Raw genomic sequence first — 97,791 nt, forward strand, 5'->3', positions numbered from 1 at the left:
AAAAGCATTTTGGCTAGGCTTTATTTTTTTACCAAATAATCTCATATTTGTTTTCCAACAATCTTGTATTTCATTGACCAAGTTATGCAGATGCTGCACGAACAGGTGGCACAAACTCTTTAAGGAAATAAGGGCTTAATAAACCTGTCTCAGGATTTAATAAGCGCTCTTTGTAATATTCCATATACGCTGTCGTATCATGGTCATTTGGATGGAAACTAGGACGTAGATATTCAAGAATATGCATGAAACTACTGCCGAATACCCCACGCTTACTACCGAAAAGTAAAGCTGTACTTTCAACAATATCTTTCATGTAGCGAGGATTAATTAAATTGCTTGGTTTACGAACAAATGGCATTAAATAACCACCTAAAGACACCCCGCCTAGAATGGTTAAACTTGCTAATAAGAAACCTGTGATTCGAACCCAGTAGTCACCTGACAGCTCTAAAAACACATCATAGGCAATATCTTTATGTTCAGACTCTTCCAACATGTGCCACATCCACATCGCACGCTGTCTTTCATCTTGTGAGCCCAGCAAGTAATCTTCATGTTGCATCATGAACTCAGCTAAAACAGCCGTGTAATGTTCAATACCTGCCATCAATGACAGCTGCATAGCATTTGGTAACTTATAAATTCCGTACTCAAACACCTTATCTGCAATCGCACGAAGTAAATCCACTGGATAACCATTTTCTTTCAATACTTCATCATTGAATTGATTATGGATTTTGGAGTGAATTGCTTCCTGCCCGATCAGCGAAGTCAGTCTTTGTTTTAAAATCGGATCTTGGATAAACTCACGATGATGACGCGCGGTTTCAATAACAACATCTTCACCAAAAGTCAGAAAAATAGACAATGCATGAAAGTATGATGTCGCTAATTCTTTATTTAAAAAGAACCTCTCATCCAATTCATCTGGATTAAATTTAAAATCAAAATGGCGAATCGGTATCGGAGACTTATTCGCAAAATTTTGAATAATTCCCTGATATTTAGTACTCAATTTGTCTGAGAAAACATTTCGTAAAACTTGAGCGACCATGGTTTGATCCCCACTGAGAGTAAAAAGTAAAATCGATGCACAGCAAATCAATTTGAATCGTAAAATTGTCTATAAGATTATTTCTGAAACTTTAACAATTCGATGCTGAAAATCACGTTAGATCACGGGCTTATGAATACTTGTCAAAAGTCATTTCAAATTGAATTTTTCTAAGTAATCTCACCGCATAGTGCGCTAACAAAATATGACCAACAAGAACCAAATTGCTCATAAAGTCATGAACACTTTTGCCAATTCAAATGATTAAATTTCATTGCACACTAACGATTAAAAATGTACTAGAAATCAAGCCGCTTGGACTTTTGGCGTAAATTCTTTAACAAAGAATGGATGTAACGCACCACCTTCAGACAACAACTTTTTCTCGTAGTATTCAAAATACTCAGTTGCATCATGATCATTTGGATGGAAATCAGGACGTAAATAGTCAAAAATTCGACCTTGCGTACTACCAAATACACCGTCTTTCGGGCTAAAAATAAGCTTTACGCCACGACGTGCGTCACGCCAGAATTTTGATGTAAACAATTCTTGTGGTTTACGTAGTAAAGGAACCATCGTTGCGGAGAATGGAATCAAGCCAAGAATGGTGAAATATGCAAGGAAGAAACCTCCAACACGTAATGCATAATTACCATTTAAAGTTTGATAAACGTCATACGCTACATCTTTATGCTCCGACTCTTCCAACATATGCCACATCCACAAAGCACGAGTTTTAGCGTCATCAGAGAAATAGAAGTTCTGCTCATGCGCCATCATGTATTCGGCTAAAACGGCAGTAAAATGTTCAATCCCAGCCATGAGTGAAAGTTTTAGCGGTTGAGGAAATCTGAGGAAAATATGATCGAAAAATTGTTCGCCAAGGAAGCGATACAACCTAACTGGATAATCAAGATCAACAATTGCATCATTAAATTCATTGTGCAATTTTGAATGAATTGCTTCTTGACCAATTAATGATGTTACACGTTGCTTTAAAATTGGATCTTTCAACATATCGCGATGATGACGTGCAGTCTCAATAACTAAGTCTTCGCCATATGTCAAAAACACTGAAAGTGTCGCGAAAAAAATCGTAGCAAACTGATTGTTCATATAGAATGAAAGATCAATTTGTTTGCCATCAAATCCGATTGCTAAGTGACGAATTGGAATACTTTTTTTACTCGCAAAATCAATTTGCTCAGTTATTGGGTTAGATTTAAATAAACTTAAACCTTTCTTTAATGTGCTAGTAACCATGGCTACACCTACCTACTTCACTTGAGCGTCATTTGCCCTTTTACATTTGGTTCAGGATTATCTCTTTTCGTCTAACTCAATAACTTGCTAAGTTACGAAAAAATATTCGGGAGATTTTTGTGAACCTAACTCTTCACTAAAACCAATGTAAACCGATCTTATGTTCGGATTCAATTCGGGTAAATTCTTCACTTAAACAGTCATCTTTTAATTTTATTGAAATAACTTTTTATGATTTTTATCAGATAAAAAATTTATATAAAAAACACAATTAATTATTAAATATCAATATATTATTAAATTTAAATTTTATTTTTCGTAATTTATAGACCTTAAATTTTAATTGGTTTACACAGATTCATTACAGTTAAATCTCATAAAATAAAAAACATGTAATTTTATTTGTTCGGATTATTTAAGCCTATCTTTCATGCTTATGACGGTTATGTTAATCTGACGTTATGTTCGGATTTTAATAATAAGATATTATGGCAACTCGAAAACCACGTCAGTCACGTTCAAAAGTGACTGTAGACACGATTATTGAAGCTGGCTTTATTGCAGTTGCAACTAACGGTACTAGCGGCACAACCACAAGACACATTGCTGATATAGCTGGAGTGAGTGTCGGCTCGCTATATGAGTATTTTAAGAATAAGGAAGAAATATATGACGCTATGGCAAAAACCTTTGTCAAAGAAGTCTTGGATATGGTGAAAGAGCTTACTCCGATTATCATTGAGCAAGAACTAGAACCATTGTTTCAAATGATCTTTTATACATTCAGAGACTTACTCACACGCGATGATGATCGTTATCTGATTTGTCTGCGTTACGCGACAGAGCTGAAATACGAAAAATACATTGGTCAGATCGAAATGGCGCTGATGGAAGTATTAATGAAATATATGATTCGTCATCCACGTTATTTAAAAGTGAATAACCTCAGCGTGACAGCATATATCAGTATTAATAGTAGTATTTTCAATGTCGCGCGTCATTTAATCTTACCAAATCCACAAATTAGCTTCGATGAAATGGTGAAAGGTTTGAGTACAATGATCATCAGCTACATCGAAACAGAACTTGCTAGAGCTGAAAGAGAAACGACCTTAACACATGTATAACAGAGTAAAAAACAATGTTTAACCTTTCAATTACGCCAAGATTCTATGAAACAGATGCTTTCGGACATATCAACAATACTGTGATCACAGGTTGGTTTGAAACAGCACGAGAACCGATTTTCCGATTATTTAACCCAAGTATGGAAATTAAAAATCTGCCTTTGATTCTTGCACGAGTTGAAGTCGATTTTGTTGCTCAAATCTATTATGGCGCAAACATCGAAATCAAAACATGGATTGAACACATCGGAAATTCATCTTTCGTCGTTGCACATGAAGCATGGCAAAATGATCATTGCGTAGCACGAGGCAAAGCCGTTCAGGTCTATTTTAATTTTAGTACTCAAAAATCAGATCGTATTCCAGATCAATTCCGTACCAAGTTACAACAATGTATGACTAACCAATAAATATATTTCCACTGGAACAACTTTAATTATTTCAGCGGATCAAATTTACTCGCCTAAATCTTCAAGAAAATCGAATGTTGGAACAAAGAATAAACTCCCTGAAACAGCAGTACTGAAATCAAGGATACGGTCAACGTGACCATTTTCTTTACCAAGAAACATATTCTCAAGCATAGTTTTCGTGATGTTAAATGAACGAGAATAACCAATAAAGAAAGTGCCATACTCACCTTCCGTTGGATTAGAGAATGGCATATTGGCTCTAAGAATTTTTAGCTCATTGCCCTCTGCATCATGTGCTTTGCTAACTACGTTGTGTGCATTCTGTGGCTTAACATCATCACCTAATTCAACATCATCATACTTCTTACGACCAATGACTTTTTCCTGTTGTTCAGTAGTTAAGCTTTTCCACATTTCCATGTTATGTAAATATTTTTGGATAAAAACATAACTACCACCAAGGAACTCAGCATCCTCTTGTCCCACATAGGCAATTTCTTTAGCAATTTCATGTTCAGGGTTTTCAGTTCCATCAACAAAACCAAGAATTGCACGCCCATCAAAGTATCTAAAACCTTTAGTTTCACTAATTGGATAGGTTGTTTCTTTGAGTTGATCGTGCAGAATAGAAGCAAGTTCAAAACAAATCGCCATTTGATTAGCACGAATATGAAAAAATAAATCACCCGCAGTTGCTACAGCAGTATGCTTCTCACCTTTTATTTCCTGAAATTCATACAACTCTTTAGGTTTATTCAAACTTGGAAATAAAAGATCCCATGCTTTTGAACCAATCCCCACGGACGCACTAAAATTTCCATTTGGAAAACGATTGGTCAAACTTCTGACCAATGCTGAAAAGTTCGCTAAAAAGTCAATAATTTCAGAAATATCCGCCTGATCTTGAATTCCAAGAACAATAAATAAAGCATTTTCCCCAGAAAGATTATTAATCACTGGCTGTGGTCTTAATGTTGTATTCATAAATGTTAATAATGGGATAGAAATTAATAACCTATCCTACACAAGTCACAGAATAAGTTAGCGAGATAATCACAAATTTTTACTATTATTCGGTGTAAATAACGAAACTTTCTCCACGGCAAAAACTAGCCAAAGTCAAATTTAACTTTTTAGCCATTTCAATTGCCATGCTGGTTGGCGCAGAAATAGTTGCCAATAGACCAATATTGTATTGTGCACATTTTCGGATCAGCTCATAACTGGCACGGCTGGTCATCACCACAAATCCATCTGCAACATTTAATTTTTGCTCAGCTAAGTAACCTAGCAATTTATCTAATGCATTATGACGGCCAACATCTTCAAATAAAGCAATAATTTGTCCTTTGACTACCCAAGCGGCAGCATGCGCACCACCTGTTAATTCACTGATTTTTTGTCGTACTTTTAACTGCGCGATTGCATCTGGAATTTGACCCAACCATTTAGAAGGCACTGTAGTATTTACAGTTGGTAGGTTTGTATAAAGTTGTTTCAGACTTTCTATACCACATAATCCGCACCCAGTTCTGCCCACCATCATTCGACGATGTTCTTTCAAAGCTGTAAATGCACGCGATGCAATCGTCATATCGACTTGTACACCCAGTTCATTCTGACTGATTTCAAGTGAGTAAAGCTCGTTTAGGTTCGTTAAAATACCTTCTGACAGACTAAAACCTTTCGCAAATACCTCTATATCAGATGGCGTTGCCATCATGACAGCATGTGAAATACCGTTATAGATCAGTGCAACAGGATATTCTTGAACAATATAATCCAATTCATTTTCAGAGATATCTCGATGGAAACGATGCACTTGCATCGTTTCATAGCCCAGTGTTTGTGTATCCACATTGACCTCTAAAATTTACATCCAATCTATTCAATTATTTACCTGAATAGTTCTATGTATTACTCACTCGCTCATTGGCATGTTCAGGATCAACTGCTACAGCTAAATTAAAATGTTCAGGTGCTTTACCTGCGTGCAGAATCACAGGAACACTTTTCGAAGCAGGAATTTTTGCATATTTATCATGGCTACCTAAAGCAACCAGTGGGTTTGTTTCAGGATAATATGCTGCTAAGCTTCCTTGAGGAATGTTGTATGGCACAATACGGAAACTATGCACAATTCGCTTCACACCATCAGAGAATACACTCTCAATATCAACCCACTGATCTGCTACAAATCCAGCTTCATCAATATCTGTTTGGTTCATGAACAATACACGGCGCTGCCCAAATACACCTCTATAACGATCATCTAAACCATATAAAGTGGTGTTGTACTGATCATGTGAGCGCGTAGTCATTAAGGTATAAACTTTCTGTTCACTATATGCCGCAGCATATTGATTTTCTTGATCTTCGTAGACTTCATCTATTGGCGTAATCAAGAATTGTGCTTTACCACTTGGCGTATGCCAAACGTGCTGATTAGCAGGATGTTCTAGATGAAAACCACCCGGTTGATATACACGCTGATTAAAATCATGGAACTCGTCAAAAACATCGGCAATAGAGTCACGAATACGATCATAACTTTCGATATACCAACGCCATTTGACATTTGTTTCAGGCAATGCCGCTTCTGCCATACGTGCAACAATATCAGGCTCGGACAAAATATTTTCAGAAATTGGAGGATTACGCCCTGCAGATAAATGCACGTTACTCATCGAATCCTCAACCGAAATCGCTTGCGGACCATGAACTTGTATATCAATTTCAGTACGACCTAAACAAGGCAACATCAAGGCATCTTGACCACAGACCAAATGGCTTCGATTAAGTTTAGTTGTAATATGTGTCGTCAAAGCGCAACGACGCAATGCCTCTTGCGTATAAGGCGTATCAGGTGTTGCAACCGCAAAGTTACCGCCTAGCCCAATAAAGACTTTAACATCGCCTTCATACATCGCTTTAATCGTATCAACGACACCATGACCATGTTTACGAGGTGATTTAATGCCGAATACACGATCAATACTATCTAACATTTGCTCACTAGGATTTTCGTTAATGCCCATGGTTCGATCACCTTGAACATTACTATGACCACGAACTGGACATAAACCAGCACCCGGACGACCAATATGTCCTCTAGCTAACAACAGATTTGCGAGCATATGGATATTGGCTGTTCCATGACGATGTTGAGTAATTCCCATTCCCCAACAGAAAATCGCTTTTTTAGAGTCGAGGAACATTTTGGCAATCGATTCTAAATGTTCGGGTAACAATCCTGTGTACTTATGAATTTTTGACCATTCTGTACGATCAATTTCAGCAAGCATTTCATCAAAGCCAACTGTATTCATCTCGATAAAACTTCGATCAAATACGCTTGCTTTGCCTTTCGCAATGGCTTTTTTATCCCATTCCAACAAATGTTTCATTACGCCAAACAGTAATGCATAATCTCCACCAATTTTTGGTTGAAAATAATATCGGCTGATTGGCGTACTACCATTCGTCATCATTTCTAAAGGCGCTTGAGGGTCTTGGAATCGTTCTAAACCACGCTCTTTAATTGGGTTAATTGCAATAATATTGCCACCACGTTTAGATACTTCTCTCAGTGTTGCGAGCATTCGTGGATGATTTGTTCCGGGATTATGGCCAAAGCTAAAAATAGCATCGGCTTCGTCAAAATCGTCGAGGATAACCGTACCTTTACCTAAACCAATCGAATCTTTTAAACCGACACTTGTGGTTTCATGGCACATATTCGAACAATCAGGAAAATTATTCGTTCCAAAGCTTCTGACAAACAGCTGGTATAGAAATGCAGCTTCATTACTTGCGCGACCAGAGGTGTAAAAAGCAGCTTGATCTGGATGTTCTAAAGCTTGTAAATGTTTTGCAATCAACTGAAATGCTTCATCCCAAGAAATCGGAACATATTTATCTGTCGCAGCATCATAGCGCATCGGATCAGTCAAACGTCCGAGATCTTCCAAATAAAAGTCGCTTTGTTCAGCAAGCCAACTTACTGTATGTTCAGCAAAAAACTCAGGTGTAACTGTTTTGCTCGTTGCTTCAAATGCGACTGCTTTAGCTCCGTTTTCACAGAAATTAAATGCATGCGCATCTTTTTTCTCAGGCCATGCGCAACCTGGACAGTCAAAGCCTGTTGGTTGATTAATATTCAGTAAGGTAATAGAACCCTTTTTTAAGATATCTTGCCGTTTAAGGTTTCGAGCGACACTCAGCAATGCGCCCCATCCACCAGCTGGTTGAGTATATGGCTCAATTCGAGCGTAGCCATTATTTTCTTGCGTATTTATGGTCTGTTCTGAATTATCCATGGAATCGCCCTCATCTGAGCTGTCATTTGTGCCTATGGTTATTACACTTAACATGAAATGAGGTTATTTTCTATTTTTGTTTTGTGTGATCATTCATCTATAAAATAGAAAAAAGCCTAGTGAAACTAAGCTTTTATCATAATTTTTTCGTTCATTATGCTATGTAAAAAATTGATTCAGCTGCTTAAAAACAGTTCATTAAAATTCTACTATTCACCCGACAAAGAACATTCAAAATTGGCTTTATCGACTGAACAACGAGCTTTCTTTAAAACACTCATCATACTGACATCGTAGATCCCACGTTGTGTTAGCTCAATACGTCCATCACGCATCATTTTTTGATATTTGAGTTTATCTTCTGCTGTTAAATTCATTTTATATTTTGCAGGAATTTCAGCTTCTAGCTTTTTGATGGTAGCAAAAGTTTTAGGTAGTTGTTTGACAAACCAATCTCGAGATTTCTGCCCAAAACCTGCTGGGAATTTCTCAGGACGTAAAACAAGATTTGCTGTCACTTGTAATACAGGAAAATTATACATCACCCCATTTGTGCCTAAACCCTTACTTAACTCTAATGGTTTATAAGCGTATGCTGGCGCACCAATCATATCGACCTGACCATTATTAAACTTGGCAGCGAAGTTCGAAATATCTGAAAGTACAGCTTGAGCACCTACGCGCTGAACTATTAATTTTTGAGCATCGTCATAGCCTAATACTGCAAATTTTTTACCTGCTGCTTTTTCAATCGAATTGATGCTTTTGTCACGAACAAAAATGAATGCTGAACCTAGAGGAGAAATACCTGCAACTTCATATTTATTGCCGCTAAGATTGGTTGTCATTTTCGCCGCATTACGTGGATCGGAAACAAATGTAATCGCTCGTTTTGCAATTTCATCACTCGGAACACCACCTAAAGAATCAATTGATCCAACAAACTTATTATATGGTCGTGCGCGCATAGAGGTCATTGCAACTGCATCACATTTACCTGCTTTAAAATTATTGTCAGCAACCTGTTCATCTGTAAGTGCCACGAGATTTATATCTGCGCCCCAACCTTTTGCGGCTAAAGCCCAGTCTTGCATTCCTTTATATGCTTCGCCTGACTTGCCTAATAAGTCAAACACACATACATCTACTGCCGCTTGAGTTGAAGCAGATATCGCTAAAATTGAAGTCGTTGCGAGCGTAAAAGCCATTTTTTTCATTTTTACTTCCTTTCACAAACATAATGTTTGTTTTTATACATTCAATAGTTAAAACTTTTTTAATTAAAAATGATCATCCAGATCATTTTTAAACTCACACAGATAAATCACCGTGTTTATTCTTAATAAAGAAAACACCTTCATCTGTTTGCTTGAACAGCTGGGGAACGCGCTAAATAATCTAAAGCCTGTTCTGTATTCCCTTCAGTTTCAGGATGAAAGTTTGGTGAAATCCAACGAACAATTGCTTTCGTGATAAACGTTAATGTCGGAGCATTGTCTGTTGCTTTCGCTTGTTTCTGATAAATCGGTAATAATCTGAAAAAGTTGCGATTAAAAATCTTTTGTATCTTTGTATCAGGATCTTGTTTGCCTAAATCACGCGCGATATCAGCTAGCATGTAAATAAAAATAGGAAAAACAAGCATCATCAAAAACTGACGATAAAGATAAAATAAGACAGGGTTCGGTATCATTTCTTTAAATAGATCAAACGCGACACAACGATGTTCCACTTCCTCAGCTAAATGCCAACGGAACATATCAGCAATCACTGGGTCTGCTTTATCCCACGAAGTATTGTCCATACACCACTGTCCAAGCACACCAGTAAAGTGCTCAATCGCAGCAACAACACCTACCCGAGTAACTAACCAGAAATGCTCTAAAGACTTCTTTTCTAATGCTTTAATACCTAGTGGACGATCACCTAACAAAATCGTGAATATCCAATTAATTTTTTTAAAAGCAGGTTCTAGATCATAATCATGTTGCTTCAGGAATTCTTGAGCAGTTTGATGAGCACGAGCGTGGGTCGCTTCCTGTCGAATGAATCCTTTGACATCATCCATCAATATCGGATTATTCAGATATGGGAGAGTCTTATTGTAAACACGACAAAACCAGAACTCTCCCGCAGGCAAAATTAGGTTAATCCCATTAATTAAATGTGAGCATATAGGATCATTTGGAATCCACTGTACTGGTGAATTTGAAAAGTCAAATTTTACAGATCGTGCAACCAATTTGTGGTGTTGCGTTTGTGCGTTCATATTGATCTCAACTTGTAACCTAGTAAATTTCTAACTTCTTGAAAATATCTTTTAACTGGATATGACATTGCTTACTCTCCGCTTAAAGAACATTCAAAATTGGTTCTCTCTACAGCACATCGCGCACGTTTTAAAACTCTCATCATGACAGGGTCATACACACCAAGATGTGTAAGTTCAATGCGGCCATCTCGCATCATCTTTTGGTAACGATGTCTATCTTCGGAAGAAAGAGCTTGTTTATATTTCGCAGGAATATCCGCTTCTAAACGTGCAATCGTGGAAAAATTCTTTGGAAGCTGCTTAATTGCCCATGCCCGTGATTTCAGTCCAAAACCTTTAGGGAATTTATTAGGTCGGATAATGATGTCTGCGGTTAAGTTAATTACAGGAAAATCAAATATTGCCCCATTCGTTCCTAAACCTTTGGAAATTTCTAAGGGTTTATAGGCATAAGCTGGGGCTGCAATCACATCCACTTGGCCGTTATTAAATTTCTTAGCAAAGTCCGAAATCTCTGATGGGACACCAACCAACTCCAAACGCTCTACAATCATTTTTTGTGCTTGATCGTAATGTAAATAAGCGAACTTTTTGCCCTTGCCCTTTTCAATTGTATTAATCGTTTTATCGCGCACATAAACATACGCTAGACCAATTTGAGCAATTGCAGCGACCTCAAATTCATCATCATTTAATTTAGTTACTAAACGGTGCTTATTACGAGGATCTAAAGCATAGGTAATCGCTTTTTGTGCAATAGAATTATTTGTCACTGCTCCCAATGCATCAATCGAACCAGCAAACTTGTTGTATTTTCTTGCGCGCATAGATGTCATCGCAACACCATCGCACCTGCCTGTATCAAAATCATTTTGTGCTTTGGCTTCATCTTGATAAGGAATTAAATTTAAGTCTGCATTCCAAGCTTTTGCAGCAAGTGCCCATTCTTCTACTGATTTATAAGCCTCACCTGATTTACCGAGCAGATCAAATACACAAACATCCACTTTGGCTTGTACAGTCGTTGAATAAATTGTTATCGCGGTAATCAAAATTCCTTTTTTCATTCCCCACCCTAGCAATATTTGGAATGTATTTTTCTACATCACGGCAGTAATTTACGTTGATTAAAGTCAAGTAGACTTTGCTGACATGGCTATTTTTCAATAAAAGAAAATGTTGTAATAGTTCTGAATAAGCCATTTTAGTATCATTTTCCGACATGGGTTTTTATGGCAATAAATACAAAAATTGAGAAGACTGTTCCCGGAACATATATCGCATTAATGGTCGATGTGGTCTCTCGTTGGAATATTTCAGCAGATGAATTATTAGCTGGATCAGGTCTTAATACGGATCAATTGCTACAACCGTTATGGCGTGCTGATGCCAAAATCGTCATGGGGATATTGAAACGTGCATTAGATTTAACAAAAGTTCCAAATTTAGAGTTTGGGTTTTATTTAGGTATGCAAATGACAATTACCTGTCATGGGTTGATGGGTATGACTGCAATGCTCGCTGGGAATGTCAAGCAAGCACTGAATATTGCTCAAGAGTTTATTTCACTTCAATCTAGCATTCATAAAATAAAGCTCGAAGTTTTTGATGATCATGCTGCAATCATCTTCGAACAAACTGAGAGTTATTATTTAGACGAAGTCATCCAAATTGCTTTATTGCTTGGATTTGCACAGATGGGAAAAAGCATTTCAGGACAAGAATTAAGCGGGTTCGCGGACGTACAATTTAGTAAACCAGATTATTTTGATAAATTACTCCCATTAATTCCTGGCGAGGTCAGATTTAATCGTCCAATGACGCGCTTAGAATTTAATAAAGAAATTTTAGATTTTCCATTACTCCATGCAGATGCAATTGCAGAGCGCTTATCACGAGAAGAATGTAAGTCTCAATTGCGTAAGTTATTAAGACAAAATAGCTTTAGTAGCTCGATACAAGATCTCATCTATGATGAGGCAATGGGCATCAGTCCTCTATCTGACATTTTAAAAAAAATCGGAATCTCTGAACGTTCCTTACAACGAAAGTTAGAAATTGAGGGTACAAATTTTCGAGAATTAGTGGACAAAATCCGTTGTGAAAAAGCCATTCAACTGATCAAAAACCCTAGCTTATCTCTTGAAAATATTGCCAATCACCTCGGATACACCAATACCAAAAATTTTTCACGAGCCTTTAAACGCTGGACAGGAAAATCACCAAGACGATACTAATTTTTAGTATAAAAAAATTACTGGCAAGCGCTCAGATTGCCAGTAAGAGAGAAACTGATCTAAAACTTCGACAGGCTTATTGAGTTGAATTTTTAACCTCTACAGTAGTCTGTTTCTGCTGTTGCGAAGGCATATAATCAGGTTGATGACTGATAGCGATAAAGAAAAAGACGAGAAACAAACAACCTAATAAGATACTGATGCCAACTGCTAAATATGGAAATTTTGATTGCTCTTGTGACATGAGCTTTACTCCTAAAATATACAAAATTCAGTTATTCAATTCAGGCAATGGATAAGGCTTTATAACTTGCACCATTTTGAATACGGGTTTGTAGATACTCGGCATAAACCGACAATTTTTCAAAGATATGCTCTGAATAAAACATATCTTCGATCAAATGCTTGGCTTGTGAATGATTAAAATTTCCAGTTTGAGAGACCAAATTTGCGTTTAGATTTGAATACAAACCGCACACCTCTTTGTGCATCTCATCTTTGTTCTTGAACAGTAGTTTTCTGAGATGAATCATTTCATCTTGAATTAGGTTCTCAGATCGATCTGCTTTAATAACAAAGATTTCAACATTCAAATATTTCTGTAACTGTTTCAGTTGCTGTATATCCAAAGTTAAATGCGTGATTAAAAAAATCTGTGAAACATCTGCTCGACAAAGCGCTTTAATCAAACGACTAAATAAAAAGTCTTGCTCGGTGTTTACTTGATCAACCAAATCAATATGAAGTTTTAAACTCTGAATCACTTCTTCGATTCTCAGGTTTAGATTTTTCTCAGCCTGATAATATTGATTCAAAATGCTTAAAACAGACATTGAAACAGGCGTGCTATAGATCACAGGTTGATTTAGATTGGCAATGATAAATGGTGCAAATAAATAACCAAGATTATTATCATTTTCATCGATTTTCGCTTGAGCAATATATGCGACCTGATCTTTAGAAAAATCCCTTAGCACCTTTGCTCGTAACAATGTCGCTTCAAGATTTACATACTCAAACTGCAACTGCTCTTGTACAGCTTGCGATGGTGCTACACCATTGAACAGTTGTATGATCGAATTGAGTTCTTTCGTGATAAACATTGTGATACACCATTCAACCTAAATCATCATTTCTAGAGCATGAAAACCTTCAAATCATGCTCTGAGTTCATGCTGTTATTTTGAGCGTCTGGAAAGTTATTGAATAGCTACAGAGTTACACTAAAAAAATATAACAGATGCATGACTCACCAAAAATCTGTTATAAAATAATAATTATTTATGAAATCTAACAACTACAGATTAGGTTTAGACTCTAAATTTTATGTATAAATCAGAACAGCTAGCGCAAAACCTGAAGTTACTCATTGAAAATGGTACATGGCAACCACATACGAAATTGCCTTCTCTTCGAGAGCAAGTGCAACGTTCAGGTTTTAGCTTAATTACCGTGATGAATGCTTATCAAGAGTTAGAGTCTCAAGGTCTTATTTACTCTAAAGAAAAATCGGGTTATTTCGTTGCCGAACAAATTGCTTCTCAAATCCCACAAGCTTATTCTGTGGTTTCTTTAAATCCGAAAATTGAAATCAACTCACTTGTATTTAAATATCTCAAATCGATTCAGCCAAAACAGATTGTTCCTTTAGGCTCTGCTTTTCCTGATAGCCAATTACTCTATCCACCCAAATTAATTCAAATCATGGGACAACTGTCTCGAAATAGACATAGTTATGATCAGACCACCAATCTGCCACCTGGCAATCTTGAATTAAGAAAGCTGATTGCCCAACGTTATTGTATGCAAGGAATTCCGACCGATGCTGATGACATTGTGATCACATCAGGCGGCTTAGATGCACTTAACCTCTCATTACAAGCAATTACGCAGCCGGGCGATTATATTTTATTACAACAGACCATTTTTTATGGCGCATGGCAGGCTGCGGAACGCTTAGGTTTGAAGGTTATTACCATTCCTGAACATCCTCAACATGGTTTTGATCTTGAAGCTTTTGAACACGTTATAAAAACTTATCCAATCAAAGTATGCTGGTTCATGTTGAATGCACATAATCCAATCGGCTTTACCGTCAGCGATGAAATGAAATATAAAATCGCGAAACTTTTGCATGAACATCAAATCCATTTAATTGAAGATGATGTCTATGAAGAATTGTTTTATGGCTCTAAAAAACCATTGCCAATGAAATATTACGATCAGCAAAATTTAGTACTGCACTGCTCATCATTTTCTAAAACTTTGGGCTCTGGCTTTCGTATTGGTTGGGTTTATGCGGGTAAATTTTCTGAACATATTCAACACCTACAGCTCATGAGCACGATTTCTGCAAATGCATTGATTCAAAACGTGCTGGTTGAGTTTTTAGCGCATCATCATTATGAAAAGCATTTAAGAGTATTAAGACGCGCTTTGGAGAAGAATAAGAAACAATTTTTTAATTACCTGAAACAACATTTACCTGCTGATTGCCAAGTTTATAATTATCCAAGTGGTTATTTCCTATGGATTCAACTCCCTGAAAAAGTCAGTAGTATGCAAGTCTATGAAAAATTGATTCAACAGCAAATAGGTGTTGCACCTAGTCCTCTTTTTAATGTCTTGCCATCACATCAGCACTATATTCGTATGAATTGTTCTTTTGAATGGAGCGAGCAGATTAAGTATTCGCTGGAATTGTTTATTCAAACGATTCAGCATTCTATGTCAGATGAATGAAACTAATTTCTTTGAATGATACTTAAATTTTGATCCACCGAAACGTCATCCCAAAGCTGCGAGCGATTAAAAAGATCGTGTTTATCAACAAAGTTAAAGTAGGTGAAAAATTAAATAGGTTTTGTGGATGACAATGGTTTTGCTTACTTTTGCCGAATGAGAAACAACGTATCGTAAGGTAGAACGAACCGCAGGTTTATACTGAAACAAGATGGGGGTTCGATCAGACTCCACTCAACTCACTTATTACTATTTAAACAGCCTTAAAAATAATATCAATTCATTGTAATAAAAACCTTTTTCGATACTGACTTGGTGTCTCCCCAAAATTCTTTTTAAAAGCGCGAATAAAGTTGGTGGCTTCTTCATAGCCCACAATATCTGCGATATCCTGAATACTATATTGCTGTTGTTGTAATAGCTTTTTTGCTTCACTAAATCGCACTTCAGATAATATCTGAAGAAAGCTTGTTCCTTGAGCTTGCAAATGTCTTTTGATCGTTCTTTCAGACATATTCAAACGTTCAGCGATCATCGGTAATGTTGGATAACCATTGCTTGCATTGTAGAGTAACTCTAAACGAATACTTTTTTGTAGGTCTCGATGCGTTTCCTTAATCAACTTGCCTTTATCATTTTCACAGTATAAAAGTGCCTGCTGAAAAGACATTTGATCGGCATTTTGATTTTTACAATGCAGATATTTTTTTGGAAATCTGAAACCATTTCGTTTTTGATTAAAATTCAGAGAAATAGATGCTAATGAAATAGCCGTATAATCTTGTGATTGTAGCCAATCTAAATACACATCACACTCTTCGGCTAGTGCTTGTGAAAATAAAGCTAGAAAATGAATTGCTCCAAAAATTAAACTTTCAACGAGAAAAGCTCTTAATTGAGCTGATTGTTGTTCATTGCCTAATTTTACAGGATGAACATCATCTAAATAGACATAGACAAAGTCCTCTTCAACTCGACATTCGGGTACAAAATTTTGAATGCGTGTACAGAAATACTGTTGGCAGAGATTCAAAGCAGTTTCAACATCAGCACAGCTCAAAAAAGCAAATCCTAAAGCGCCATGAGACGTTGGGCGCAACTTCTGCCCATATTCAATTCCAAGACGATGATTACCCGTGAGTTGTAATGCGTTAACTACCAATTTAGACCATTGATGCGCGCTCATCTTGGCATCAGCATGTTTCATTTCTGAGAGGACAAGACCGCTGTTGTATAAAACAGTTGGATAATCAATACCATACTCATGAGTGATTTCTAATAATATGTGCGCATATGACACTGAAATTGTTTCTTGGAATAACCCAAAAGGATCACGCATAAAGTTACTCATGTCCTAAAATGATCATTAATATGGCATAGTCTCACCTATTGAGCGAGTCTTATATTCGAAATAATCAGTCAACGAATGATGAATATAAGCTCAGGAGTTGCTGAAATGGCAACCATGTCTCTCGATAAACAACAATCAATTTACATTTTGACATTACACAATGGTGATCATGAAAATGCATTGAATAAAGTAGTCTTAGAAGAATATCTAGAAATTTTTGATGAAATCGAAAGTAATCAAAATAATGCTAGCCTCATTATTCGAAGTGATCACGCCAAGACTTTTTGCAATGGTTTAGATTTAGCTTGGCTCATGCAGCAATCAATCGAAGAGAAAAAAGCCTTTACAGTTCAACTTGAAAATATGTTGCTTCGACTAGCGCTGCTCAATTTACCTGTGATTGCTGAAATCAACGGTAATGCCTATGCTGGTGGCGCAATCTTGGCTTCAGCATGTGATTTTAGATTTATGCGTGCAGATAAAGGTCGTTTCTGCTTCCCAGAGGTCAACCTCACTATTCCATTCACCGATACAATTGCTGAAATCGTGCAATTGCTGCCAAATCGTCATGCAACATGGGAAATGGCATTAACCAGTAAAACCATGACGGGTCTTGAATGTTTACAATCTCAAGTTGTCAGTCAAATTCACCCCGTTGAATCATTACAAGCAGAAACTTTGAAATTTGCTGAGGAAATGGCACAAAAGCATCGTTTAACTTATGCTGTGATAAAAACACAACTACGCAATCGTCTTGTACAGATAGCAAAACAACGCCAAATTTTTGATCAAGAAAAGTATGCACATCCATTTATGATTTAATTCGCTTTTTTATAAAAATACAATGAGGAATGATGATGAAAAATATGCAAGGAAGAACAGTTTTTATTACAGGTGGTAGCCGTGGAATCGGCAGAGCGATTGCTTTAAAAGCTGCTCAAGCGGGAGCAAATGTTGTGATCGCGGCTAAAACAGCAGTGGAAACGGCGAAGCTATCTGGAACAATTTATAGTGTTGCTGAGGAAATCGAAGCGGCAGGTGGCAAAGCACTTCCCTTAATTTTAGATGTACGTCATGAACAACAAGTTCAGCTCGCCATCCAACAAGCAGCATCAAATTTCGGTGGTATTGACGTACTCATCAATAATGCAGGTGCAATTGCACTCACTGGTATCGAATCAACTTCGTTAAAACAATATGATCTAATTCAGAATATTAACCATCGCGCGACATTCATTTGTGCGCAAGCGGCTTTGCCCTTCTTAAAACAATCGGAAAATCCACATATTCTTAGTCTATCTCCACCCGTAAATATGTCACCCAAATGGTTAGGTATGTTATCCCCTTATGCACTGTCTAAATATGGAATGACGATTCTTACTTTAGGCATGGCCGAGGAATTTCGCCATTATGGGATTTCTTGTAATACCTTATGGCCAGAAACCTATATTGCAACGGCAGCTGTATCAAAGAATTTAGGAGAGGAAAATACACAACACGTCAGTCGTAAACCCGAAATCATGGCTGATGCAGCCTATACAATTTACACCACTGCAAAAGGTGAGCTTAGTGGACATAGTTTGACTGACGAACAAGCATTATCTAGAGTCGGTATCACTGATTTTGGACATTATGCTTGTATTGAGGGAAATACTAATCTACAGAAAGATTTTTTCCTTGATTAAAAATAAAAACGACCTTAAAACATTGGTTTTAAGGTCGCCGAATCGTGTTCAGATTAAACCAATTAACCTGGGAAAATACCACGTTCTTTACGCGCTTTTAAGATACGCTCACAACCTAAAATGAAGGCTGCAGTTCTCAACGTACAAGCTTTTTCACTTGAAGTGTGCCATACATCATTGATCGCTTGGATCATTAACTTATCAAGTCTTTCGTTAATTTCTTCTTCAGACCAGAAGTAGCTCGACATATCTTGTACCCACTCGAAGTAAGATACAGTTACACCACCAGCATTACAGATTACATCTGGAACAATCGTTACGCCACGTTGAACTAAAATATCGTCAGCTTCAGGGTAAGTTGGACCATTTGCACCCTCAAGGACTAACTTCGCAGTTAATTTTTGAGCACGTTCTACAGTAATCTGACCTTCTAATGCAGCTGGAATTAAGATATCCATCTCCACATCCCAGAATGCTTCATCACTGATTGCTTGCGCACCAGCAAATCCACCAACACCAGGATTGTTTTCAAGATAGGTTTTCAATGCAGCTACATCAATGCCTTCAGGGTTTGAAATCGTACCCGTATGATCTTGGATCGCAACAATTTTAGATTTTGAATCAGCAAATAAATAAGCTGCTTCACTACCTACGTTACCAAAACCTTGAACTGCAACCTTAGCACCTTCTAAAGGTAATTTAATTTTTTCAGCAACTTGTTGACCCGTGATAAATACACCACGACCAGTCGCTTTAATACGGCCTAAAGAACCACCTAAATGAACTGGTTTACCTGTTACAACGCCAGTCACAGTGTGACCTTGACCAGATGAATAAGTATCCATGATCCAACCCATTACGTTTGGATTTGTACCTACGTCTGGTGCTGGAATATCTTTTTGAGGGCCAATAATATGACCAATTTCACTAGTATAACGACGTGTTAAACGCTCTAACTCACGAGGAGATAGTTGACGTGGGTCAACACGAATACCACCTTTTGCACCACCAAATGGTAAGTTTACAACAGCAGTTTTAATCGTCATCCACGCAGAAAGCGCCATGACTTCATTTAAATCCACATCAGGATGGTAGCGAATACCGCCTTTACCCGGACCACGGGATAAGTTGTGCTGAACACGATAACCTTCAAAATGACGAATCGAACCATCATCCATTACGATTGGCACATCAACGATTAAAGCACGCTTAGGACGTTTCAGTGTGTCAATGTAGTCTTTGAGATCATCTAAATATGGCGCAACACGATCGATTTGTTCGAGGTAAGTTTGCCATGGACCGTCATTTTGGGAGACATAAGATAAATTAGACATTGTCTATCCTTATAAAACTAAAATTGATGGATCAACGCAGCCGATCCATCAATCGAATAAGTAATTAAAAATAATATACGCGGCTAATTTGGCTGTACGATTGTCCAAATCAAACCGTGGATTGCATTCAGCCACATCAAAAACACGAATTTTTCCTGTTTTCTTAATGGCTTGTAACAATGGTTCAAAGACTGTTAGATCAATTCCTTTGACCGCTGGCGCACTGACACCGGGAGCAATGCAGGCACTAAATACATCCATATCTACTGTAATGTATAAGTGGTCGATTTTTTCTATAAAACTGTTAATTTTTTGTTCAAATGATCAATATTTAGTAAGTGAAGTTGCTGATCGTATATATATTCGCAATTCAGTCGATCAGCGGTTTCAAACAGCACTTTTGTGTTTGAATGTTTTGCTACACCGATACATAAATAATGAAAATCTTGCTGATGTTGTTCGGACAATTTTGCAGCGTTTAAGAATGGTGTACCTGAAGTAACTTGTTCAGCTTCACGTAAATCAAAATGCGCATCAAAGTTGATAATTCCAATTTTTGCATTCGGCTCGTTGTTGCGAATATATTGAAACAATCCTGAGAAACTTCCAAATGCAACTTCATGACCACCACCTAACACCACAGGTTTAATGCCTTGTTGCAGCGTTCTTTCTACGCAATCAGCTAATTCAGTTTGAGCTTGCTCTAATTGACCTTGATCACAAACTACTGTGCCCAGATCAACAATACTGATCGACTGGTGGACTGGAAGGTTTGCGAGTTGTGCGCGAATCATATCAGGTGCATCTGCCGCACCGATTCGCCCTTTGTTACGCTTTACCCCTTCATCCGAACTAAAGCCAATCAATGCATATGAAGGGTGCTGGCTTGTATTGACCACTTGATGTAGGCGTAAGTGAGCTTCACCCTCACCATCATTTCGACCTTGCCACTTAAATGAATGATTCATAATGCTTCACTATTTTAAATTGTGTTAGACCTTAAACTAAGATTTCATTGCCATGACGAACAATACGCTTAGATAAATCGCCACCGAGCCAATAAACAACCTCTGAAGGATGTTCAATATCCCAAGCAATAAAATCAGCGACCTTACCCTGTTCCAACGAACCATGCGTGTTTTGCAATCCAAGCGCATATGCAGCATAAAGCGTAACACCAGCCAAGCTTTGTTCAGGCGTTAAACGGAATAAAGTGCTGCCCATATTCAACATAAGGCGCAGCGATAGGGTTGGCGAAGTCCCCGGATTTAAATCCGTTGATAGTGCAATACGTACCCCATGCTGATGCAAAAGATCTAAAGGTGGGAATTGCGTTTCGCGTAATAAATAAAATGCGCCTGGTAATAACACCGCAACTGTACCCGCAGCAGCCATCGCCTTGACATCATCTTCAGTCATATATTCCAAATGATCGGCTGACAATGCATGGTAACGCGCAGCTAGACTCGAACCACCTAACGATGAAAGTTGTTCGGCATGAAGCTTCACAGGTAAATGAAGCGCTTGAGCTGTCTGAAATACACGTTCAACTTGCGCTGGAGAAAATGCCAAATGTTCACAGAATGCATCTACCGCATCAACTAAACCTTCCTGATGCAGTTTAGGCAGCATTTCTGTACAGATATGCTCAATATATACATCGCTCTGATCTTTATATTCAGGCGGTAAAGCATGTGCAGCTAAACAAGTACTTTTCACTGTCATCGGTAGCGTATCAGCGATTTGGCGAATCACACGGAGCATTTTTCGTTCGTTGGTATAATCCAAACCGTAACCGGATTTAATTTCGATGGTTGTTACACCATCTTGAAGTAAACAGCGAATTCGTTTCAATGCAGATGCAAGTAATTGTTCTTCGCTCGCCTCGCGCGTTGCACGCACTGTACTGGCAATCCCGCCCCCACTCGCTGCAATTTCAGCATAGCTCACACCTTGCAAGCGTTTTTCAAATTCAACGCTACGATTGCCACCAAAGACACTATGCGTATGGCAATCAATAAAACCCGGTGTTACCCAAGCACCAACTAAATCTACTATCTCTGCATAATCATTAGGTGGAATATCTTGTTGCGAACCTATCCAGTGAATGATTTCACTATCAGTAACGATTGCAGCATTTTCGATACTGGAATATTGTCCATTTTGCATGGTTGCAATATGACAGTTTTTCCAAAGCTTTTTCATTGACTATTCCTCAAATGACTCAAGCGCAATCTGCGCTCAAGTCATTCTGTTATTAGCTTTCCATTTTGATACTTGGTGATAGATGATCATCAACTTTGACAGCATTCGGTTTAGGTTTGACCCAAATGTTGTATGCAATACAAAGTAAGATTAACCACGTAATGCCCACATAAATTGCTGGTCGTGAATCAGGAAAATATCCCATCATTGCCAAAATAAACACCATAAATGCAATTGCAAATGCAGGTGCATATGGCCAACCAATCACTGGGAAATCGAGCTCTTTGATTTGAGCAGATGATAATTTACGGCGCATCGCAACTTGTGAAAGTAAGATCATCAGCCATACCCAAACTGTGGCAAATGTAGCGATTGAGGCAATGATGATAAATACATTCTCTGGAATCAGATAATTCAACACCACGCCAATCAACAATACACCCGCCATCACCACAACAGTCATCCAAGGCACCCCATTCCGAGAAAGCTTTTGGAAAACTTGTGGTGCTTGACCACGATTTGCCATACCAAACAGCATACGACCTGCACCAAACACATCACTGTTAATGGCAGATACAGCTGCTGTAATTACCACAATATTTAAAATCGTTGCCGCTGAACCAATCCCTAAATTTTCAAAAATTTGTACAAATGGGCTGCCTTGGCTACCAATTTGATTCCACGGGAATATCGACATTAAGACAAAAATTGTTAGTACATAGAACAATAAGATACGTACTGGAACTGCATTGATCGCTTTAGGAATAGAGGTTTTAGGATCTTGAGATTCACCAGCAGTAATCCCAATGATTTCAATACCACCGAATGCAAACACCACGACTGATAAACACGCAACTAAACCTGCGATACCATTCGGCATAAAACCTTCATGTACCCATAAATTTTGAATACCTGTAGTGAAACCGCTGTGATCCGCATGGAATCCGTAGAACATGAGTCCTAAACCACCTAAAATCATCGCAACAATCGCAGTGACTTTGACAATCGATAACCAAAACTCGAGTTCACCAAATACTTTGACATGTATAAGATTGATCGCTCCTAGGAACATAATCAGCGATAAAATCCAAATCCATCGAGGTACATCGGGATACCAGAATCCCATATAGATCCCGAAAGCAGTGACATCAGCCAAAGCGACAATGATCATTTCAAAAACATAAGTCCAACCCGTAGTAAAACCTGCCAATGGACCAATGTATTGAGAAGCATATTCACTAAATGAACCAGAAACTGGATTTTGAACAGCCATTTCACCTAATGCACGCATCACGATATAAATTGCAATCCCTGCAACGATATATGCGAGCAAAACTGAAGGGCCTGCCATTTTTATTGCTGTTGCAGAACCGTAAAAAAGTCCCGTTCCAATCGCTGAACCTAAAGCCAAGAAACGGATATGACGGGTGTTTAAACCCCGCTGTAATGTGGAGCTCTGTGACATTATTATCTCCAATCCTTAGGAAATTTAGTTAGATACGACCACTCCTAGTGGTCGTTTTATAGATCACATTTCAGTTAAGCTAGGCTTGGCAGTAGCTTTTCGATCAGTAATTCGTTTAAGCAGCCACTAGCTAACAATTCACTTGCTTGCTCAATATCAGGTGCAAAGAAACGATCTTCACTGTAGTAAGGCACTTGATCACGTAGCACTTTGCGCGCACGTTCAAGTTTAGGAGAACTTTTTAAACCTTCACGGAAATCTAGACCTTGGCATGCACCAAGCCACTCTACCGCTAAAATCCCGCGCACATTATCAGCCATGTACCACAAGCGTTTACCCGCATTCGGCGCCATCGAAACATGATCTTCTTGGTTTGCAGAAGTTGGTAAGCTGTCAACACTTGCTGGATGCGCCAGTGCTTTGTTATCACTTGCCAAAGCTGCCGCTGTCACTTGCGCAATCATAAAGCCCGAATTCACACCACCATTTGCCACCAAGAATGGTGGGAGTTGTGACATATGGCGATCCATCATCATTGAGATACGACGCTCAGATAAAGAACCAATTTCAGCCAAAGCCAAAGCCAAGTTATCCGCTGCCATTGCGACAGGTTCAGCGTGGAAGTTACCGCCTGAAATCACATCGCCTTCAGCTGCAAATACCAATGGGTTATCTGATACAGCATTGGCTTCGATTTCCAATACTTCTGCGGCTTGACGAATTTGAGTTAAACAAGCACCCATCACTTGCGGTTGGCAACGTAATGAATAAGGGTCTTGAACTTTGCTACAATCTTCATGTGAATGTGCAATCTCACTAGATTCAGTAAGTAAGTCACGATAAGCAGCTGCCACATCAATTTGACCACGTTGACCACGGACTGCATGGATACGTGCATCAAATGGCGCGCGTGAACCCAACATTGCTTCTACACTTAAGCCGCCACATACTGTCGCAGCAGCAAATAGATCTTCTGATTCAAATAGACCACGTAATGCATAAGCAGTAGAAACTTGCGTACCGTTAAGTAAAGCTAAGCCTTCTTTTGCTGCAAGTGAAATCGGCTCTAAACCTGCTTTTTTCAAAGCTTCAACCGCAGGCAACCATTCACCTTTGTAACGTGCTTTACTTTCACCAAGTAATACCAAAGACATATGCGCCAAAGGTGCTAAATCACCAGAAGCACCAACAGAACCTTTTAATGGGATATGCGGATAAACTTCTGCATTAATCAATGCAAGAATGGCATCAATCACTTTACGGCGAATGCCTGAAAAACCACGCGCCAAACTATTTGCTTTGAGCAGCATAATTAAACGTACCATCGCATCATCCAGTGCTTCACCAACACCAGCTGCATGCGAAAGAACCAAAGAGCGTTGTAATTTTTCTAAATCTTCAGGTGCAATTTTAGTCGATGCAAGTAAACCAAAACCAGTGTTGATACCGTAGGCAGTACGCCCTTCATTTACGATTTTTTCGACGCAAGCGACACTGGCATTGATCGCATCCGATGCGCTGTCATCTAACTTAACTTTGATCGGATTTAAATATGCTTTGCGGAGATCAGCTAGCGTAAGTTTGCCGGGTTGAATAAGAAGTTCCATGTTGGCGTCCTGTTTTGCACTCTATTGTTCTCTTACGATGCTGCTTGCACAATTGCAAAAAGCACCGTAATCGTTATCCATGTATTTTTATTGCGTGATCATTGGCAAGTTCAAACCTTGCTCTTTCGCGCAATCAATCGCGATGTCATAACCTGCATCAGCATGACGCATGACCCCTGTTGCTGGATCATTGGTGAGTACACGAGCAATACGCGCTGCTGCTTCATCTGTACCATCACATACAATCACAACACCAGAGTGTTGAGAAAAGCCCATACCTACACCACCACCGTGATGTAATGACACCCAAGTTGCACCGCCAGCTGTATTTAATAAGGCATTGAGTAATGGCCAATCCGAAACGGCATCTGAACCATCTTGCATTGACTCTGTTTCACGGTTAGGACTCGCAACCGAACCTGAATCCAAGTGGTCACGACCGATCACGATTGGTGCCGAAAGTTCACCACTACGTACCATTTCATTGAATGCTAAACCTAATTTTGCACGTAATCCTAGACCAACCCAGCAAATACGCGCTGGTAGACCTTGGAAGCTAATACGTTCACGTGCCATATCTAACCAACGATGCAAATGCTCATCATCAGGAATTAACTCTTTTACTTTTGCATCTGTTTTATAGATGTCTTCTGGATCACCTGAAAGTGCAACCCAACGGAATGGACCTACACCGCGACAAAATAATGGGCGAATATAAGCAGGAACAAAGCCTGGGAAATCAAATGCGTTTTCCACGCCTTCTTCTTGCGCCATTTGACGAATGTTGTTGCCATAATCAAATGTAGGTACACCCATTTTTTGGAAATCAAGCATTGCCTGAACATGCTTCGCCATAGATTGTTTAGCAGCTTTAACAACTGCTTCAGGCTCAGTTTTCGCGCGTTGACGATATTCTTCCCATGTCCAGCCAATTGGCAGATAACCATTCAATGGATCATGTGCGCTGGTTTGATCTGTGACCATATCAGGATGGACACCACGACGAACCAGCTCAGGTAAAATTTCAGCAGCATTGCCATGCAGTGCAATCGAAATCGCCTTGCCTTCTTTAGTATATTTTTCAATACGCGCTAAAGCATCATCTAAATCAGTTGCTTGCTCATCGACATAACGGGTACGTAAACGGAAATCGATACTGGCTTGTTGGCATTCGATATTCAGTGAACATGCACCAGCAAGTGTTGCAGCCAATGGTTGAGCACCGCCCATACCACCTAAACCAGCAGTAAGTACCCAACGACCAGTTAAATTGCCATTGTAATGTTGGCGACCGGCTTCGACGAAAGTCTCGTAAGTTCCTTGAACGATGCCTTGACTACCAATATAAATCCAAGAACCCGCCGTCATTTGACCGTACATTGCAAGACCTTTGGCATCCAATTCGTTGAAATGCTCCCAGTTCCCCCAATGCGGTACTAAATTCGAGTTTGCAATTAAAACGCGTGGCGCGTCTTTATGCGTTTTAAATACACCAACAGGCTTGCCAGATTGAACCAATAAGGTTTCATCTGTTTCTAAGTTTTTAAGCGTTTCAACAATCTTGTCAAAGCATTCCCAGTTACGTGCAGCACGACCAATCCCACCGTAAACAACAAGCTCTTTCGGATTCTCTGCAACGTCAGGGTCAAGATTATTCATCAACATGCGTAACGGTGCTTCGGTCAACCAGCTTTTCGCATTGAGCTTTGTACCGCGTGGTGCGCGAATTTCTATGTCACGAAATTTTGTTGTCATTGTAGTCACGATCGGACTCCTTCCTTTGAGATTTAAACCGCAAATTAAACTGCTTTTACTGTATAGCAATGTATTAACTTGTATATACATCCATATACTACACAAATCTTTTATCTTGAAAAGATGCATTTCATTCCATTCATAAAAATAAATTTCAAAGCAATGAAATAAAAAGATTTATTTTTTAAATCTCAATAAAAAACCCATACAACTACAAATTGTATGGGTTTCAAAAAAGTAAGGAAAAGTTAAATTTTTGTGAGTTCGATTAGACAAGTTTGCTTTAATTGCTGTTCAGTTAAAACAATACTTTTCAATCGTTTTTCTTGGTCAATCAAGAGACTTTCTTGATGTTTAAGATGGAAGATTTGTTGATCAATTATAATTTCCAATGCTTCAAGACTTTGATTAAAAATGAAAACCAGATCAGCCGAGCTGAAAATCTCAGTTGTTGAAGTTTGAGTAATCCAGTGATAGCGAGCAAGCAATTTTTGCGGATCATAAATCAAATTAAAATCACGGACTGTTCCTGCAATTAACTCACAACTCACGGCACTACTTCCGCTGAATTGCGCGGACTGCAAAGTATTGAGTTGTCTAGCCTCACCGTCAATATGCAACACAAGTCCCTGACCCTCTAGCACCGTCAAGATACGTTGTAGACCAGAAAATTTAGAAAAGTCACCTGATGTTTTGACATCAGCCATCGAAATACGCCAGTCAAATGCGTCTAAGTCATCACCTGCACTTCGGGCAAGCTCAATTGTATAGCCAGCACCATTTTTCCATCGCATCTTTTTATAATGAGTTAAGTCTCGATGCTCAATCATTGGGTAAACTTGCCTTCAAGGTAATAGCGGCTACCCGGATAAATCAATCGTGCACTAGAGATGAGTTGTTTGTTCGACCATGTACGACGACGAATCAACAAACAAGGTTCAGTTTTATTGATCTTTAACCATTTACTTTCCTGAGCAGAAGCTAAAATTGCAGTGACTACATGCTCACCCTCTGTAACAGGCGCTTTTGACATGAGATATGCATTGGGCGTAATCGCAGTAAAATCTTGTGCCAGATATTCAGGAATCAAAACAGGATCAACCAAACGATCCTCTATTTGCACAGGCACGTCATTTTCATAATGCACAATAATTGAATGAAATAATTTTTGTCCTTCTCGCATTTGCATCAAAACACTTTGTTCAGTATTCGCTTGAATTTGCTCTAAAATCAAAACCTCTGCACGATGCTTATGATTACGCGCAATAATTTCTTCAGCAATATTATTCACATGAAATAAAGCAGTTCGTCCTTGCCCTTCGGCAACAAAAGAACCTACGCCTTGGATGCGTACAAGTAAGCCTTCACTGGTGAGTTCACGTAATGCACGATTGACTGTCATGCGACTACAGCCCAGTAACTTTACCAATTCACTTTCAGAAGGAATCTTTTTATTTACCGTCCACGTTCCTTCGTAGATCTTCTGTGAAATCATTTGTTTCACACGTAAATACAAAGGAACAGGACTGTCTTCAGCTAAAGACAAGTCCAGATCAGTCTGCTTGGAAGCTGTTGACATCGACTAAAACTCATACAAAAATACCCGAAGTCATTGTAAATGAATTTTTGAATATTTGTATATACAAGCTTATACAAATAAGTCATCTGAGTTGCCTACTAAATCGCGAATCTCTCTTTAATGAAAAATCGATTATTACGAATAAATAAGCACTTTTTGATGCGAATTAAAATGATACCTATAAAGTAAATGATTGATCGTTAAACCGTATAGCGTTTGCTTAGCCCCCATTCCGCCAAAATACGACGATACATTGTTGATGAACGATCGGCTTCAAAATGTGCTTCCATACTAATATCTAAAGGCAACTCTTCAGGCTTCTGAGCTTCCACCATTTCTTGATCTTCAGCAAAAATCTGTGCATTAAAATCATAGACGGCTTGTAAATCCCCTGTCGTATCAAAATTACGGGTCAAAGGCACAAATAAACGCGTTTTGTTGTGCGACATCGGACAACAAGCATTTAAAATCTTTAATACACCATCATTTGGGAAGTGAATCGTCAACACTGCTGAAAACGGCGGATACACGTCAAAAATACGTTCCCATAAAAAATCATCGGGTGCGAGATGCTGCATCCCATGTGGGTAATTACTCACATTACTGACATATTCAGTGTGTAAACCATAATCGGTACGTTCTGTCGAATATTTCGGAACAACTGGATTTTCACGGTCAGCAAAAGCTTCATGATGCACCCATGCAAAATGTGCCACATCAATAAAACCCTCTAATTGACGACCACTTGAACCAGCAATATCAACATAAGGTGGCAAAATCGCTTGATGCTGATTACTGTCCCATGTGTCTAGTGCTGGGAAATTCGCAGCGCTTTCATCTCGACCTAAAATGCTCGTCCACACCAAGCCATATTTTATAACGACAGGAAACTTAGTTAGGGTGAAACGGTCTGAAATTTTTGTCAGATCAGGTTGCGCAGGAATCTTGGTACATTTACCCTCTTCATTAAAATGTAGTCCGTGATAAGGGCAAATAATTGTTTCCCCATTCACCCAGCCTTTGCTTAATGGCACACCTCGATGTGGGCAAATATCTCGAACTAAATGAATAGTGCCTGACTCAGTTTTATAAATTGCCATATTCAGATCAAGCAGTGTGACTTGATGAGGCTTCGTTGTCACATCTTCAACACGAGCAACAGGATACCAATGTTGCGCCAAGATTTGCCAATCTTGATCATCAAATTGGCTATGGCATGGCTTATTTGGCAGGTTAATCAGAGGAATCGCATTCATGTTGTGCTCACACTATTTTTTCTGTAGATCATTGATCTCTTTCTCTAAATTAGTTTGGGGGATATCTTATTTTTCGTCTATTAGAATGATCTCAATGAAGCATTCTAAAAATTAGAACAGATCGGCACTAAAATTGCTTTTCTCTCCGCAATGCTTTTATCTAAAGAGAATGTGCAATGGCATTACCATTTTCACGTTTTGCTGAATATTTTATTGCGGTCGCTAAAACTGGAAGCCTGCGAAAAGCTGCCGATCAACTTTATATTTCAGTTTCAGCGGTACACAGACAAATTGTTCTCGCGGAAGAAGAGCTTGGCGTTGCATTATTTGAACGGCTACCAAATGGTTTAAAACTCACATTGGCTGGTGAGCTTCTCTATGCTGATTTACGCAGTTGGCAAAAAGATTTTCAAATGACACAAAAGCGTTTGAATGAAATTCAGGGGCTACAGCGTGGCACGATTGAGTTTGGAATGATTTCTGCTTTAAGTGAAAGCTTTGTGACGCAAGTCATTCAATCCATACATCAACAATATGCATGGATCAATTTCAATATCCGCATTTTGGATAGCGATCATGTGGCTGAAATGGTGATGAATGCCGAACTTGATTTTGGATTAATCCTAAATCCTAAACATCAACACCAATTACATGTAAATGCATTTATTGAAATGCCACTTGGGATTGTCATGTCCAAACAACATCCTCTCGCTACAAAAGAGCACATTTATTTTTCAGATACGCTTGAATCTAATCACATTATTCCAGCTGCACCTTTAATTATCCATGATCATGTCACTGCTTTATATAAGAAACATGACTTTAATCCAAGACATCAAATTGAATGTAATGATATTCGGATGATGATTTCTTTACTCAAGCAAAACTTGGGGATTAGCATCATGAGTTATCTTGATGTTTACCCATTTATAGAAAGTGGCGAGTTTGAGTTTAGAACAATTAAAGAAAATGGATTGCACCCCATCACCCTTGCATTATGTGTTGCACCAAAACGGCAACTTTCAAGAATTTCTCAAATTATGATGAATCAAATCATTGAAGAAATGGAGGCACTAAAATCGGGCATGATGAAATATTACCCTTGAATAAAGAAAGATATTTGCACCAAATTAAATCAAATAAGCATATGATTTAAATAAATTTATTATTTGACACCAAAATAGATCATCGAGTAATTTGATGTGAAGTTTCACGTACTATGAATCATCAGGCATCCACATGACAATCTCAGAAAAATCGCCTCATTTCACTGCTCAATACCCTCGGGATATGCTCGGTTATGCCAATCACCCTCCTCATGCTCAGTGGCCAAATCAAGCTAAAATTGCGGTTCAATTTGTTTTAAATTATGAAGAAGGCGGTGAAAAACATATTCTGCATGGTGATGATGGTTCAGAGCAGTTCCTCTCTGAAATCAGTGGGGCTGATAGTTATCCTGCTCGTCATCTTTCGATGGATTCCATCTACGAGTATGGTTCACGTGTTGGGTTTTGGCGAATTCAACAGGAGTTTGCTAAACGTCATTTACCGATGACGATTTTTGCTGTTGCGATGGCATTACAACGAAATCCTTTAGTGGTTGAAGCAATCAAACAAAATCACTATGACGTTGTTTCTCATGGCTTGCGTTGGATTCATTATCAAAATATAGATGTTGAAACAGAGAAAGCGCACATGGCTGAGGCGATGCAAATTTTAAGAGATTTATTCGGTGAGTACCCGACAGGTTGGTACACAGGTCGCGATAGTCCCAATACACGTCAGCTGTTAGCTAATTATGATCATGTGCAATATGACAGTGACTATTACGGCGATGACCTACCTTTTTGGTCATCATTGACGAAAGAGAATGGCGAAACTCGTCCGCATCTTATTATTCCTTATACTCTTGATACCAATGATATGAAGTTCGCATCTCCAACTGGTTTTAATCGGAGTGAGGACTTTTTTGAATATTTAAAAGATGCTTTTGATGTGTTGTATGCAGAAGGCACAACATCCCCAAAAATGTTATCGATTGGGATGCATTGTCGTATTTTAGGTCGTCCTGCGCGTTTTAAGGCATTGCAACGATTTTTGGATTATGTTCAAAGCCATGATCAGGTTTGGATATGTACGCGTCAGCAAATCGCAGATCATTGGTATAAATATCATCCTTATCAGGGGTAAATCTATCGTTAGACTGGCGGCATCCTTGCCGCCCCACACGATAGTAATCAACGCTATAAATTCAAAGCGCTTAAGTTCTACTAGGGTCTGTTGACATTTCACCTTGCGAGCTTTCAGCTCTCATTGCGACAGTGAGTGTTTTTTAGACGATACAAGGCATGTTTTGCGAAATTTAGTCATTCTAAATAATGAGAAACACTGTTTCGCAAGATAACGCAGTATGAGGAACAACGTTCCGCAAGTAAAATACCCCTGTCCTCGAGCTTCGCCTTGCGCTGCGATCAAAGCAGTGCTTTGCTCTTGCTCAGGGTTATGGCTAAAACTTCCTCAAACTTCGTTATGAAACTTGACAAGGGGGATGCCATTGCCTGCGTTTCATGCCTTGTTTGTGTCGTTTTAACCTATAACGCAATGCATGGCTGAAATGTCAACAGACCCTAAAGTAAATCATAGCCTAGTAATATTACATAACTGCTTAGGCTATTTTCGCCATTTCCACACTCCTCTGTTGCAAGAGTTTTACTGCATCCTTAGCTTGCGAAGCCAATTCCATCATATCTAAATCAGGAATTTGATCATTTTCCATCACCATTTTCCCTGCGGTAAACATTGCTTGGATATGTGCCCGACCACCACTCGCGACAGGAGCAATTGCCATATCATGTAAGCCAAAATAACGAGGATCATCTAAACGGTACAGCACTAAATCAGCTTGTTGACCTACTTCAATCGTACCCACTTGATCTAAGCCTAAGATTTTAGCGCCTCCAACTGTGCCCCAACGTACAATATCTTCAATAGTCGCAGCATCAGCCCCGCCTTCAAATTGCCCACCCTCGTACTGTGGGACAGCCAACATCCCTTTTCGAGCACGTTGCAATAACCACGCTGCATGTGTTTCTGACAACATATCAGCAGCCTCATTTGATGCTGCTCCATCAACACCAATCGAAATGGTCATGCCAGCTTTTTCTAAAGTCACTAAATCTGCAATACCACTACCCAAACGCGCATTACTTTGTGGGCAATGTGCAACACCTGTATGGGTTTGCCCCAAGATTTGAATTTCTTCAGGTAATAGCTTCACAAGATGTGCAAACCAAACATCATCTCCCACCCAATCATTTTCGGCACAATATTGCACAGGCGTCATGTTAAATTTGGCTTTTGCCGCATCCAGATAATCTACCGTTTCAGATAAATGACTATGCATTCGGATACCTAGTTGACGCGCGATCTTGGCACTTTCTCGAAACTGTTGCGCTGTCGTTGAGTGTAAAGTCGATGTCGGCGCCATCACAATTTTACGAAAAGCATGACCATCTGGTTGATGATACTGCTGAACTAAGCGCTCAATATCCGCCATATAGTCATCGAACTTTTCAGGGCGCAACACCTGTGGTAATTCACTTTCTAAACCTCGCGTGAGTGTTGCACCACCTCGACACAACACAAAACGCATGCCTAGCTTTTCTGCTTCATCAAATAATATCGCAGCGCCATCAAACGGCATTTTTGGCCAATATAAATAGTGATGATCGGCGACTGTTGCACAGCCCGAACGTAATAATTCAATTAAGCCAATACGAACTGCAACTCTAAATGTTTCTTCATCAAATGCACCACGAAAACGATATGGGGTGCTGGCAAGCCAAGCTGTTAAACTTTGATTTAAGCCTTGCGGCTCACCTTTCAGTAAAGATTGAAACAAATGATGATGTGTATTGACCCACGCTGGATAAATAACGCAATCTTTTGCACTCACCACCTGTTCATGTGGTTGTTGCCTAAGCTGACCTATTTCCTTAATTTTGCCATCTTGAATACGAATATCAGTGGCAGAAGACCGCGCGGCATTCGCTGATAAACCTGTCAAAATCGCATGGGCATTTTTAATTAAATAACTGTTGTTCATCATACTTGTTCACTCTCATGCCATTTATTTAAGAAAATACGACTCAACAAAGACATGACGACAAATAATCCTAGACCTGTACAAGTAATTAAAAATAAAGCGGCAAACATTAATGGTAAATCTAACTGGAAACCCGCTTGTAGGATTTGATACGCCAAGCCAGCACTAGTACCACCTGCTCCTGCAACAAACTCAGATACCACTGCACCGATCAAAGCCAAACCACAGGAAATTCGTAAACCACCAAAGAAATAAGGCAATGCATTTGGTACACGTAAGCGCATTAAAATTTGCCAACGGCTCGCTTTATTAATCTGAAATACGTTGAGCAAGCCTTTATTTACGCTGCGTAAACCGAGAGTTGTATTGGTTAAAATTGGAAAAATTGCCACTAACATTGCACACACAACCAGTGCCAGAGTTGTATTTTGAATCCAAATAATTACCAATGGCGCAATTGCAACAATTGGCGTAACCTGAAATAAAATTGCATACGGCATAAAACATGCCTCAAGCATACGACTTTGTACAAATACAAAAGCAACCAAAGTTCCAATGATGACTGCACACGCAAACGCCAACATAGTAATTTTCAAGGTGACCCATAAACTACCAAATAGCAAACCCGATTGATTGATCATGCTCATTGCAATGTCACTCGGTTTCGGCACGATATAAACAGGAATATTCATCTGTTGAAAACTCAGTTGCCAAACTAGAAGTAGCAACAAACCTAAACTCAGTGGCGCAGCAATACGCTGGATCGCAGGATTTTGCAATAAAGGTTTAATCATGATCATGTCCTCCACTTGCTTCGGCTAATAATTCAGAAAGATGAGAGCATTGTTTGATAAAGCCTTCAGAGGTTCTAAAAGATTCATCGCGTTGATACGGTCCATCCACAGGTAGATCTGCAACCACTCGCCCTGGGCGTGCACCCATCACAATCACACGTGAAGACAAATAGACCGCTTCATAAATACTATGGGTAACGAACACGACCGTTAGATCACGCTCTGACCAAAGTTTGCGAATGTCACTATCTAATTTATGCCGCGTAAACTCATCTAAAGCGCCAAAGGGTTCATCCATCAGTAATAAATCAGGTTCTGTAACCAATGCTCTTGCAAGTGAAGCACGCATTTGCATACCGCCAGATAGTTCTCTTGGATAGGCTTTAGCAAATTTATCCAAACCAACAGCTTTTAAAGCTTCGTGGACTTTTGGCGTACTTTCTGATTTGGCAACATGCCTTAAATCCAAAGGTAAACGAACATTATCTTCAATATTTGACCACGGCATTAAGGTGGCTTCCTGAAATACCATCGCCATTTTGCATTGTGACTGAATATCGGCCTTGCCGTTCCAACGTACATGACCCGCAGAAGGCTGCTCAAGGTCGGCAAACATTTTTAATAAGGTACTTTTGCCGCACCCCGATGGTCCAAGTAAAGAGACAATTTCACCACGCGCAATATTGAGGTCTAGACGTTGTAACGCATGTGTGCCATTTGGATAAGTTTTTTCTGCGCCTCTGACCATAATCATTGGCGTTACGAAATTTGATGATTCTTTGACTGGAATATCAACAGATAAAGCTGAATTCATATGGTTTCCCCTTTGTGCAAATGCCCTATTTTCTTAACCGATTCAAAACAGCTTATTTCTTCGCAGTATTAACGAACTGTGTTGTATAAGCCGATTTCCAATTGGTTTTGGCATTCAGTAAACCTGCACCCACCATAAAGTCACGTGTTGCTTTCCAACGGGCATCGGTCATCACACCAACACCCATTTTTTTTGCATCGCCACCGTCAATTAAATTGCGTTTACGCATTTGATCCACGGCAAAAGCCAGTAGCTCATCATTCATATTTGGATTTTCTTTTTTAATTACTGCATTTCCTAATTTCGGATCTGCTAAATAATTTTTCCAACCCTCCATCGAGGCTTGAACAAAACGGCGAAGCACATCTGGCTTTGCTTGAATTACATCATTGCGTGTAACCAAAATACCGCCATAAGCAGGATAACCAGCATCGGCGAATAAGAAGAAATTACTTGAAGGTTCAGCTTTTTTTGCTTGTAACACTTCTGAAGTCGCATAAGCTTGTTGCGCAACATTTTTCCCTGCAAGGAATGGCTGCATGTTAAATGTATACGGTCGTGCTTGAGCTGCATTTAAATGATATTTACCTTTCAACCAAGGCCACCAACTTGCTTGACCACTCGTCGAGACAAGAATCGTTTTTCCTTTCAGATCAGCTAAAGATTTAACATCGCTATGTGTGAGTATTCCTTGTGGATCAAATTGAAATGGTGCAGCAATGGCTTTGATTGGGAAATTGCTTTCAATTCCTTTTAGAACTTGTAAATCGTAATTAATAATAATATCTGCACGTTTTGAGAGTAATAAAGTCATATTGTTGACTTGTGGCCCGCCGATTTTAATATCGACATCTAGACCATATTTTTTATAAATCCCTTGTGCTAAAGCTTGATAGTAACCACCTTGTTCAGCTTGTGCATACCATGTGGTTTGTAGAACCAATTTATCGGCAGCTTGAGTAAATGAACTGAATAATAGTGCGCTTGCAATGACAGTTAATCGTCCTTTGCCTACATAGTGCTGAATTTTCATAAGTAAGACCCCTAAATATGTATGAACTCATTTCGCTATTCTTTTAGGGGAATCAAAACCAAATGTATAAAAGCACACAGATTCTCTCAAAGCCAAATAATGACTTTGTCCCCAAAAGAGGAACAGCTAACGCTGCAGAGCAATGTCCCATGTGTAATACACACTAACCGCTTATACTCACTTATGATTTAGCAAACACCATGCCAGCATTTATTTAATAGATATTTTTCATATAGATAGATTAACAGACTAGATTTCATATTGATGTCAGCTATTCATTCTTCACTGGCATTTGCGCTTTATGCTGAGTTATTTTAGATAAAAAAATAAAATGCACCATTTTAAGACCATACCATGCGCAAAAAAGAATCAAATATTAAATTAACCACCAAACCTATTGATTTATTTTCATCTAATCAGCATTAAATCTAGCATTTTACAGACACTAATCCAACTTGTAGCTTATTTATAAACATTGGTATAGAAAATGCTTATATAGATCTGTCAGAGTAGAAGCGTTCAGCATATATCTAAAAATATATGTGGGTCATTGCTCAGAAATAAGCTCACTTTCTATTGATTTAGAAAGTGTTGCTCTTTTTTGAAAAAATGACCCAGTCGCCTTTCATTCAATTTGATTGGGTCATGGTCTATCCAAAAATTGAGGTGAAATATGAATGCAAACATGACCAACTTAGCCGAAGAAAATAACTACAGCCTCGAAGAACTCCAGAAAGAATCTCGCATGGGCGCTTTAGGTCAAGAAACATTTGAACGTGAAGTTCGCGTGATTGATTTATCTGACTTCGAACAACGTAAGTATGACATAGCAGATCAGCTTTGGTCAGCCGCAACAGATATTGGTTTTTTTCAAGTTTCAAATCATGGCATTGATTTAGATCAAATCAAAAATGCCTTTGAAATGACTGAAAACTTTTTCAATCTTCCTGAACACATCAAAGCACAATACCCATTGAACCGTAATGCGGGCTGGGAAAGTAAAGCGCAAATTCGACCATCCACCAGTACGCCTGATCAAAAAGAATCTTATCAAATCACTCGTCCACGTATGGCTGGCTTATATCCAAGCGAACAAGAATTACCGACATTTAAAGCAACCATGCTAGAGTTTGAAAAATCTTGCTGGCAAGTCGGTATGAAAATATTATCTTGCTTCGCCTACAAACTTGGCTTTGCAGATAATTTCTTTGCGCTTGCACATGATCCAGACCAAGAAACATATCAAAGTACTCTGCGGATGTTGCACTACTATGCAATCGACCCAGCCATTAAAGATCAACTTGGTTTATGGCGTGCAGGTGCACACACTGATTTTGATTGCTTAACTTTATTGTTCCAGCGCAAAGGTCAAGGCGGCTTGCAAGTCTGTCCTGGTAAAGATATGGAGCAACAACAATGGACAAGCATTGAACCAAGAGACGATGTGATTACCTGTAATATTGGAGATATGTTGATGCGTTGGAGCGATGATCAATTGCCATCTAATTTCCATCGTGTAAAAAATCCTGAAGCTCATGAATATCAGGGTCCACGATATAGTTTGGCATTCTTTTGCCAAGCCAATGAAGATGTTGTGATTGAAAGTCCTAAAAAGAAATACCCTGTGATCACGGCTAAGGAATATTTAAAACAAAGAATTAGTGCAAATTTTGAAGGAAAATACTGAGTAAATTTGCGGTCAGAGACTCACTATCTCTGACTGCAACTGTTGTTCAATAATCCAACATGACTGAGCCAAATGATGCACATCACAATTTTTGCCCTCACCGATACGATCCACCACTAAAAAATCACTTTTGGCTTCTAAAGTAATGAGTGGATGGTGCCAAACCCCTTGGTGATAAGTAACACCCTGCTTACCGTTGGTGAGAAATGCATAGATTTTTTGTTCATTCGGTTGCGTTTGATCTAAAGGAAGCGCCACGATGACTATAAATTTTTGCTGTTGTAGTGAGATAAACGACTGTGAGCCATAAGGATGACGCTCCAGCATGTCGATTTTAAATGGAATCTCTGTTGCAGATAAATTATAGAAAACACTGATCCCCACAGCAACATTGTCGCCAGACACTTGTGCAATAGATAATGCATGATAGCGCTCTGTTAAACCTTGATTAATCGGAAAAAAATCATGATTTTCTTTTTCAATCACATCGCCAAAAGCTGCGAAGTTGGCTTGAGTTAATGGCTGAATCTGGATACTTTTCTTCATAGATTGATTTTCACTTTAATACCTTGAATTTAATTTAAAAGTTATCTAATTCTTGAAAAATGATTAGCAGAGTCATTCTGAGTTATCATCAAATCTCAGGATAAACCTGCGGTTCGCCCTACCTTACGAAACGTTGTTTCTCATTTCGGGAAAAGTAGGCAAAACCATTTGTTAGAATGACATTACGTCCATGTAATACAGTCCAACGGGCGGCATCCATGCCGCCTCCGCGATAGTAAATAAATACCTAAATTTCATATCTAATACTACTTAATAATTTTTCCCCATAAACGAATGCGACTAATCCCACCATCAGGAATCATATTTACACGGATATAATTCACTTTTTGATGCTGTAAAATTTCTGCAAGATATTCATGAATTGCATCCATGGATAAAGGTTGCTGCTCCAATAAAAAAGACCAAAACATACTTTGAGGAATCAATTGCGCATCGGTTGCATCCTCAATATACGCAGCTTGGATTGAACAAAATGCAGGGTAATTCCCTTTAAAATAAGCGGTATCAACTTCAATTTTTTCTACATGCCCCGCCTGCCCTAAAGCAATAATGCACCAATCAAATCCAGGTTCACGGCGACGCTTAGTTTCCCATCCATCACCCATATTGATGCCACGATCAGGACTTAATAAGTTATTGGGATGACCAAAATGTGCATCGCTAAAAGCAACAACTCGCCCACCATTTTTCAATCCAATTAGATCCATTTGCTGAGTCGTATCTACATGCTCTAAAACGACATTTCCATAGACACGTAAACGGGCAATTCCCCCGTCTGGAAAAATATTGATGCGGATATGCGTAATCTTTTGAGGATGACACTTAAAAAAATGATGATGATCGGGTGACAATACTGAGTTTTCTAATAATGAAATCCACTCCACTTGATCGAGTTGCTCATCTGGTGCATAACATCCTTCAATGGACGCCGATGCAGGATAATTTCCTGTGAAAAATGAAGTATCAATGTCAAAACCAGAGACTGTTCCAGTAACTCCTAAACGGACAACACACCAGTCATAGCCTGCTTCGCGTTTACGTCGAGTTTCCCAACCATCCATCCATTTACCATTATCATCATATTTACCTTCGATGAACTTGGCGGGTTCAGTTTGAAGCATTCTTTTGGCTTCTGCGAAAAAATCATCTGAACAAGACACAATGGTTGCACCAATTCGGGTATCAGCCAAATTCGTTAAACCCTGTAAATGATCTGGTAAAGTTACTGTTTTCGCTATATGCACCGTCATTGATCAATCCTAAATATTTTTACTTCAATTCAATTATGCAAAAACCAGTCCAACTGGTCTGACCTGTTATAAAAATATTCCTAATTTTTAATTGAGTCACTAAAAAAATCGTAATTTTTGTGTAGAATCAAACTGTTTATTATTTTTGGATGCGTCGCCAATGAACCCACAAGCTGTGCTCAATGGAAAATCATCTCAGGTGACTGAGCAAGCTGTGGAAGTGATTCATCAACGCATTCAACAAGGCAGCTATGCGATTGGATCAGCCTTGCCCTCGCAACGTGATTTAGCGGCACAACTCGGCATAAGCCGCGCCTCTTTACGTGAAGCCCTGACTCGTCTTGCAGCCTTAGGTCTCTTAGAAATCAAAGCAGGTAAAGGCGTTTATGTCATCTCACAACATAGCCAAGCGGCTGAACAATGGGATGGAGAACATCGAGTTTCATTAAAAGACTTTTATCAATTACGCTATGTACTTGAAGGCTTTTGTGCCCTACTTGCATGTGAATATTTAACTGAACAAGATAAAACAATATTGCAGCAATATTATGAAAATCTAGCACATGCAGTCAAAGAACAGGACTGGCAAGCCGCTTCTGAATTTGACTATGCGTTTCATCAACATGTGATCGAGTTGAGTCACAATCAATCTATTATTCAAACTCTTAAAATGCATACTGAATGGATTAAAAAGAGTCAAATTCTTCCATTTGTTCAACCAAACTTAGCATTCAAGACCATTCAAGAACATGATTTGATATTGCAAGCACTTTTCCAACAAGACGCACCTGCTGCTGAAAAAGCCATGCGCGCACATATTATTGGTGCTGCACAAAGAGCTGGTGTTTATTTTTCTCGACATGATAGCTAAACGTACGCAAATTAACTTTGAATATGTCTAACCGATAAGATCAGTACAAGTTGCACCACTTTATTTCACGTTCTGAACAATGATATTGCGCCTCACCCTATCTTGCATTCTAATGATGCAAAACTACTGGTATGACCAGTAAAACCAGTTTATAAAATTGGCACGCTTCTCGCTTAATACTCCTTAGAAATTTTTGATGAATTGATAAAATATTTAGGGTCTAAAAATGAATATTGCGATTGTTGGTGCAGGTATGGGCGGTTTAACGGCTGGTATCGCTTTAAAAAAGTTTGGTCATCAAGTCACGATCTACGAACAAGCTGCTGAGATTCTACCTGTTGGAGCTGCGATTTCACTTTGGTCAAATGGTGTAAAGTGCCTTAACTATTTAGGGCTGACTGATCAGATTCAAGCATTGGGCGGAGATATGCAATCTCTTGCCTATGTTGATGGACTGAATCAGCACACCATGACTCAATTCAGCTTAACTCCACTCTATAAAGAAGTTGGGCAACGAGCCTACCCTGTTGCTCGTGCTGACTTACAACAATTATTGATGCAGCAATTCGGTATGGAAGATATCAAACTCGGTATGAAAATGATGGCAATTGAAGATCATGCTAATCATGTCTGTTTGCATTTTCACGATGGTTCTCAAGTCCAAGCTGATCTTTTAATTGGTGCAGATGGCACACATTCAATTACACGTAAATTTGTTCTTGGCTATCAAGTGGAACGCCGCTACGCAGGCTATGTAAACTGGAATGGTTTGATTGAAATTAATGAGGCTATTGCACCAGCACAACAATGGACAACTTATGTAGGTGAAGGAAAACGTGTATCTCTCATGCCTGTCGCTGAAAATCGATTCTATTTCTTCTTTGATGTACCCATAGAGGTCGGTTTACCTAACCAACGTGATCAATATAAAACTGAATTGAAAAAGCATTTTCAAGACTGGTGTGCACCTGTGCATCAATTGATTGATTGCTTAGACGAACAAAGAACCAATCGTGTCGAAATTCATGACATTGAACCTTTTATGAATTTTTATAAAGGTCGCGTGGTGTTATTAGGCGATGCGGCGCACAGTACGACTCCTGATATAGGTCAAGGTGGTTGCCAAGCGATGGAAGATGCGATTTACTTGGCACGCGCTTTGCAGATAAATACTTTTGGATTGGATGATGCGCTTGAGCGTTATCAAAATAAACGTAATGATCGCACCAAAGAAATGGTACTACGTGCGCGTAAACGTTGCGATGTAACACATATGAAAGATCAAAAAGTGACTGAAGAATGGTATCAATCACTCTATACAGAACAAGGATCACACATCATGCAAGGAATTATTAGCAATATTGTGGGAAATCCTTTAGATTGATAACAACAAGTTTTAACCCCCCCCTTTAATGGGGGTTTTTTTATTCATTTTTAGCTTTTCTAAGCACGTCTGTTGTTGCATGCTCAAAAGATCACCTAGATATAATTTTTAGATCTACGGTTGAGCACTATCTAAAGCCATCTTTAATATTATTTTCAGTTCTTGCTCAACATTATCCAAAGAAGACGTGCTTCTAGCAGCACGGCATATCGCTACAGTCCCTTCAATAGATGCAATGATTAAATCCGCCAACCCAGTCGCTCTTTGTTGGTTCAATCCATCTCGGCATAAGGCTTCGACTAATATTTTCTGCCAATCTTTAAAAATCTTATCCACCAACACCAACAATTGTTCTTCAGCTTCGTCTGAGGGATTACCATCCTCACCGATATACTGTTCGGATGCCACAGCCAAAATCGGACAGCCTGCTTTGTACTCCGTATCATTTAAAATTTTCCGCCACCATCCAATAAATAATGCTAAGCCTTCAATACTGCTATTTTGCTCCATCACTGCTTTTAAAGGTTTACTCACCTCATCGCCACCAAGCTGTACGGCTTCGATGACTAACTGCAATTTTCCATTGGGAAAATGATGCTTGATCGAACCTCTTGGCGTATCCGTATATCGGACAACTTCTCTAACGCTTGTTGCATTTAGTCCACGTCTACGAATGAGCTCCATAGTGCCTGCAATCATTTTATTACGCGTGCTCAAGGCCATTATAAAACTCCAAACCATAAAAAACCGTTGACTATGTCATGCGACATAGTCTAGCATCACCTTAATTATGCCATATAGCATAATTAATTTTAAATACTACGTAACCCTTTCTACTCTTAATTCAGGCATGAGTTTATGGAGCTACAAATCAAATTGTATAAGATGCTCATTTGGCTAACATTATACGCCTCAGCATTGCATTTTTTCGATAATGTTTATTTTTTTGATCAATATCCTGAACCAGCTTGGTTAACTGCACCAATTGTTGGAGCATTATGGATACCACTTGCATTGTTAGCGCATCGCGCGATTGACCGAATTTATATGGGGAAAATTGAGTATAGTTTTGTACTTATACATTCATTTGTGTTGGCGAATTGGATTTCTCTTGGGCATTATTTATTTGCAAGTCCAGCTGTTGTTTTACCTAGGATTAATTTTGCAATCTTTTTACAAGTTATCTTCGCAACATTGCTGCTCATTTATACACTTTACTTACAATACACCCGTTTCACCAAATCATTACCGTTTAGCCGTCGTACATGGTTAGTCAATATCGGTTTATTCATCATCACTATTATTGTTCTTGAATTGATCTGGCCATCTACGTGGGACAACTGGTGGTTTTTTTGGTCATGAAGATGAAAGATGAAACGATTGATCACCTAATTATCTTACTCGCACTCCTAGCTCCGATGTTATTAGTCGCATTGAGTAAGTGGCAAGACTCATTAAACACTTGGTATATCCCATTGAGTCAGAATCCACATACATACTTTAGTGATAATTTGGAAAGAAATATTTTAAAAGTAGCTCCAACCGAAAAATCAGTGAATTTGTATTTCATTGCTGATATGAACTGTGCTTGTACGCAAGCAACTCTCAACATATTAAAAGCAGCGATGCAGAGTTCTACAAAGTCAAAAATCCAGCTTACCGTCCTCGATATTCATTCACCTAAAGCAAAACAAATCGGTTGGCAGAACATCATCAATGAGATTCCTGCAACGCCTACGCTTTTAGTAACGGATCATGAAAGATTAGTTTATGCAGGTCCTGTTACTGCTGGTGATATGTGTACGACCAATGTTCAGAAAATTTTAGGTCTATCTATTTTAGAAGCTGAACCACAAAAACCTATTCTGAATTGGTTAGAAAAAGGCTGTTATTGCCCGATTAAACCCAATTTAGCCTGATTAATTTTACTCATATTTTCATTGATTAAGGTCTATATATTATGTCTCACAACACTGAAGCCATAACCGTAAACTCTTTCACGATCACGACCTCTGATGATTTCAAGTTAGCAGCAACTAGCTATGAACCTCCTGCTCCAATTGCAAATATCATCATTGCTGGTGCAACGGGTGTACCTCAAGACTTCTATAGAAGATTCTCCAGATTCGCAGCTAAAAATGGTTATCGCACAATCACTTTTGACTATAGAGGTATTAGTAAATCTAAAACCCAAGATCTTAACGGATTCAAAGCAAGTTTTACTGACTGGGCAACACTGGATCTTGCGGCGGTTGTAGATGAAATCGTTGATGATAAATCTGAAACATTCATGGTCGCACATTCATTTGGTGGCCATGCTTTTGGTCAACTGCCAAATCACCAAAAAATTGCAGGAATGTACGTTTTTGCGACTGGTGCTGGTTGGCGTGGTTGGATGCCAAAGTATGAATCTATACGTGTAAATATTATGTGGAATGCGATTTTGCCAACCCTCACATTCTTAAAAGGATATACACCTATGTCCATGCTTGGTATGGGAGAGGATTTACCTTTTGGGGTTTATCAACAATGGCGTAAATGGTGCAAATATCCACATTACTTTTTTGATGATCCCAAAGTGTCTACAGCAATGAAAGAAAAATTTGCGGAAGTTAAAGTCCCTATTGTTGCGGCGAATGCTGTCGACGACTCATGGGCAACACCACGATCACGCGATGCTTTCATCAAAGGATATAAAAATGCAGATGTGACCTGTAAAGATATTCTTCTCACACCATCATTGCCTAAAGTTGGACACATGGGATATTTCAGACCTGAATCAGAGAAATTATGGATTGATGTTCTTGAATGGATTACAGTAAACAAGAAGGATTGAATATGAAAAAGTACAAATTGATTTTTGCGATTTTTTTCATAATCATTTGTTTAATCCTAATTGTTCTTTTGAAATCTAGAGAAGACAATCAAGACAATACATCAATGCTGAATACTCCTATTAATACCTCATTAGGCGGTCACTTTTACTTACCATCTACATTAGGTAAGCCACTCGACTCAAGAGAGTTAAAGGGCCAAATCACTTTAATGACTTTCGGCTATACAAATTGTGAGGAAGTTTGTCCTATTGGATTAATGCGGTTACATCAAGTTATCAAAGAGCTCGGAAAAGAGACTAAAGATATTAACGTGATCTTTGTGTCTTTTGACTCATCTCATAATCTTGATGAACTCGCAGATTACATTCATAAGTTTGACTCAAAAATTATTGGTATTACTGGAACTGAACAAGAGATTTCAAATCTGACAAAACTCTATGGTGTTGTCTATCCGAAAGGAAGAGAAATTGATGGCAAAGCGTTATTTGACCATAATGGATTTATATATTTATTAGATCAAAACGGTCGTGTTAGAGCGATTTATCCCAATCGAACGACATCATCGACAATTCTCAAAGACATAACATCACTAAAAGAAAATCACTAAATGATTTCAAAGGTTGAATACATTTCAATATCTTCTTCATTAAAATATATTCAACCTTTTTTTAAACCACTCAGTTAAAAAGTGGTTTAAAAGTGACAGTAAATTTTAATTCAACTCAATCCATCTAAGCGAGTGCTTAAAACTTATAACTCAATGTAAAGCGGTTTTGTAAAAAGTCTTTTTCATAACGTGGTGAAGTTTGGATACCAAAGAAATTACTCACACTGAAACCTTTTAAAGCACCTGTAAAATTATAGATCCCGAAAATCATATATTCAGATTGATTTCGACTTGCTACATTCTCTTTTTCTTTCAAATCCATAAATGAATAACGTGCCCCTGCGATTACTTGATCAGTTACTTTACCTTCAAGTGAAAGCATAAATGCATTTCCTGCACCGAGATCTTGTGTGCTGGTAAAAAATGGTTGTGCGAAGATTTCCCCTGAAGAAGTTTTGGTTGCGTACGGCGTTAATAAAGCACCATTTAAATAACTTTCGCTGTCTGGTTTGATGTAGTTATAGGCCACTTTCAAACTCGCTTTAGACAATACTTTCAACGCAGCTTGTGCACCAAAAATTTGACTATTCACCTCACCTGCCAATGCTTTGCCTTGATCTTTACCTGAAATATATTGCACAGAAAACTCTGGCGAATAATTTAATTTGGGAAAAGATAGATCGGCTTGGGTATAGATCAAACGCGTGTAATCATCATAATCTTGATACCAAAGCTGCGCCTTTAATTTTTTATCACTGGCTAAATAAAAACTTTTACCCAAACCAAATGACCATAAACCATCTGTTTCGATATTTGAGTTTTGACGAGATGTCTTAGTAAATTCATCTTCGCCATAGCTTTTGTATTTATTCACCTTGGTTAGACGTAAAAAGTCAGTATTATTGCCGACCTGAACATCTGCGGCTTGGTATAAATACATCAAAACACGACGGTCTGCATAATCTCCCATAAACGGTAAATTCAAACGTTGATTACCAATGGTGACTCGCGCAAGATCATTTTTCCAAGTCAAATATGCTTCAGCTAAACCATCACGATCTTCTTTTAACTCGTCAACTTCATCATTTTGATTTTTATCATCTAAACGACGTTGTAAGTCATAACCAACCGCTGCTTGTACACCGAGAAATGGCGCTGTTTCATATCGGACATAACCACCAATGGCGACCGTATCTTGGTTCAAATTATTGACAAAATAACCATTATTTAACGAGTAATAGGTCGATTTCACTACACCATGTAGCGTTCCACATCCCAACATTTCTTGTACGGATTGCACTGAATTATCTTGGACTTTACAGTCCTGCCCTAAATTAAAGAGTCCATTTAAGCTGGTATCCGCAGCCCAAACCTGATTCATACTCCCCATTGCAATCAGCAAAGTTGCAGATTTCAAAGTAAAATTTTTCATAAAGTTCCCCGAATGATGCATTTAAAAATCAACTCAATCCATTTTTTAAGTTGTCAAAACCCCAACTTTTAACTTTTTTGAAGTCAAAAGCTCCCCAAGACCTATTCAAAATTGAATAAGCGATTTTTAAATGGTTGATGATTAAAATTAAAAACGTTGCTTGTTAAAAACTGAGGTCATTAAGGTTGAAATTAATGACCTGAATTAACAGGTAGTGTTGCAATTTCCGAAGACTTCTTGGTAAACGGTAAGTGGTTAAACACAATATTTAAGAAAATGGCAGTGAGGCAAGCGGAGCTAATGCCTGAATGAAGAAGTGTTTGTACCCAAATCGGAAACTGTGCATAGAACTCATGATTTACGATTGGAATCATCCCGATAGCCAACGAAGTCGCCACAATAATTAAGTTCTTGTGATCGTTATAATCAACTTTCGCCAAAGTACGAATACCACTCGCCGCCACTGTACCAAATAACACGATTCCCGCGCCCCCTAGTACTGGCATTGGTATCGAAGCCACTAAACGACCTACGATTGGCAATAATCCCAACACGATTAAGATTCCACCTGCAGTTGCAACTACAAAACGACTTTTGATGCCTGTAATCGCAACCAGCCCTACATTTTGGGCAAATGCGGTTTGCATAAATGAACCAAAGATCGGTGAAACTGCACTCGACAACATATCTGCACGCAAACCATCGCCGATACGTTTTGAATCAACTTTAGTGCCCACGATCTCTCCGATCGCAATAATATCCGCTGTTGTTTCCGTCATGATGACTAAAGTCACGATAGTCATAGAAAGAATTGCAGAGAATTCAAAAACTGGAGAACCAAAGTGGAAAAAGCTAGGTAAAGCAAAAATAGAACCTGATGCAACTTTGGAGAAATCTGCAAAGCCAGCGAAATAAGCCAGAATCGTACCCAATACAATAGCAATTAAAATTGCCAGTCGACGTAGAATTTGACTGCGTAACATACTAAAGATGATCACGATTGCCAGAGTCATAACAGCAAGTCCGACATTTGCTGGATCGCCCCAGTTTTCTGCCTTTGGATTTCCCCCCATAATCCAACGAATCGCTACAGGTGTAAGCGATATACCGATCATGGTAATCACACAACCCGTCACGACGGGCGGAAAGAATCGAATGATCTTGGCAAAAAAAGGAGTTAGAAATAATCCGATAATCGAAGCCACAATGACGGCACCAAATGCAGATGGTAGCCCACCACCAGTACTGACAATGGCAAGAATCGTGGCAACCCCTGCAAAAGAGACACCTTGCACAATGGGTAATTTCGCCCCGAAATGTTTAAAACCAATGGTTTGTAAAACTGTGGCAATTCCCCCGACGAACAGTGCTGCAGCAACTAATAATGCGATTTCCGAACCGTCTAAACCTGCGGCTGCACCAATAATCAGTGGTGGAGCGATAATTCCACCATACATGGTCAGCACATGTTGCAAACCATAGATGATATTTTTGTTCATCCCCAAATATTGATGTTCTGCTGAAACATCCATATCGACATCACTGTGCACTTTGTCTTGATGCATGAAGTTATTCCTCAAATAAGATTAATCATGTCTACATCGGTTAATTTCTAAATTAGCTGCCACGGTAGGTTGAGTAAGAAAATGGACTGATTAATAGCGGTACGTGATAATGCTGTTGTGTATCAAGCACTTTAAAATCAATGCACACTCTCGGATAAAAACTCTCTGTATTTAACGATTGAAAATAGTCTGAAATTTCAAAAATCAGTTGGTAATTCCCTTGCGTAAAAGACTCAAACTCAAATGCCTTAATACGTCCATCAGCATCCGTCTGTTGCTCATCAGATAGCATGTATTGTTGCTCTACTTTTCGAAATAATTTGACAGTAACTCCAACTGCTGGTTTTCCGAGTGAAGCATTTAGAATGTGCGTACTAATACCAGCCATTATTGAATCTCCTGTTTTAAGCGAATAAGTGCAATCTCAGCCAATTGTTGCTGAACTTCTTGCTGCTCCTGCACCACACTATTGTTTAAACGGCGTTGTAGCTCAGCTAACATTTCTGCGCCAGTTCGCCCTGCCGCACGAATTAAAAATATATGTCCAAATTTAGATTCGTAATCTAAATTGCCCTGATACAGTGCTTGTTGAAGCTCTTCATCTGTCCCAAGTTGCCCTTGCTCTTTGGCTGAAAAGCGCTGTTCTTTTTCAGACAATGCACTCGCTGCTTTTTTCTCACCGATCCGAGGGTGCTGCGCTAAAGCATTTGCTATCTCTGACCATTGCCATGTTTGAGCTTGAATTTTGGCAGTCTGATACAATGCATCACGAGTTGAATATGGACGATGCTGAACTAAATGCTCAATCCATGAATGAATATGGACACATGGGCTTAATGCCGCTTCGGCATGCGTTGTATCCAATTGATTGAATTGTTCCAAGTCCATTTTTGCTCCAATTTATTGCATTGTCTGACTGGTCTGACCAGATGTATTTATATTAAGCAATGAATATGCCAATTTTCTAGTTTGGTTTCATCTTTTTGATTATCGATTATGAGATTTTATAAAATACATGGCTTGCATGATTTAAATAAAAAAGCCTGCAAAAATAAAATTTTGCAGGCTTTAGAACAGATCAATTAAACGCTTAATTTAAGCTATAAGCAATCACATAATCACCATGATCTGGCGATTGACGTGCACCACCAGCGGTAATCAATACATATTGCTTCCCTGATTTAGGGGAAACATAACTAATCGGTGTTGCTTGGCTACCCACTGGTAAACGAGACTTCCATAAGACTTTACCTGTAGATGAATCTAAGGCACGTAAATAGTAGTCTTGTGTCGCAGCAAAGAAGACTAAACCACCTTGCGTTGCCATCGGCCCACCGATCGTTGGCATCCCAATTGGTGCTTTAAGCCCCATTTTGATTCCCATTGGACCAGTATCTTCTACAGTACCCATTGGAACTTGCCATGCAATTTGACGCGTTTTCATATCGATTGCAGTCATTGTTCCATACGGCGGTTTTTGGCATGGAATATTCAACTTGGACCAAAAGCGATCTTTGTTAACTTTATATGGTGTACCTTTCATTGGTACTGCACCCATACCTGTATTCACTTTCTCACCACCATTAGCTTCAAGCGCTAAATCTTCAGGTGTCTGTTCAATTAACTGAATCCATAAGCCTAAACGCATGTCATTCACAAACATGTATTGATGACTTGGATCAAACGCAATACTGCCCCAATTCATACCACCCAATGAGCCTGGGAAACTCAAAGATTTGTCTTTGCCAGGTGCTGTATATAAGCCTTCGTAACGCATCGATTTAAAATTGATACGACACATCAGCTGATCAAAAGGTGTCGCACCCCACATATCAGACTCAGTCAAAGTTGCATTACCAATTTGTGGCATTTCAACTGATCGAGGTTGCGTTGGGCTATATTGTTCACCTTCGATATCCGCTGGCTTGACAGGTTGTTCAATCACTTTTGTCAAAGGCTGCCCTGTTAAGCGGTCTAAGACAAAGAATTGACCTGATTTAGTTCCAATTACAACAGCAGGTTTATTGCTGCCATCTTTCATCGGGAAGTTCACCAAACTTGGCTGCATCGGTAAATCAAAATCCCATAAGTCATTATGAACCGTTTGATAAACCCATTTTTCTTTACCTGTTGTCGCATCTAAAGCTAAAACAGATGAATTGTATTTATGATCTAAAGGTTGACGATTGCCGCCCCAAACATCGACAGATGAGCTACCCATTGGTAAAAACACGGTATTCATTTGCGGATCATATGACATCGCTGCCCAAGAGTTCGCCGAACTACGTTTGTATGTTTCGCCTTCTTTAAGCATGTAATTTGGATCAGGATTTCGTGGATCAAACACCCAACGTAATTCACCTGTAATGACATCGTATGCACGAATCACTCCACCCGGCATATCTGCTGCGAAGTTATCTGCAATTCGGCTTCCAACGACGAGCACTGTTCCCGCAATCGTTGGGGCTGAAGTTACTTCAAAACGTGGCGCTTTGGTACCCTCGCCTAAACCTTTGAGTAAGTCCACCGTACCGTTCACACCAAAATCTTTACAACGTTCTCCTGTATCCGCATTTACTGCAATTAATCGTCCATCTGGTGTATTGGTATACACACGTCTTAAACATGCTGTATCTGTTGCAACCGTTTTAACGGGTGTGGCACCAGCTAATGTTGGCTGGGCTAAAGGTTGAGTCGAATCAAAATAAGCAACACCACGACAACGTTCCCACGCATCCGCTTTTGAATTAACTTCTGCTTTCCACAATTGCTTGCCAGAGTCAGCCTCTAAAGCAAAAATATTGTTATGTGGTGTACACAAGAAAATCTTATTGCCGACTTGTAAAGGTGTCATTTGATCTTCTGCACCATTGCCTGTACCCGTCGTAAAATCACCTGTACGAAAACGCCATACTTCTTTTAACTGATGAACATTATCTCGAGTAATTTGATCTAATGCGGCAAAGCGACTACCGCCCGAATCCTGTCCATAATGCTGCCAATTGGTCTGCATCATGTCTGTTTTAACTGGAACTAATGGTAGTTCCTGACCTGAAGCTGAAACAGTCGCATGAGGTTGGAACATTTGGTAGAGACCGACACACATGCCTAGAACAGTCAGTACACCTAAGCCATAAGCAGCTAAATCAGCACTCGGTTGAATTTGATAACGACGAATCGAAGGTAATGTAAACATCAATGCCGCAAACAAACCCGCTGGGAACATCAAACGTGAAAATAAGGGCCAAAATTCCCAACCCGCATCAAGAAGTGACCAAATAATCGTACCGATGAACACTAAGCTGAATAGCCAAACGCCAACTGCTTTCTTTTTAAAAATGAAAATTGCTGATGCTAACGTAAATACACCAGAGATCACGAAATACCATGATCCCCCTAATGTTACTAGCTTAGCGCCACCGACTGTAAAAAACAGTCCTGTGAGCAGTAATACTAAGCCTAAAATCAGACACCATATCTTCAGTATGGTATGTGAGCTTGTAGATTCAGACATACTTCATACTCCTATATTAGAAATTCACTCGCATGCTCAATCCAGCAACCCAAGCATCATCTACCTCTTTTACACCCGCGGGTTGATGAATATATTGTAGGTTTGGTCTTAACATGACTGCTGGTGACCATTGATAGCTATAGTTCAGCTCAACATTGAGTTCATCTCGTTGAACTGGGACATAATCTATTGCGAATGCATCATATTCGTCATAACCACGACTGGTATTGGTTGCGATTTGACGATCTTTATAACGATCATTGACTAAATAATTGGCAATACCAAAACCAATCGAATCATGTGGACGACTATCAAAAGCCCCTTTGTACCAAAGTGCGAGTTGCTGAGTGCTTTGAACTGCCGTAGTGGCTTTATCATTCACAACGACATTAAAACTGGCGTATAAACCGCGTTTTGCATCGTCGCCTTTCTGCGTGAGTTGCTGCTGAGTATTCAACCAAAAACTATGCTTGCCATCATGGACTTTATCGGTCGTCGCAATATCATTTGCTTCAGCAGTCGAATACAATGCACCAACCTTATATTCTCCCGGCAAACCATTAAATATCGTTAGTTTAGGTCGCCACGCCAGTTCTACTGGAATCGTTGCGCCTTTCACGTTATCCATATCCAAATTAAAACCGTCACTGTCTTTTTCGGTTTTTACATTGTCAGGATTTACTTCATAGACACCGACTCCAAGCGTCCATTCAGGGGAAAACTGATACTTGATATTGGTTCCCCAAATCCCTACAGGCCAGTTGTACCAAATAGATCCTATTGATTTTCCAAGCTGACCACCGCATAGCAGTAGATTTTGGAATTCACATTGCGAACTATTAAAGTCATCAGACATGCCCATACGTCCAATCTTGAATTGAACCGTATTATCAGCAAAACCTTTTTTTACCCATGCTTGAGTTAAACGCCAGATTTTGCCTCGACCATAAATTTCTTGTGAGTTACCTAATGCACTTGAGCGTGGGTCTTTAATCTGCTCAAGAGTCAGCGCATTACCATCACGTTTTGTAATGACAATATTGGCTGTTGTATCTTTCCATCCTGCAATTTTTTCTAAATCAAAATTTGCACCTAATGCTAACTGTGCTGCATTTTTAAATGTGTTGGTATCGTTATATCCGCCATCTAGATTGGTCGCTCCTTGGCTCATAATCGATGCAGTAAACTTATAACCCTCTTGTTCAAGTTGTTGGCGTTGACCATTCCAATCACCAAGTAGCCATTGACGATCTTGTGACCACGGTTCATTTGCAAAGCTGCTTTGCGCTGTACAGATAGCAACTGCCAAGCAGCTTAATTTAATAAATAGTTTATTTGAGTTCATAAAAAGCCTCCGTGCTTTTTTATTTCATTTTTAGCGCTGTACTAAGTTCAGATGTTGCACCGAGTTGATCAGTTACATTTGCAGTTAGAGATGCTACTTTTGTTGTTGGTTTCCATGAAACATTAGCCTCACCTTGTGCATTGGTCGCAGCAACAATTGAACCTAAGTAAATTTCTGCTTCATTTGAACTCGCTAAACGATTGCCAAATAATTCAACTTGATAGCGCTGGTTTGGTTGCCCTATTACAACCACATTCACTTGTCCTTTTGAGAAACTCAATTTCGGTGCTTGAATTGCTTGGTTGGGCTGCGCATTACAGCCTTGCTCATTTGGCTGTTGGCAAGTTTTCTGTAAATTTGCAGGATCAATCTTCACACCATGCCCACGAGAACCCACAAAATGCGCATGTTCTAAGCCCGGAACATCAAAAACTATCGCGCCTAAACGTTGATTTGGAACACAACTCCCACCTGCCTCACAGCGTTTAATATCTTTGGCGTTATCCCAAATTAGATTTTTAGTCAGTGTGATATGTGCATTTGCATCTTTTTCTGAACGAATGGCGATTCCTATACGATTGCCATGCACTTTGTTGCTATCCAAAATATTGCCATCACCCGTCAAGTTAAAACCATTTGAGTTATTGGTGAGTTCGTTGTAGGCGATATAGTTACGTTTACCCCAGTTGATTTGTAAACCATCTGAATAATTCTCAAATTTATTCCCAACCACGGCATTATCATTCCCCCAAAGAATTTCTATGCCTTGTGACGGCTCTGGGTTTGCTGAAGTTGAAATAAAATGATTATTTGCGACTAAGTTAAATGCCGCACCACGTGTTAACTCAAGCCCATCACCATTGTCTTGGAAATAGTTATCGAGCACTTTATTGTTATTGGTCGTCGTTGCAGTTGGATTGCCTTTGCCATCATCACCCGTCAGCATTACTCCTGCACCACCATAGTTATGCATAATGCGGTTGTTTTGAATGAGGTTATTACTCGCACGATTCATCAAAATGCCAATACAGAAATGACGAATCTCTAAACCTTGGATAGTTACACCGTTAATGTCACGTAAAACAATTCCTGGTAAAGTTGTCGTTCGAACATTAGTACCAAATTGCCCTGCAACTGCTCCCGGACAAGCTTCTACTCCTGTGCCTTTAATATAGTTTGAACCATCAATCGCGATATGCTCACCAGTTTTGGCCCACTGTGTACCAATAATTTTTACTGGTGCTTTAATTTCTGGAAGCGGACTATTGACCTTAATTGCATAAGGTGCTTTTCCTACCGCTTGGATCAAAATTTCACTGCTTACAGTCGGCTGAGTATTTGCCTGCTCAATCGCCCAACGTAATGAGCCTTTTTCAGAATCATCTTGATAACGATCAACCACATATGTTTCTGCTGTAGCCAAACCAGATATAGCCAAACCCATCGCTAAAGCACTTAAACGTAAAGAAATCAATTTCATGTCTAACAAATCCTTTTCAATTATTGTGTCGGTTGAACCGTTTTTAAAAACTGCTTTAGTTGAGTTACATCAATTTGACCTGGTGCTGAAGCTTCGCCAATCATGCCAAAACTAAAGCTACCGCCCATATTTGCTGTTGCAATTCGGGAAATCGTTCCAAGTCTTCCCATTGACATTGTGAGTAGTGGCTTCTTGGACAACTCACTCACTTTTAAAGTTGCATTCATCAAAGTGAAGACATCTTGTTTGCTTTGTGGCATGACTGCGATTTTTAAAATATCTGCCCCAAGTTCATCTTGTTTTAATAAACGTTTAACGATCTCATCTTCACTTGGCGTTTTTTGGAAATCATGATTCGACATGACGATCAGTACATTTTTATCATGCGCCAATTTCACGATATTTTTGACAATCTGTTGGTCACGAAACATTTCAACATCCAACATGTCCATAAAAGGATGTTTTAAATAAGCTTGGTAAGTTTTTCCATAATCAACATCGCTAATCGTGAGCTTGCCACCTTCGTTATGCGTACGAATCGTCGCAATCATAGGCTTATTGCCTAGAATCTGTTTTAGCTCCTGACCTAATGCAATCACTTGTTTAGTTTCATTTGCAAAATCAAATAAATCGATACGAAACTCAGCCAAATCTACATCTGGATCTGCCGCAATCACTTTTGCTTGTGCCAAAGCCTGTTCTTTAGTTTTCGCTGTGATCGGTACAATTGTTTTAACAGGTGATTTCGCCAACTCAGCCAATTGAACTGGGCTGTGCGCATTTTCTTGTGCCTGTACCATTTGAACCGCAAAAAAAGGGCTTACAAGCAGCGTAAACGCTGCCAGTGTTTTCATTTTCATCTTCATCATCCTTAATGGATTGCCCGTCTTTCCCAAGACAAAGCAATCTTTCGTTATTAACTCTTAAATATCAAAAAATACAGTTTCATCTTCACCTTGAATACGGATATCAAAGCGATAAACAATTTCATCATCGACTTCTGTCCGTTTTGCAATCAGTGTCTGCCGACGTGTAGCCCACTCGATGCTATTTAAAACAGGATCGTTCGCATTGGCATCTATTTCATCTTCAAAATAAATACGCGTATGCAAACCAATGTTGATGCCACGGGCAAATAAAACCACTGCAATATGTGGTGCTTGGATCGTACCTTTGCGCCCTGAAACTGAACCCGGTTTTACGGTGTTAAAACTCCAAAAACCTGTTTCAAAATTTGCGCCTGTGCGTCCCCAACCGTGAAAATTTGGATCAGCAGTTTTTGCTTGTGTATCAGCCTGACTTGGATAAACTCCATTGGCATCTGCTTGCCAGATTTCCAGTAATACATCTCTTAATGGCAAACCAAGTCCATCAAACACTTGACCTTCAAGACGAATACGCTCACCCTGAGTTTGCTCATTTACCAACTGATTATTGAAGTTATGTTCAAAGACTTCGATATTGGCTTGTTGAGGTAATAAACCGATATGAACATAAGGACCACCTGTCTGTGATGGTGTCTCTTTAAGTTCCTGAAAATTCCACGCTTTCATTCTGTCACTCCATTAAGTCAAATCATTTTCAAAATAAGTCGCACGACGACCACGAAGATGAATATCAAAGCGGTAGCAACGGCTATCTGATTCAATGAAATTATTTTTGTCTTCTAACGCGATCAAAGCGCGACGTTGATCCTCAGATGGAATGGTTTTTAAAATTGGGCATGAGTCAATTAAGGTATCGCCTTCAAAATAGAACTGCGAAATCAAACGTTGTGCCCAACCATCAGCTATAAGAGAAAAATGGATATGTGCAGGACGCCATTCATTGATACGGTTACGCCAAGGATATGGGCCGGGCTTAATGGTACGGAAAATATAGAAACCATTTTCATCAGTTAAAGTACGACCACACCCACCAAAGTTAGGGTCCATTGCACCAATAAATTTGTCATTGGGATGACGATAGCGACCCGATGCATTGGCCTGCCAAACTTCTAATAAGGCGTTTTTTACAGGGCGACCAAACTGATCACGCACGTAGCCATGAACGATGATTCGCTCACCAATCGGCAGACCTTCTTTTGCATAATTCAAAATCAAATCATTGTCTTTAGGCCCAAAAATACTTGGCTCAAAATGCGGTGAAGTCACTTCAGTCAATGTTTCATTAATCGAAATCAATGCATTCTTTGGCGAGCGTAATACACTGGTTTTATAGCCGGGTGTATATGCTGGCGGATGATCATCTGTATCGCGTTGCGGATATGCACCCAATGTGTGATGTAACATGACTGTCTCCTTAATCTCTTGCTTGTACTGAAACGGGTTGCACATCTATTCCAAGCTCTTTGAACACTTCTTCAGCCATATGCATGGCCGCATTTGCGGCTGGTAAACCTGCATACAATGAACTATGTAAAATCAGTTCTTTAAGCTCATCCTTGGTCACCCCGTTGTTAAAACAAGCACGTAAATGCATTCTCAATTCATCTTCTCGTCCCAAGGCCAATAAAATGGCAATGGTGACTAAACTACGGGTGTGCCGTGGTAAACCTTCACGTGACCACACTTCCCCCCAAGCGAAACGACTAATAAAATTCTGAAAATCTTGATTAAAATCATTCAGGTTCTCTAAAGAACGACCGACATGTTTTTCACCAAGTACTTCTGTACGGACTTTGAGTCCTTGTTGATAACGCTGCTCATCATTCATTGGCGTTGTCCTGATATCGAGAGATTTAATGTTAGGTTGCATCTGTATGAGCAACTAAAGATTTCACAAAGATCGCGACCGCAGCTGCTGTTGCAGGGATCATTAAGAGGCTTAAAATCGCGGTAAATGACCAATCATTACCTAATAAAACTGCGCCAATCCAAGCCCCAAATACTGCTCCAAAGCGACCAATACCTGTCATCCATGCCACGCCTGTTGCACGGCATTGAGTAGGATAAAAGCGAGCACTTAAGGCAGGCATAGACGATTGCGCACCATTGATTGCAATACCTGCGCACAATACGAGAATGGCCAATAATGTTGGATTGCTAAGACTTTGCCCAACCGCCACTGCAAACAATCCAGCAATAAAATAGAAACCTGAAATAATGCGATTTGGATTAAAGCGATCCATTGCCCAACCAATAAACAAGGCACTCAACACACCGCCGAACTGGAATAAGCCACCAATAAATGCTGCACGCTCCATAGTCGCACCTGTTTCACGCATCAAAGTTGGCAACCAACTGGTGAGTAGGTAAATCACCACTAATCCCATGAAATAAGTTGACCACAACAAAACTGTGCCTTTGGCATATTGCTTAGAAAACAGCATGCCAAATACATTTTTCTTTTCTGCAACAGCAGATTGCTCTTCTGGAATATGGAAGCTTTCAGCACGCTGTACTTTTTCAGGTGCAATATGATTCAGAATGTTGCGTACTTTCTGAGAGTCTTTACCTTTGACGATTAGGAAGCGGTATGATTCTGGCAAAAGTACAATCACTAATATCATGAGGATTAGTGGAGAAACTCCCCCGACCAAAAATAGGCTGTGCCATCCAAATGTTGGAATTAACCAACTGCTAATGAAGCCACCAATCGCCATGCCAAGGTTATAACCACAGAACATACAAGTGACGAGTAAAGACCGGATTCGTTGCGGGCAATACTCTGAGAATAATGTGGTTGCATTTGGCATTGCAGCGCCTAAACCAATACCCGTTAAGAAGCGCAATATAACTAAACTATTCAGATCAGTTGCAAAGGCAGATGCCAAAGTAAAACCACCAAAGATCAACATTGAAATCGTTAAAACGATTTTGCGACCAAAACGATCCGCAGTTGGGCCTGAAACCAATGCACCAATGATCATCCCGCCAAGTGCAGCACTCATTACAGGACCGAGTTGAGAACGATCAATTCCCCAATCCTGTGCTAATGCTGGTGCAATAAAGCCCATCGCAGCAGTATCGATTCCATCTACAAATACAATGAGAAAACAAATAATTGCAATCATCCATTGATACTTGCTTACTGGTGCATCATTAATCAGTGCTTGTGCATCCATACTGTTTTTTGGGGCAGCAAATTCCTGTGCCATAGTTGCCTCCTTGTAGGCGAATTCCTTTCTAACCTTTGCGGTTATATTTTTTGAATAAACTTAGCCAATGCCTGATTGAAAACTTGGGGTTGTTCAATATTGGACAAATGAGACGCTGCCAAGATTTCAAGTTGACTGTTTGCAATAGACTGATGCATGAACTCTGCATCATGAACCGTAGTAACAGGATCAAATTGACCTGCGATAATTAAAGTTGGGATTTGAATCAAGCTCAGCTTTGATTGCACATCTGCATTTGCCAATGCTCTACAAGAGTTGGCATATCCCTGTGCTGGTGTAACCGCTAAGCTCTGAATTGTTTTTTGAGCCAGAACATCATGTACATAATCAAAATGTTCACTAAACCAACGGGTATGTGTCGTTTTCACGATGTCTGCTAGACCTGTTTGTTCAACACTATCTGCCCGCATATTCCATGCGTCGGCTGTACCAATTTTGGCAGCAGAGTTCGCAACGGTAATACTATGAAAACGCTCAGCATGATGGATCGCTAATTCAAGCGCTGTGATGCCACCCATTGAAATTCCACAAAAATGGGCTTTTTCAATTGTTAAGGCATCTAAAATATCCACCACATCTTCAGCAAGATTTTGCAAAGTTGTCTCGGCAATTACATCGCTACCACCATGCCCACGCGTATCATAAGAAATGACTTGATAATGCTCAGCAAAAGCTGCAACTTGCGCTTGCCACATCCCATGATCAGTACCCAAAGAATTTGAGAACATGAGTACAGGTCCATCTTGCAAACCCCATGTTTGAACAGCCAATTGATGGCCTTGACGATTGCTTATTTTGATCATCATGCCGAATCTCCTTGTGCCGCTTTTAGAACCGTATCAATCTGTAATTGGATATTGCCCAAGTAAGTTTCAGGTTTGAAAATCTCATTCAGTTCACTTGGACTCAAATGTACGTTGACTTCATCCATCTCGGATAATGTGATTTTTAAATGCTGTTGCTGATTAACGGCTTGCTGACAAGCTTGCTCAACTAGCTGGTGCGCATTCAATCGCCCGATTTTGGTTGCAAGTGCCATCATCACCGCTTCAGCCATAATCAATCCATTGGTACATTCAAGGTTGCACTGCATGGCATCAGGATTGACTTGCATATTTTCAAGCACGTCAGTAGTCCGCTCTAATGCGCCTGCACATAACTGAAAAATTTCAGGAATTGCCAACCATTCCGCGTGCCAAGCACCTAGAGCTCGCTCGTGCTCTTGCACCATACTTTGATAAACACTAGCCATCAGTGCTGGTGTGCGATTTGCAGCTGCAAGAACTGAAGCTGCTGCAACAGGATTTCGTTTGTGAGGCATTGTCGATGAACCACCACGCCCTTTCGCTGTCGGCTCATATACTTCTGCAATTTCTGTTTGCATCAGCAATGACCAATCTTTAGCCATTTTTCCTGTATTCCCAACAATGATTGTGAGCGTGGCAGCCATTTCAGTTATACGATCACGCTCACCGTGCCACGTACATTCAGGAACAGTTAGATTTAACTCAGCTGCAAAAGCTTGAACGACTGCCGAGCCTTGATTTCCTAAAGAGGCCAATGAACCCACTGCACCACCTAACTGAGCTGTTAGAACTCTAGATTTCATAGCTTGTAAGCGATCTAAATCACGTTTAAATGCTGCTGCCCAACGCGCAAATTTATGACCCAAAGTAATAGGTAATGCCTGCTGCAACCATGTACGCCCGATCATGACTTGATTACGATATTGCTGTGCCTGTTTAATCGAAATGCGATAAGCAAATTGCAATTGTTTTTCGATCAATAGCAATGCATCACGGCACTGCAAAATCATCGCTGTATCAATAATATCTTGGCTAGTCGCACCCCAATGCACATATCGAGAAGCATCTTGATCTTGTTGTTTTACGATTGCTGTAAATTGCTTCACAAAAGGAATTGCAATATTTCCAGCCAAACCTGACGCAACGGCTAAATCATCAAAATCAATAGCTTCTAATGCATTTTTTGCAACTTGCTCGATGATCGTTGCAGCAGATATCGGAATGACTTCAACCTGCGCCTGAGTTTTTGCTAAAGCAACTTCAACTTGAATCATGTAGTTCAACAAAGCACGATCACTAAAAATGTCCGTGACTTCAGGCTGATAAAACAAGCTGGCATATAACTGGCTCATATCAAACCTCACTCAACACGTTGAATAATGAGCGCAATGCCTTGCCCCACACCAATACACATTGAACACAATGCGTACTGTCCTTGAATCTGTTCAAGCTGGTTCAATGCGGTGGTGACTAAGCGTGCGCCTGACGCTCCCAAAGGATGACCTAAAGCAATCGCACCACCATTTGGATTGATACGAATATCGTCATCTGCTAAACTTAAATCACGAGTTACCGCTAATGCCTGAGCTGCAAAGGCTTCGTTTAACTCAATCACATCCATTTGCTCTAGTGTCAGATTGGTCTGTTGCAGTAATTTCTTAATCGCAGGTGCAGGCGCAAATCCCATAATGCGTGGTTCAACACCCACTGTAGTTGCGGCAATAATTTTGGCGCGTGGTTTCAGTTGATATTCAGCAACCGCTTCATCAGAGGCGATCAAGAGTGCTGCTGCACCATCATTGATCCCTGATGCATTACCTGCTGTAACGGTTCCATCGGTCTTTACCACACCTTTGAGTTTAGTTAAGGCTTCAATCGTGGTTGATGCACGCGGATGTTCATCGCTATCCACCACAATCGCATCACCCTTACGCTGAGGAATAGTGACGGGCACGATCTCTTGTTTAAAAAAGCCTTTGGCTTGCGCTGCTGCAGTACGTTGTTGGCTCACCAAGGCAAACTGGTCTTGATCGGCACGATTGACATTGAATTGTTCTGCCACGTTTTCAGCCGTTTGTGGCATGGTGTCTACACCATACATTTCTTTCAGTTTTGGATTGATAAAACGCCATCCCATGGTGGTGTCTTCAATCTTTTGACTACGTCCAAATGCGCTCTCTGATTTACCCATCACGTATGGGGCACGGCTCATGCTTTCCACACCACCAGCAATGATCAGGTTTGCTTCATTGGCTTTGATCGCACGCGCTGCCATAGCAATGGCATCTAAAGATGAACCACATAAACGATTCACTGTGGTTGCAGGGACTTGATACGGTAAGCCAGCCAATAATGCGGACATACGCCCCACGTTACGATTGTCTTCACCCGCTTGATTGGCACAACCATAAATCACATCATCTACTTGTTGCCAATCCACCGTTGGATTTCGTTGTATTAGGGCTTGGATTGGTATCGCACCAAGGTCATCTGCACGGACTGGTGCAAGACCACCTGCATAACGGCCAAATGGAGTACGAATGGCATCAATGATATAAGCGTTTTTCATGTGTTTTTCCCTTTAATCCTCCCTTAATCCCTCCTTTAAAAAGGAGGGAGACCTCGCTCTATTGTTTTGGCGAGGTATCCCTTAACAAAGTGGGATGTATGGAGATTTCAATCCTTAAATTTGAGTCGCATCAATCAACTGAGCGCCTGTCAAAGCTTGCAATTCCTCAAAGCTCAGACCATCCACTTTTTCAATCACCTTTAAACCTTCTGTGGTCACATCAATCACACACAGATCGGTATAAATACGATCAACACATTTCAGTCCTGTTGCTGGATAACTGAGTTCTTCAACGATTTTTGGCTCACCTTGTTTGGTGACATGATCAGTCGTGATAAAGACTTTCTTAGCACCAACGGCTAAATCCATTGCACCACCCACAGCAGGAATGGCATCGGCTGCACCTGTATGCCAATTCGCAAGATCACCGTTGGCTGCAACTTGGAATGCACCGAGTACTGCGATATCTAAATGACCACCACGCATCATGGCAAATGAATCACCGTGATGGAAAAAGCATCCACCTGTTAGCATAGTGACGTATTCTTTACCTGCATTAATCAGCTCAGGATCTTCTTCACCTTTGGCTGGAGGGGGGCCAAAGGCCAACAACCCATTTTCTGAATGCAGAAACACATCTTTATCCGCAGGTAAGTATTTTGAAATCTTGGTCGGTAAACCAATGCCTAAATTGACATAGGCACCATCTGGAATATCTTGTGCAACACGTTCAGCAATCTGATCACGGTTGAGTTTTTGATAGCTCATGTTGTTCTCCTTATGCTGATACAGGTGAAGTGGCTTCAACGGCAACTACATGTTGGACAAAGATGCCTGGGGTAATGATGTGCTCAGGATCAAGCTGACCCAGTTCTACCACTTCAGAGACTTGAGCAATGGTGACATCCGCAGCCATCGCCATGATTGGGCCGAAGTTACGTGCAGATTTATTGAAAACCAAATTACCCCAACGATCGCCTTGCTGGGCTTTAATCAAAGCGAAGTCGGCTTTGATTGGGTATTCCAGTACATAGTCTTTGCCATCGATATGACGGGTTTCTTTGCCTTCCGCCAATAACGTACCAAAACCCGTTGGGGTGAATACGGCACCTAAACCCATGCCTGCGGCTTGGATACGACAAGCGAGATTGCCTTGTGGTACGAGTTCTAATTCAATCTTGCCTGCATGGTACAACTCATCAAATACCCATGAATCCGACTGACGAGGGAAAGAACAAATGATTTTACGAACGGCGCCTGTTTTTAGCAGTTTGGCAAGACCATAGTCGCCATTACCAGCATTGTTATTGACAATCACAAGGTCTTTTACGCCCATTTCAATCAGACCATCGATAAGTTCAGCGGGTTGTCCTGCTGTTCCAAAACCTCCTATCATGATGGTTGAGCCATCTTGGATTTGGGATAGAACCTCGGTCAATGAGGTGTTACTCTTATCAATCATCTGACTACTTCCTGTACTATGAATTACTCAATTTTTCATCCTGAAAACCGATGAAATTAAGCTGAGTATTTTGTTCGGATTTCTAATATTTATTCTTGATAAGTTTTCGTTAGAGTTCTACAGCACAAAGTTCATTTTGTTCGATTATTATTTTTTATGTTCGATGATCGAACATTATCCAAGTAAAATAGTCGTGTTTGGATTAGAATCAATTTTAGAAAATGATTTTTGAATGAAAGAGCACATTATGGAAAATGATCAGAATAAAGAGCCAAAATTGATTCATCATTCTGAAAATAAAAAACGATTCGTCATGAAGACTTTATTGCAGGAATCTCAAAAGGCTTGGCGATTTTGGAATGTTTTGGACCTGAACGACATCGCTTAAACATGAGCACTGCCGCTGAAAAAACAGGCATGACACGTGCGGCTGCAAGACGGCATTTACTGACCTTGGAATATTTAGGTTATTTGGATTTTGATGGCCATTATTATTATTTAACCCCTAAAATTCTAAAATTTTCAGGTGCTTATTTAGATGGCTCTCCACTACCAAAAATTTGCCAGCCTTTATTAAATCTACTTACTAATCAAACCTCACTCATCTATTCAGTTATGGTTTTAGATGGTTATGAAGCAATTACGATAGCGCGAAGTGCAGCACACCAACAAACAGACAGAGTAAATCCATATGGATTGCACTTAGGTAATCGCTTACCCGCCCATGCGACTTCTGCTGGAAAAATTCTGCTTGCTCATCTAGATGACGAAGCACAAAAACAATGGTTAGAAAAATATCCACTTAAACGTTTAACCAAATATACGCATACTGAGAGTGAAATTTTTTTAAAGTTATTACATGAAATTAAAGAACAGGATTGGTGTTATTCATGTGAAGAACATGAATTGGGCGTACATGCTGTTGCAGTACCGATTTATGATGCAAATGCCGATGTCGTTGCTGCCCTAAATATTGTTTCACCTACCATGCGTACAACAAAAGATTATCTAATCACTCATATTTTGCCACTATTACTAGAAACAGCACGTGATTTAAGACAGGTTGTTTAGATAGAGTTATTTCAAAATAGATATTTTTCTCTGCTCGTACTTATAGTAGGTATATCTTTTACTCGCTTTTAAACCAAATTTATTTTAGATATTAGCTAAGTCTTTTAAGTTTCAAAACAATTGTTTCATTGAGTAAGTTTATTTTACTTTTCGTTAAAAACCTTATTTCTAAATGATACAAATAAAATGCAATGATAATAATTTTATTTAAATCATTACATTATATTAATCCAAGTAATTTACTCAATAAAATCAAGATATTTGCTCTTATTATTGATGCATAGTATTTTAAAAAGCACATGAAAAATAAATAAATTTCATACTCAAAGTTATACCAAACAATAAAAGAGAGATATAAAAATGATTGAATGGTTACAGAGTGAATTGAAACATAGCCCCGAAATATTACTATTCCTATCTCTAGCGATTGGCTTCTGGATTGGTCAGTTTCAATTTGGAAAATTTCAGTTCGGCGGTGTTGCTGGTTCACTCCTAGTTGCAGTGGTACTGAGTCTAATTGGTGTACCTGTTGATAATGGTGTTAAAGCAATTTTGTTTGCACTGTTTATTTATGCAGTTGGTTTTGAAAGTGGCCCACAATTTTTCAAATCGCTAGGCCCTCAATCCATTAAAGAAATTCTACTCGCGGTATTCATGGCAGTTTGTGGGCTTATTACCGTACTTGTGATGGCTAAAATCTTTAACTTAGATAAAGGCTTAGCGGCAGGTCTGGCCGCTGGAGGGATGACTCAGTCAGCTATCATTGGTACAGCGGGTGATGCGATTTCTCGTCTAGACCTCCCTCTTGCTGAAATCCAAAAACTACAGGCAAATGTAGCGATCGGTTACGCAGTGACTTACATCTTTGGTTCACTTGGCGCCATCATCATCTGTGTGAATATCTTACCTAAATTTATGGGGCGAGAAATTCATGATGATGCATTAAAAGCGCAGTCAGAACGTTTAAAAGGTGCTTTCGAGCTTGCTCCAGGTCAAGAATTAGCTATGCCTGAAATCGTTGGTCGTATTTACAAAGTCAAGCAAGCCAATGGTATTGCAATCGCTGAACTTGAAAAAATACAACCGAGTATCACAGTCGAACGACTTAAGCGGAAAGATCAGTTTATTGATGTTGCGCCTGAAATGACCTTACAAACCGATGATGTCATTTTAATTGTTGGTCGTCGTGCAAGTGTCGTTTCAATCTCGGAGCATATTGGTACTGAACTTCAATCATCTCAAGGTATGGAGATGATTATGGATACCTCAGATGTGATTTTAAGAAATTCAAAATACATAAATCGAACATTGGGAGATATTAAAGCCAATACACCCGATTATTTGAAACATGGCATCTATGTACTTGCAATCAAACGTAATGATGAATCTCAAACATTGAGTGACGATACCATTTTGAAGCAAGGTGATTTGATTACTGTTTACGGCACAAAAAGTGATTTAGATCGTTTAGTCAAAGAGGCTGGTAAAGCACTGCCTGAAAGCTTAAAAACAGATTGGATTTTTCATGGCGCTGGCTTAGTGGTTGGTCTGATTGTTGGCTTATTTGTTGTTCGAATTGGTGGTGTTCCCCTCACGCTCGGTGCAGGTGGTGGTGCATTACTATCTGGTCTTTTATTCGGATGGTTACGCAGTCGAAATCAAGTACATGGCAATATGCCATTAGCAGCTTCACAACTGCTAAAAGATCTTGGCCTAGCAGGTTTTGTTGCAGCCGTTGGACTTCAATCTGGCTTACAAGCCATCCAAACCATCAAAGAAAGTGGCTTATCGCTTTTCATGATCGGAGTCGTTGTTACACTCGTTCCGCTTATCCTCTCTATGCTTTTTGCTCGTTATGTTTTGCGCTATGACAATGTCGCGGTTATGGCGGGTGCGCTATCTGGTTCAAGAAGTGCCAATCCTGCATTTGGTGGCGTCTTAGATAAAGCTGGTAACTCTATTCCAACTGTTCCTTTCGCGATCACCTATGCCCTTGCAAATGTATTTCTTACTTTGTTAGGTCCATTAATTGTGGGCTTAGCCTAAAAACTAACAGTTATAAACATTTTAATCGCTTCAGTATAATTAAGGAGACTTCCCATGGGGAACGTTGATTACACAAAATATTCAAAACTGAGTCCATTCGAGCTAAAAGATAATCTCATTGAGTTAGCACAAAGTAGAACCGATCGACTTATGCTCAATGCAGGTCGAGGAAATCCCAATTTCTTAGCAACGATCCCCCGTCGAGCTTTTTTCCAACTTGGTTTATTTTCAACCACAGAATCAGAGTTTTCTTTTTCTTATATGCCAGAAGGTCTTGGTGGATATCCACGACCTGTAGGTTTGCAATCACGCTTTGATAACTTTGTGATGCAGAATCAAGATAAACAAGGTGTTATTTTCTTAGGAAAAGCTGTTTCTTATGTTCGGGATCAACTTGGTTTAGATCCTGATGCTTTCTTACTTGAAATGGTTGAAGGAATTTTAGGTTGTAACTATCCAGTTCCAGACCGAATGCTACGTATCAGTGAAACGATTATTAAAGAGTATGTTCTGCGTGAAATGGGCGTACAAGGTATGGCCAAGCAAAACCTTGACTTGTTTGCTGTTGAAGGTGGGACAGCAGCGATGGCCTATATTTTTAACTCATTGAAAGAAAATAAAATCATTTCAAATGGCGACCGTATTGCAATCGGAACACCGATTTTTACGCCATATTTAGAAATTCCAAAGCTCAACGACTATCAACTTGAAGAAGTATTTATTGAAGCTGATCCTAAGCTCGGCTGGCAATATCCAGAATCAGAACTTAGAAAATTAGAAGATCCGTCAATTAAAGCATTCTTCTTGGTGAACCCAAGTAACCCTCCTTCAGTAAAAATGAGTGATGAAGGGCTAGCAATCTTGGCTGATATCGTTAAAAAGCGCCCCGATTTGTTGATTTTAACAGATGATGTTTATGGTACTTTTGCAGATAACTTCAAATCTTTATTTGCAATCTGTCCTGACAATACGATCCTTGTTTATTCATTCTCAAAATATTTCGGTGCTACAGGCTGGCGTTTAGGTGTGATCGCGCTCACCAACAATAATATTCTTGATAAGAAGCTTGCAGCATTATCGAAGAAAGATAAAAAAGAGTTGGAAGAGCGTTATTCTTCACTCACAACAGATCCTTCAAGTATTAAGTTTATTGATCGTTTGGTCGCAGATAGCCGAAATGTGGCATTGAATCACACGGCAGGCTTATCGACACCGCAACAGGTGCAAATGGTGCTATTTGCATTATTCAATATGATGGATTCACGTCAAAGTTATAAGAAAGCTGTTAAATCTGTTGTACGTGAACGTGATGCTGCACTATATCGACAACTTGGCGTAGAAGTTCCTCAAGATCCAAATGCCGTTGATTACTATACTTTAGTAAATCTGGAAAATACGTCTCGCACGTTATATGGTGATGAGTTTGCCGATTGGGTCATGAAAAATAAAAATCCGACCGAGCTATTATTCCGTGTAGCTGATGAAACAGGTGTGGTTTTACTTCCTGGATCAGGTTTCGGTGTTATGCACCCTTCTGCTCGCGCATCCTTAGCAAACTTGAATGAATACCAATATGCAGCGATTGGTGATTCTTTAAGACGCTTTGCTGAAGAATCCTACCAAGAATACCTAAAAACCAAGAAAGGCAAAAAATAAGCTTTTCCTGTCGATCGAAATAAAGCCACAATTTAGTGGCTTTATTTTTTGTATTTATCTCAAAAAAGCAGTTCACATCACATTCACATTCCAACTTTTAAGATAAATCTAAAATGGAATGAGATCATCAACATGAAATTGCTCAGAACGCTCGCAGTCTCGACACTGACCTTACTTTCTTTGGCTGCTTGTAAAAGTGTACCGAGTTACACCGCTGACTATGAAAAAGCTAAAAAAGAAATTACGGGAATCATGTTAGATGATCAACAAGCTCAAAAAATTGGTCAAAACTTTGTTGCAGCTTTCAATACGATGGGAACTGAAAATTTTGTCAAAAATGCCAGTCAACTTTATGCAGATCAATTATTTATCAATGACACTCTTTCCCAATTCTCAAATAAACAGGATCTCGTTAAACATTTCGAAGGTATGAATGAACACGTCAGCAATGTTTCAGTGACATTAATAAGTGCGACTCATAAACAAGACTCTGCATATATCCATTGGCACATGGTCTATGACTTTAAAATGTTTGGTCGGACAAAAACCATGTCTTCGTATGGTATTAGCCAAATCAAAATTAATGAGCAAAAACTAATTATCTTTCAACAAGATTTTTGGGATCCTGCAAATGGTTTATACCGCTCACTGCCATATGTCGGAAGTGGCTATTCTTTGACCTTGCCGTTCAAAAAATAGTATAAAATTCAGCCACAAAAAAGTGCAGAATAAATTATGGACAATCATTCATTATTAAAACGATTAAATAAAATTGAAGGTTTAATTGTTTTAGCTTTGGTCGATACCTTCGATGGTTCTATTTTAGAAACGATTGGTGATGAGTTCTTTAATATTGATCTTGCCGCTGCTGAAGGCGCAAATTTATTTAATTACCAAAAGCAATTAATGAATGAAATTGATCCAGATGATTTTCTAGAAAGTGTTTTGATGAGTACTGACAACCAGTATCACATCATTACACCGCTAGAAACCAATCATAGCCTGTTTCTATATGCGGTTTTAGATCGTGAACATACAAATTTAGGCTACGCACGTCATGAGATTCAAAAACTTGAACGTAATTTAAATTTCTATACCTATTAAATTTGAAGGTTAAACAGCTATAACTAAATAGGCAGCAAATATTGAGGTGGTGAATGAATACTCGTTTAATTTCGATAATGACTAGGTTATGTATTTTATTCCTTCTCATCCCGATTAAATTAGCACATGCAAATATTCAAATTTGCAAAACTGCCCCCCTTTTAGTAACGAGTAAAAATGTGGGTTCAGTCAGTTATTACGCAAACAACTGCCATCAAAATTGGGAAAATCAAAATATTCGCCTAGATTTCACTTATACTCAGAATATTCCAGAATGGGCATTTAAACGGGCTGCAACACATTTCCTGAAAAAGAATGTGGCCAATTTTTCTAATGATTCCGCTCTAAATCAAATTACTGAATTATATAAGCCTGTAAAAAAAGGTGATTTATATTCATTAAATTATAATCAGCTCAATAAAACATTAAGTCTTTCTCTCAACCAAAAACCATTAGGTTCAATTACCGATCAACAAGCCAATCAATACTTTAAAATATGGTTTGGTAGTTCTCCATTTAATGCTAAATTAAAGCAACAACTACTAAATCAATAATTTGATCAAACGATTATGAGCAATCAATTTATTCTTATGGTCGAAGACCATTACGAACTTGCCGCGACGGTTTGCGAATTTTTTAGAGGAACATGGTTTCGTCATTGATCATGCACGTAATTTAGATGCAGCACGTAATTTTCTAAAAACTCAGCCCTACCATCTCCTATTACTTGATATTAATCTACCTGATGGTTCTGGATATGATTTATGCGAATGGCTTAGAACGGATCAAGGTAAAGACATTCCTATTTTAATGCTCACGGCACGAGATACCTTGGATGACAAATTAAAGGGCTTTAGTGCTGGCACAGATGATTATTTAGTCAAACCTTTTGATTTTAATGAACTTGTAATGCGTGTTAAAGCTTTGATCAAACGTTCATTGGGCGAAGTATCATCCAGTAAAATCCAAATTCATGATCTTATTCTAGACAGTTCAACTCAAACTGTAACCCGTGCTGGTCAAACTATAGAATTACCGCGTATTCAATTCAAATTACTTAAAATTTTGATGAGAAACTCGCCAAAAGTAATTACAAAACAAGAAATTATTATCGAACTTTGGGGTGATGAAGAACCTGAAAGTGATGCGTTACGCAGTCATATTTATAATTTAAGAAAAATGGTCGATAAGCCATTTGAAGAAAAATTAATTCACACCATTTCAGGTGTCGGGCTTAAGGTTGCTTTCGATACTGAAGCTCATTAATTGAGATACACAACCACGATAAGACCAGTGGTATTTTCGAGTCTTAGATGCGGATGTGTATTTAAATAATATTGTCGATCAAACAATTCAACTCTCCACCCTAACTGATTACAGAGTTTTTGTACCAGTTGTAATCCTATTCCATGACCTTTTGCCGTCAGTTGTAATTGAGAAGTGCTCAATTCCTGAACTTTAGAATCATTCGGCATAGTAATGCCAATCCCATTGTCTGCGATTACAATACTATTCTTGCGCTGTATAATGTGAATATCTGTACCTTGAGAATAATTCAAAGCATTTCGTAGGATATTACTTAAAACCATTTTAGTCATCGAAGGATGAATTAATCGCGGAAACTCATGGGAGTCATATTGCACCTTGATTTCCATTCCTTTGGTTTGACTCACGGACTCTAAGTCATTGACTAAATCTTGAATAATGTTCGACAGTAGCATCTGTTCAGCAGTCAGCGTATTAGTGGTATTTCTAGCGATTGCTAATAAGGTATCAACCAAAAGCTGCATATCTTCAATGGTATTTGAAATACGATTCAATGATTTATCATTGCCATATCGTGCCTGACAAAGCTGCACATTGCCTTTGAGAATAGTTAAAGGTGTACGTAATTCATGGCTCACGTCACCTGTAAACTCTCTTTCACGATTGATAAACTCGCTCAGCACTTGATGATATTTTTCTAAAGCCTGTTTTAAATACTCAGCCTCCATATTGCCATTGGTATTTATACCTAAAAATGGCGAGGCTTCTTTGTTTTGATGTGCCCAATCAATATGTTCTAAAGCATTTGCCAAACGCGTGATTGGAGAAAAATAGCGACGCGCTCTGCGATTCGACCACCATAAAAAACTGTATAGAACAATCAAACTAAACATGAGTGGTGCAAGACCAAACATCCAGACGATTTTATTGACATTACTTTCGCCGAACACCAGCAGCACATGTTGCCCTTTTCGCTCTCCGTAAACCGTCATCCGCTCTTTACCATCGACAAAAATTCGATGTACGCCTTGCTGTAATACTTGATTTTTAAATGCTGGCGGCGGGGTTTGTGTTTCCCAACGATAACCATATAAATTTTTGGTATCTGGTAAATCTGCATTTGGATTACGATCAACTCGCATCCAATAATGTTCCATCTCTTGCTCAAGTGCAGTTTTAAGCAACGACCCTTTGATTACCCATGCACTACAAGCAATACCGATGATAATCGAAAGTGCGATCAACCCAATTTGCAGCCAATAATGACGATTAAACATCTCCGTGAGTGGATGTGTACTTGTCTCATTATTTTTGCTTTTCAACATAGGTTGACCGTTCAATAGAATCTATTTTAATTATACTGTTTTCTTTTTGAACAGGAAGTGTCCGACGACCCACTCCTGACCTTGTTCAAAACCAAACAATTCAGCACAAGCCATAAAGAAAATACGCCAACGTTGCCACCATGCTTCAGCGTCTTGGCCATAAACTTGTTCAAACAATGGCTTTAATTGCTCACTGTTTCGATCCATATTTTCCAACCAAGCATTTGCTGTTTTTTCATAATGTGTGCCTGACCACTGCCAATGCCGTTCAAGCTCTAAGTGTTCCTGAAAATGCAAAAAGGTTGACGTCGCTGGCATTAATCCGCCTGTAAAGAAATAGCGTGACATCCAGTCATATTCACTTTTTATTTCAAATGGATAATGTAAAAAACGATGGCAAAAAATATGACACCATAACAAACCATCTGCCTTTAACCACGATTGTATTTTGGCAAATAGCCGTTGATAGTTTCTGACATGCTCAAACATTTCAACCGAAACGACCCGATCGAAAGAATTTTCCTGTAACTCCAGTACATTCACGTCACAGGTCAACACATCAATATTTTTCAAACCGCGCTTTTTAGCTTCCGCCAAAATGTGCTGACGTTGCGTTGCTGAGTTTGAAACTGCAGTTATTTTTGCGTTGGGATATTGCTCAGCCATCCATAATGTCAATGAACCCCAGCCACAACCTAGCTCTAATATCGATTGACCATCATTTAATTGAGCACGATCACTATAGATTCTAAGTGCAAATTCTTCTGCTTCATCTAATGATGTTTTGTCATGCGGGAAAAAGCACGCACTATATTTTAGTCGCTTTCCTAAAACAGCCTGAAAAAAAGCCGTTGGCAGCTCATAGTGCTGTTCATTGGCTTTGTCAGTTTCGATGGCAATTTCACTGTGCTTCAGCATGTTGAGCACATCCATATAGCGCTGAGCACCTTGTTCAGGATCATAGCGTCCTTCCTGAATGAGGCGTTTTTTACTCAAGGCGCGTATGGCTGCACGAATCGCTTGATCTGGCACCAAACCACTTTCAACAAGTTTTAATGATTTATGAATAATAAAGTCCATGAGCGTACCTACAGTTTGGGCTTCCACGGAATAAACATAGAAGTTCGTTTTTGATAATCGGAATAATTTTTTCCACGATTTTTTAATGCTTGTTGTTCACTGAATGGAATCCCTGTGATGTAGTACAAAAATAACCACATCAATAACGGATAAATCCATAAGCTATACAGTCCAGCAGCTAGACCTAAGATCGGATAAGCAAACCAATGCATCCATTCAAAAAAATAATTTGGATGCCGTGAATATCTCCACAAGCCTTGATCCATGGTTTTGCCATGATTGCTTGGATTTTGCTTAAATCGATATAGCTGTTGATCTGCAATTACTTCACCAACAAATGCAATCATCATGATCATGCCAGCGATAATCACATAATCATTCGTTTCAACACTCCAAGCAGCTTCAGGCACATTCAATAAGCTCCACATCGGAATGCTAAATAAAATAGCTAAACCTGCTTGGAACATGAAAAAAGTAAAAAGCCCAAATGCTGATATTTTCCCATTGCTCTACGCATGTTGGCATAGCGACGATCTTCCTCATCCTCAGCCAAATAACGACGCAATAAATGCCAGCTCAATCTCAGAAACCAAATCGAGCTCATAACACCAATAAATAATCTAATTTGTATCGGTGCTAACTCAACCCATAAAGCGGTAATGAAAATATTGAGCGCAATACAAAAACTCCATGCCACGTCGACAATACCAGCACGATGATTTTTTGTTGCCCATAACCAGCATAAGCACATCACCACCACATCAAGTAAAAACAATTGCCATATCATAACTGCCTCCTTGATGTTTAAAATTTATCTATAATTAATAGGGACTTGCTTCAAACAACAGGTGTACATCACTGATCACGCCTTCTTTGAATCCACCTTCGCAATAACAAAGATAAAAATCCCACATGCGAATGAAATTCTCATCAAAACCTAAAGCTAAAACCTGTGATTTTGCGTCTAAAAAACGCTCACGCCATTGATGAATGGTTTCTGCATAACTCAAACCAATATCTTCAAGATGTTTTAAACGTAATCCTTGCTCAGAAGCAGCTTGTGTGAGCACACTAATACAAGGAATAAAACTACCAGGGAAAATATAGCGCTTAATGTAGTCCACCGTATTAAGTGCTTTCTTATAACGAGCATCTTCGATAGTGATGGCTTGAATCAAACCCAGACCATTTGGTTTTAACAATGATCGGCATTTATTGAAATAAGTTGATAAGTATTGCTCGCCTACTGCTTCGATCATTTCAATCGAAACCAGCTTGTCAAACTGACCGTCTAATAAACGGTAATCTTTTAACTGAACTTCTACGCGATGGCTTAATCCCGCCGCTGCAATACTCTGAGTCGCCTCATCAAATTGCGCTTGCGAAATAGTAATCGTCGTCACTTTACAGCCATAATGTTGAGCTGCATAAATTGCAAACCCCCCCCAACCACTCCCAATTTCTACCAAATGATCCATCGGCTTTAATTGAAGTTTCTGACAAATAAGTTCTTTTTTATAATCAGATGCTTGTTCCAATGTCATATCTTTATTTTTATAGACTGCACTGGAGTACATCATCGAAGAATCAAGAAACAATTTAAAGAAATCATTACTTAAGTCATAATGTTCCGCGATGTTTTTACGACTACCCGTTAATGAATTCTTTCTGGTTTTATACCAAGCTTTAAGAATCATTTGGCTAGCTTGAGAAATAACATTTTGATTTATTTTATCTAAAACATGACGATTACGTGCCAAAATTTGGATCAGCTCGACCAACTGTTCACTGCTCCAATAGCCTCGAATATAGCCTTCAGCCGCACCTAGAACACCGTTTTTAAAAATCAGTTCAATTAGATCTTTATTATGAATGTCTATCGTTGCTTCTAAATCAGATACCTCACCGACAGAACCATTCCATTCTCCACGAAAATGAATTTGGCCATGACAGAGCTTCATCAGACTTTTTAAAACAAACGGCAACGAATCTTGTTCACCGAAAATAAGCGTTTTCATCATTTTGTTCTAAGTCCTTATCTTTTTTAGGGTGACGATAAAATGGAACCTTTTTTCGCCAGAGATGAAAAGCTTGTATATAAATCGAAGCCAACATCTTAAAAGGTTCAAAGACATGATGAACAGCATAGCGATTTAGCTGTGAAGGAACTGTGATGTCCTCTAGTTCATAGTGCATCGTTGCATCAAAAATCAGCTTTTGAGACTGATAAAGCTGCATATAAATCACATTTTGTTGATCTGAAAAATTAAATTTCCACTTATATTGAATATCCATCGGCATAAATGGAGAGACATGGAATGACTTTTCAAAATCAAACTGAAAACCTTGATATTGCTGATGATCAATGTATTTCTGCCGACAATCATGCACATACACTTTTGTTTCATTCCACGGCGTGTTAGTGATCTCACTTAATATAAATTGTGGTTCATAACGAGTGTTGAAAATGAAATAAAAAACCACTGAGTTAAAGCGAAAACCTAAGGTTCTGGGTAATGCCAAGACTCGAATATGGGATTGCGCTGATAAAATCGTATCGTTTTGCTGCAAAATTATTTTTTTGATCTTTTCTCTAATATTTCCCGTGTAGCCTTTTAAAAAGTCATCCTCATCCAGCGTTAACACATTCCAAGCTTTGGTTGAACTTAGTTTGGATTCTTCAAAGCGCTGTTCAACTTGATCAGGATCATAATATAAATAGCTCAGACATGACTTGAAATCATGTGATTTAGGAAAAAAACGACGATGACGAATATGCGCTTTTGCAATCGCAAGAGAAGGTTGATGCATTATGCCACCTCCAATTGCTCTACCATCTCTAAGATTTGTGCGACAACACGTTCAGCACTTCTCGCTCCATCCTCATGAAACCCCCAGCCCCAATAAGCACCACAAAAAGAGCTACGATTTCTACCATTAATTTCAGACCAATCTGATTGTGCGGCTATCGCTTTTTTATCAAATACTGGATGACGATAATGGCGTTCTACATACACTTTTTCTCTTGAGATTGGCATATTAGGATTGAGCGTTGCAAAAACCTGTGTCTTACACGCTAAATTCTGCAAATTGTTCATCCAATAGGTAAAACCATAGTGAATCTGATCGTTATGGCTATTTTTCTTAGTAGTATCTAAAGCAGTGACATGCACATGCCAACTTGCCCATTGCGATTTACGTTTCGGCATAATCGAAGTATCGCAATGCACCACCATTTTATTATCTTGATAATCAAAGCAACCAAGAATTTCTTGCTCTGCCGCACTCGGCTGATCAATGAGTTTCAAAGTATCATCGGCATGACTAGCAAAAATCACCCAATCAAATTCCTCTTCTTCTTGCGCTGACACAATCGTCACTGAATCTTCTGTTCGGAGGACTTGTTTGACTGTGCCATGCTTCCACTGGATAGAGGGACATTGTGCTTGAATGACTTGAATATAACTTGCTGAACCGCCCTTCACAGTTTGCCATTGCGGACGTTCTTTTAACTGCAACATACGATGATGTTGAAAAAAACTTACCACAAATTTATAAGGAATTTTACCAACCTGCTCAACTGGACTAGACCACAACGCACCACACATTGGATAAAGATGTTCTTCTCTAAAAACTTGAGAATAATCATTACGATTCAAATAATCTTCAATGGTCAAATGTGGTTCATAAGCAGCCACATCAATGTCTTTATTTTCTTGATAAAAACGCATCAAATCAGACAACATGATTCGAAAATTTGGATTTATAAAATTCTGAGGTCGAGTCAATAATGACCATTTTTTTGAAGGGTTGTATTGCAGACCAGTCACTAAATTATTGACTGAAAAACTCATATCACTATTTTGGGCTTCAACACCTAATTGATTCAGCATTTCAGTAAATAGTGGATAGTTATATTCATTAAACACAATGAAGCCACTATCAACAGCAACTTTCTGATGATCAATCCATAAATCATGCGTATCAGTATGCCCACCAAAGTAATTTTCTTTTTCAAAGACAGTAATTTGATGATATTTAGACAATTTCCATGCCGCATACATTCCTGAAATACCTGAGCCTACAATTGCAATTTTCATGAAGACTCCCGACTTTGAACTTTAGTTGTGTGGATTTTTATGCTTTCACGTTGTTGGTGATATTCTGTGTAAATACGTTGTGGTACAGGTTTTATTCCCCAGACCAAACCTGTGTAAGACATTATTTTTAATAGATAATAAGTAACATCAATTTGCCACCAAAAGAAACCTTGGCGGGTACTCCCTGCATAATAGTGATGATTATTATGCCAACCCTCACCTAAGGTAATGATTGAAAGGAATAGATTATTTCTGCTGTTATCTTTGGTTTCGAAATCGCGATGCCCATATAAATGAGCCAGAGAATTGATGCATAAGGTTGCATGGATCAATAACACTGTCGAAATCACAAACCCCCAAACCAGTAACTGAGGTCCTGATGTTCCTAAATTGGGATGAGCAACATTCAACCAATTTCCAAATAAATAGATCGCTAAGGCAGTGAACAATACCACTGGTAAACTGAAACGATCGAGCCAAACAATCTCAGGAAACTTGAGCCAATCTTTGATGACTTCTTTTCGAGTTGAGAAGTTTTGCTCATTTAAAAACCACCCCACATGGCTATACCAAAAGCCATGATGAGATGAATGGGGATCATGTTCGGTGTCCGTAAAACGATGATGATAGCGATGATGCGCAGCCCACCACAAAGGCCCTCGTTGGGCACTCATTGTTCCAATTAAGATAAACAAAAACTGAAAAGGTCGAGAGGTTTGAAATGTTTTATGCGATAGATAACGATGAAAAAAAGCAGTGATTGCAAACATCCTGATGAAATAGAACATCAGCATGAACATGACAGCAAACCAAGAAACTCCAACCCAAAACACAGCAAGACATGCCAGATGCAATAAAATAAACGGTATGATTCTCAACCATTGAATTTGAGTGTCTTTTACGTGATGTGAAATGTCAGATTCATTTGTCTCTAAAGTTTGCTTGAAGGACCAACTATCTACCCATCGCAGAAGAAATTTAAACATTGATTCTTCCTGACCCATTATTTTTTTATCGTTATCATGTTAATAAAAGTGATATGAAATTTATGTGAAGCTTGAACCGATCAAGTCTGTCACTTGTGCTTCATCATAATATAAAAATACAAAATAAACATAAATTTAAATGTAGTAATGAGTAAAGCCTAACTCACTTGAGCTAGGCTTTATTTTTTATTTGTTTTTCAATTACTGGCGATAAAAGCTAAGCAATTTGAATTGCAATCAACGTTGCTAGACTGGTCCACATCAGATACGCGGCAACACTGATCACAACCGTAGCAAAAATTTTCTGTACCGTTTTAAGATCAATCATGCTAATCAATCTTCTACCGACTAGCATCCCAACAATACACGCCAATACAAAACTTGCAGTTACAATCAGCGGATATTGAAAGCCATCAAGTACATGAATTGAAATACTGACACCGCCGATTAAGAAGATAATCATCAAGGAGGTCGCAACAATACTTCGCATATCCAAATCAGTTGCTTTTCTAAGAGCAGGTACAATCACAAAGCCTCCACCAACACCGAGTAAACCTGTGAGCAAACCAGCTATTACACCGATTAAACCTAAAACTGAAGCAGTCTTCACATTCCAAATTAGCTTGCCTGTACTATGATTCACCTTACATGGCGGGTCTTCTAAATCATTTACTTTATTAAAAAAGATTCGATAAGCGACGATCAACATGACCAAGCTGAATGCGAGACTTAACCAAAATGGAGAAATGATATTGGCAAGATGAACACCGTAGCGTGCCGAAGGAATACTAATCAGAGCAATCCAAATCGCAGCGCGGTATCTTACGATTTTTTTAAATAAGCCCTGAATACTTCCAACAAATGCAGAGAGTGTAACAGCCAGTAATCCCACAGGCGCAGCTTGTGAAACCGTCCACCCCTGACTCGCCATAAGCGCAGGAACAGCCAAGATTCCGCCACCAGCTCCCGTCAGCCCAAGTAAGCATCCGATTGCAAGACCTTCTAAGACCAATAACCACATATCCATAAAAGACCTCTTATAAGAGATAGATTGCTTTTTTCAGCATGAGTTTCCCTCACTAGCTCTCGATTGAAAGCTAGCGCAGAAACGGGGTTTAGATTTAAGAGAAGTGGGCTAGAGTTTTGGTTTAACCAGCCACTCGTGCCCTTTCAACATGCCATCCCAATACATAGGTGGGAGAATTTGCTCTTTTAATAGCCATGCCATACGAGTTGGTTTTTGCCCATCCAAGAACCATTTTGGAAAACTTGGTAATAACTTTCCGCCATAGCCAAACTCTGCAAGTACGATTTTCCCACGCTCGACCGTAAGTGGACACGAACCATAACCATCATATTGAGCGAACTGATTACTGCCTTTTAAGTACTGTAAAACATTCACTGCAACGATCGGCGCTTGTTTACGGGCAGCAGCGGCAGTTTTAGCATTTGGTGCATTCATCACATCGCCCAAGGCAAAGATGTAAGGATATTTTGTATGCTGCAAGGTATGTTGATCTACACTCACCCAACCCGTAGCATCGACAAGATTACTTGCTCGAATAAAATCAGGTGCTTGTTGTGGTGGAACAACATGCAACATATCAAAATCAGTTTCAATTACTGAACTATTCTCACCTTCAGTCACCTTAAACCAAGCACGTTTTTGAACACCATCGACTTTGATTAACTGATGATTAAAGTGCAAATTTGCGTTATAGCGTTTGATATATTCCATCAAGGCCGGAACATACGCTTGCACACCAAATAGCACACCACCTGTATTATAAAAGTCGATATTGATGTTTTGGAGTACACCTTGTTTTTGCCAATGATCTGCTGACAGATACATGGCTTTCTGCGGTGCGCCAGCACATTTGATTGGCATTGGCGGTTGCGTGAAAATCGCTTTACCTTGCTTCGTACTACTCACTAACTGCCACGTATATGGTGCAAGATCATAACGATAATTCGAAGTCACACCATTTTTACCCAGTGTTTCCACCAAGCCTTCAATACCATGCCAATTTAACTTTAATCCGGGGCAGACAACCAAAGCTTCATAATTAATCGGCTTACATCCTTCCAATAAAACCTGTTTATTGTCTGGGTCAAATGCAGCAACAGCAGCTTTGATCCAATGCACCTGTTTTGGGATCAAACTCGCCATCGTTCGAACCGTTTTTTCAGGTGAAAAAATACCGCCACCAACCATCGTCCAGCCCGGTTGATAATAATGAATCTCTGCTGGATCAATAATCGCAATATCTAGGTTTGGCTGTCTTGATAGTAAACTCGATGCAACTGAAATTCCTGCAGCCCCGCCCCCCACAATCACCACAGAAAATGTAGGAATATTGTTCAACTGATTAGGGTTCTGTTTCAGAATACGAGGCACTAAACCTTGCAAATCATAACCAAGTGCTTTGGCTTGCAACAACATCTGATCAAGACTTTGCTCTACAACCTGTGACAACGCCCACAAAGTAATTGAACGGGTACCAGATCGACAGAATGCTAAAAGTGGCTTTTGTGACTTTTGATAGATTTGTTTGAATTCAACTGCCTGTTCATCAGTCACACGACCGCTGACCACAGGTAAATATTCCAATTGGATCCCATGTTGAATTGCAGCTTCTTGGATCTCGATGATATTAGGCTGATCAGCACCTTCACCATCAGGACGATTACAAATAATTGTTCGAATACCCTTTGCCGCTATTTCAGCAATATCTTGTTGACTGATTTGATCCGAAACAAAAAACTCTTGGTTAACTCGCTTTAATTCCATGTCATTTATTCCTTATGCTTGTCCGCAGGCTTTATTAGCAGGTAAAGCAATATCAATCTTTTTCGGATAAGGTAAATCGAGATTCGTCATAATCTGTACAAAATCTTGTTTGGATTTACCTTGCCCTAATCGAGCATTATGTAAACGTTCATGCCCAACGGTTGATGACAAACGACCTTTATAATCATGTCCCGGATACACAATCGTTTCATCAGCCAATGTGAAAATCTGTTGATGAATAGAGTCATATAAAGTTTCAGCACTCCCTTCTTGGAAGTCGGTGCGACCACAACCATCGATTAACAGTGCATCACCTGTGAATACCATGCCATCAACGACATAACTGGTACATGCATTGGTATGACCTGGTGTATAACGAGCTTCAATTAAGATTTCACCAACACGTATAGCACTACGATCTGTAATAAAAATGTCTCCGCACGCCACACCTGAATGACGATGCAAAACTGTTTTACAGCCAAATTTTTCTCTTAATAAATTAGCTGCTGTGACATGATCTGCATGTACATGCGTATCGAGGCTATATACCAATGTTAAATTATGTTCATTTAACTTTTTCGCATAGCTCTCAATTTCAGAAGCAACTGGATCAATTAATACAGCTTCATGCGTTTGTTCTGATGCAATGAGATAGGTATAAGTAGAACTTTCTTTTTCGAAAAATTGATGGAATATCATTAGAATCAATCTCAATCTGCTTGCTTATATTCATATTTTGCAAACAAGATGCCAACTCTTTGCATTTTTAATTATATTCAAATAAAACAATATATTAATAAATAATATTTAAAATTCAGAATAGACTACGTTTCACTTTTCTTTCATTTCATGTTTCAATAATTCAAACAGTGAAACATAAAATGAAACATAATGACTCAACTCATTGATTTTAAAACTCAAGTTGATTTGGAAAATTTCTTGGGTTATTTGCAGCAGCTCATTAATGACTGTGCCCTTTTTATCGTTGATCACACTGATTCGACTATCATTTATGAGTTCAAATCAACAAGGCTTAATCCTTCGATCTCAGCGTTAAGCAAACAGCAAATATTGAATAACGCATTAGATACTGGAAAATTTAATTTTAAATCTGCAAATGGCTCAAGCGAATTGTTCTGTCATCGACATAACATTCATGTTTCAGATCAAAATTTCACTGGAACATTATTCGTAGTTCAGCTATTGCGACAAGTTGAAACAACACTGCCAAAGCAAAGCATTCAAAGTTTATCAGAAACATTTCATAGCCAATCCCCTGAAATGCAGCGAATGTTTTCAATTATTCAACGCGTTGCAATTACTGAGTTCCCTGTATTGGTTCGTGGTGAATCTGGAAGCGGTAAAGAGCTGGTTGCTCAGGCCATACATGACTATAGCCAAAGAAGGAATAAAGTGTTTATTGCGATTAACTGTGCTGCTTTGAACGCGAATATCTTGGAAAGCGAATTATTTGGGCATGTCAAAGGTGCTTTTACAGGCGCGATTCGAGAGCATAAAGGTGTTTTTGAGCGTGCCGCAGGTGGAACACTTTTTTTAGATGAAATCGCTGAAATTCCCTTAGAGTTACAAGCAAAACTGCTACGTGTACTAGAAACTGGAGAATTCACCCCCTTAGGCGGTGAAAAATCAATTAAAGCCAATGTCCGCATTATTACCGCGACGCATCGCGCGTTAAGAGAAGAAGCCAAACTTGGTCGTTTCCGTCAAGACTTGCTTTATCGCCTGCGTGTTATTCCCATTTTTGTTCCACCTCTACGTGATCGAAAAGAAGATATTCCACTGATTGTAAACTTCATTTTAAGTGAGCAGCAAACCATTTTTCAGCATACTGCCTCACTATCAAATGATGCACTAAATGCCTTGATTGATTACGACTGGCCGGGGAATGTACGTGAATTAAAAAACACCTTGCTCTATGCCATTACGATGGCAAATGAAAAATCTGAAATCGAGCTTTGTGATTTGCCAGATGAGATTATTGATAATCCACACATACCGTCTGATTTGATGATGCACACAACCGAACATATGCATAGTACAGATAAAATCAATAAGGATATGATTCGTAAGGCGTTAATCAAATATGATTATGATCTTAATCAAGTAGCTAAAGCCTTGGATATGAGCCGTACTACACTTTGGCGCTATCGGAAAAAATTTAATTTATAAATAAAAAAGCGAGCCATTTGGTATGACTCGCTTTTTAGTTTCCACTTCAATCAACTTTTCAAATGTGAATTCTCAAGTGGTAAATCATGTTCCAGATGCTCATCAAAAATATCGGTGAGCATACTGTCATAACGTTTCACATTATATTGCAAGATTTGCTCAGCTTCAGTGCTATTGATAAATCCAAGCTCAACGGCATTTGCAACACGCTCTTCAAACACTAAGCCTTTGAACTGATCTTTAGATTCAGCTTTTTTGAACTTATCCCATAACGGTTGCACTTCAAGCAGCATTTGGAAAGTCGACTCCATACGCCCCATCACATCATCTGCTTCGGTTGTGTAATAGACGTGCTTCTTCAAGTCTGCTCTAAACGGATTTTCTCGCAGCAATAACTGTGCAACTTCTTGTTTGAGCTGATCAGATGGTTTCTCGATTGGGCGACCAAATGGGAAACAAATCAATTTCACTAACCATGCAGCAATCTTCACAGGGAAGTTTTCGTAGAAACCATAAAATGCTTCTTGTACATTGTAGAGCGCTTTATTTAATGCAAGCTCTGCATGTTTCTTTTCAGCATCAGTACGCTGACCATGCTCATAGAACTTTAAAATTGCAGTCGCAATAAATAAATGTGCATGGATATCTGCCAAACGACCAGACAGCATCTCTTTACGTTTTAAATCACCTGCCAAAAGCCCAAGCGCCATATCCGCAGTTAAAGCAAAGTCTGCACTCAAACGATTAATCAAGGCATAGTAGGGTTTAGAAAAATCATCTGCTTGTTTCGAAGCTTGATCTGAACCACCCGTAAAACCAAAAGCAACTGCTTTTGCTGCACGATTAAATGTATAAGCAAGGTGTTTAAATAATAAAGTATTGAACTGTTTCAAAGCCGCTTGCTTATCTTCAGATTGTAGTAGTTGTAACTCTTCAAATAGATAAGGATGACAACGCATTGAACCCTGACCAAAAATCATCAATGAGCGCGTTAAAATATTTGCACCCTCAACAGTGATTGCAACAGGAATCGATTGATAAGTTAATGCAAGGAAATTACGTGGGCCAAGTTGAATCGCACGTCCTCCGACGACATCCATACCATGATTAATGACTTTCCTCATGGTTTCAGTGGCATAGTATTTTGCCATTGCTGTCATTACTGCAGGCGTACCACCTTGATTCAAACCACAAGTGACTAAATATCTAAATGCTTCCAACATATAAGCATCACTTGCAATATCACTGGTCGCTTCTTGAACACCTTCAAAATGTCCGACAGATACTTTGAACTGCTGTCTTACACTCGCAAATGCACCGACTAGCAGATAACTCATCTCACCCGCAGCAGTCGCCAAGGCTGGTAATGAAATCCCACGACCAATACCCAGACACTCCATCAACATGCGCCAACCTTTACCCGCATTCTCCTGTCCACCAATAATCCAATCTATCGGAATGAAGACGTCATTACCTTCAACTGTACCATTCATGAACGGTGCACCCGGATTATGTCGAGCGCCAATTTTGATACCTTCGTGGCTTGATGGAATCAATGCACAGGTAATGCCATATTCATATTTACTTTTATCACCCAATAAGCCATCAGGATCATAAAGTTTGAATGCCAAACCAATCACCGTCGCGATAGGCGCAAGCGTAATCCAGCGTTTCGAGAAATTCATTTTCAAACCAAGGACCTCTTGACCTTGATAGTTCCCGTAACAGACGACGCCTGTATCAGGGATTGCCCCTGCATCCGAACCCGCTTCTGGGCTGGTTAAACCAAAGCACGGAATCTCCGTTCCATCTGCCAAACCCGGCAAATAGCGTTGCTTTTGTTCGGTTGTTCCATAGTGCAATAACAACTCACCTGGCCCTAATGAGTTCGGCACCATACAACTCACAGCAGCAGTTAAAGAGCGTGATGCAATTTTGCTCATAATGCGACTTTGTGCAAAAGGCGTAAACTCTTTACCACCAAATGACTTTGGAATAATTAAGCCTAAAAAGCCGTTATCTTTAATAAATTGCCAAACTTCTGGCGGTAAATCTTTATCTTGATGATGAATTTTCCATTCATCCAGCATTGAACATAGTTGTTGTACTTCATTATCTAAAAAGGATTGTTCTTCTTCAGAAAGTTTTGGATAGGGATATTCATCAAACTTGTGCCAGTCTGGTGCTCCCATAAATAACTCTTTTTCCCACCAACTGGTACCCGCATCCAAAGCTTCCCTTTCAGTGCTACTCATGCTCGGCATGGCTTTGGATAACAGATCAAACGCAGGTCGGCTAATCAGTGCTTCACGCAATGCAGGGATTAATAAAATCACACTCATTAAAATAATCGGTATACCGACCAATAAACTCCACGGCGTGATCAATACACTACATAAAATAGCGATAACGATGGAAACAATACTACCAATTGTTCGATTGAGTTCGAAATAAAATACAGCCCACAACATTACAAACTGAATCAACAAGCTAAGCAATATCAATAATAGAGTCATAGTTGCTCCTTTGCTTTCAACTTGAACTAAGGAAAATTAATTTATTTGAATTACTACACGTTTGAACTTAGAGGTGAATAAGTGAAAAAAGAGTGAATTTTTATTGTACAGTTTGTTTTTTTAATATTTGACTTAGCTACTAAATATTACACAACCCCATCGAGATGAAACTATATTTTATAATTCAGATACTCAATTTTTAATAGATAAAACAGATGTTTAATAAAATTATTTTAATATATATTAAAACTAATGATCACAGAAAGATTTGACGAGAATATCCCTCAAAAGGTTAATTTGTCGGAAAATGGTGGACAGAAACATTCCAAACTTTGATTTTAGAATGTTTCTACAATAATTAATAAAATGCCTAGGTATTAAAAATATCTTAATTCACAATCATATCTGTCCAACCGTGAAATGGATTCTCAAAATTCTGCCAAGTTTCTACGCCCAGTAACATTTCATTGTCATCCAGCAAACAAGCATCAAATCGTTGTATTAAATCCTCTTGATCCATTTCCATACCGATTAAAACAATTTCTTGTCTCGCATCACCTGTCTGATCATTCCAATTTTTCTGAATCGCTTCTCGACTCTGTGGGTCTTCAGGCCAATGTTCGTCTGGCACGGCAGCCCACCAATAACCTGCGACACCATGCCGAGCCATTGCTCCAGCTTGAGACCAAGAACCTGCAAACTCAGGATCAGATGCTAACCAGAAAAATCCTTTTGAGCGGATTACCCCTTTCCATTCTGAGTTGATAAAATCAAAAAAACGCTGCGGATGAAAAGGCCTTCTCGCCCGATACACAAAGCTTTGGATTCCATATTCCTCTGTTTCAGGTGTATGTTCACCGCGCAACTCTTTGAGCCAACCTGGCGCTTGGGCAGCCGCATTAAAATCAAATAAATTAGTATTTAAGACGCGATCCAAATTTACTTGACCAAACTCAGAGACTTCTATTTTCGCCCGTGGATTCAATGAATGTAGTATTCCAAACAGCTTTTGTTTTTCATCTTCATTAATCAGATCAACTTTATTCAATATAATCACATCACAAAATTCGATTTGATCAATCAATAGATCAACAACATTTCTTTGATCCTCATCACCCAATGACTCACCACGCATTTGTAAACTATCGATTGAGCTATAGTCTTTTAAAAAGTTAAAGGCATCTACCACTGTCACCATAGTATCTAGGCGCGCGAACTCATTGAGTGAAACACCATTTTCATCTTCAAAAGTAAATGTTTCAGCAACAGGCAATGGTTCTGAAATCCCTGTAGACTCGATCACCAGTTGATCAAAGCGCTGATCTTGCGCTAAACGGCGTACTTCAATCAAAAGATCCTCTCTTAAAGTACAGCAAATACAGCCATTGCTCATTTCTACCAGCTTTTCATCTGTTCGAGATAGCTCTGCTCCTCCATCTCTGACCAATGCCGCATCAATATTGACATCAGACATATCGTTGACGATTACCGCAATTTTTCTACCTTCACGATTATTCAAAATATGGTTCAGTAAAGTCGTTTTACCTGCACCTAAAAAACCAGAAAGCACTGTTACTGGTAGTTTTTCGGGAGTGGCTAAAGAATGATTCATTGGCTTTCTCACTTTTTAACGGAATTAGATTTCATCTTGGTAAATTAATGCATCCACCAGCATCATTAAATTGACTCATATTGATTGCTGAGCCATACACCGTTTTAAGCTGGCGATTGATGCTGATGATTTAAAGAGTCTTTCATGCAAGGCGATGAGGTGTAGCGATGATCTACACCCCACGTTCGATAACCTGCACTATCAATATGAATTTGGCCTGACTCATACACGCCTAAGCCCATGCTTAGCGCTTCACCATGATCAAGCCAAAACTGGCATAACTTTGCTTTTGTTTCTTGAATAGACTGTTGCTCTGCAATATCTGGATTTTCAGCACCAATACGAAAATCCAATGCAGCATTGAACACATGCTTTGATGAACCTGCTCCGCCAGCACATTGATTTAATGCATAATTTCGATACACCGAAGTGACTGAAAAATCAGTCACGATCTTTCGATCAACCAACTGATGAAGAATATTTAACGTTGGAATGATGTTGTTCCAAAGTTCCTGTGGCGGAACCTCATATTCTGGATAGTTACATTTTTGCCAATCCCTCGCTGTCTGAAAAAATTCGGCATCAGGAATATATAAATTCAACCCTTGGCTTTTTAAGAAATGCTTATATTTATAGATTTGCTGTTGATGTAAAGGCGCATTTCTCCAAATTAAATAACTTGGTGAAACAGCTTTTTGAGTTTTATAAATCGTTTGTTGTTGAATGTCTGATCGCTGCAACTGCTGACTCGAATGCGCTTTTTGTGTCGAATAAACACTCGCTTGGTGACAAGCGGATAAACACAAACTCAGCCCAAAGACACAAACTCTATTCATTTCTACTCAGTTATACGTGAACAATAATTTTGGCATGCACCGAACTTGCCGATGCATATTGTTATGTTATAACATAACAATATGCATTACAACTTAAGCACTCTTTACAAATGAATCTTGCACTGCTCCCAGATATTTCCGCTGAATCGATACAACTAAAAGACCATAACCATGCTTTAGATTGGGTTGGCATGGAGAACATTGCACTGCCACTTTATATAGAACAGACCCAATGCCAAAGCCAAATAAATGCCTACGTCAGCTTGGATGATCCTTTAGCCAAAGGCATTCATATGTCTCGTTTATACACACGCCTTTTAGAATTAAGCACGATTAAAAACCTAAATTTGCTAGATATTAAAGTTGCTCTACAAGATTTTTTAGCGAGTCATACTGGATTATCAACGAATGCAAAAATTGAGATCCATAGTGAACTTTATATCGAACGCCCTGCGCTAATCAGTAAGTTATCAGGTTGGAAAAGCTACCCTTTTGTGTTGACCTGTCAGCTAATCAAAGATCAATTTACCACCGAGTTAAAAGTTGAAATTCCTTATTCATCTACTTGCCCATGCTCTGCTGCACTATCACGCAATATTATTCAGCAACGCTTTAACTCTGCATTACAAAACCAAGAGATACAGCTAGATCAACAAGAAATTTTGAATTGGTTAAGCACCACTGATGCGATTGCTGCAACACCACACAGTCAAAGAAGTTTTGCCATTTTGAAATTTAAACTAAACCAAGAGATCAAGCATATTCCACTGATTTTATTTATTAATCAGGCGGAACAAGCCCTCATGACACCTGTTCAAACGGCGGTTAAACGCATCGATGAGCAAGCTTTTGCAATCGCTAATGGACAAAATCTAATGTTTTGTGAAGATGCTTTAAGACGTTTATACAGCACATTTATTCATCATCAATATATAAATGGCTTCAATTTCAAAGTCATTCATGCAGAAAGCTTACATGCGCATGATGCAGTTGCTCAAGGTTCATGGCAATGGTAGATGCATGTATTTTTAAACATATGGAACAGGGTTTTATAGGGCAAAAATTTGATTTTGATAATGTATTTTCGCAGATCAAATGGAATCAAGATGGGCTCATTCCTGCAATCACACAAGATAGTACCAGCAAAGAAGTACTGATGCTGGCTTGGGTTAATACCGAAGCCTTAACAGAAACACTAACCCAGCAACAAGTTTGCTATTGGTCTCGTTCACGTCAATGTTTATGGCGTAAAGGCGAAAGTTCAGGACATCGGCAATTTTTGGTTGAAGCCAGACTCGATTGCGATGGTGATAGCATTTTGTTTCTGGTGCTTCAACATGGCCCTGCTTGTCATACCAATCGTCCAAGCTGTTTTTATCTCGGAATCGGCAATCATCAAATTACCATTCTTAGCGAATCAACACTTTAATTTAATGGATGTAGACTTTCTATGCTTCGTAAAAATCCTTCTGGACATCTTCCCGTTATAGATGAATCAGCCTATGTTGATCAAACTGCGATTATCTGCGGCAAAGTGATTGTCCAAGCCAATGTTTTTATTGGTCCTTATGCCGTGATTCGAGCAGATGAAACGAATGAAAATGGTGAGATGGAACCCATCGTAATTGGCGCAAACTCTAATATCCAAGACGGCGTTGTGATTCATTCAAAAGCTGGTGCAGCCGTAATCATTGGCGAGAGCTCATCTATCGCGCATCGTTCTATTATTCATGGCCCTTGCAGTATTGGACATCATGTTTTTGTCGGTTTTAACAGTGTGTTATTCAACTGCAAAATTGGAAATCATAGTGCGATTCGACACAATGCCGTGGTAGATGGTCGTGATTTACCTGATCATTTTTATGTACCTGCCATGAGCTATATCAACCCTCAAACAGATTTAGCGCTTTATCCGCCAATCGACATTTCCATCAGTGAGTTTTCTGAAAGTGTGGTTACGACCAATATTGAATTGGTCAAAGGCTACAAGGCACTGCACAATGAGTTTTAGAAATTCTCCAGACATTATCATTCGCAATGCCAATATCGTGAATGAAGGGCAGCAACAAATCAGTGATGTGCTGATTCGTCATGGGCGGATTGAAAAAATTCAATCCAATATAACAGGTATTGTTCATGCAAAAAGTATTGAAGCTGATGGCAATTGGCTCATCCCTGGCATGATTGATGATCAAGTTCACTTTCGAGATCCTGGCTCACCGCAAAAAGGAAGTATTGCATCTGAGTCCTCTGCTGCGGTGATTGGTGGCATTACCAGTTATATGGATATGCCCAATACCAATCCAGCGACACTCGATCTAAAGACGTTGATGCACAAGAAGCAAATTGCAGCACAACATAGCATGGCAAATTATGCTTTTCATTTTGGTGTGAGTGCAGATAATTTAGAGGTTGTGGAACGACTTGATCCAAAACTGGTAAGTGGTGTAAAGGTGTTCATGGGCGCATCCACGGGCAACATGCTGGTGGATGATCCTAAAGTTTTGGAACGTTTATTTGCCAATGTCCCGACTATTTTACTCACCCATTGCGAATATACACCCCGCATCAAAGCCAGAGAAAAGCTGTTTTTAGAAAAATATGGAAGAAATATTCCAGCAGCAATGCATCCCAAAATTCGAGATAAACATGCTTGTTTTGAAAGTTCCAAACTAGCTGTTTTACTTGCAGAAAAGTATGGCACGCAGTTGCATGTCTTACATATTACGACTGCAAAAGAACTGTGTTTATTTAAAGACTTACCTTTAAACCGAAAACATATTACTGCTGAGGTATGTATTCATCATTTGAGCTTTGATGAATCAGATTATGCGGATCTTGGACATTTAATTAAATGTAATCCTGCAATAAAAACCCAACAGGACAAACAAGCACTGATTAATGCAATTGCTGAAAGCAATCGTTTGGACATTATAGGTACTGACCACGCTCCGCATACGTGGGATGAAAAGCAACAAAGCTATTTAGATGCACCCGCAGGCCTCCCCTTAGTGCAACATGCAATCCCCGCACTAATGGAATTGGTTGCAGATCAAAAACTAGATATCACAACAATGGTTCGAAAAACCTCTCATCAAGTCGCTGATCTATTTAAAATCAAAGATCGAGGCTATATTCGTGAAGGCTATTGGGCAGATTTAGTCTTCCTCAGAGAAAATACACAACAGCTCTCTGTTAAAGACCAACACAACTATATGCGCTGTAATTGGAGTCCTTTTGTAAATAAAACTTTCCGCTATAACGTAGATACAACAATCGTTTCAGGACAGTTGGCTTGGCATCAATCACAATTATTTTTAAATTGTCAGGGACAAGCTTTAGAAATAAATAGATGACCAAATAAGATCTTCAGAAAATCGAATCTTGCTCACAATATCTATTTATCATTCTTCGCAAGCATACTTTTGAGCACACCATCTTTAAATATAAAATGGTGTGCCAAAGCTGCGGCAGCATGTAAACCCACAAAGAAAACAAACATATTTCCCAGAAACTGATGAGCTTCGCCAATCAAATGATTTGAAGTTGTCAGCCCTGCTAAAGGAAGTTGCATCGAATATAAGTCGAATTGGGTAGTCATACTAGAAAGTGCCAGCCAGCCCATCACGGGTACAACAAATAATGATAAATATAAAACCAATCGAACCAACTTAAACAACATTTCTTGATAGCGACTAATTATCTTATTGTGTGGGAGTTGCTTTCTATAGCAATATACGGTTGTAACTCTGGCAATCGAAATAGCGAATACCAATAAGCCACTCATCACATGAACCTGTCCCCAAATCTTTTCGTGTAGTGGATTGCCACTACTAAAATAAGCAATCAATACAAGGCATAATGTCAGCCAATGCAAGATGATGATTGGTTTGGGATAGTTATTTTTCATCTCTTTTTACCTTTATTCTACACTTTATATGAAGTGAAACTTTCATCCGATTTATTTTAATGCAATGCTTTTGCTGCTTTAGGTTTAAAAATAATTAAACTTAAAATGATAAAAGTGAATAGCACAATTGAAGCACCTGCCCGACTTAAATCCAAACCACCTTGAGCGATTGGTTTATCCAGAAAATCACCTAAAACAGCACCTAATGGTCGAGTTAAAATAAATGCAGCCCAAAAAAGCATTGTTCTTGAAGCTTTTGTACCAAAATAAAGAATAATCAAAAATACAAGAAGACCACCAAAAATCAGCATTGCCCCTGTATAACCAAGTCCCTGAGTATCTGCTGTCCAATCTCCCAATGCTGTTCCGAGCGTTTGTGAAAACATAATGGTCAACCAATAAAATGCTTCATTTTTCGGAGATTGAATCGTATTGACTGCGATCGAACCGCAACTGAGATTCCAAATAAACAAAGATGCAGCAAGTAAAGCAGATAAAATGAGACTTCCGCCTAAATATCCAATACCCAAAGAACGATCAACAAAATCTGCAATAGTTGTTCCTAATGTGGTGGTGGCAATAATCGTTGCCCAATAAAAGAATGGATGATAACCCTTTGCTCTAATCTGAAAGACCACAAGCACGATGAAGAATACTGCGAAAATTGCTGTACTAATTAGATAACCTAGATTGAGTGACATTGAAAATGCATCGCCAGCGGTTTCACCTAAAGTCGTTGCAGCAATTTTTATGATCCAAAAGAGTAGTGTTACTTCTGGCACTTTACTGAGGATTTGCTCTGTATTTTTATCATTGATCATATTGTATTCCGATAAGAAAACAATCTAATTTGACCAAACAGTGCTGAATACAATCTTAAATCTGAGTAATAAAAAATGTACTCAGTTCTTAAAAACTCGGCACAATGATAAAATTAGCTATAGACCTTAAGCTACCTTGTTTAAAATATTATTGGCTCAAATAACGTACTTATCATTAGGCAAATTTTTTTATTTTCTCTTTACGGGATAAATATGGGTTACATTCTAAATTATCTAACCACTGCTTGATCAACTCAGATTTTAGATTTTCTTGTTCAAAAAAAGGCTGATAAATCTGTTCAGTTTTATACCCCTAACCGCGAAAAACATACCTCGTTACATAAAACTGGGTGCAGAAATGAGATACAACAAATAAAACTATAAGAACTTTATAGCTTAGGCTAAAAGTTCTTTCATAATTTTATAGAACAGCGAACAAGGATGAATAAAATGTTTGGCAAAATGATGCATCAGTCTTTGTTAATTAGTAACTTGATCGAGCATGCAGCAAAATATCATGCTGATACTTCAATTATTTCACGAGAAGTAAGTGGGCAAATCACCACAACCAATTGGCAGCAGGTTCAACAAAATACCAAACGCTTAGCAAATGCTTTTAAAACATTTAATTTGAATGAGGGTGATCGTCTAGCAACCATCGCATGGAATAACCATCGCCACTTAGAGTCTTGGTATGCCATTTCAGGTAGTGGTTTGGTCTGTCATACCATTAATCCTCGCCTGTTTCCTGAACAGTTGATTTTCATTATCAATGATGCTCAAGACAAAGCCATTTTCTTTGACACAACATTTTTACCATTAATTAATGCAATCAAAGACAAAGTTCCTACTGTTGAAAGATTTATTTGTCTCAGTGCTTTTGACGAAAAAGTTGCTGCGGCACTCCCTGAAGTTATTTTTTATGATGAGTTGATTCAGGATCAATCAACAACATTTGATTGGCCTCAGTTAGATGAAAACACCCCAAGCTCTTTATGTTATACATCAGGTACAACAGGTAATCCAAAAGGCGTGTTATACAGCCATCGCTCTACCTTACTTCATACCATGGCGATCTCGTTACCTGATTCTCTGAACTTATCGGCTAAAGATATTGTGATGCCTGTTGTTCCAATGTTCCATGTAAATGCGTGGGGAATTCCATATGCAACGGCGATGGTTGGTAGTTCGATTGTATTACCTGGTCCGAACTTAGATGGTGATAGCCTCGTTAACTTAATTGATGACTATAAAGTTACGGTAGCATTAGGTGTTCCTACAATTTGGCAAGGCCTGTTGGCCGCTGCAAAGAAAAAAGGTACACGTTTAGAAAGTATGGTTCGTAATGTTGTTGGTGGCGCTGCTTGTCCTCCATCAATTATTCGAGACTTTAAATATAATTATGATTGCGACACGATTCATGCTTGGGGTATGTCTGAAACTAGCCCACTTGGGACAGCGAACCAACCCAAAGCCAAACATTTTGCTTTAAATACTGAAGAGTTTGAACAATTACGTCTCACACAAGGCCGCCCACCTTTTGGTATTGAATTACGTATTGTAGATGGCGACAGTACGATCCCTCTTGAAAATGATGGTCAAACACAAGGAAACCTACAAGTTCGTGGTCCATGGGTTGTTGATCACTACTTTAATCAAGAAAAAAGCTCTTTAACAGTCGATGGTTGGTTTGATACGGGCGATATTGCAACGATCAATTCTGATGGCTATATGACTATTTGTGATCGGGCAAAAGACCTCATCAAATCGGGTGGCGAATGGATTTCTTCGGTCGAAATAGAAAATATTGCTGTAGGTCATCCTGACATTCGTATGGCTGCTGCAATTGCAGCAAAACATCCAAAATGGGATGAACGACCTATTTTAATTGCAGTCAAACAAGAAAATGCATCAATAACGGAAGCAGATATACTTGCATACTTTGAAAATAAAATCGCTCGCTGGCAGATTCCAGATGCAGTCATCTTTGTCGATGCACTTCCAGTCAACGGAACAGGGAAAATTGTCAAAGCAGAGCTTCGTGCACAATACGGCGATACGCTTTTGCAAAATGATGCGGTGGTCTAAGACCACCTTTTAGGTAAATTGAAATGAAGAACAAGAAACGGTTCTTCATTTCTGCTGTTTAAAGCAACTAGGTAGAAGCATGCTTGTTTGAAATGCATGTAAAGAAATCAATGACGACATTTTTCATCTGAATTTATGATTATTCCAAGCACTTTTTTTTGCAAAAATTTCACATATTTTACCTCACCTCTATCTCGATCAGATTGATAAGAAACTCGATAAAATTATGCAGACTAGCATCATAATTTCATTTTATGATGTTTAACTCAAAAACAGACTCTGCGAAGAGTCTGTTTTTCATTGAGTAGCTCAAAATTTTTAATTCATCTTAATCGTAAAAATAAATTTTTAAATGTTTAATATTAAAAACTTAATCATCATACAAATAATCAGACTACTGCTATTTATAGAAATAGTCTGATTAATTTAACGATAAATATTACCAGCTAAAACCAACACCAACACCGCCTGATTTTTCCTCTTCTGTCATTGCTCCACTTATACTTAAGCTCGTATTTTGATTCACCATGCGTTGATAACCAACGGCAATCGCTTTTTCATCTCCTTGGAATCCAGCCCCAACACCAATACGATTACGCCCTTGTAAACCGGATGTACTCACAGCCATATTCATCATTGCCGCACTCATTGCACCTTGACGGTCAAAGCGCTTGTCAACCTCTTGGAATCGACGGTCCGTTTCTAGTCGATAGTCTTTAAAACTACTTTCTAGACTATTAACACGAGTATCGGTATATGACTTGGCATTTGCTAATGTCTCTGCATTACCTTGCTTCATCTGGGCAACATTTACAGCGTCAGTATCTTGAGTCCCAGCTGCCACATTTGTGATCTGGCGTAAATTATTTGCTGAACCGACAGAAACGGTATTGTCACGATCATTAGTTGAATTATTGCCTAAAACAACCGCATTTTTAGCTTCAGTATCTACATTATTACCAAGTACAAAGGTATTATCACCTTTCACTGTATTGTCATTCCCAACAGCATAACTACCATTTCCACTCACTGTATTTGGATCACCAAATGCACCTGAACGATCACCTGAAACGATATTTCCTTTACCAACAGCTGTTGACTGATTGCCAGATACTTGTGTTCCTTCTCCTATTGCAGTTGATTGGCTTCCATTCGCAACAGCACTATCACCGATTGCGATTGCACCCGAACCTGATGCCTGAGCAGCATTCGGATTATTACTAGCTTGGTTTACATCAATATACGGATTTTTCTGAGAAGATAGCCACTCTTGTTCAGTACCTACAAAGCCATTTTCAACCGCAACTTCAAAAGCACTTAATCCCCGATCGCCCTTGTCACCTTTCAAACCATCTAAACCATTTAGACCGTCTTTTCCAGCAGCTCCTGTAAGGCCAGTATCACCCTTATCTCCTTTCGCTCCAGTTGCACCTGTTAAACCTGTATCTCCTTTGTCCCCCTTCAAACCATCTAAGCCATCTTTACCATTTACACCATCTGTACCAGCTGCACCTGTAAGGCCAGTATCACCCTTATCTCCTTTCGCTCCAGTTGCACCCGTTAAACCTGTATCTCCTTTGTCTCCCTTCAAACCATCTAAGCCATCTTTACCATTTACACCATCTGTACCAACTGCACCTGTAAGACCAGTATCACCCTTATCTCCTTTCGCGCCAGTTGCACCTGTTAAGCCAGTATCTCCTTTGTCACCTTTCAATGACGAAAGCCAATCTGTTTCACTACCTGTAAAACCATTATCTTGGGCTATATCATAGGCACTCTTACCATTCTGACCTGTACCAATATTTTCAGCTGTTGTTAAACGTGTATCTAAAGAAGATAATTTACTATCCACAGCGGCAAAGGCACTCCCAACGTCATTATAGTTATTGCCTTGGATGCTATAGGTTGGTGCAGTAAACACACCATTATTAAACGAAGACCCTCCCCCTAACATTCCTGTTAAGCTAATAGCTGATGTTGCAATGGCTGATTCCGCATTCGTAATTCGATTGATTGAACCAATAATTGCTTGCTCATTTTGTGAAGTACGATCTTCTATAAATGTTAGATCAGTTCTTAAATTACCAATTTCAGCCTCATTTTGACCTACTCGACCATCTAAAATATTTAGATCACTTTGCGTAAGGTTTAAGTCCGTACGTAAGTTTGTGACATCACCTTGGGTACTGGTCAAATCAGTACGAAGATTCGTGACGTCACCTTGAGTGCTCGTTAAATCGGTACGGAGATTCGTCACATCGCCTTGGGTACTGGTCAAATCTGTACGGAGATTCGTCACATCGCCTTGGGTACTGGTCAAATCTGTACGGAGATTCGTGACATCACCTTGAGTACTGGTTAAATCTGTACGTAAGTTTGTGACATCGCCTTGAGTGCTGGTTAAGTCGGTACGGAGATTCGTCACGTCACCTTGAGTGCTCGTTAAGTCTGTACGTAAGTTTGTGACATCACCTTGAG

The 97,791-nt window shown here is 39.2% G+C and carries 85 protein-coding genes and 4 pseudogenes (1 of these 89 cut by a window edge); 28 read left to right on the top strand and 61 right to left on the bottom strand.

All coding sequences use genetic code 11. The annotated features are described in order from the left end of the window. The 3 genes from ACT4_RS13150 to ACT4_RS13160 all read right to left on the bottom strand — a co-directional run. On the bottom strand, positions 1 to 45 hold the start of the coding sequence (locus ACT4_RS13150) for an SDR family oxidoreductase (protein ID WP_004880207.1). Its footprint begins 780 nt before the window's first position; 45 of the gene's 825 nt are visible here — the first part of the coding sequence; its start codon is at positions 43 to 45; its stop codon lies off the left edge, out of view. 37 nt (positions 46 to 82) lie between these two features. Then, positions 83 to 1,057 (bottom strand): metal-dependent hydrolase, encoded by a 975-nt coding sequence (locus ACT4_RS13155; protein ID WP_004880208.1) that lies wholly within the window; start codon positions 1,055 to 1,057, stop codon positions 83 to 85. 306 nt (positions 1,058 to 1,363) lie between these two features. After that, complete coding sequence (locus tag ACT4_RS13160) at positions 1,364 to 2,323, bottom strand: metal-dependent hydrolase (RefSeq protein WP_004880212.1); 960 nt, start codon at positions 2,321 to 2,323, stop codon at positions 1,364 to 1,366. Between the two features lie 488 nt (positions 2,324 to 2,811). On the opposite strand from ACT4_RS13160, the gene ACT4_RS13165 reads away from it, so the two are divergent. Both ACT4_RS13165 and ACT4_RS13170 read left to right on the top strand, forming a co-directional pair. Continuing rightward, positions 2,812 to 3,450, top strand: a complete 639-nt coding sequence (locus ACT4_RS13165) for a TetR/AcrR family transcriptional regulator (protein ID WP_007482861.1) — start codon at positions 2,812 to 2,814, stop codon at positions 3,448 to 3,450. 14 nt (positions 3,451 to 3,464) lie between these two features. After that, positions 3,465 to 3,860, top strand: coding sequence for a thioesterase family protein (locus ACT4_RS13170; protein WP_007482862.1), 396 nt, complete (start codon positions 3,465 to 3,467; stop codon positions 3,858 to 3,860). 45 nt (positions 3,861 to 3,905) lie between these two features. Here ACT4_RS13170 and ACT4_RS13175 read toward each other — a convergent pair whose 3' ends face one another. The 6 genes from ACT4_RS13175 to ACT4_RS13200 form a co-directional block, all read right to left on the bottom strand. After that, on the bottom strand, positions 3,906 to 4,847 hold the full coding sequence (locus tag ACT4_RS13175) for a Dyp-type peroxidase (protein WP_007482865.1): 942 nt from the start codon (positions 4,845 to 4,847) through the stop codon (positions 3,906 to 3,908). A gap of 85 nt (positions 4,848 to 4,932) precedes the next feature. Next, the gene (gene fdhD, locus ACT4_RS13180; protein ID WP_004880221.1) at positions 4,933 to 5,721 is read right to left on the bottom strand and encodes a formate dehydrogenase accessory sulfurtransferase FdhD; all 789 of its coding nucleotides are present in this window, start codon (positions 5,719 to 5,721) and stop codon (positions 4,933 to 4,935) included. Positions 5,722 to 5,773: 52 nt separating this feature from the next. Next, the gene (locus ACT4_RS13185) at positions 5,774 to 8,182 is read right to left on the bottom strand and encodes an FdhF/YdeP family oxidoreductase (protein WP_007482867.1); all 2,409 of its coding nucleotides are present in this window, start codon (positions 8,180 to 8,182) and stop codon (positions 5,774 to 5,776) included. 209 nt (positions 8,183 to 8,391) lie between these two features. Beyond that, the gene (locus ACT4_RS13190) at positions 8,392 to 9,399 is read right to left on the bottom strand and encodes a putative solute-binding protein (RefSeq protein WP_007482868.1); all 1,008 of its coding nucleotides are present in this window, start codon (positions 9,397 to 9,399) and stop codon (positions 8,392 to 8,394) included. Between the two features lie 140 nt (positions 9,400 to 9,539). Continuing rightward, on the bottom strand, positions 9,540 to 10,451 hold the full coding sequence (locus ACT4_RS13195; RefSeq protein WP_007482870.1) for a metal-dependent hydrolase: 912 nt from the start codon (positions 10,449 to 10,451) through the stop codon (positions 9,540 to 9,542). Positions 10,452 to 10,522: 71 nt separating this feature from the next. Continuing rightward, positions 10,523 to 11,521 carry a putative solute-binding protein gene (locus tag ACT4_RS13200; RefSeq protein WP_007482872.1) on the bottom strand — a complete coding sequence of 333 codons (999 nt, stop codon included), beginning with the start codon at positions 11,519 to 11,521 and terminating at the stop codon, positions 10,523 to 10,525. 165 nt (positions 11,522 to 11,686) lie between these two features. On the opposite strand from ACT4_RS13200, the gene ACT4_RS13205 reads away from it, so the two are divergent. Further along, a complete protein-coding gene (locus tag ACT4_RS13205; RefSeq protein ID WP_007482874.1) occupies positions 11,687 to 12,691 on the top strand; it encodes an AraC family transcriptional regulator in 1,005 nt (334 codons plus the stop codon). Between the two features lie 76 nt (positions 12,692 to 12,767). On the opposite strand, the gene ACT4_RS17120 is transcribed toward ACT4_RS13205, so the two are convergent. Both ACT4_RS17120 and ACT4_RS13210 read right to left on the bottom strand, forming a co-directional pair. Continuing rightward, the gene (locus ACT4_RS17120) at positions 12,768 to 12,935 is read right to left on the bottom strand and encodes a cbb3-type cytochrome oxidase assembly protein (RefSeq protein WP_007482876.1); all 168 of its coding nucleotides are present in this window, start codon (positions 12,933 to 12,935) and stop codon (positions 12,768 to 12,770) included. A gap of 40 nt (positions 12,936 to 12,975) precedes the next feature. Further along, positions 12,976 to 13,794 carry a hypothetical protein gene (locus ACT4_RS13210; protein WP_007482879.1) on the bottom strand — a complete coding sequence of 273 codons (819 nt, stop codon included), beginning with the start codon at positions 13,792 to 13,794 and terminating at the stop codon, positions 12,976 to 12,978. 223 nt (positions 13,795 to 14,017) lie between these two features. On the opposite strand from ACT4_RS13210, the gene ACT4_RS13215 reads away from it, so the two are divergent. Next, a complete protein-coding gene (locus tag ACT4_RS13215) occupies positions 14,018 to 15,433 on the top strand; it encodes a PLP-dependent aminotransferase family protein (protein WP_007482881.1) in 1,416 nt (471 codons plus the stop codon). A 280-nt stretch (positions 15,434 to 15,713) separates the two neighbouring features. Here ACT4_RS13215 and ACT4_RS13220 read toward each other — a convergent pair whose 3' ends face one another. After that, positions 15,714 to 16,772, bottom strand: a complete 1,059-nt coding sequence (locus ACT4_RS13220; RefSeq protein WP_007482883.1) for an AraC family transcriptional regulator — start codon at positions 16,770 to 16,772, stop codon at positions 15,714 to 15,716. A gap of 117 nt (positions 16,773 to 16,889) precedes the next feature. On the opposite strand from ACT4_RS13220, the gene ACT4_RS13225 reads away from it, so the two are divergent. Both ACT4_RS13225 and ACT4_RS13230 read left to right on the top strand, forming a co-directional pair. Further along, positions 16,890 to 17,606, top strand: a complete 717-nt coding sequence (locus tag ACT4_RS13225; protein WP_004880244.1) for an enoyl-CoA hydratase/isomerase family protein — start codon at positions 16,890 to 16,892, stop codon at positions 17,604 to 17,606. Positions 17,607 to 17,641: 35 nt separating this feature from the next. Beyond that, a complete protein-coding gene (locus ACT4_RS13230) occupies positions 17,642 to 18,469 on the top strand; it encodes an NAD(P)-dependent oxidoreductase (RefSeq protein WP_007482886.1) in 828 nt (275 codons plus the stop codon). A gap of 62 nt (positions 18,470 to 18,531) precedes the next feature. Here the strand turns inward: ACT4_RS13230 and ACT4_RS13235 are convergent, their stop codons facing one another. The 9 genes and pseudogenes from ACT4_RS13235 to ACT4_RS13275 form a co-directional block, all read right to left on the bottom strand. Then, complete coding sequence (locus tag ACT4_RS13235; RefSeq protein WP_007482888.1) at positions 18,532 to 19,803, bottom strand: Glu/Leu/Phe/Val dehydrogenase; 1,272 nt, start codon at positions 19,801 to 19,803, stop codon at positions 18,532 to 18,534. A gap of 48 nt (positions 19,804 to 19,851) precedes the next feature. Continuing rightward, positions 19,852 to 20,771: pseudogene (gene hutG / locus ACT4_RS13240) on the bottom strand (formimidoylglutamase). Positions 20,772 to 20,802: 31 nt separating this feature from the next. Beyond that, positions 20,803 to 22,008 (bottom strand): imidazolonepropionase, encoded by a 1,206-nt coding sequence (gene hutI, locus ACT4_RS13245; protein WP_007482893.1) that lies wholly within the window; start codon positions 22,006 to 22,008, stop codon positions 20,803 to 20,805. Positions 22,009 to 22,060: 52 nt separating this feature from the next. Then, a complete protein-coding gene (locus ACT4_RS13250; protein WP_007482895.1) occupies positions 22,061 to 23,473 on the bottom strand; it encodes an amino acid permease in 1,413 nt (470 codons plus the stop codon). 74 nt (positions 23,474 to 23,547) lie between these two features. After that, positions 23,548 to 25,080, bottom strand: a complete 1,533-nt coding sequence (hutH, locus tag ACT4_RS13255) for a histidine ammonia-lyase (RefSeq protein WP_004880255.1) — start codon at positions 25,078 to 25,080, stop codon at positions 23,548 to 23,550. Between the two features lie 87 nt (positions 25,081 to 25,167). Beyond that, entirely contained in the window at positions 25,168 to 26,835 is a 1,668-nt protein-coding gene (hutU, locus tag ACT4_RS13260) for a urocanate hydratase (RefSeq protein ID WP_019384744.1), read from the bottom strand. Positions 26,836 to 27,083: 248 nt separating this feature from the next. Further along, positions 27,084 to 27,665 (bottom strand): HutD family protein, encoded by a 582-nt coding sequence (locus ACT4_RS13265; RefSeq protein ID WP_007482899.1) that lies wholly within the window; start codon positions 27,663 to 27,665, stop codon positions 27,084 to 27,086. Continuing rightward, positions 27,662 to 28,414: a histidine utilization repressor gene (gene hutC, locus ACT4_RS13270; protein ID WP_007482901.1), complete on the bottom strand. Its 753-nt coding sequence runs from the start codon at positions 28,412 to 28,414 to the stop codon at positions 27,662 to 27,664. Before hutC ends, ACT4_RS13265 begins: the two co-directional genes overlap by 4 nt. A 200-nt stretch (positions 28,415 to 28,614) precedes the next feature. Next, positions 28,615 to 29,670, bottom strand: a complete 1,056-nt coding sequence (locus tag ACT4_RS13275) for an aromatic ring-hydroxylating dioxygenase subunit alpha (RefSeq protein ID WP_007482903.1) — start codon at positions 29,668 to 29,670, stop codon at positions 28,615 to 28,617. 176 nt (positions 29,671 to 29,846) lie between these two features. On the opposite strand from ACT4_RS13275, the gene ACT4_RS13280 reads away from it, so the two are divergent. Further along, a complete protein-coding gene (locus tag ACT4_RS13280; RefSeq protein WP_007482904.1) occupies positions 29,847 to 30,776 on the top strand; it encodes a LysR family transcriptional regulator in 930 nt (309 codons plus the stop codon). A 133-nt stretch (positions 30,777 to 30,909) separates the two neighbouring features. Next, the gene (gene puuE, locus ACT4_RS13285; RefSeq protein ID WP_007482905.1) at positions 30,910 to 31,860 is read left to right on the top strand and encodes an allantoinase PuuE; all 951 of its coding nucleotides are present in this window, start codon (positions 30,910 to 30,912) and stop codon (positions 31,858 to 31,860) included. Positions 31,861 to 32,335: 475 nt separating this feature from the next. Here the strand turns inward: puuE and ACT4_RS13290 are convergent, their stop codons facing one another. Genes ACT4_RS13290 through ACT4_RS13305 form a run of 4 tightly spaced genes read right to left on the bottom strand, consistent with a single transcriptional unit; the run spans position 32,336 to position 36,416 of the window. Beyond that, entirely contained in the window at positions 32,336 to 33,778 is a 1,443-nt protein-coding gene (locus tag ACT4_RS13290) for an amidohydrolase family protein (protein ID WP_007482906.1), read from the bottom strand. Further along, complete coding sequence (locus tag ACT4_RS13295; protein ID WP_007482908.1) at positions 33,775 to 34,569, bottom strand: ABC transporter permease; 795 nt, start codon at positions 34,567 to 34,569, stop codon at positions 33,775 to 33,777. Before ACT4_RS13295 ends, ACT4_RS13290 begins: the two co-directional genes overlap by 4 nt. Continuing rightward, the gene (locus ACT4_RS13300; RefSeq protein WP_007482909.1) at positions 34,562 to 35,383 is read right to left on the bottom strand and encodes an ABC transporter ATP-binding protein; all 822 of its coding nucleotides are present in this window, start codon (positions 35,381 to 35,383) and stop codon (positions 34,562 to 34,564) included. Before ACT4_RS13300 ends, ACT4_RS13295 begins: the two co-directional genes overlap by 8 nt. 52 nt (positions 35,384 to 35,435) lie before the next feature. After that, the gene (locus tag ACT4_RS13305; protein WP_007482911.1) at positions 35,436 to 36,416 is read right to left on the bottom strand and encodes an ABC transporter substrate-binding protein; all 981 of its coding nucleotides are present in this window, start codon (positions 36,414 to 36,416) and stop codon (positions 35,436 to 35,438) included. Positions 36,417 to 37,089: 673 nt separating this feature from the next. Between ACT4_RS13305 and ACT4_RS13310 the strand changes: the two genes are divergently transcribed. Then, the gene (locus ACT4_RS13310) at positions 37,090 to 38,103 is read left to right on the top strand and encodes an isopenicillin N synthase family oxygenase (protein ID WP_007482912.1); all 1,014 of its coding nucleotides are present in this window, start codon (positions 37,090 to 37,092) and stop codon (positions 38,101 to 38,103) included. Positions 38,104 to 38,115: 12 nt separating this feature from the next. Here ACT4_RS13310 and ACT4_RS13315 read toward each other — a convergent pair whose 3' ends face one another. Next, positions 38,116 to 38,649: an ureidoglycolate lyase gene (locus ACT4_RS13315; protein WP_007482915.1), complete on the bottom strand. Its 534-nt coding sequence runs from the start codon at positions 38,647 to 38,649 to the stop codon at positions 38,116 to 38,118. Between the two features lie 266 nt (positions 38,650 to 38,915). Continuing rightward, on the bottom strand, positions 38,916 to 39,920 hold the full coding sequence (gene alc, locus ACT4_RS13320) for an allantoicase (protein WP_007482917.1): 1,005 nt from the start codon (positions 39,918 to 39,920) through the stop codon (positions 38,916 to 38,918). Between the two features lie 160 nt (positions 39,921 to 40,080). Between alc and ACT4_RS13325 the strand changes: the two genes are divergently transcribed. Both ACT4_RS13325 and hpxO read left to right on the top strand, forming a co-directional pair. Beyond that, a complete protein-coding gene (locus tag ACT4_RS13325; RefSeq protein WP_007482919.1) occupies positions 40,081 to 40,791 on the top strand; it encodes a FadR/GntR family transcriptional regulator in 711 nt (236 codons plus the stop codon). 226 nt (positions 40,792 to 41,017) lie between these two features. Then, entirely contained in the window at positions 41,018 to 42,175 is a 1,158-nt protein-coding gene (gene hpxO / locus ACT4_RS13330) for an FAD-dependent urate hydroxylase HpxO (RefSeq protein ID WP_007482921.1), read from the top strand. 114 nt (positions 42,176 to 42,289) lie between these two features. Here hpxO and ACT4_RS13335 read toward each other — a convergent pair whose 3' ends face one another. Beyond that, on the bottom strand, positions 42,290 to 42,898 hold the full coding sequence (locus ACT4_RS13335) for a TetR/AcrR family transcriptional regulator (protein ID WP_007482923.1): 609 nt from the start codon (positions 42,896 to 42,898) through the stop codon (positions 42,290 to 42,292). A 135-nt stretch (positions 42,899 to 43,033) separates the two neighbouring features. Between ACT4_RS13335 and ACT4_RS13340 the strand changes: the two genes are divergently transcribed. From ACT4_RS13340 to ACT4_RS13355, 4 genes are read left to right on the top strand one after another with little or no spacing between them, the layout of a single operon-like run. After that, positions 43,034 to 43,537, top strand: a complete 504-nt coding sequence (locus tag ACT4_RS13340) for a hypothetical protein (RefSeq protein ID WP_007482925.1) — start codon at positions 43,034 to 43,036, stop codon at positions 43,535 to 43,537. Continuing rightward, positions 43,534 to 44,094: a DUF6436 domain-containing protein gene (locus tag ACT4_RS13345; RefSeq protein ID WP_139023482.1), complete on the top strand. Its 561-nt coding sequence runs from the start codon at positions 43,534 to 43,536 to the stop codon at positions 44,092 to 44,094. The genes ACT4_RS13340 and ACT4_RS13345 overlap by 4 nt, the downstream gene beginning before the upstream one ends. Positions 44,095 to 44,135: 41 nt before the next feature. Then, positions 44,136 to 45,011 (top strand): alpha/beta fold hydrolase, encoded by an 876-nt coding sequence (locus ACT4_RS13350; protein ID WP_007482930.1) that lies wholly within the window; start codon positions 44,136 to 44,138, stop codon positions 45,009 to 45,011. A gap of 2 nt (positions 45,012 to 45,013) precedes the next feature. Continuing rightward, complete coding sequence (locus ACT4_RS13355) at positions 45,014 to 45,619, top strand: SCO family protein (RefSeq protein ID WP_007482932.1); 606 nt, start codon at positions 45,014 to 45,016, stop codon at positions 45,617 to 45,619. Positions 45,620 to 45,755: 136 nt separating this feature from the next. On the opposite strand, the gene ACT4_RS13360 is transcribed toward ACT4_RS13355, so the two are convergent. The 17 genes from ACT4_RS13360 to ACT4_RS13440 form a co-directional block, all read right to left on the bottom strand. After that, a complete protein-coding gene (locus tag ACT4_RS13360; RefSeq protein ID WP_007482935.1) occupies positions 45,756 to 47,051 on the bottom strand; it encodes a hypothetical protein in 1,296 nt (431 codons plus the stop codon). A gap of 191 nt (positions 47,052 to 47,242) precedes the next feature. Further along, entirely contained in the window at positions 47,243 to 48,616 is a 1,374-nt protein-coding gene (locus tag ACT4_RS13365) for a nucleobase:cation symporter-2 family protein (RefSeq protein ID WP_007482938.1), read from the bottom strand. Between the two features lie 52 nt (positions 48,617 to 48,668). Further along, positions 48,669 to 49,004 carry a hydroxyisourate hydrolase gene (uraH, locus tag ACT4_RS13370; RefSeq protein ID WP_007482939.1) on the bottom strand — a complete coding sequence of 112 codons (336 nt, stop codon included), beginning with the start codon at positions 49,002 to 49,004 and terminating at the stop codon, positions 48,669 to 48,671. Continuing rightward, positions 49,004 to 49,504 carry a 2-oxo-4-hydroxy-4-carboxy-5-ureidoimidazoline decarboxylase gene (gene uraD, locus ACT4_RS13375; RefSeq protein WP_007482940.1) on the bottom strand — a complete coding sequence of 167 codons (501 nt, stop codon included), beginning with the start codon at positions 49,502 to 49,504 and terminating at the stop codon, positions 49,004 to 49,006. The genes uraH and uraD overlap by 1 nt, the downstream gene beginning before the upstream one ends. A gap of 202 nt (positions 49,505 to 49,706) precedes the next feature. After that, on the bottom strand, positions 49,707 to 52,130 hold the full coding sequence (locus ACT4_RS13380; RefSeq protein WP_007482942.1) for a glucose/quinate/shikimate family membrane-bound PQQ-dependent dehydrogenase: 2,424 nt from the start codon (positions 52,128 to 52,130) through the stop codon (positions 49,707 to 49,709). A 16-nt stretch (positions 52,131 to 52,146) separates the two neighbouring features. Beyond that, a complete protein-coding gene (locus tag ACT4_RS13385; protein WP_007482944.1) occupies positions 52,147 to 53,475 on the bottom strand; it encodes a carbohydrate porin in 1,329 nt (442 codons plus the stop codon). A gap of 19 nt (positions 53,476 to 53,494) precedes the next feature. Then, positions 53,495 to 54,955, bottom strand: a complete 1,461-nt coding sequence (locus ACT4_RS13390; protein WP_007482945.1) for a nitrous oxide reductase family maturation protein NosD — start codon at positions 54,953 to 54,955, stop codon at positions 53,495 to 53,497. A gap of 20 nt (positions 54,956 to 54,975) precedes the next feature. Further along, positions 54,976 to 55,809 (bottom strand): type I 3-dehydroquinate dehydratase, encoded by an 834-nt coding sequence (aroD, locus tag ACT4_RS13395; RefSeq protein ID WP_171054823.1) that lies wholly within the window; start codon positions 55,807 to 55,809, stop codon positions 54,976 to 54,978. A gap of 69 nt (positions 55,810 to 55,878) precedes the next feature. Continuing rightward, positions 55,879 to 56,508: a protocatechuate 3,4-dioxygenase subunit alpha gene (gene pcaG / locus ACT4_RS13400; RefSeq protein WP_007482949.1), complete on the bottom strand. Its 630-nt coding sequence runs from the start codon at positions 56,506 to 56,508 to the stop codon at positions 55,879 to 55,881. Between the two features lie 12 nt (positions 56,509 to 56,520). Continuing rightward, the gene (gene pcaH, locus ACT4_RS13405) at positions 56,521 to 57,246 is read right to left on the bottom strand and encodes a protocatechuate 3,4-dioxygenase subunit beta (RefSeq protein ID WP_007482951.1); all 726 of its coding nucleotides are present in this window, start codon (positions 57,244 to 57,246) and stop codon (positions 56,521 to 56,523) included. A 10-nt stretch (positions 57,247 to 57,256) separates the two neighbouring features. Further along, the gene (gene pcaC / locus ACT4_RS13410) at positions 57,257 to 57,670 is read right to left on the bottom strand and encodes a 4-carboxymuconolactone decarboxylase (RefSeq protein WP_007482953.1); all 414 of its coding nucleotides are present in this window, start codon (positions 57,668 to 57,670) and stop codon (positions 57,257 to 57,259) included. Positions 57,671 to 57,701: 31 nt separating this feature from the next. Further along, positions 57,702 to 59,054, bottom strand: coding sequence for an MFS transporter (locus ACT4_RS13415; RefSeq protein ID WP_004880304.1), 1,353 nt, complete (start codon positions 59,052 to 59,054; stop codon positions 57,702 to 57,704). A 41-nt stretch (positions 59,055 to 59,095) separates the two neighbouring features. Next, the gene (gene pcaD, locus ACT4_RS13420; protein ID WP_007482955.1) at positions 59,096 to 59,881 is read right to left on the bottom strand and encodes a 3-oxoadipate enol-lactonase; all 786 of its coding nucleotides are present in this window, start codon (positions 59,879 to 59,881) and stop codon (positions 59,096 to 59,098) included. Then, positions 59,878 to 61,233: a 3-carboxy-cis,cis-muconate cycloisomerase gene (gene pcaB, locus ACT4_RS13425; RefSeq protein WP_007482957.1), complete on the bottom strand. Its 1,356-nt coding sequence runs from the start codon at positions 61,231 to 61,233 to the stop codon at positions 59,878 to 59,880. Before pcaB ends, pcaD begins: the two co-directional genes overlap by 4 nt. An 8-nt stretch (positions 61,234 to 61,241) precedes the next feature. Beyond that, positions 61,242 to 62,450 carry a 3-oxoadipyl-CoA thiolase gene (gene pcaF / locus ACT4_RS13430; protein ID WP_007482959.1) on the bottom strand — a complete coding sequence of 403 codons (1,209 nt, stop codon included), beginning with the start codon at positions 62,448 to 62,450 and terminating at the stop codon, positions 61,242 to 61,244. A gap of 114 nt (positions 62,451 to 62,564) precedes the next feature. Next, positions 62,565 to 63,218 (bottom strand): 3-oxoacid CoA-transferase subunit B, encoded by a 654-nt coding sequence (locus ACT4_RS13435; RefSeq protein ID WP_007482961.1) that lies wholly within the window; start codon positions 63,216 to 63,218, stop codon positions 62,565 to 62,567. Positions 63,219 to 63,228: 10 nt separating this feature from the next. After that, positions 63,229 to 63,912: a 3-oxoacid CoA-transferase subunit A gene (locus ACT4_RS13440; RefSeq protein ID WP_007482963.1), complete on the bottom strand. Its 684-nt coding sequence runs from the start codon at positions 63,910 to 63,912 to the stop codon at positions 63,229 to 63,231. Positions 63,913 to 64,159: 247 nt separating this feature from the next. Here ACT4_RS13440 and pcaU point away from each other — a divergent pair. The 7 genes and pseudogenes from pcaU (at position 64,160) to ACT4_RS13475 (ending at position 71,055) form a co-directional block, all read left to right on the top strand. Continuing rightward, positions 64,160 to 64,983: pseudogene (gene pcaU, locus ACT4_RS13445) on the top strand (IclR family transcriptional regulator PcaU). Between the two features lie 360 nt (positions 64,984 to 65,343). Then, the gene (gene aspT / locus ACT4_RS13450; RefSeq protein WP_007482967.1) at positions 65,344 to 67,029 is read left to right on the top strand and encodes an aspartate-alanine antiporter; all 1,686 of its coding nucleotides are present in this window, start codon (positions 65,344 to 65,346) and stop codon (positions 67,027 to 67,029) included. A gap of 54 nt (positions 67,030 to 67,083) precedes the next feature. Continuing rightward, a complete protein-coding gene (locus ACT4_RS13455) occupies positions 67,084 to 68,685 on the top strand; it encodes a bifunctional aspartate transaminase/aspartate 4-decarboxylase (protein WP_007482969.1) in 1,602 nt (533 codons plus the stop codon). A gap of 132 nt (positions 68,686 to 68,817) precedes the next feature. Beyond that, entirely contained in the window at positions 68,818 to 69,384 is a 567-nt protein-coding gene (locus ACT4_RS13460) for a nuclear transport factor 2 family protein (protein ID WP_007482971.1), read from the top strand. 36 nt (positions 69,385 to 69,420) lie between these two features. After that, complete coding sequence (locus ACT4_RS13465) at positions 69,421 to 69,789, top strand: roadblock/LC7 domain-containing protein (RefSeq protein WP_007482972.1); 369 nt, start codon at positions 69,421 to 69,423, stop codon at positions 69,787 to 69,789. 77 nt (positions 69,790 to 69,866) lie between these two features. After that, positions 69,867 to 70,343 carry a chalcone isomerase family protein gene (locus ACT4_RS13470; protein WP_374750110.1) on the top strand — a complete coding sequence of 159 codons (477 nt, stop codon included), beginning with the start codon at positions 69,867 to 69,869 and terminating at the stop codon, positions 70,341 to 70,343. A gap of 15 nt (positions 70,344 to 70,358) precedes the next feature. Beyond that, positions 70,359 to 71,055 (top strand): annotated as a pseudogene (locus tag ACT4_RS13475) (response regulator transcription factor). On the opposite strand, the gene ACT4_RS13480 reads toward ACT4_RS13475, so the two are convergent. From ACT4_RS13480 to ACT4_RS13525, 10 genes and pseudogenes are all read right to left on the bottom strand, one after another. Further along, the gene (locus ACT4_RS13480) at positions 71,052 to 72,380 is read right to left on the bottom strand and encodes a HAMP domain-containing sensor histidine kinase (RefSeq protein WP_007482977.1); all 1,329 of its coding nucleotides are present in this window, start codon (positions 72,378 to 72,380) and stop codon (positions 71,052 to 71,054) included. The pseudogene ACT4_RS13475 and the gene ACT4_RS13480 sit on opposite strands and share 4 nt — an antisense overlap. 30 nt (positions 72,381 to 72,410) lie before the next feature. Beyond that, entirely contained in the window at positions 72,411 to 73,460 is a 1,050-nt protein-coding gene (locus tag ACT4_RS13485) for a cyclopropane-fatty-acyl-phospholipid synthase family protein (RefSeq protein ID WP_007482979.1), read from the bottom strand. 8 nt (positions 73,461 to 73,468) lie between these two features. After that, positions 73,469 to 74,247, bottom strand: a pseudogene (locus tag ACT4_RS13490) (DUF1295 domain-containing protein). 34 nt (positions 74,248 to 74,281) lie between these two features. Next, positions 74,282 to 75,481, bottom strand: coding sequence for a cyclopropane-fatty-acyl-phospholipid synthase family protein (locus ACT4_RS13495; protein ID WP_007482986.1), 1,200 nt, complete (start codon positions 75,479 to 75,481; stop codon positions 74,282 to 74,284). Next, entirely contained in the window at positions 75,456 to 76,271 is an 816-nt protein-coding gene (locus tag ACT4_RS13500; protein ID WP_007482988.1) for a DUF1365 domain-containing protein, read from the bottom strand. The genes ACT4_RS13495 and ACT4_RS13500 overlap by 26 nt, the downstream gene beginning before the upstream one ends. After that, on the bottom strand, positions 76,271 to 77,560 hold the full coding sequence (locus ACT4_RS13505; protein WP_007482990.1) for an NAD(P)/FAD-dependent oxidoreductase: 1,290 nt from the start codon (positions 77,558 to 77,560) through the stop codon (positions 76,271 to 76,273). Before ACT4_RS13505 ends, ACT4_RS13500 begins: the two co-directional genes overlap by 1 nt. After that, positions 77,557 to 78,546 carry an acyl-CoA desaturase gene (locus ACT4_RS13510; RefSeq protein ID WP_007482992.1) on the bottom strand — a complete coding sequence of 330 codons (990 nt, stop codon included), beginning with the start codon at positions 78,544 to 78,546 and terminating at the stop codon, positions 77,557 to 77,559. The genes ACT4_RS13505 and ACT4_RS13510 overlap by 4 nt, the downstream gene beginning before the upstream one ends. A gap of 217 nt (positions 78,547 to 78,763) precedes the next feature. Continuing rightward, on the bottom strand, positions 78,764 to 79,573 hold the full coding sequence (locus ACT4_RS13515) for a sulfite exporter TauE/SafE family protein (RefSeq protein WP_007482994.1): 810 nt from the start codon (positions 79,571 to 79,573) through the stop codon (positions 78,764 to 78,766). 108 nt (positions 79,574 to 79,681) lie between these two features. Then, on the bottom strand, positions 79,682 to 81,337 hold the full coding sequence (locus ACT4_RS13520; protein ID WP_007482996.1) for a bifunctional protein tyrosine phosphatase family protein/NAD(P)/FAD-dependent oxidoreductase: 1,656 nt from the start codon (positions 81,335 to 81,337) through the stop codon (positions 79,682 to 79,684). 12 nt (positions 81,338 to 81,349) lie between these two features. Continuing rightward, positions 81,350 to 82,036 (bottom strand): MBL fold metallo-hydrolase, encoded by a 687-nt coding sequence (locus tag ACT4_RS13525; protein ID WP_007482998.1) that lies wholly within the window; start codon positions 82,034 to 82,036, stop codon positions 81,350 to 81,352. 192 nt (positions 82,037 to 82,228) lie between these two features. On the opposite strand from ACT4_RS13525, the gene ACT4_RS13530 reads away from it, so the two are divergent. Beyond that, the gene (locus ACT4_RS13530) at positions 82,229 to 83,527 is read left to right on the top strand and encodes a sigma-54-dependent Fis family transcriptional regulator (RefSeq protein ID WP_007483000.1); all 1,299 of its coding nucleotides are present in this window, start codon (positions 82,229 to 82,231) and stop codon (positions 83,525 to 83,527) included. Between the two features lie 50 nt (positions 83,528 to 83,577). Here ACT4_RS13530 and ACT4_RS13535 read toward each other — a convergent pair whose 3' ends face one another. The 3 genes from ACT4_RS13535 to ACT4_RS13545 all read right to left on the bottom strand — a co-directional run bounded on the left by ACT4_RS13535 (position 83,578) and on the right by ACT4_RS13545 (position 88,491). Further along, the gene (locus tag ACT4_RS13535; protein ID WP_007483002.1) at positions 83,578 to 86,043 is read right to left on the bottom strand and encodes an acyl-CoA dehydrogenase; all 2,466 of its coding nucleotides are present in this window, start codon (positions 86,041 to 86,043) and stop codon (positions 83,578 to 83,580) included. 388 nt (positions 86,044 to 86,431) lie between these two features. Beyond that, positions 86,432 to 87,655, bottom strand: a complete 1,224-nt coding sequence (gene zigA / locus ACT4_RS13540; protein ID WP_007483004.1) for a zinc metallochaperone GTPase ZigA — start codon at positions 87,653 to 87,655, stop codon at positions 86,432 to 86,434. A gap of 104 nt (positions 87,656 to 87,759) precedes the next feature. Further along, a complete protein-coding gene (locus tag ACT4_RS13545) occupies positions 87,760 to 88,491 on the bottom strand; it encodes a D-Ala-D-Ala carboxypeptidase family metallohydrolase (RefSeq protein WP_007483006.1) in 732 nt (243 codons plus the stop codon). A 110-nt stretch (positions 88,492 to 88,601) separates the two neighbouring features. On the opposite strand from ACT4_RS13545, the gene folE2 reads away from it, so the two are divergent. The 4 genes from folE2 to ACT4_RS13565 are packed head-to-tail and all read left to right on the top strand — an operon-like array spanning position 88,602 to position 91,847. Beyond that, a complete protein-coding gene (folE2, locus tag ACT4_RS13550) occupies positions 88,602 to 89,507 on the top strand; it encodes a GTP cyclohydrolase FolE2 (protein WP_007483008.1) in 906 nt (301 codons plus the stop codon). Further along, positions 89,501 to 89,920 (top strand): phosphoribosyl-AMP cyclohydrolase, encoded by a 420-nt coding sequence (gene hisI, locus ACT4_RS13555; RefSeq protein ID WP_034605190.1) that lies wholly within the window; start codon positions 89,501 to 89,503, stop codon positions 89,918 to 89,920. Before folE2 ends, hisI begins: the two co-directional genes overlap by 7 nt. A 21-nt stretch (positions 89,921 to 89,941) precedes the next feature. Continuing rightward, positions 89,942 to 90,502: a carbonate dehydratase gene (locus ACT4_RS13560; RefSeq protein WP_004880364.1), complete on the top strand. Its 561-nt coding sequence runs from the start codon at positions 89,942 to 89,944 to the stop codon at positions 90,500 to 90,502. Next, on the top strand, positions 90,492 to 91,847 hold the full coding sequence (locus ACT4_RS13565) for a dihydroorotase (RefSeq protein ID WP_007483012.1): 1,356 nt from the start codon (positions 90,492 to 90,494) through the stop codon (positions 91,845 to 91,847). The genes ACT4_RS13560 and ACT4_RS13565 overlap by 11 nt, the downstream gene beginning before the upstream one ends. Before the next feature lie 41 nt (positions 91,848 to 91,888). Here ACT4_RS13565 and ACT4_RS13570 read toward each other — a convergent pair whose 3' ends face one another. Further along, positions 91,889 to 92,401, bottom strand: a complete 513-nt coding sequence (locus ACT4_RS13570; protein ID WP_007483014.1) for a cytochrome b — start codon at positions 92,399 to 92,401, stop codon at positions 91,889 to 91,891. Between the two features lie 56 nt (positions 92,402 to 92,457). Next, the gene (locus ACT4_RS13575) at positions 92,458 to 93,222 is read right to left on the bottom strand and encodes a membrane protein (protein WP_007483016.1); all 765 of its coding nucleotides are present in this window, start codon (positions 93,220 to 93,222) and stop codon (positions 92,458 to 92,460) included. Between the two features lie 450 nt (positions 93,223 to 93,672). Between ACT4_RS13575 and ACT4_RS13580 the strand changes: the two genes are divergently transcribed. Beyond that, entirely contained in the window at positions 93,673 to 95,310 is a 1,638-nt protein-coding gene (locus tag ACT4_RS13580; RefSeq protein ID WP_007483018.1) for a long-chain fatty acid--CoA ligase, read from the top strand. 439 nt (positions 95,311 to 95,749) lie between these two features. Here the strand turns inward: ACT4_RS13580 and ACT4_RS17550 are convergent. After that, a partial coding sequence (locus tag ACT4_RS17550; protein ID WP_007483020.1) for a YadA-like family protein occupies positions 95,750 to 97,791 on the bottom strand: 2,042 nt, incomplete at its 5' end.

This window comes from Acinetobacter sp. NBRC 100985 (assembly GCF_000241225.1).
In the GTDB taxonomy this organism is placed as follows: Bacteria; Pseudomonadota; Gammaproteobacteria; order Pseudomonadales; family Moraxellaceae; genus Acinetobacter; species Acinetobacter venetianus.

What these genes read in the sequence shown, in the direction of transcription:
- ACT4_RS13155 (WP_004880208.1), bottom strand. Translation starts at nt 1,057, where the DNA reads ATGGTCGCTCAAGTTTTACGAAATGTTTTCTCAGACAAATTGAGTACT.
- ACT4_RS13160 (WP_004880212.1), bottom strand. Translation starts at nt 2,323, where the DNA reads ATGGTTACTAGCACATTAAAGAAAGGTTTAAGTTTATTTAAATCTAAC.
- ACT4_RS13165 (WP_007482861.1), top strand. Translation starts at nt 2,812, where the DNA reads ATGGCAACTCGAAAACCACGTCAGTCACGTTCAAAAGTGACTGTAGAC.
- ACT4_RS13170 (WP_007482862.1), top strand. Translation starts at nt 3,465, where the DNA reads ATGTTTAACCTTTCAATTACGCCAAGATTCTATGAAACAGATGCTTTC.
- ACT4_RS13175 (WP_007482865.1), bottom strand. Translation starts at nt 4,847, where the DNA reads ATGAATACAACATTAAGACCACAGCCAGTGATTAATAATCTTTCTGGG.
- ACT4_RS13185 (WP_007482867.1), bottom strand. Translation starts at nt 8,182, where the DNA reads ATGGATAATTCAGAACAGACCATAAATACGCAAGAAAATAATGGCTAC.
- ACT4_RS13190 (WP_007482868.1), bottom strand. Translation starts at nt 9,399, where the DNA reads ATGAAAAAAATGGCTTTTACGCTCGCAACGACTTCAATTTTAGCGATA.
- ACT4_RS13195 (WP_007482870.1), bottom strand. Translation starts at nt 10,451, where the DNA reads ATGAACGCACAAACGCAACACCACAAATTGGTTGCACGATCTGTAAAA.
- ACT4_RS13200 (WP_007482872.1), bottom strand. Translation starts at nt 11,521, where the DNA reads ATGAAAAAAGGAATTTTGATTACCGCGATAACAATTTATTCAACGACT.
- ACT4_RS13205 (WP_007482874.1), top strand. Translation starts at nt 11,687, where the DNA reads ATGGCAATAAATACAAAAATTGAGAAGACTGTTCCCGGAACATATATC.
- ACT4_RS17120 (WP_007482876.1), bottom strand. Translation starts at nt 12,935, where the DNA reads ATGTCACAAGAGCAATCAAAATTTCCATATTTAGCAGTTGGCATCAGT.
- ACT4_RS13210 (WP_007482879.1), bottom strand. Translation starts at nt 13,794, where the DNA reads ATGTTTATCACGAAAGAACTCAATTCGATCATACAACTGTTCAATGGT.
- ACT4_RS13215 (WP_007482881.1), top strand. Translation starts at nt 14,018, where the DNA reads ATGTATAAATCAGAACAGCTAGCGCAAAACCTGAAGTTACTCATTGAA.
- ACT4_RS13220 (WP_007482883.1), bottom strand. Translation starts at nt 16,772, where the DNA reads ATGCGTGATCCTTTTGGGTTATTCCAAGAAACAATTTCAGTGTCATAT.
- ACT4_RS13225 (WP_004880244.1), top strand. Translation starts at nt 16,890, where the DNA reads ATGGCAACCATGTCTCTCGATAAACAACAATCAATTTACATTTTGACA.
- ACT4_RS13230 (WP_007482886.1), top strand. Translation starts at nt 17,642, where the DNA reads ATGAAAAATATGCAAGGAAGAACAGTTTTTATTACAGGTGGTAGCCGT.
- ACT4_RS13235 (WP_007482888.1), bottom strand. Translation starts at nt 19,803, where the DNA reads ATGTCTAATTTATCTTATGTCTCCCAAAATGACGGTCCATGGCAAACT.
- hutI (WP_007482893.1), bottom strand. Translation starts at nt 22,008, where the DNA reads ATGAAAAAGCTTTGGAAAAACTGTCATATTGCAACCATGCAAAATGGA.
- ACT4_RS13250 (WP_007482895.1), bottom strand. Translation starts at nt 23,473, where the DNA reads ATGTCACAGAGCTCCACATTACAGCGGGGTTTAAACACCCGTCATATC.
- hutH (WP_004880255.1), bottom strand. Translation starts at nt 25,080, where the DNA reads ATGGAACTTCTTATTCAACCCGGCAAACTTACGCTAGCTGATCTCCGC.
- hutU (WP_019384744.1), bottom strand. Translation starts at nt 26,835, where the DNA reads ATGACAACAAAATTTCGTGACATAGAAATTCGCGCACCACGCGGTACA.
- ACT4_RS13265 (WP_007482899.1), bottom strand. Translation starts at nt 27,665, where the DNA reads ATGATTGAGCATCGAGACTTAACTCATTATAAAAAGATGCGATGGAAA.
- hutC (WP_007482901.1), bottom strand. Translation starts at nt 28,414, where the DNA reads ATGTCAACAGCTTCCAAGCAGACTGATCTGGACTTGTCTTTAGCTGAA.
- ACT4_RS13275 (WP_007482903.1), bottom strand. Translation starts at nt 29,670, where the DNA reads ATGAATGCGATTCCTCTGATTAACCTGCCAAATAAGCCATGCCATAGC.
- ACT4_RS13280 (WP_007482904.1), top strand. Translation starts at nt 29,847, where the DNA reads ATGGCATTACCATTTTCACGTTTTGCTGAATATTTTATTGCGGTCGCT.
- puuE (WP_007482905.1), top strand. Translation starts at nt 30,910, where the DNA reads ATGACAATCTCAGAAAAATCGCCTCATTTCACTGCTCAATACCCTCGG.
- ACT4_RS13290 (WP_007482906.1), bottom strand. Translation starts at nt 33,778, where the DNA reads ATGATGAACAACAGTTATTTAATTAAAAATGCCCATGCGATTTTGACA.
- ACT4_RS13295 (WP_007482908.1), bottom strand. Translation starts at nt 34,569, where the DNA reads ATGATTAAACCTTTATTGCAAAATCCTGCGATCCAGCGTATTGCTGCG.
- ACT4_RS13300 (WP_007482909.1), bottom strand. Translation starts at nt 35,383, where the DNA reads ATGAATTCAGCTTTATCTGTTGATATTCCAGTCAAAGAATCATCAAAT.
- ACT4_RS13305 (WP_007482911.1), bottom strand. Translation starts at nt 36,416, where the DNA reads ATGAAAATTCAGCACTATGTAGGCAAAGGACGATTAACTGTCATTGCA.
- ACT4_RS13310 (WP_007482912.1), top strand. Translation starts at nt 37,090, where the DNA reads ATGAATGCAAACATGACCAACTTAGCCGAAGAAAATAACTACAGCCTC.
- ACT4_RS13315 (WP_007482915.1), bottom strand. Translation starts at nt 38,649, where the DNA reads ATGAAGAAAAGTATCCAGATTCAGCCATTAACTCAAGCCAACTTCGCA.
- alc (WP_007482917.1), bottom strand. Translation starts at nt 39,920, where the DNA reads ATGACGGTGCATATAGCGAAAACAGTAACTTTACCAGATCATTTACAG.
- ACT4_RS13325 (WP_007482919.1), top strand. Translation starts at nt 40,081, where the DNA reads ATGAACCCACAAGCTGTGCTCAATGGAAAATCATCTCAGGTGACTGAG.
- hpxO (WP_007482921.1), top strand. Translation starts at nt 41,018, where the DNA reads ATGAATATTGCGATTGTTGGTGCAGGTATGGGCGGTTTAACGGCTGGT.
- ACT4_RS13335 (WP_007482923.1), bottom strand. Translation starts at nt 42,898, where the DNA reads ATGGCCTTGAGCACGCGTAATAAAATGATTGCAGGCACTATGGAGCTC.
- ACT4_RS13340 (WP_007482925.1), top strand. Translation starts at nt 43,034, where the DNA reads ATGGAGCTACAAATCAAATTGTATAAGATGCTCATTTGGCTAACATTA.
- ACT4_RS13345 (WP_139023482.1), top strand. Translation starts at nt 43,534, where the DNA reads ATGAAGATGAAAGATGAAACGATTGATCACCTAATTATCTTACTCGCA.
- ACT4_RS13350 (WP_007482930.1), top strand. Translation starts at nt 44,136, where the DNA reads ATGTCTCACAACACTGAAGCCATAACCGTAAACTCTTTCACGATCACG.
- ACT4_RS13355 (WP_007482932.1), top strand. Translation starts at nt 45,014, where the DNA reads ATGAAAAAGTACAAATTGATTTTTGCGATTTTTTTCATAATCATTTGT.
- ACT4_RS13360 (WP_007482935.1), bottom strand. Translation starts at nt 47,051, where the DNA reads ATGAAAAATTTTACTTTGAAATCTGCAACTTTGCTGATTGCAATGGGG.
- ACT4_RS13365 (WP_007482938.1), bottom strand. Translation starts at nt 48,616, where the DNA reads ATGCATCAAGACAAAGTGCACAGTGATGTCGATATGGATGTTTCAGCA.
- uraH (WP_007482939.1), bottom strand. Translation starts at nt 49,004, where the DNA reads ATGGCTGGTATTAGTACGCACATTCTAAATGCTTCACTCGGAAAACCA.
- uraD (WP_007482940.1), bottom strand. Translation starts at nt 49,504, where the DNA reads ATGGACTTGGAACAATTCAATCAATTGGATACAACGCATGCCGAAGCG.
- ACT4_RS13380 (WP_007482942.1), bottom strand. Translation starts at nt 52,130, where the DNA reads ATGTCTGAATCTACAAGCTCACATACCATACTGAAGATATGGTGTCTG.
- ACT4_RS13385 (WP_007482944.1), bottom strand. Translation starts at nt 53,475, where the DNA reads ATGAACTCAAATAAACTATTTATTAAATTAAGCTGCTTGGCAGTTGCT.
- ACT4_RS13390 (WP_007482945.1), bottom strand. Translation starts at nt 54,955, where the DNA reads ATGAAATTGATTTCTTTACGTTTAAGTGCTTTAGCGATGGGTTTGGCT.
- aroD (WP_171054823.1), bottom strand. Translation starts at nt 55,809, where the DNA reads ATGAAAACACTGGCAGCGTTTACGCTGCTTGTAAGCCCTTTTTTTGCG.
- pcaG (WP_007482949.1), bottom strand. Translation starts at nt 56,508, where the DNA reads ATGAAAGCGTGGAATTTTCAGGAACTTAAAGAGACACCATCACAGACA.
- pcaH (WP_007482951.1), bottom strand. Translation starts at nt 57,246, where the DNA reads ATGTTACATCACACATTGGGTGCATATCCGCAACGCGATACAGATGAT.
- pcaC (WP_007482953.1), bottom strand. Translation starts at nt 57,670, where the DNA reads ATGAATGATGAGCAGCGTTATCAACAAGGACTCAAAGTCCGTACAGAA.
- ACT4_RS13415 (WP_004880304.1), bottom strand. Translation starts at nt 59,054, where the DNA reads ATGGCACAGGAATTTGCTGCCCCAAAAAACAGTATGGATGCACAAGCA.
- pcaD (WP_007482955.1), bottom strand. Translation starts at nt 59,881, where the DNA reads ATGATGATCAAAATAAGCAATCGTCAAGGCCATCAATTGGCTGTTCAA.
- pcaB (WP_007482957.1), bottom strand. Translation starts at nt 61,233, where the DNA reads ATGAGCCAGTTATATGCCAGCTTGTTTTATCAGCCTGAAGTCACGGAC.
- pcaF (WP_007482959.1), bottom strand. Translation starts at nt 62,450, where the DNA reads ATGAAAAACGCTTATATCATTGATGCCATTCGTACTCCATTTGGCCGT.
- ACT4_RS13435 (WP_007482961.1), bottom strand. Translation starts at nt 63,218, where the DNA reads ATGAGCTATCAAAAACTCAACCGTGATCAGATTGCTGAACGTGTTGCA.
- ACT4_RS13440 (WP_007482963.1), bottom strand. Translation starts at nt 63,912, where the DNA reads ATGATTGATAAGAGTAACACCTCATTGACCGAGGTTCTATCCCAAATC.
- aspT (WP_007482967.1), top strand. Translation starts at nt 65,344, where the DNA reads ATGATTGAATGGTTACAGAGTGAATTGAAACATAGCCCCGAAATATTA.
- ACT4_RS13455 (WP_007482969.1), top strand. Translation starts at nt 67,084, where the DNA reads ATGGGGAACGTTGATTACACAAAATATTCAAAACTGAGTCCATTCGAG.
- ACT4_RS13460 (WP_007482971.1), top strand. Translation starts at nt 68,818, where the DNA reads ATGAAATTGCTCAGAACGCTCGCAGTCTCGACACTGACCTTACTTTCT.
- ACT4_RS13465 (WP_007482972.1), top strand. Translation starts at nt 69,421, where the DNA reads ATGGACAATCATTCATTATTAAAACGATTAAATAAAATTGAAGGTTTA.
- ACT4_RS13470 (WP_374750110.1), top strand. Translation starts at nt 69,867, where the DNA reads ATGACTAGGTTATGTATTTTATTCCTTCTCATCCCGATTAAATTAGCA.
- ACT4_RS13480 (WP_007482977.1), bottom strand. Translation starts at nt 72,380, where the DNA reads ATGTTGAAAAGCAAAAATAATGAGACAAGTACACATCCACTCACGGAG.
- ACT4_RS13485 (WP_007482979.1), bottom strand. Translation starts at nt 73,460, where the DNA reads ATGGACTTTATTATTCATAAATCATTAAAACTTGTTGAAAGTGGTTTG.
- ACT4_RS13495 (WP_007482986.1), bottom strand. Translation starts at nt 75,481, where the DNA reads ATGATGAAAACGCTTATTTTCGGTGAACAAGATTCGTTGCCGTTTGTT.
- ACT4_RS13500 (WP_007482988.1), bottom strand. Translation starts at nt 76,271, where the DNA reads ATGCATCAACCTTCTCTTGCGATTGCAAAAGCGCATATTCGTCATCGT.
- ACT4_RS13505 (WP_007482990.1), bottom strand. Translation starts at nt 77,560, where the DNA reads ATGAAAATTGCAATTGTAGGCTCAGGTATTTCAGGAATGTATGCGGCA.
- ACT4_RS13510 (WP_007482992.1), bottom strand. Translation starts at nt 78,546, where the DNA reads ATGTTTAAATTTCTTCTGCGATGGGTAGATAGTTGGTCCTTCAAGCAA.
- ACT4_RS13515 (WP_007482994.1), bottom strand. Translation starts at nt 79,573, where the DNA reads ATGGATATGTGGTTATTGGTCTTAGAAGGTCTTGCAATCGGATGCTTA.
- ACT4_RS13520 (WP_007482996.1), bottom strand. Translation starts at nt 81,337, where the DNA reads ATGGAATTAAAGCGAGTTAACCAAGAGTTTTTTGTTTCGGATCAAATC.
- ACT4_RS13525 (WP_007482998.1), bottom strand. Translation starts at nt 82,036, where the DNA reads ATGATATTCCATCAATTTTTCGAAAAAGAAAGTTCTACTTATACCTAT.
- ACT4_RS13530 (WP_007483000.1), top strand. Translation starts at nt 82,229, where the DNA reads ATGACTCAACTCATTGATTTTAAAACTCAAGTTGATTTGGAAAATTTC.
- ACT4_RS13535 (WP_007483002.1), bottom strand. Translation starts at nt 86,043, where the DNA reads ATGACTCTATTATTGATATTGCTTAGCTTGTTGATTCAGTTTGTAATG.
- zigA (WP_007483004.1), bottom strand. Translation starts at nt 87,655, where the DNA reads ATGAATCATTCTTTAGCCACTCCCGAAAAACTACCAGTAACAGTGCTT.
- ACT4_RS13545 (WP_007483006.1), bottom strand. Translation starts at nt 88,491, where the DNA reads ATGAATAGAGTTTGTGTCTTTGGGCTGAGTTTGTGTTTATCCGCTTGT.
- folE2 (WP_007483008.1), top strand. Translation starts at nt 88,602, where the DNA reads ATGAATCTTGCACTGCTCCCAGATATTTCCGCTGAATCGATACAACTA.
- hisI (WP_034605190.1), top strand. Translation starts at nt 89,501, where the DNA reads ATGGTAGATGCATGTATTTTTAAACATATGGAACAGGGTTTTATAGGG.
- ACT4_RS13560 (WP_004880364.1), top strand. Translation starts at nt 89,942, where the DNA reads ATGCTTCGTAAAAATCCTTCTGGACATCTTCCCGTTATAGATGAATCA.
- ACT4_RS13565 (WP_007483012.1), top strand. Translation starts at nt 90,492, where the DNA reads ATGAGTTTTAGAAATTCTCCAGACATTATCATTCGCAATGCCAATATC.
- ACT4_RS13570 (WP_007483014.1), bottom strand. Translation starts at nt 92,401, where the DNA reads ATGAAAAATAACTATCCCAAACCAATCATCATCTTGCATTGGCTGACA.
- ACT4_RS13575 (WP_007483016.1), bottom strand. Translation starts at nt 93,222, where the DNA reads ATGATCAATGATAAAAATACAGAGCAAATCCTCAGTAAAGTGCCAGAA.
- ACT4_RS13580 (WP_007483018.1), top strand. Translation starts at nt 93,673, where the DNA reads ATGTTTGGCAAAATGATGCATCAGTCTTTGTTAATTAGTAACTTGATC.